The sequence below is a fragment of the Arthrobacter sp. 05T442 genome (assembly GCF_056395945.1).
The window spans coordinates 1-85,554 of the sequence record NZ_JBFTKM010000016.1 but is presented as its reverse complement, the minus strand read 5'-3'; the positions used below and the strand labels follow the sequence as shown (position 1 = coordinate 85,554).

The 85,554-nt window shown below is 67.3% G+C and carries 85 protein-coding genes, 3 pseudogenes and 1 riboswitch; of the genes and pseudogenes, 33 read left to right on the top strand and 55 right to left on the bottom strand.

The annotated features are described in order from the left end of the window. The 5 genes and pseudogenes from AC1DES_RS14990 to hisS form a co-directional block, all read right to left on the bottom strand. A pseudogene (locus AC1DES_RS14990) lies at positions 1-616 on the bottom strand (HNH endonuclease signature motif containing protein); the annotation flags it as partial. Between the two features lie 270 nt (positions 617-886). Then, the gene (locus tag AC1DES_RS14985) at positions 887-1,705 is read right to left on the bottom strand and encodes a GNAT family N-acetyltransferase (protein WP_476896500.1); all 819 of its coding nucleotides are present in this window, start codon (positions 1,703-1,705) and stop codon (positions 887-889) included. A 93-nt stretch (positions 1,706-1,798) separates the two neighbouring features. Next, complete coding sequence (gene aspS / locus AC1DES_RS14980) at positions 1,799-3,583, bottom strand: aspartate--tRNA ligase (protein WP_476896499.1); 1,785 nt, start codon at positions 3,581-3,583, stop codon at positions 1,799-1,801. Between the two features lie 149 nt (positions 3,584-3,732). Continuing rightward, positions 3,733-4,563, bottom strand: coding sequence for a sulfurtransferase (locus tag AC1DES_RS14975; protein ID WP_476896498.1), 831 nt, complete (start codon positions 4,561-4,563; stop codon positions 3,733-3,735). 164 nt (positions 4,564-4,727) lie between these two features. Continuing rightward, complete coding sequence (hisS, locus tag AC1DES_RS14970) at positions 4,728-6,071, bottom strand: histidine--tRNA ligase (RefSeq protein ID WP_476896497.1); 1,344 nt, start codon at positions 6,069-6,071, stop codon at positions 4,728-4,730. A gap of 258 nt (positions 6,072-6,329) precedes the next feature. Here hisS and AC1DES_RS14965 point away from each other — a divergent pair, with 258 nt between their 5' ends. The 3 genes from AC1DES_RS14965 to AC1DES_RS14955 all read left to right on the top strand — a co-directional run bounded on the left by AC1DES_RS14965 (position 6,330) and on the right by AC1DES_RS14955 (position 9,633). Next, a complete protein-coding gene (locus tag AC1DES_RS14965) occupies positions 6,330-7,136 on the top strand; it encodes a peptidylprolyl isomerase (protein ID WP_476896496.1) in 807 nt (268 codons plus the stop codon). 61 nt (positions 7,137-7,197) lie between these two features. Continuing rightward, complete coding sequence (locus AC1DES_RS14960) at positions 7,198-8,805, top strand: DUF349 domain-containing protein (RefSeq protein ID WP_476896495.1); 1,608 nt, start codon at positions 7,198-7,200, stop codon at positions 8,803-8,805. A 150-nt stretch (positions 8,806-8,955) separates the two neighbouring features. Continuing rightward, positions 8,956-9,633, top strand: coding sequence for a hypothetical protein (locus tag AC1DES_RS14955; RefSeq protein WP_476896494.1), 678 nt, complete (start codon positions 8,956-8,958; stop codon positions 9,631-9,633). On the opposite strand, the gene AC1DES_RS14950 is transcribed toward AC1DES_RS14955, so the two are convergent. The 9 genes from AC1DES_RS14950 to pdxT form a co-directional block, all read right to left on the bottom strand. Next, on the bottom strand, positions 9,630-11,951 hold the full coding sequence (locus AC1DES_RS14950) for a RelA/SpoT family protein (protein WP_476896493.1): 2,322 nt from the start codon (positions 11,949-11,951) through the stop codon (positions 9,630-9,632). The genes AC1DES_RS14955 and AC1DES_RS14950 overlap by 4 nt on opposite strands. A gap of 203 nt (positions 11,952-12,154) precedes the next feature. Further along, positions 12,155-13,174 carry a protein translocase subunit SecF gene (secF, locus tag AC1DES_RS14945; RefSeq protein WP_476896492.1) on the bottom strand — a complete coding sequence of 340 codons (1,020 nt, stop codon included), beginning with the start codon at positions 13,172-13,174 and terminating at the stop codon, positions 12,155-12,157. Continuing rightward, on the bottom strand, positions 13,175-14,950 hold the full coding sequence (secD, locus tag AC1DES_RS14940; RefSeq protein ID WP_476896491.1) for a protein translocase subunit SecD: 1,776 nt from the start codon (positions 14,948-14,950) through the stop codon (positions 13,175-13,177). It abuts the gene before it with no gap. Positions 14,951-15,056: 106 nt separating this feature from the next. Next, positions 15,057-15,449, bottom strand: a complete 393-nt coding sequence (gene yajC, locus AC1DES_RS14935; RefSeq protein ID WP_476896490.1) for a preprotein translocase subunit YajC — start codon at positions 15,447-15,449, stop codon at positions 15,057-15,059. 212 nt (positions 15,450-15,661) lie between these two features. After that, a complete protein-coding gene (gene ruvB, locus AC1DES_RS14930) occupies positions 15,662-16,762 on the bottom strand; it encodes a Holliday junction branch migration DNA helicase RuvB (RefSeq protein ID WP_476896489.1) in 1,101 nt (366 codons plus the stop codon). Then, positions 16,755-17,399, bottom strand: a complete 645-nt coding sequence (gene ruvA, locus AC1DES_RS14925; protein WP_476896488.1) for a Holliday junction branch migration protein RuvA — start codon at positions 17,397-17,399, stop codon at positions 16,755-16,757. The genes ruvB and ruvA overlap by 8 nt, the downstream gene beginning before the upstream one ends. A gap of 92 nt (positions 17,400-17,491) precedes the next feature. Beyond that, on the bottom strand, positions 17,492-18,070 hold the full coding sequence (gene ruvC / locus AC1DES_RS14920) for a crossover junction endodeoxyribonuclease RuvC (protein WP_476896487.1): 579 nt from the start codon (positions 18,068-18,070) through the stop codon (positions 17,492-17,494). A gap of 48 nt (positions 18,071-18,118) precedes the next feature. Next, positions 18,119-18,874: a YebC/PmpR family DNA-binding transcriptional regulator gene (locus AC1DES_RS14915; RefSeq protein WP_476896486.1), complete on the bottom strand. Its 756-nt coding sequence runs from the start codon at positions 18,872-18,874 to the stop codon at positions 18,119-18,121. A 3-nt stretch (positions 18,875-18,877) separates the two neighbouring features. Next, positions 18,878-19,594, bottom strand: coding sequence for a pyridoxal 5'-phosphate synthase glutaminase subunit PdxT (pdxT, locus tag AC1DES_RS14910; RefSeq protein WP_476896485.1), 717 nt, complete (start codon positions 19,592-19,594; stop codon positions 18,878-18,880). Between the two features lie 91 nt (positions 19,595-19,685). Here pdxT and AC1DES_RS14905 point away from each other — a divergent pair, with 91 nt between their 5' ends. Together AC1DES_RS14905 and AC1DES_RS14900 are read left to right on the top strand one after the other, a co-directional pair. Continuing rightward, positions 19,686-20,990, top strand: a complete 1,305-nt coding sequence (locus AC1DES_RS14905) for a MurT ligase domain-containing protein (RefSeq protein ID WP_476896484.1) — start codon at positions 19,686-19,688, stop codon at positions 20,988-20,990. Further along, positions 20,987-21,784 (top strand): type 1 glutamine amidotransferase, encoded by a 798-nt coding sequence (locus AC1DES_RS14900; RefSeq protein WP_476896483.1) that lies wholly within the window; start codon positions 20,987-20,989, stop codon positions 21,782-21,784. Before AC1DES_RS14905 ends, AC1DES_RS14900 begins: the two co-directional genes overlap by 4 nt. A gap of 67 nt (positions 21,785-21,851) precedes the next feature. On the opposite strand, the gene AC1DES_RS14895 is transcribed toward AC1DES_RS14900, so the two are convergent. Continuing rightward, on the bottom strand, positions 21,852-22,724 hold the full coding sequence (locus AC1DES_RS14895; protein WP_476896482.1) for a hypothetical protein: 873 nt from the start codon (positions 22,722-22,724) through the stop codon (positions 21,852-21,854). Between the two features lie 73 nt (positions 22,725-22,797). Between AC1DES_RS14895 and AC1DES_RS14890 the strand changes: the two genes are divergently transcribed. Continuing rightward, complete coding sequence (locus AC1DES_RS14890) at positions 22,798-23,268, top strand: GNAT family N-acetyltransferase (protein ID WP_476896481.1); 471 nt, start codon at positions 22,798-22,800, stop codon at positions 23,266-23,268. A gap of 83 nt (positions 23,269-23,351) precedes the next feature. Here the strand turns inward: AC1DES_RS14890 and AC1DES_RS14885 are convergent, their stop codons facing one another. The 5 genes from AC1DES_RS14885 to AC1DES_RS14865 form a co-directional block, all read right to left on the bottom strand. Beyond that, positions 23,352-23,690, bottom strand: coding sequence for a YnfA family protein (locus tag AC1DES_RS14885; protein WP_476896480.1), 339 nt, complete (start codon positions 23,688-23,690; stop codon positions 23,352-23,354). Between the two features lie 138 nt (positions 23,691-23,828). Next, entirely contained in the window at positions 23,829-25,031 is a 1,203-nt protein-coding gene (locus AC1DES_RS14880) for a cation diffusion facilitator family transporter (protein ID WP_476896479.1), read from the bottom strand. Further along, the gene (locus AC1DES_RS14875) at positions 25,028-25,393 is read right to left on the bottom strand and encodes an ArsR/SmtB family transcription factor (protein ID WP_476896478.1); all 366 of its coding nucleotides are present in this window, start codon (positions 25,391-25,393) and stop codon (positions 25,028-25,030) included. Before AC1DES_RS14875 ends, AC1DES_RS14880 begins: the two co-directional genes overlap by 4 nt. Before the next feature lie 46 nt (positions 25,394-25,439). After that, complete coding sequence (locus AC1DES_RS14870) at positions 25,440-26,279, bottom strand: alpha/beta fold hydrolase (RefSeq protein ID WP_476896477.1); 840 nt, start codon at positions 26,277-26,279, stop codon at positions 25,440-25,442. Continuing rightward, on the bottom strand, positions 26,276-27,604 hold the full coding sequence (locus tag AC1DES_RS14865; protein ID WP_476896476.1) for a CapA family protein: 1,329 nt from the start codon (positions 27,602-27,604) through the stop codon (positions 26,276-26,278). Before AC1DES_RS14865 ends, AC1DES_RS14870 begins: the two co-directional genes overlap by 4 nt. 82 nt (positions 27,605-27,686) lie before the next feature. Here AC1DES_RS14865 and AC1DES_RS14860 point away from each other — a divergent pair, with 82 nt between their 5' ends. Next, entirely contained in the window at positions 27,687-29,699 is a 2,013-nt protein-coding gene (locus tag AC1DES_RS14860) for a M3 family metallopeptidase (protein ID WP_476896475.1), read from the top strand. A gap of 140 nt (positions 29,700-29,839) precedes the next feature. Here AC1DES_RS14860 and pdxS read toward each other — a convergent pair whose 3' ends face one another. The 6 genes from pdxS to AC1DES_RS14830 all read right to left on the bottom strand — a co-directional run bounded on the left by pdxS (position 29,840) and on the right by AC1DES_RS14830 (position 38,292). Next, positions 29,840-30,766, bottom strand: coding sequence for a pyridoxal 5'-phosphate synthase lyase subunit PdxS (pdxS, locus tag AC1DES_RS14855; RefSeq protein WP_476896474.1), 927 nt, complete (start codon positions 30,764-30,766; stop codon positions 29,840-29,842). A 217-nt stretch (positions 30,767-30,983) separates the two neighbouring features. Continuing rightward, a complete protein-coding gene (pgsA, locus tag AC1DES_RS14850; RefSeq protein ID WP_476896473.1) occupies positions 30,984-31,622 on the bottom strand; it encodes a phosphatidylinositol phosphate synthase in 639 nt (212 codons plus the stop codon). After that, positions 31,612-32,262 carry an HIT family protein gene (locus AC1DES_RS14845; protein WP_476896472.1) on the bottom strand — a complete coding sequence of 217 codons (651 nt, stop codon included), beginning with the start codon at positions 32,260-32,262 and terminating at the stop codon, positions 31,612-31,614. The genes pgsA and AC1DES_RS14845 overlap by 11 nt, the downstream gene beginning before the upstream one ends. Before the next feature lie 20 nt (positions 32,263-32,282). Beyond that, positions 32,283-34,289 carry a threonine--tRNA ligase gene (gene thrS / locus AC1DES_RS14840; protein ID WP_476896471.1) on the bottom strand — a complete coding sequence of 669 codons (2,007 nt, stop codon included), beginning with the start codon at positions 34,287-34,289 and terminating at the stop codon, positions 32,283-32,285. A gap of 173 nt (positions 34,290-34,462) precedes the next feature. Further along, entirely contained in the window at positions 34,463-37,963 is a 3,501-nt protein-coding gene (locus AC1DES_RS14835) for a DNA polymerase III subunit alpha (protein ID WP_476896470.1), read from the bottom strand. Further along, positions 37,960-38,292, bottom strand: coding sequence for a DUF6504 family protein (locus AC1DES_RS14830; protein WP_476896469.1), 333 nt, complete (start codon positions 38,290-38,292; stop codon positions 37,960-37,962). The genes AC1DES_RS14835 and AC1DES_RS14830 overlap by 4 nt, the downstream gene beginning before the upstream one ends. Before the next feature lie 143 nt (positions 38,293-38,435). On the opposite strand from AC1DES_RS14830, the gene AC1DES_RS14825 reads away from it, so the two are divergent. After that, positions 38,436-38,822 carry a hypothetical protein gene (locus tag AC1DES_RS14825; protein WP_476896468.1) on the top strand — a complete coding sequence of 129 codons (387 nt, stop codon included), beginning with the start codon at positions 38,436-38,438 and terminating at the stop codon, positions 38,820-38,822. Positions 38,823-38,840: 18 nt separating this feature from the next. On the opposite strand, the gene AC1DES_RS14820 is transcribed toward AC1DES_RS14825, so the two are convergent. Next, the gene (locus AC1DES_RS14820; RefSeq protein ID WP_476896503.1) at positions 38,841-39,167 is read right to left on the bottom strand and encodes a chorismate mutase; all 327 of its coding nucleotides are present in this window, start codon (positions 39,165-39,167) and stop codon (positions 38,841-38,843) included. 14 nt (positions 39,168-39,181) lie between these two features. On the opposite strand from AC1DES_RS14820, the gene AC1DES_RS14815 reads away from it, so the two are divergent. Next, entirely contained in the window at positions 39,182-39,604 is a 423-nt protein-coding gene (locus tag AC1DES_RS14815) for a VOC family protein (protein ID WP_476896467.1), read from the top strand. Between the two features lie 37 nt (positions 39,605-39,641). Here AC1DES_RS14815 and AC1DES_RS14810 read toward each other — a convergent pair whose 3' ends face one another. Then, positions 39,642-40,388, bottom strand: a complete 747-nt coding sequence (locus tag AC1DES_RS14810; RefSeq protein WP_476896466.1) for an SOS response-associated peptidase — start codon at positions 40,386-40,388, stop codon at positions 39,642-39,644. A gap of 205 nt (positions 40,389-40,593) precedes the next feature. Between AC1DES_RS14810 and AC1DES_RS14805 the strand changes: the two genes are divergently transcribed. From AC1DES_RS14805 to AC1DES_RS14795, 3 genes are all read left to right on the top strand, one after another. Then, positions 40,594-40,851 carry a mycoredoxin gene (locus AC1DES_RS14805; protein WP_011692168.1) on the top strand — a complete coding sequence of 86 codons (258 nt, stop codon included), beginning with the start codon at positions 40,594-40,596 and terminating at the stop codon, positions 40,849-40,851. A gap of 104 nt (positions 40,852-40,955) precedes the next feature. Continuing rightward, complete coding sequence (locus AC1DES_RS14800) at positions 40,956-42,041, top strand: S-(hydroxymethyl)mycothiol dehydrogenase (protein WP_476896465.1); 1,086 nt, start codon at positions 40,956-40,958, stop codon at positions 42,039-42,041. Then, a complete protein-coding gene (locus AC1DES_RS14795) occupies positions 42,038-42,685 on the top strand; it encodes an MBL fold metallo-hydrolase (RefSeq protein WP_476896464.1) in 648 nt (215 codons plus the stop codon). The genes AC1DES_RS14800 and AC1DES_RS14795 overlap by 4 nt, the downstream gene beginning before the upstream one ends. Positions 42,686-42,754: 69 nt before the next feature. Here AC1DES_RS14795 and AC1DES_RS14790 read toward each other — a convergent pair whose 3' ends face one another. Continuing rightward, positions 42,755-43,525, bottom strand: coding sequence for a lipoate--protein ligase family protein (locus AC1DES_RS14790; RefSeq protein ID WP_476896463.1), 771 nt, complete (start codon positions 43,523-43,525; stop codon positions 42,755-42,757). Between AC1DES_RS14790 and AC1DES_RS14785 the strand changes: the two genes are divergently transcribed. Then, positions 43,518-43,901 carry a DUF2177 family protein gene (locus AC1DES_RS14785; protein ID WP_476896462.1) on the top strand — a complete coding sequence of 128 codons (384 nt, stop codon included), beginning with the start codon at positions 43,518-43,520 and terminating at the stop codon, positions 43,899-43,901. The two genes, AC1DES_RS14790 and AC1DES_RS14785, sit on opposite strands and share 8 nt — an antisense overlap. Positions 43,902-43,949: 48 nt before the next feature. Here the strand turns inward: AC1DES_RS14785 and AC1DES_RS14780 are convergent, their stop codons facing one another. The 4 genes from AC1DES_RS14780 to AC1DES_RS14765 all read right to left on the bottom strand — a co-directional run bounded on the left by AC1DES_RS14780 (position 43,950) and on the right by AC1DES_RS14765 (position 46,887). Then, the gene (locus tag AC1DES_RS14780; protein ID WP_476896461.1) at positions 43,950-44,753 is read right to left on the bottom strand and encodes a thioesterase family protein; all 804 of its coding nucleotides are present in this window, start codon (positions 44,751-44,753) and stop codon (positions 43,950-43,952) included. Positions 44,754-44,804: 51 nt separating this feature from the next. After that, positions 44,805-45,539 (bottom strand): CPBP family intramembrane glutamic endopeptidase, encoded by a 735-nt coding sequence (locus tag AC1DES_RS14775; protein WP_476896460.1) that lies wholly within the window; start codon positions 45,537-45,539, stop codon positions 44,805-44,807. 24 nt (positions 45,540-45,563) lie between these two features. Next, positions 45,564-46,106 (bottom strand): CcdC protein domain-containing protein, encoded by a 543-nt coding sequence (locus tag AC1DES_RS14770; protein WP_476896459.1) that lies wholly within the window; start codon positions 46,104-46,106, stop codon positions 45,564-45,566. Positions 46,107-46,209: 103 nt separating this feature from the next. Further along, positions 46,210-46,887, bottom strand: coding sequence for a response regulator (locus AC1DES_RS14765; protein WP_476896458.1), 678 nt, complete (start codon positions 46,885-46,887; stop codon positions 46,210-46,212). Positions 46,888-46,953: 66 nt separating this feature from the next. Between AC1DES_RS14765 and AC1DES_RS14760 the strand changes: the two genes are divergently transcribed. The 4 genes and pseudogenes from AC1DES_RS14760 (at position 46,954) to AC1DES_RS14745 (ending at position 49,542) form a co-directional block, all read left to right on the top strand. After that, positions 46,954-48,129: a sensor histidine kinase gene (locus AC1DES_RS14760; RefSeq protein ID WP_476896457.1), complete on the top strand. Its 1,176-nt coding sequence runs from the start codon at positions 46,954-46,956 to the stop codon at positions 48,127-48,129. 47 nt (positions 48,130-48,176) lie between these two features. Next, positions 48,177-48,869 (top strand): endonuclease/exonuclease/phosphatase family protein, encoded by a 693-nt coding sequence (locus AC1DES_RS14755; protein ID WP_476896502.1) that lies wholly within the window; start codon positions 48,177-48,179, stop codon positions 48,867-48,869. Between the two features lie 89 nt (positions 48,870-48,958). Continuing rightward, positions 48,959-49,207, top strand: a pseudogene (locus AC1DES_RS14750) (helix-turn-helix domain-containing protein); the annotation flags it as partial. Positions 49,208-49,323: 116 nt separating this feature from the next. Then, positions 49,324-49,542: a hypothetical protein gene (locus AC1DES_RS14745; RefSeq protein ID WP_476896456.1), complete on the top strand. Its 219-nt coding sequence runs from the start codon at positions 49,324-49,326 to the stop codon at positions 49,540-49,542. A 46-nt stretch (positions 49,543-49,588) separates the two neighbouring features. On the opposite strand, the gene AC1DES_RS14740 is transcribed toward AC1DES_RS14745, so the two are convergent. After that, positions 49,589-50,125, bottom strand: coding sequence for a hemerythrin domain-containing protein (locus AC1DES_RS14740; RefSeq protein WP_476896455.1), 537 nt, complete (start codon positions 50,123-50,125; stop codon positions 49,589-49,591). Between the two features lie 195 nt (positions 50,126-50,320). On the opposite strand from AC1DES_RS14740, the gene AC1DES_RS14735 reads away from it, so the two are divergent. The 3 genes from AC1DES_RS14735 (at position 50,321) to AC1DES_RS14725 (ending at position 53,494) form a co-directional block, all read left to right on the top strand. After that, positions 50,321-50,491 carry a CsbD family protein gene (locus AC1DES_RS14735; RefSeq protein WP_476896454.1) on the top strand — a complete coding sequence of 57 codons (171 nt, stop codon included), beginning with the start codon at positions 50,321-50,323 and terminating at the stop codon, positions 50,489-50,491. Between the two features lie 550 nt (positions 50,492-51,041). Further along, complete coding sequence (locus AC1DES_RS14730; protein ID WP_476896453.1) at positions 51,042-52,307, top strand: alkaline phosphatase family protein; 1,266 nt, start codon at positions 51,042-51,044, stop codon at positions 52,305-52,307. Next, positions 52,304-53,494: an alkaline phosphatase family protein gene (locus tag AC1DES_RS14725; RefSeq protein ID WP_476896452.1), complete on the top strand. Its 1,191-nt coding sequence runs from the start codon at positions 52,304-52,306 to the stop codon at positions 53,492-53,494. The genes AC1DES_RS14730 and AC1DES_RS14725 overlap by 4 nt, the downstream gene beginning before the upstream one ends. Positions 53,495-53,668: 174 nt before the next feature. Here AC1DES_RS14725 and AC1DES_RS14720 read toward each other — a convergent pair whose 3' ends face one another. Further along, complete coding sequence (locus AC1DES_RS14720; protein WP_476896451.1) at positions 53,669-56,185, bottom strand: bifunctional lysylphosphatidylglycerol flippase/synthetase MprF; 2,517 nt, start codon at positions 56,183-56,185, stop codon at positions 53,669-53,671. Between the two features lie 376 nt (positions 56,186-56,561). Between AC1DES_RS14720 and AC1DES_RS14715 the strand changes: the two genes are divergently transcribed. Then, entirely contained in the window at positions 56,562-57,995 is a 1,434-nt protein-coding gene (locus AC1DES_RS14715; protein ID WP_476896450.1) for an alpha/beta hydrolase, read from the top strand. A 36-nt stretch (positions 57,996-58,031) separates the two neighbouring features. On the opposite strand, the gene AC1DES_RS14710 is transcribed toward AC1DES_RS14715, so the two are convergent. The 6 genes from AC1DES_RS14710 to AC1DES_RS14685 form a co-directional block, all read right to left on the bottom strand. Continuing rightward, complete coding sequence (locus AC1DES_RS14710) at positions 58,032-58,970, bottom strand: alkaline phosphatase family protein (protein ID WP_476896449.1); 939 nt, start codon at positions 58,968-58,970, stop codon at positions 58,032-58,034. A gap of 423 nt (positions 58,971-59,393) precedes the next feature. Continuing rightward, complete coding sequence (locus AC1DES_RS14705; protein ID WP_476896448.1) at positions 59,394-59,861, bottom strand: SRPBCC family protein; 468 nt, start codon at positions 59,859-59,861, stop codon at positions 59,394-59,396. Between the two features lie 89 nt (positions 59,862-59,950). Continuing rightward, on the bottom strand, positions 59,951-60,277 hold the full coding sequence (locus AC1DES_RS14700) for a YciI family protein (RefSeq protein ID WP_476896447.1): 327 nt from the start codon (positions 60,275-60,277) through the stop codon (positions 59,951-59,953). A 116-nt stretch (positions 60,278-60,393) separates the two neighbouring features. Next, a complete protein-coding gene (locus tag AC1DES_RS14695; protein WP_476896446.1) occupies positions 60,394-60,831 on the bottom strand; it encodes an SRPBCC family protein in 438 nt (145 codons plus the stop codon). A 33-nt stretch (positions 60,832-60,864) separates the two neighbouring features. Further along, complete coding sequence (locus AC1DES_RS14690) at positions 60,865-61,842, bottom strand: TIGR03086 family metal-binding protein (protein WP_476896445.1); 978 nt, start codon at positions 61,840-61,842, stop codon at positions 60,865-60,867. Next, entirely contained in the window at positions 61,842-62,162 is a 321-nt protein-coding gene (locus tag AC1DES_RS14685) for an ArsR/SmtB family transcription factor (protein ID WP_476896444.1), read from the bottom strand. The genes AC1DES_RS14690 and AC1DES_RS14685 overlap by 1 nt, the downstream gene beginning before the upstream one ends. Before the next feature lie 70 nt (positions 62,163-62,232). Here AC1DES_RS14685 and AC1DES_RS14680 point away from each other — a divergent pair, with 70 nt between their 5' ends. Next, complete coding sequence (locus tag AC1DES_RS14680) at positions 62,233-63,927, top strand: SulP family inorganic anion transporter (RefSeq protein WP_476896443.1); 1,695 nt, start codon at positions 62,233-62,235, stop codon at positions 63,925-63,927. Positions 63,928-63,948: 21 nt separating this feature from the next. On the opposite strand, the gene AC1DES_RS14675 is transcribed toward AC1DES_RS14680, so the two are convergent. Beyond that, complete coding sequence (locus AC1DES_RS14675; RefSeq protein ID WP_476896442.1) at positions 63,949-65,580, bottom strand: DUF5671 domain-containing protein; 1,632 nt, start codon at positions 65,578-65,580, stop codon at positions 63,949-63,951. Further along, positions 65,577-66,065, bottom strand: coding sequence for an LpqB family beta-propeller domain-containing protein (locus AC1DES_RS14670; protein ID WP_476896441.1), 489 nt, complete (start codon positions 66,063-66,065; stop codon positions 65,577-65,579). The genes AC1DES_RS14675 and AC1DES_RS14670 overlap by 4 nt, the downstream gene beginning before the upstream one ends. 107 nt (positions 66,066-66,172) lie before the next feature. Here AC1DES_RS14670 and AC1DES_RS14665 point away from each other — a divergent pair, with 107 nt between their 5' ends. Continuing rightward, the gene (locus tag AC1DES_RS14665; RefSeq protein ID WP_476896501.1) at positions 66,173-67,621 is read left to right on the top strand and encodes a DUF5129 domain-containing protein; all 1,449 of its coding nucleotides are present in this window, start codon (positions 66,173-66,175) and stop codon (positions 67,619-67,621) included. Between the two features lie 2 nt (positions 67,622-67,623). On the opposite strand, the gene AC1DES_RS14660 is transcribed toward AC1DES_RS14665, so the two are convergent. The 4 genes from AC1DES_RS14660 to AC1DES_RS14645 form a co-directional block, all read right to left on the bottom strand. Beyond that, a complete protein-coding gene (locus tag AC1DES_RS14660; protein ID WP_476896440.1) occupies positions 67,624-67,815 on the bottom strand; it encodes a DUF1918 domain-containing protein in 192 nt (63 codons plus the stop codon). Between the two features lie 91 nt (positions 67,816-67,906). Then, positions 67,907-69,118: a serine hydrolase gene (locus tag AC1DES_RS14655; RefSeq protein ID WP_476896439.1), complete on the bottom strand. Its 1,212-nt coding sequence runs from the start codon at positions 69,116-69,118 to the stop codon at positions 67,907-67,909. 147 nt (positions 69,119-69,265) lie between these two features. Then, positions 69,266-70,459, bottom strand: a complete 1,194-nt coding sequence (locus AC1DES_RS14650; RefSeq protein WP_476896438.1) for a type II toxin-antitoxin system HipA family toxin — start codon at positions 70,457-70,459, stop codon at positions 69,266-69,268. Next, positions 70,459-70,758, bottom strand: a complete 300-nt coding sequence (locus tag AC1DES_RS14645) for a helix-turn-helix transcriptional regulator (RefSeq protein WP_476896437.1) — start codon at positions 70,756-70,758, stop codon at positions 70,459-70,461. Before AC1DES_RS14645 ends, AC1DES_RS14650 begins: the two co-directional genes overlap by 1 nt. A 271-nt stretch (positions 70,759-71,029) precedes the next feature. Here AC1DES_RS14645 and AC1DES_RS14640 point away from each other — a divergent pair, with 271 nt between their 5' ends. From AC1DES_RS14640 to AC1DES_RS14625, 4 genes are read left to right on the top strand one after another with little or no spacing between them, the layout of a single operon-like run. Beyond that, positions 71,030-71,791, top strand: a complete 762-nt coding sequence (locus tag AC1DES_RS14640; protein ID WP_476896436.1) for a phosphatase PAP2 family protein — start codon at positions 71,030-71,032, stop codon at positions 71,789-71,791. A gap of 10 nt (positions 71,792-71,801) precedes the next feature. Next, positions 71,802-72,551: a VTT domain-containing protein gene (locus AC1DES_RS14635; protein WP_476896435.1), complete on the top strand. Its 750-nt coding sequence runs from the start codon at positions 71,802-71,804 to the stop codon at positions 72,549-72,551. A gap of 4 nt (positions 72,552-72,555) precedes the next feature. Next, positions 72,556-73,230, top strand: a complete 675-nt coding sequence (locus tag AC1DES_RS14630; protein ID WP_476896434.1) for a response regulator transcription factor — start codon at positions 72,556-72,558, stop codon at positions 73,228-73,230. A gap of 14 nt (positions 73,231-73,244) precedes the next feature. Continuing rightward, complete coding sequence (locus AC1DES_RS14625; protein ID WP_476896433.1) at positions 73,245-74,243, top strand: sensor histidine kinase; 999 nt, start codon at positions 73,245-73,247, stop codon at positions 74,241-74,243. A gap of 13 nt (positions 74,244-74,256) precedes the next feature. Here the strand turns inward: AC1DES_RS14625 and AC1DES_RS14620 are convergent, their stop codons facing one another. Together AC1DES_RS14620 and AC1DES_RS14615 are read right to left on the bottom strand one after the other, a co-directional pair. After that, the gene (locus AC1DES_RS14620; protein WP_476896432.1) at positions 74,257-74,586 is read right to left on the bottom strand and encodes a hypothetical protein; all 330 of its coding nucleotides are present in this window, start codon (positions 74,584-74,586) and stop codon (positions 74,257-74,259) included. 187 nt (positions 74,587-74,773) lie between these two features. Further along, the gene (locus AC1DES_RS14615; protein ID WP_476896431.1) at positions 74,774-75,460 is read right to left on the bottom strand and encodes an NlpC/P60 family protein; all 687 of its coding nucleotides are present in this window, start codon (positions 75,458-75,460) and stop codon (positions 74,774-74,776) included. Between the two features lie 5 nt (positions 75,461-75,465). Beyond that, a riboswitch (cyclic di-AMP (ydaO/yuaA leader) is annotated at positions 75,466-75,659 on the bottom strand. A gap of 189 nt (positions 75,660-75,848) precedes the next feature. On the opposite strand from AC1DES_RS14615, the gene AC1DES_RS14610 reads away from it, so the two are divergent. Together AC1DES_RS14610 and AC1DES_RS14605 are read left to right on the top strand one after the other, a co-directional pair. Beyond that, positions 75,849-76,115 (top strand): hypothetical protein, encoded by a 267-nt coding sequence (locus AC1DES_RS14610; RefSeq protein ID WP_476896430.1) that lies wholly within the window; start codon positions 75,849-75,851, stop codon positions 76,113-76,115. Between the two features lie 11 nt (positions 76,116-76,126). After that, positions 76,127-77,269 (top strand): cation:proton antiporter, encoded by a 1,143-nt coding sequence (locus AC1DES_RS14605; RefSeq protein WP_476896429.1) that lies wholly within the window; start codon positions 76,127-76,129, stop codon positions 77,267-77,269. Here the strand turns inward: AC1DES_RS14605 and AC1DES_RS14600 are convergent. From AC1DES_RS14600 to AC1DES_RS14585, 4 genes are all read right to left on the bottom strand, one after another. Then, complete coding sequence (locus tag AC1DES_RS14600) at positions 77,236-77,874, bottom strand: DNA alkylation repair protein (RefSeq protein WP_476896428.1); 639 nt, start codon at positions 77,872-77,874, stop codon at positions 77,236-77,238. The two genes, AC1DES_RS14605 and AC1DES_RS14600, sit on opposite strands and share 34 nt — an antisense overlap. 50 nt (positions 77,875-77,924) lie before the next feature. Beyond that, positions 77,925-78,788: an anti-sigma factor gene (locus tag AC1DES_RS14595; RefSeq protein ID WP_476896427.1), complete on the bottom strand. Its 864-nt coding sequence runs from the start codon at positions 78,786-78,788 to the stop codon at positions 77,925-77,927. Further along, entirely contained in the window at positions 78,775-79,344 is a 570-nt protein-coding gene (locus tag AC1DES_RS14590; protein WP_476896426.1) for an RNA polymerase sigma factor, read from the bottom strand. Before AC1DES_RS14590 ends, AC1DES_RS14595 begins: the two co-directional genes overlap by 14 nt. 164 nt (positions 79,345-79,508) lie before the next feature. After that, positions 79,509-80,222 (bottom strand): DUF4397 domain-containing protein, encoded by a 714-nt coding sequence (locus tag AC1DES_RS14585; RefSeq protein ID WP_476896425.1) that lies wholly within the window; start codon positions 80,220-80,222, stop codon positions 79,509-79,511. Between the two features lie 155 nt (positions 80,223-80,377). Here AC1DES_RS14585 and AC1DES_RS14580 point away from each other — a divergent pair, with 155 nt between their 5' ends. The 3 genes from AC1DES_RS14580 (at position 80,378) to AC1DES_RS14570 (ending at position 83,673) form a co-directional block, all read left to right on the top strand. Then, positions 80,378-81,004 carry a hypothetical protein gene (locus AC1DES_RS14580; RefSeq protein ID WP_476896424.1) on the top strand — a complete coding sequence of 209 codons (627 nt, stop codon included), beginning with the start codon at positions 80,378-80,380 and terminating at the stop codon, positions 81,002-81,004. Between the two features lie 251 nt (positions 81,005-81,255). Further along, on the top strand, positions 81,256-82,143 hold the full coding sequence (locus tag AC1DES_RS14575) for an esterase/lipase family protein (protein WP_476896423.1): 888 nt from the start codon (positions 81,256-81,258) through the stop codon (positions 82,141-82,143). A gap of 510 nt (positions 82,144-82,653) precedes the next feature. After that, positions 82,654-83,673 (top strand): glycoside hydrolase family 16 protein, encoded by a 1,020-nt coding sequence (locus AC1DES_RS14570; protein WP_476896422.1) that lies wholly within the window; start codon positions 82,654-82,656, stop codon positions 83,671-83,673. Between the two features lie 277 nt (positions 83,674-83,950). Here the strand turns inward: AC1DES_RS14570 and AC1DES_RS14565 are convergent, their stop codons facing one another. Next, positions 83,951-84,340, bottom strand: a complete 390-nt coding sequence (locus tag AC1DES_RS14565; protein ID WP_476896421.1) for a VOC family protein — start codon at positions 84,338-84,340, stop codon at positions 83,951-83,953. Between the two features lie 236 nt (positions 84,341-84,576). Next, positions 84,577-84,804: pseudogene (locus tag AC1DES_RS14560) on the bottom strand (hypothetical protein); the annotation flags it as partial. 376 nt (positions 84,805-85,180) lie between these two features. Between AC1DES_RS14560 and AC1DES_RS14555 the strand changes: the two are divergent. Next, positions 85,181-85,438, top strand: coding sequence for a hypothetical protein (locus AC1DES_RS14555; protein WP_476896420.1), 258 nt, complete (start codon positions 85,181-85,183; stop codon positions 85,436-85,438). Positions 85,439-85,554: the final 116 nt, after the last annotated feature.

Genomic DNA, 85,554 nt, shown 5'->3' with positions numbered 1-85,554 from the left:
GGGCCGCGTCCGCTGCGTCCGGGTCCAGGAAATGCCCCTCCAGCGCCGCCGCCCCGGCGCGGTCCAGGCCGCCGGTTTCGTCGACGATGATCCTAGCGTGCTGCCAGGAAATCGTCCCCGCCTCAAGCGCGGCCAGGGTCAGCGGCAGCACCGCCGTCAACGCCCCGGACTCGGACAGGAACGCCCCGGCGGTCCGTTCGCTGACGGTCAGGACACAAGCGACCTCGGCCACCACCGCCATCTCCGACGCGGCGCGGTCCTGCGGGGACACCCCCGGAGCCGCCAGCAACCTGGCCGCCTGCACATACTCCGCGGCCAGCCGCACCTTCAACGCCGCAGTCCGGGCCTCCAGCCGGGCCACCTCGGCCAGCCCGTCCAGGCAATCATCCGCCAGATCCCGCAACGGATCCGCGTCCCCCAGCCCGTCCGCGTCCCGTACCGGATCCGCGTCCCGCAGCGCGTCCGCGCCGGCCTGACCAGAGCGGTCCATGTCCGCGCCGGACGGCTCAGCGCCGTCCCCGCCCACGCCCGTGAACGCGGCCATCGCAGCAGCGGACGCGGCCACAGCCGCCACCGCCTCCCTGCTCCCCGCACTCAAAGCCGCTCCGCTCTTCACACTCACAGCCTATGACCGGCCACCGACAATTTGGGGACATTGGCCGTCCTCGACGGCGCGGGCAATACCCCGCCGTGGGAGCAACCTGGCCTTGCTCGTTTTTGATTGCTTTTGCGGTGACTGCGCGTCTGCTCCGGTACATCGCAGACCGTGTTGGAGCGGAAATGCAGGGTCAGACTCTTCAGCACTCTTCAACCACCAGGCGCAGCTGCCGTCGTGGACTGCCCTCCGTCAGGAGCGCCGGCGTCGACCACAATCCTCAGCAGCCGCTCAGGTGCCGCCTCGGCCGTTCCTGCCGGTAGATGTACCGGCAGGATTCACGGAATCCGGCTTGTGTGTACAGATCACGGGCTCGGCGTTGGAGGCCGTCACCAGAAGCCAGTAGCCACCCACACCGCGGGCGTCGCCCTCGCGGAGGAGCGCCCGGACAATCCGGCCACCGTAGCCGCGCCGGCGCGCATCCGGGCGCGTCGCCACGCAGTACAGGCCACCCCAGCGGGGCCCGGCGGGCCCGGTGTCGGGCAGGGCGAGGCGTGCGACGGCGGCGGGCACGCCGTCGTCGTCCCGGACCAGCCCGTACAGGGCCGGGCACCCGTCGAGGATGCCGCGGGCGACGGCGAGCCCGGCCACTCCCCCATGCCCGTCGACGCTCCACCACAGGTCCAGCCACTCCGCCGACGGCTCGGCGGACATCTCCACGGCCGTGCCCGGGCCGCCGGAGTCGGCGGCGGCCACCGGCCCGGATCGACGGACAAGGACCAGGGTTTCCGATTGCCGGGTGAAGCCTTCATCGTCGAGCACCGTGTTCAGGGCAGCCGAGCGTGGCCCGTCAAAGACTTGGAAGATCAGCGGAAGGCGGCGGATCCGGTACCAAAGCCGGGCCGCCCGGACTGCGGCGAGCAGCTGGTGAGGGTCCTCGCCGGGCTCCCGCGCCCAGACCGAGTTCGCCCGTTGTGTCACGCCGGAGGCCGCCCGCAGCACCCACCCGCCGGACTCCTGCCGCCCGGCGGCGGGCCACGCTGAATCCATGAGCGCCTCCAGCCCGGGAACCGCCAGGGCAGTCAGTGCGGGGCTCGGGTTAGGGTCCATCGAGATTCTCCGTCCGGTACGGCCGCGGGCAACAGGGAAGACAGCAGGGGCTCCCCGGTTTCCCGGGAAGCCCCTGCTGCCAACGCGTCCAGATTACTTCTTGTCGTCGTCGGCCTTCTTGGCTTCAGGCTTGAAGTCCACGCCGGCTTCCTTGCGCTGCTGGGCCGTGATCGGGGCGGGCGCCTGCGTCAGCGGGTCATAGCCGCCGCCGGACTTCGGGAAGGCGATGACGTCGCGGATGGACTCAACGCCTGCCAGCAGGGCGACAACACGGTCCCATCCGAAGGCGATTCCGCCGTGGGGAGGGGCGCCGAACTTGAAGCCTTCCAGGAGGAAACCGAACTTTGTCTGCGCGTCTTCCTTGTCCAGGCCCATGAGCTCGAAGACGCGCTCCTGGACTTCGCGCTCGTGGATACGGATGGAGCCGCCACCGATTTCGTTGCCGTTGCAGACGATGTCGTAGGCGTAGGACAGGGCCGACTCGGGATCCTGGTCAAAGCTGTCCATGAACTCGGGTTTGGGCGAGGTGAATGCGTGGTGCACGGCAGTCCACTTGCCGGTACCGACGGCGACGTCACCGGAAGCGACGGCAGCGGCAGCTGGTTCGAACATGGGGGCGTCAACCACCCAGCAGAAGGCCCAGTCGGACGGGTTGATGAGGCCGGTGCGGTGCCCGATCTCAACCCGGGCCGCGCCCAGGAGGGCGCGCGAGGGCGTCTTCTCGCCCGCGGCGAAGAAGATGCAGTCGCCGGGCTTGGCACCCACAGCGCCGGCGAGGCCGGCCCGCTCGGTGTCGGTGAGGTTTTTGGCCACGGGGCCGGCGAGTTCGCCGTCTTCCTTGTACAGGACATAGGCAAGGCCCTTGGCGCCGCGCTGCTTCGCCCATTCCTGCCAGGCATCAAGCGCACGGCGGGCCTGTGAGGCTCCGCCCGGCATGACGACGGCGCCGACGTAAGGCGCCTTGAAGACGCCGAAGTTGGTGTCCTTGAAGAATTCCGTGAGCTCGGTGAGCTCCAGGCCGAACCGCAGGTCCGGCTTGTCCGAGCCGTACCGCGCCATGGCGTCGTGGTATGTGATCCGCTGGATCGGCGTCGGGATCTCGACGTCGATCAGCTTCCAGAGCGCCTTGACGATGTCCTCGCCGAGACGGATGATGTCGTCCTGCTCCACGAAGCTGGCTTCGATATCGAGCTGGGTGAATTCAGGCTGGCGGTCCGCGCGGAAGTCCTCATCGCGGTAGCAGCGGGCGATCTGGTAGTACTTCTCGAAGCCACCGACCTGCAGGAGCTGCTTGAACAGCTGCGGGGACTGCGGCAGCGCGTACCAGGAACCCGGCGCGAGGCGCGCGGGGACCACGAAGTCGCGGGCGCCTTCGGGCGTCGAGCGCGTGAGCGTGGGCGTTTCGATCTCCACGTAGCCGTCCCGGTGGAGCAGCTCGCGGGCCACGCGGTTGGCCTCGGAGCGCAGGCGCATGTTGCGGGCGGGACCCGGGCGGCGCAGGTCAAGGTACCGGTGCTTGAGGCGGGCTTCCTCACCGACCTCGACGTGCTCATCGATCTGGAACGGCAGCGGGTCCGAGGTGTTGAGGATGGTCACCTTCTCGGCCATGACCTCGATCTCGCCGGTGGGCAGGGCCGGGTTCTCGTTGCCCTCGGGGCGCTTGGAGACGGTGCCGACAATCTGCAGCACGTACTCGTTGCGCAGGCCGTGGAAGACTTCCTCTTCACGGACGACCACCTGGGCGACGCCCGAAGCGTCGCGCAGGTCAACGAATGCGACACCACCGTGATCACGACGCCGGCCGACCCAGCCGGCCAGGGTTACGGTTTGTCCAATGTGCTCGGAGCGGAGTGATCCGAGGTCATGTGTGCGCAGCACAGCATTCCTTTCAGGTGGCGTTCAAGAGGATCGCTACGGGAACGATCCCGTTCGAGTTTACCCGGTGGAAAGGAACGTCCTGCCATGGCGGCCCGGCGTTCGGCCAACCGCCGCGGTCCCCGCCGGCCCGCAGCGGTTGGCCCGGCAGATCAGCCGACTTCCACGGATGTTGCGGGCATCCGTCCCCACTCAGCCCAGGAGCCGTCGTAGACCCGGACGTGTTCGCGCCCGGCCAGGTAGGTCAGCGCGAACCATGCCGTGCACGCGCGGGCACCGACCGTGCAGTAAGTGATGACCTCCCCGCCTGAGTCCGCCACCGGGGCCAGGAGCCGCCGCACGTCCTCGGCGCTCCGGAACGCCCCGTCTGGCGTGCGCAATCCGTCGATCGCCAGGTGCACGGCTGAGGGGATGCGTCCGGCGCGCCCCCCGGGCTCGGGCACTCCGGACGGCCAGAACCGCTCGCCCCGGAATTCAGCTCCGGTGCGGACGTCCAGGAGGGTCACCTCCGGGCGCCCGATCGCGCCTTCCACCGCTTGTTGCTCGGCGCGGACACGCCGGTCAGGGTCAGGCAGCGGGTAGTTGGTCGCGGCTGGCACGGGCGTCTCCGCGGTCCAGGGCCGGCCGCCCTGCTCCCAGGTAGATCTCGACGTGTCAAGGATGCAGGCCTTGGTATGGCCGTAGAGCTTCATCAGCCAGAAGCCCATTGCCGGTGCGTAGCCGTAGAAGACCACGGTCGAGTCCGGGGTAATTCCGGACTTCCCCACCAGTTCTTCAAAGGCTGCCTTGCCCACGAGCCTGTAGTCGGCGTCCTTGAGGTCCCGGTAGATGTTCCACAGGGTGGCGCCCTGAATATGCCCCTCGTTGTAGGCCGCGCTGCTCACGTCAACTTCGACAACCCGAAGCAACGGATCGCGAAGGTGCTCCTCCAGCCATTGCGGGCCAACGAGAACTTCATCGCTGGCGTAGTGTCCGTCCTGCACTGCGGAACCTCCTCCTGGAAGATCCATCCCCGCAGGGGTCCCGGGGCGGAGCCTGGAAGCCGACAGAATGTGAGAAATTTCAAGCCCGATCAAGGCAAACTTTACGCCGCCGCCAAGAGGATTGACACAGGATCGCGCGGGAAAGCGGCGGCGCGGGGCGGCGGCTAGCCCTTAAGGACCCGCACGTGCAGGTCTTCCTCAGCCGGGGTCCAGCTGGCGGGATCGGCGTCGTACTGTTCACCCGTGCGGATGTCCTTGACCTGGTGCTTGCCGTCGTCGTCCGTGAACCAGACGAAGGGAATGCCGCGCCGGTCCGCGAACCTGATCTGCTTGCCGAACTTTTCCGCCTTGGCTGCGACCTCGGTGGCGATACCGCGGCTCCGCAGCTGCGCGGCGATGTCCTGGGCTGCACCCCAGCTGTCGTCGTTGTTGAGCGCCACCAGCACCGCGGTGGGGACGGACCGCGAGGCCCTGGCGAGGTCCTGGCTGAGAATCCGCGAGACCAGGCGCGTCACGCCGATCGAGAGTCCGACGCCGGGGAACTTGCGGTTGCCCTTGCTGGCCAGGGCGTCGTAGCGTCCGCCGGAGCAGATCGAGCCGAGCTGCTCGTGTCCCACCAGCACCGTCTCCACGACGGTGCCGGTGTAGTAGTCCAGTCCGCGGGCGATGCTGAGGTCAGCAACCACCCGTCCGGGCGCGCGCTGCACGGCGGCCGCAATGACCTGCTCCAGCTCGTTCAGGCCTTCCTCAAGCAGCTCATTCGTGACGCCCAGCGCCCGGACCCGCTCCACGAAGGACGTGTCGCCCGTGCGGATCCCGGCAAGCTTCAACGCTGCCTGCGCCTGGTCATCGGTGGCGCCGAGTTCCGACTTGAGGAGGTCCGCCACCTTGGCCGGCCCTATCTTCTCGAGCTTGTCGATGCTCCGGAGCACTCCGGCTGTGTCGGTGAGCCCAATGCCGTTGTAGAACCCCTCGGCGAGCTTGCGGTTGTTGATCCGGAGCAGGAAGTCGGGGATCGGCAAGGCGTTCAGGGCCTCGGCGATCACGAGGGCAATCTCGACGTCGTAGCGGAACGGCAGTTCGCCGTCGCCGACGACGTCGATGTCCGCCTGGGTGAACTCGCGGGCACGACCTTCCTGGGGACGCTCGCCGCGCCAGACCTTCTGGATCTGGTAGCGGCGGAACGGAAAGGCGAGATAGCCGGCGTTTTCCACGACGTAGCGGGCGAACGGCACGGTGAGATCGAAATGCAGTGCCAGGGCGTGCGGGTCGCCTTTGCCCTTGGCCTCTTCACCCTCGTCGTCCTGGAGGCGGCTCAGGCCGTAGACCTCCTTGTCGATTTCGCCCTTGCGCAGCAGCTGCCCGACCGTTTCCACGGCGCGGGTCTCGATCGACGAGAAGCCGTGGAGTTCAAAGGTCCGCCGCAGCGTATCCAGCACATGCAGCTCCACCAGCCGCTCCTCGGGAAGCCACTCGGGGAATCCGGACAGGGAGGCTGTGCGTGCCATGGTGGATTTTTCTCCTCTGGTTACAACGGTGGTGACAACGGCCAGGGCGTCTTGCGCCGCATTCTCCGCCGAAACGTACGGAAGATGGGCGGCAGACCGGCCAGTCGTGCATAAACTGTGTGCGGCAGTCAGTTTATGCTTCCGGCGCTTGCAACTTCTAATACGGCCGGGGGCGCACAGCTGCCGGCAGCGTGACAGCTGAACCCGCGACGGCGCCGACGGCCCGTTCCGGTGTCAGCCCTACAACCAGGAGGACTTTTGGCGGCCAGTTCACGGAGCGCCCGCGATGCCAAGCGGCGCGTCCAGCAGATGGAGGCAAAGCGCGAACTGCGCCGGGAGCAGGACAAGCGCCGCAAACGCGACAACGCCCTGGCGATAGGTGCGGGCACGGCCGCCGTCGTCGTCGCCCTGGTCCTCCAATTAACTGTCTTCTCCTCCAATCCGAGCGAGCAGGAGTACGCGGCCGCGCAGGCAGGACTCACGAGTCCGTCCGCCTCCGCCACGCCGTCGGCCTCCCCCACGAACGCAGACAACATCCCGAAGCCGGAAACGGCCGCAGGCAAGACCTTCACCGGCGAGCTGAAGCTCAACACCGGGACCCTGGGCGTGGAGCTGGACGGCACCAAGGCGCCTCAGGCGGCAGCCGTATTCAAGTCCCTCGCTGACCAGAGCTTCTACAACGGCCTCAGCTGCCACCGCCTGACCACGGGCGATACTTTCGGTGTCCTGCAGTGCGGCTCCAAAGCCGGTGACGGCAGCAGCGATCCGTCGTACACGTGGGGCCCGCTGGAGAACACCCCGCCGGACAACAAATACCCGGCCGGAACTATCGCCGTCGCCCGGACCGGCGGAAACGCCAACGGCAACGGAACGCAGTTCTTCATCGTGTACAAAGAGACTGTCATCCCTGCCGACGCTGCCGGGGGCTACACAGTGGTGGGCAAGGTGACCTCCGGGCTGGACGTGGTGACGGCTATTGCTGCTGCCGGCCTTAAACCCGGTGATAACCCTACCGACGGCGCTCCGGCGGAACCAGTCACGATAGACTCGTTCTCACTGAAGTAACCAGCCAAGGCCCTGGCGGCCACGGTCCCGGTATTTCCCTCCAAGCGAAAGACTTCTAGCGGTGACAGACAGTCAGAAATCCGACGAAACATTGGCAGCAGCAGCTGGCAACGAAACCGAAGCCGAGGCATCCCCTGCCGCAGGCACGAACCCGGGCACCAGCCAGATCGAAGCCGTAGCGGCGCCGACGGCCGTCGAGGCTGCGGCCGCTGAGGCCGAGCCCGCCGAGGCTGAGGCTGGGCCCGCCGAGGCTGAAACCGAACCGGCTGCCCCGGCCCCTTCCCCCGTGCCGGCCCCGGGAGCCGCTCCGGCGCATCGTCCCGCGCCGTCCCCCGCTGCATTCGCGGCCCGGCCCAAGGCCAAGCCGTCTGCGGCCGCACCGGCGCCCGCGCCGGTGGCCGTGTCCTCCGCCGCCTCGCTCGCCGAAGCCGCCCGCTGGGGCCGGGTCGAGGGTGACGGCCACGTGTTCCTGACCCTCGACGGCGAGGAACACCCCGTCGGCCAGTACCCCGGCGTCAGCGCGGACGAGGCCCTGGGGTACTTTGCCCGGAAGTACGACGACGTCGTCGCGCAGATCGTCCTGCTCGAACAGCGTGTCAGCTCCAAGGCCCCGACCACCGACATGCAAAAGACCGTCACGCATCTGCGCGAGCAGCTGGCCGAGCGCAACATGGTGGGCGACCTCCGCTCCGCCGAGAACCGCCTGGACGCCCTCGTCGCGCAGATCGGCGAACTCGAGAAGGTCGAGAAGGCCGAACACGACGCCGTCCGTGCCGCCGAGCTCGCGGCCCGCGAGGCCATCGTCGCCGAAGCCGAGGACATCGCAGGCCACGACCCGGCCCAGATCCAGTGGAAGACCTCCAGCGCGCGGATGAACGAACTGTTCGAGAGCTGGAAAACGGCCCAGAAGAGCGGCGTCCGGCTCGGCCGCAGCAACGAAGACGCCCTGTGGAAGCGGTTCCGCGCTGCCCGCACAGTCTTCGACCGCCACCGCCGGGCATACTTCTCCCAGCTGGACAGCAACAACTCGGCGGCCAAGGCAGCCAAGGAGAAGCTGATCACCGAGGCCGAAGCGTTGTCCTCCTCGACCGACTGGGGATTCGCGGCCGGCGAGTACCGCCGCCTGATGGACGAGTGGAAGTCCTCCCCCCGCGCCAGTCGCAAGGACGACGACGCGCTGTGGGCACGCTTCCGCGCCGCCCAGGACGTCTTCTTCACCAACCGGCAGGCCGCCAACGACGAGATCGACCAGGAGTACGGCGCGAACCTGGTGGTCAAGGAAGCACTGCTGGTGGAAGCCAACGAACTTCTGCCCATCAAGGACCTCGCCGCCGCGAAGAAGGCCCTGCAATCCATCCGTGACCGGTGGGAAGAGGCCGGCAAGGTTCCGCGGGCCGAGATGGGACGTGTCGAGGCCGGCCTTCGGAAGGTCGAAGACGCCGTCCGTCACGCCGAAGACGAGAACTGGAAGCGTTCGAACCCGGAAACGAAGGCGCGCACCAACAGCGCCTTGTCGCAACTGGAATCCGCCATTGCCGGCCTCAAGGATGACTTGGCCAGGGCCGAGAAAGCCGGGGACCAGCGCAAGATCAAGGCAGCCCAGGAGGCCCTCGAGGCACGCCAGGCATGGTTGGAGCAACTGGAGCGCTCAGCGAGCGAACTCTCCTAGCAGAACCGCCGCTACAGGCCCCGTTCCGGTTATCCACATGGCCGGGTCGGGGCCTGTTCCGTCTCCCGGGTAAGGCGCCACGATGGCTGAATGGTACCCCTGCCCCGCAGTCCTGCTGTAATCCCTGTAACGCCGCAGCGTGGAGTGCCAATGCCTGGATCCCCGCAGCCGGGTGCCGCCCCTTCCGGCCACGCTCAATCCGGCCCGGCGGTCCCCGCTCCGGCGCTCCCCGGTCCGGCCCCGGGCGAGCTCTACTCTCCCGGGGCGCTGTTCACGTGGCCGGAGCTGCAGTCCATGGCGTCCGACGGCGTGCTGACGCAGCTGTTCCAGTCGGGATACCTTCCGCCGGGTACGCGGTCCACCCCTCAGCTGCGGGCCCGTGCGGCCGCCCTCAGCATTCCGCCCCTCATTCGCCAGCGGGTGGTGGCCGGGCGGATGACGGCGGCCTGGATCTACGGTTGCGCCCGTCCCCCGGACCGCCTGGCACTCCTGGTGGACGCGAACCGAAGAATTTCCAGCCTCAGGCCCACGCGCGGCTGCACGTTCCACGAAGTGCGGCTGGGACCATTCGACGCCGTGAGCCTCGGGGGTCTGATGGTGGCCAGCCCGCTGCGCACGGCGGTGGACATTGCCCTGCATGTGGAGGCCGAACGTGCAGTGCCGGCACTCGCCGCACTCCTTGCCCGTCCCGAGCTGGAGGTCAAACTGCGCCTGCTCAGGCTCGCGGTCGAAGCCAGCCCGCGCGTGCCGCACAAGAAGGCGGCGTTGGAGAAGCTCGCAGCCCTGGTACCCGCGCGCCCGAGCGGGCCGGCAAATGCGCCCGGCTAACTCCGGCGCCTGTTTCCGGTGGTGCGGTACACGTCAAAGACGCCGTCAATGCGGCGGACCGCGCTGAGCACGTGGCTGAGGTACTTGGGGTCGCCCATCTCGAAGGCAAACTTGGAGATCGCCACCCGGTCAGTGGAGGTGTGCACGCTGGCCGCCAGGATATTGACGTGGTTTTCCGAGAGAATCCTGGTCACATCCGAGAGCAACGACTTCCGGTCCAGCGCCTCGACCTGGATTTCCACCAGGAACACGCTGGACTGCGTCGGGGCCCACTCCACGTCAACGATCCGGTCAGGCTGGTCCATGAGGCCGGTTACGTTGGTGCAGTCGGTCCGGTGCACGGACACTCCCGAGCCACGGGTGACGAAGCCAAGGATCGGATCGGGCGGCACCGGGGTGCAACAGCGGGCGAGCTTCACCCAGACGTCGTCGACACCGCGGACCACGACGCCGGAATCGGAGTAGCGGACCTTGCTGACCTGGGTGGGAATGGAGACCTCGGACAGGTCCTCGTCGGGGGTTTCGTGGCCGCCGAGGCTTTCGACGAGGCGCTCCATGACCGACTGCGCCGAGGTGTGCCCGTCGCCCACCCCCGCATAGAGTCCGGAGATGTCCACGTACTTGAAGTCCTCGGCGATCGCGGCCAGCGCGTCATGTGTCATGAGCCGCTGGAGGGGAAGGTTTTGCTTGCGCATCGCCTTGGTCAGGAGTTCCTTGCCGCGGTCAATCGCTTCTTCGCGCCGCTCCTTGCTGAACCACTGCCTGATTTTATTGCGGGCGCGGGCGCTCTTGACGAAGTGCTGCCAGTCCTGGCTGGGACCCGCGCCCTCGGCCTTGGAGGTGAAGATCTCCACCCAGTCGCCGTGGTTCAGTTCGCTGTTGAGGGGCACCAGCTTGCCGTTGACCCGCGCGCCGATGGTCCGGTGGCCCACCTCGGTGTGGACCGCGTAGGCGAAGTCGACCGGGGTGGAGCCGGCCGGCAGTGCCATGACCTCGCCCTTGGGGGTGAAGACGAACACTTCCCGGGCGTTGATTTCAAACCGCAGGGAGTCGAGGAACTCGCCCGGATCGGAAGTCTCCTGCTGCCAGTCGACGAGCGAGCGCAACCAGCCCATGTCGCCGTCGCGCGGGCTGCCGGGGCCGGCGGCCGTGCGGTTCGGCTGGTCCTTGTACTTCCAGTGGGCAGCGACGCCGTATTCGGCGCGCCGGTGCATTTCATGGGTGCGGATCTGGATCTCGACGGGCTTCCCGCCCGGCCCGATCACCGTGGTGTGCAGCGACTGGTACATGTTGAACTTGGGCATCGCGATGTAGTCCTTGAAACGCCCGGGGAGGGGGTTCCAGCGCGAGTGCATGGCGCCGAGGGCCGCGTAACAGTCGCGGACGGAATCGACCAGGACCCGCACGCCCATGAGGTCGTTGATGTCGTCGAAGTCTTTGTCCCGCACGATCATCTTCTGGTAGATCGAGTAGTAGTGCTTGGGACGGCCGGAAATCGTGGCCTTGATCTTGGCCGCGCGCAGGTCTTCGGCGATCTGGTTGCGGATGACGCTCAGGTTCTTTTCACGTTCCGGTGTCCGGTCCCCCACCATGCGGACGATTTCCTCGTAGACCTTCGGGTAAAGGGCCGCGAAGGAGAGGTCGTCCAGTTCCCACTTGATGGTGTTCATGCCGAGCCGGTGGGCCAGCGGCGCGAAGATTTCAAGGGTTTCCCGGGCCTTGCGTGCCGAGGATTCCGCGGAGACGAAGCGCCATGTGCGGGCGTTGTGCAGCCGGTCCGCGAGCTTGATCATGAGCACCCGGATGTCCTTGGCCATGGCCACGACCATCTTGCGGACGGTTTCGGACTGCGCAGCCTCACCGAAGCTGACCTTGTCCAGCTTGGTCACGCCGTCCACGAGCATCGCAACTTCCGGGCCGAACTCGGCCTTGAGGTCGGCAAGGGTGTAGGCGGTGTCCTCGACCGTGTCGTGGAGAAGGGCAGCAGCGAGCGTCGTGCCGCTCAGCCCGAGTTCGGCGAGGATGGTGGCGACGGCTACGGGATGGGTGATGTAGGGGTCCCCGCTTTTGCGCTTTTGGCCGCGGTGGCAGCGCTCGGCCACGACGAAGGCCCGCTGGATGAGGTCGAAGTCCTCTTTGGGGTTGTTGGCCCGCACGGTCCGCAGCAAGGGCTCGAGGATCGGCGAGTAGGCGGGCGCTCCCCGCCCCGTCAGGCGGGCCAGGCGGGACCGGGTACGTTCGCGGCGGCCGGGGAACGTGGGGCGGGCTCCTGAATTGTCGACAGGCACGGGAACATCGGGGCGTCCGGGAGCCGCCACGCCAGTCTGTAGACCTTGGCCTGGGCCCTTATCCGCCGGTGCCGCCGGCACCGGCGTCGAACGTTCTTCCAATGGAGCACCTCTCACAACCGGTTAATTATTCAAGTGTATTCCCGCGGCAGGATACTTCGATAACCCGCCGGGATACGGCCACGGGCCGGAGATCGTCACGGATGACGATCTCCGGCCCGTGGCCCGTGCGGCTAGGCCGTGGCGGGCACTGCCGGCACGGCTGCCTTGCTGGCCGCATCCGCGCGTCGCTGTTCCACACGCTTGGCCTGCTTGACGAGGTCCGGCTCGCCCTGGCGCAACCAGGCATAGAGCGGGGCAGCAACAAAGATCGTGGCGGCCGTTCCGATCAGGATGCCCACGAACAGGGCCAGGGACAGGTCCCGCAGCGTGCCCGCGCCCAAGAGGCCCGCCCCGATGAAGAGGATGGCCCCAACCGGCAGGATGGCCACCATCATGGTGTTGATGGAGCGGACCAGGGTCTGGTTGACGGCCAGGTTGACCTCTTCGGCGAAGGTCCGCCGGGTGGAGGCCTGCAGGTCCGCGGTGTTTTCCCGGATCTTGTCGAAGACCACCACCGTGTCATACAGCGAATAGCTGAGGACCGTCAGGAACCCGATGATCGCCGACGGCGTCACCTCGAAGTCACTGAGCGAGTACACACCGGCGGTGATCAGCATGGTCACGATCATGCCCGCGAGGGCGGACAGCGACATCTTCCATGTCCGGAAGTACAGCGCCATCAGCACGGCGGCAAGACCCACGAAGATCGCCAGGCCCAGGAGGGCCTGCTTCGTGACGTCGGCGCCCCACGTGGGGCCGACGAAGGTGGATGTCACTTCGTTGTCCGTCACGCCATAGGCACTGGTGAGGCCCGCCTTGATGCGGAGCGTCTCATCATCCGTGAGCTTGTCCGTCTGGATGCGCATCGTGTTGCCGGCCACGTTTGCAACGCGCGGCACGCTGCCGGCGACGACATCCTTGACCGCCTTCTCCCCGAGGGCAGAGTCTGTCGTCTTCACGTTGGAGACCGTGAACTCGGATCCGCCGCGGAACTCGATTCCGAGGTTGAAGCCGCCCTTGGCTACGGGAAGGAGGATCGAGAGCGCGACGGCGACTGCCGCGACCAGGAACCAGATCTTTTTGGACTTGACGAAGTCGTACGAGCGCTTGCCCGTGTAGAGCTCGTTTCCGAATGTGGCGAAGCTGGCCATTTACTTGCCCTCCTTGGCTGCGCTCTTGGCGGAACCGGCGAGTTGTTCTTGTTTGCCCTGTTCCTGCTTTTCCGCGAGGCGGCGTTCTGCAATGGTCATCCTGCGCTCGGCTTCGGCCACGGCACCGGTGTTCTTGGCGCGGACCGCGACGGCGGGCCTGTCCTCCGGCGTGCGGATCCGGCCCGCCCCCCGGTACAGGGGCACGGCACCGAGGCGCTTGGGATCAAGTCCGGAGAACCGGTGTCCTTCGCCGAAGAACTTCGTCCGGGACAGCACCTGCAGGGTCGGGTGGGTGAACATGAACACGACGATGAGGTCGGCGATCGCAGTCAGGCCGAGGGTGAACGCGAAGCCGCGGACGTTGCCCACGGCGACGAAGTACAACACCAGCGCGGCGAGGAGGTTCACAGCCTTGGACGCGAGGACGGTGCGCTTCGCGCGCTTCCAGCCGTTCTGTACGGCCGAGACCAGTCCCTTGCCTTCGCGGAGCTCATCGCGGATACGTTCGAAGTAGACGATGAACGAGTCCGCTGTCTGGCCGATGGCCACGATGAGGCCCGCGACGCCGGCGAGGGAGAGACGGTAGTTCTCCGTCCAGCCGAGGATCGCAATGGCAAGGTAGGTCAGCGCACCGGCCACCACAAGGGAGGCAATGGTGACGAAGCCCAGCGCCCGGTACTGGAAGAGCGAATAGACGACCACGAGGAGCAGGCCAATAACGCCGGCCAGCAGGCCCATCCGGAGCTGCTCACCGCCGAGGGTCGCAGAAATCTGCTGCTCACTTTGGATCTCGAAACTGATCGGAAGGGCACCGAACCGCAGCTGGTCCGAGAGGGCCTTTGCCGACTGCTCGGTGAAGCCGCCGGTGATCTGCGGGCGGCCGTCCGTGATGACGGCAAGGGAGCGCGGGGCCGAGATGACCTGGTCATCGAGGACAATGGCGAACTGCGCCTTGGGGTCCGAGCCGCCCTGGGCCTGGGACGCCGAGTAGAACTGGTACAGGCGCTCGGTGACGTCCTTGAACTTGGACGTTCCCTGGTCGTCGAACTGGATGTTCACTGCCCACTCGTTGGTCACGGCACCCTGGGCGCCGCGCTGCAGCTGGAAGGAAGAGGACTTGATGCTCGAACCCTTCACCTCGACCGGGCCAAGGATGTACTTGACGGCGGGAGACTTGTCGGAGGCCGGCTCGCAGGTGACCAGCGGTTTGGCCGGGTCGGAGCGTTCCTGCTTGTCCTGGGAGGGATGGTCGCAATCGAGCGTCTCGAACTTCTTTTGGACGTCCGCGGTGATCCAGTTCGTGTCGCTGCTGTTGGCGGGGGCCGCCGTCGGATGGGGCAGTTTGTCATCCGGGGTCAAAGACGCCGCCGGGACCGGTGCGCCTGCCCCGGCCTGGAGGACCGGCCGGAAGTTCATGTCCGCTGATGCCTGGATCAGGGCCCGGGTCTCCTTGGACGGGGTGCCGGGCAGGCTTACGACCACGTTGCGGCCGGACTGCGTGCTGATTTCAGCCTCCGCGACGCCGGAGCCGTCGACGCGCTGGCGGATGATCGACACGGCCTGGTTGAGCTGGTCTTCGGTGATGTTCGAACCGCCCTCAACCTTGGGCGCGAGGATCATCTGCGTGCCGCCTTCAAGGTCCAGGGCGAGCTTGGGGGCCCAGCTCGCATGTCCGGCCATGGTGCCGGCCGCCAGGACGGTTGTCATGACGGCCAGAATAACGCCAAGCCAGACCAGCACCCTGCGGGCTGTGTTTTTGGGGCCAGTTCGTGCCATTGTCGATCTTTCTATTAATTGCGGAGGAGCCGCCGGTGCCGGCCGTAGGACCTAACACCGGCGGATGCCGCGGCAGTTGCTTCGCGGCACAGCTCAAAGAGGCAGACTAGCTGTCTTTCTTGCCTTCGTCGTTGAGGCGCCGCAGGGTTTCGTCAGGCGTTTCAGCGGCGGGGGCATTGAGCTCCGCCTTATCGATCGTCAGCGATGAGGCGTCGTCGGGAACAACCGCGGCGTCCTCGGCGGCGGCAACCGGCTCGACAATCTTGGTGACGGCCTGCCGGTGCACGGTGGCCAGGTTTCCCGGGGAGAGTTCCAGCAGGACCTTGTTTTCTGCCTCGTCGATTTCCACGATGCGGCCGAACAGGCCGAAACTCGTCATGACCTCGACGCCGGGGCCGAATTTCGACTGGAGCTCAGTCTGCTGCTTCTGCGTCTTCTTGTTGCGGCGGAACATCATGAAGACGAAGACGCCGAGCATGACGAACAGGAGAATTGTCATTGGATCCAAAGGGAATTTCCATTCTTTACTTGCCTAGCTGATTTACCAGCAACGTCCGCTTTGCCCCCGGCCGCCTGGGCAAGGATGCCGGGCAACAGACCAGGCAGGAGAGACTGCCAGGCCACCGGCGGCCTCGTGCTTGCCGCCGCAGAAACAAAGACCCGAACGTGCCGAGCGTCATACCAGTCTAAAGGGAAAAACGCTAGGCAGTGCTATTGACTGTTACGGATCCACTCGGGATCGGCTTCTTCGCCGAGCCCGCCGCCCGGTTCAGCGGCCGTGAAAAGCTCCAACGGGTCCTGGGCGAAGACGCCCGCGGGGACCGCGAACCCGAGGTGGGTCCAGGCCGGTGCAAGGGCAATCCTGCCCCGCGGCGTCCGTCCCAGCAGGCCCTCGCGGACCAGGTACGGTTCGGCGACGGTTTCAACGGTTTCCGTTTCCTCGCCGACGGCGATGGCCAGCGTGGACAGGCCCACCGGTCCCCCGCCGAACTTGGTGATGAGCGCTTCCAGGACGGCCCGGTCCAGCCGGTCGAGGCCGCGTTTGTCCACCTCATACATGTCCAGGGCGGCCGAGGCCGCGCGTGCATCAATCTGCTCGATGCCATGTACCAGCGCCCAGTCCCGTACGCGCCGGAGCAGCCGGTTGGCGATGCGCGGGGTACCCCGGGACCGTCCGGCGATCTCGCTGAACCCGGCTGAGTTGACCTTGAGGTCCAGCAGCCCCGCTGAGCGGCGGAGGACCAGTTCCAGTTCCTCCACCGAGTAGAACTCCAGGTGGCCGGTGAAGCCGAAGCGGTCACGCAGCGGGCCCGGCAGGAGACCGGCACGGGTGGTGGCACCGACAAGGGTGAAAGGCGGCAATTCAAGCGGAATGGCTGTGGCGCCCGCGCCCTTGCCCACCACGATGTCGACGCGGAAGTCCTCCATGGCCATGTACAGCATTTCCTCGGCCGGCCGGGACATGCGGTGGATCTCGTCGAGGAACAGGACCTCCCCCTCGGAGAGCGAGGACAGGATGGCGGCCAGGTCCCCGGCGTGCTGGATGGCCGGGCCGCTGCTGATCCGCAAGGGCGCGTTCATTTCGGCGGCGATGATCATGGACAGCGTGGTCTTGCCCAGGCCCGGGGGCCCGGAGAGCAGGACGTGGTCGGCGCTGCGTCCGCGCATCCGGGAGGCTTCCAGCACGAGGGAAAGCTGCTTGCGGACCCGGTGCTGGCCCACGAAGTCGTGGAGGTTCTTGGGCCTGAGGGCGGCCTCGATAACCCGTTCCTCCGGCTCCTCTCCCCCGCCGACGAGCGACGGCTCAGCCACGGGCGCCTACCCGGTTCCCGGCGCGTGCGCCGTCCTGGCCCAGCCAGCGCAGCGTCGCCCGCAGGATCTCGGCCACATTGCCGTTCTCGGCCAGTTCGGGCGAATCGGCCAGGGACTTGTCGATGCTGGACGTGGCATCCTTTTCGGACCAGCCCAGGCTCGTCATGGCCGCGACCACTTGGGGCTTCCAGGTGGCTTCGGCCGACACTGCGGGCACGGTGCCGCCTGCGGTCCCGTGCGGCACGAGCTTCCCGGCGAGTTCCAGCACGATCCGCCCGGCGACCTTGGGCCCGATACCCGGGACCTTGGTGAACGCCTTGCCGTCGCCGGAGTGCGCCGCCACCCGGATAGCTTCGGGTTCATGGACGGCCAGCACGGCCAGCGCGAGCCGGGGTCCGACCCCGCTGACGCTGAGGAGGACGTCAAAGACCTCGCGTTCGTCGTCGCTCGTGAACCCGAACAGCGTCAGGGAGTCCTCCCGCACGATCAGGGAGGTGAAAAGCTTCCCCTCCTGCCCGACACGCAGGCTGCCGAGGGTCTGCGGCGTGGCGTTGACGCTCATGCCGGCGCCGTTGAGGTCGATCACGGCGGAGGACAGGCCAATGTGCGCTACGGTTCCGCGAAGAAAACTGATCAAAGCCGGGCTCCTGAAGTACCGCCGGAAAAACCCGGCCATCCGAACATATCTACGAATACCCTACCAAGTTCCGCGGGGGGACAGCCGGACATTCAGCGGGCACGGCGCGCTTTTGCCTCGGCCTCTGCCCAGGCGCGCTGAGCCGGCGTCAGCGACTGGCTGCCCGGGCCCGTCGTTGCGGCCGCGGCCCCGCTGCCGGCCCGCCAGGCGTGGGTGATAGCCAGTGCCAGGGCGTCCGCGGCGTCAGCCGGACGGGGCGGGGCGTCCAGCCGGAGGATCTTCGTCACGAGTTTGGTGACGGCTTCCTTGTTGGACGTGCCGCTGCCGGTGACGGCGGCCTTGACCTCCGACGGCGTGTGCAGCGCCACGGGGATGCCCCGGCGAGCGGCGGCCGCGATCACCACACCGGAGGCCTGCGCAACCCCCATCACGGTGCTGACGTTTAGTTGCGAGAAGACGCGTTCGACGGCGAGGACGTGCGGTTCGTAGCGGTCCAGCCAGTCGTCGATCGACGTGGCGATTACGAGCAGCCGCTGGTCCAGGCTCTCGTCAGGAGACGTACCAACGACGCCGAACGCCACCATGGTGGCACGGCGGTTCTTCTCGACGTCCACGACGCCGATTCCGCATCGGGTGAGTCCCGGGTCGACTCCCAGGACGCGCAGCGTCAAGGGTGGGCCGTCAAGACCGGGCCTCAAGGTCGCGGCACAGGTGCCGGGTCACTCGGCTTCCAGTGCGGCCTGCACTTCGTCGCTGAGGTCGGCGTTGCTGTAGACGTTCTGGACGTCGTCGAGCTCCTCGAGGGCGTCAACAAGCTTCATGAACTTCTTGGCGGCGTCCAGATCCAGCGGGACCTGCATCGATGGCACGAACTCCGCTTCGTCAGTGTCGTACTCCATGCCGGCTTCCTTGAGCGCGTCGCGGATGGCCTGGAGGTCGGTCGGCTCGGAGTGGATCTCGAAGCTGTCCCCGTTGTCCTTGACTTCCTCGGCGCCGGCGTCGAGGACGGCCATCAGGACGTCATCCTCGGTCAGGGCGTTCTTCGGCAGCGACACAACCCCCTTACGGGAGAAGAGGTAGCTGACAGAACCGGGATCGGCGATGGTGCCGCCGTTGCGGGAAATGGCGAGCCGGACCTCGGAGGCGGCGCGGTTCTTGTTGTCCGTGAGGCACTCGATCAGCAGGGCCGAGCCCTGGGGGCCACGGCACTCGTACATGATCTCGGTGTAGTCGACGACCTCGCCGGTGAGTCCGGCGCCGCGCTTGATGGCGCGGTCGATGTTGTCGGCGGGAACCGAGGTCTTCTTGGCCTTGGTGACGGCAAGTTCCAGGCCCGGGTTGCCGGCCAGGTCCGGGCCGCCCATGCGCGCGGCAACTTCGATGTTCTTGATCAGCTTGGCGAACGACTTGGCGCGGCGGCTGTCGAGGATGGCCTTCTTGTGCTTGGTCGTCGCCCATTTGGAGTGGCCTGACATGCTTTAAACTTCCCCTCTGATCATTCGAATAAAGAGTTCATGCACGCGCTTCTCCCCCGTCACTTCCGGGTGGAAGGAGGTGGCCAGCAGCTTGCCGGAACGCACTGCAACAATTCTAGCCGTCCCGTGCAGGGCCTCCGGATGGGACGTCCTGGACGGCTCCACCTTGGCCAGGACCTCCACGCCCGGCCCGACACGCTCCACCCAGGGCCCGCGGATGAACACCGCGTGCACGGGGGCCACGCCGGCGTCGGTGGCGCTGAACTCCAGGCCCTTGAAATCGAGATCCGTCTCGAAGGATTCGCGCTGCCGGCCGAACGCGTTGCGGCGCACCGTGATGTCGATGCCCCCGAAGGTCTGCTGCGGCTTTCCTGAAAGGTCCGTCGCAGGGTCCGCGATCTGATCCGCCAGCAGGATCATGCCGGCGCAGGAGCCGTAGAGGGGCAGGCCGCCCTGGATGCGTTCACGGAGGATATCCCTGAGCCCGAAGATTCCCGCCAGCTTGTCAATAGTGGTCGATTCACCGCCCGGGATGATGAGGCCGTCAAGGCCGTCGAGCTCGGACGGACGCCGGACTCCGATGCCGGTGGCGCCGGCGGACTCGACGGCGTGCAGGTGCTCGCGAAAGTCGCCTTGGAGCGCCAGGACGCCGATCCGCAGGCCTGAACCCGCGCGGGAAGAAAGCGCAGAAGTAGAAAGCGCTGAAGAGGGGGTGGTCATCCCATCAGCATAGTGCCGCAGTTCGCGAAGGGCGCGTGCGGCGGCGCCGTGCATCAGGCTTCCATGCCGCTGCTGGGATATATTACAGAGCATGCTCTACTTCAGCGTTCCGCTCGGCAAGCTAGTCCGCCGGGTCTCCCGGCTCAGGGGCGGAGGCTCTGCCCTTCCCGGTCTGGTCGTCGAGAAAATCGACCCCGGCTTCATGCGCAGGACGTTGTCCACGCTCCCCCTAGGGGTCGCCGTCGTCAGCGGCACGAACGGCAAGACCACTACCACGAAGATGGTCGTCGAGCTCCTCGAAAGCCAGGGCCTGAAGGTCTTCACCAACCGCACCGGCAGCAACTTCACCCGCGGCGTCGCCGCAGCCCTGCTGGGCGAGGTGGACTGGCGGGGGCGGCTCGACGCCGACGTCGCCGTGCTGGAACTGGATGAGGCGCACGCGGTGCACTTCGTCAACAAGGTTCCGCCGCGCTACAGCCTGCTGCTCAACGTCCTCCGCGACCAGCTGGACCGCTTCGGGGAGATCGACAAGACTTCCGAACTCCTGCAGTACGTTGCCTCCAAAACGACAGGTACGGTCGTACTCAACCGCGAGGACCCGCGCGTCGCCCGGATTGCCGGAACCCTGAACGGGCCCGAGGTGCTCTACTTCGGACTGGACGACTCCCTGCTCAGCACCTTCCCCAACGATGACGACATGCGCGCTGCCCCCGGCAGCCCCGTGCCGCCCGCCCCCGCCAAGCCCCACGCCGACGTCGTGCTGCGCCGCGTGGGCGTGGACGACGCGGACTTTGAGTACGACGGCGTCACTGCCACCACGGCCATGAAGCTCCGCGGCGTCTACAACATCTTCAATGCCGCCGCCGCGCTGACCCTGGCCCGCAGGATAGCGGGCCGGGACGCCGGCAGCGGAAGGACGGCGGTTGCGGACAACGCAAGCCTGTTGAAGGCACTCGCCAAAGTGGCGCCGGCGTTCGGCCGCGGCGAAAGCCTTGTCGTTGACGGCCTGCCGCTGGAACTGGTCCTGGTCAAGAACCCCAGCGGCTTCCGGCTGGGCCTGAAATCCTTCCCGGCAGCGGGCTACGCCACCATGATCGCCATCAATGACAACTACGCCGACGGCCGGGACATGTCCTGGCTGTGGGACGTCGAATTCGATACCCTCCGCGACAGCGGGGTGGACCAGCTGACCGGCTCCCGCGCCTACGACATGGCTCTGCGGCTGCAGTACGACGACGTCGCCATCGGTGCCGTCGATACCGAGATCGCACCGGCGCTTGCAGCGTTCATCGCCGGCGCCCAAGGCAAGCCCAAACGGGTCTTCTGCACTTACACCGCCATGCTGGCCATCCGACGCGAGCTGTCCAAAATCACCACAGTGGAGGTGGTCTCATGACCCCCCGTCCCGAAGAAAATGCGAACACGGCCTCCTACGGACACGAACTGCCGCCGGAGGATTCCCCCGCCCCTTCCAAGGGCACTATCCGGGTCCTGCAGCTGTACCCGCGTGACATGAACATCTACGGCGACTGGGGCAACGCCCTCGTCCTCGCCCAGCGCCTGCGCTGGCACGGCTACACTCCGGAACTGCTGGAGTACAACGTCGGCGACGAGTTCCCCGCGGATGTTGACCTGATTGTCGGCGGCGGCGGGCAGGACAGCGGCCAGCTCGTGATCCAGGACGATCTTCTCTCCCGCGAGTCCACGCTGAAGGCCATGGCCGCGGACGGCACGCCCATGCTCGTGATCTGCGGTCTGTACCAGCTCTTCGGGAAGTTCTTCAAGACCCGGCTCGGCTCGGTCATCCCCGGAATCGGCGTCCTCGACGTCGAGACGCACGGCACCGATGAGCGGCTGATCGGGAACGTCACAGTTGTTTCTCCCGAATTCGGCGACATCCTGGGCTACGAGAACCACAGCGGCCAGACGATCCTCGGGCCCGGCGTTGAGCCCCTTGGAACAACCCCCAAAGGCACCGGCAACAACAGCAGCGAGGGCCACGAGGGGGCGCGATACCGCAATATCGTGGCGAGCTACCTGCACGGATCACTGCTGCCCAAGAACCCGGCGCTGGCCGACTTCCTGATCCGGACCGCCGTCGAACGCAAGTACGGCACTTTCACGCCGGGCACCCCGGACGACTCCTATGCCGTCCTCGCCCGCGAACACGCCGCACGCCGGCCGCGCTGACCGGGCGTGGCTGCCGAAACATAATGTCTTCTGCTGGCATTCGACGCCGGGAGCCACCAGCGGTTGGCTACCTCCGGGCATCCCAAGCGAGGCTCGAGCCTTCGCTGATCCCGAGTGCCTCGACCCCCGGATCAGAGACGAGGTCGGCAACCAACGCGGAGCTGCCTGCCACAATGGTCGAATCGAAGTCGATCTCCGTAACCAGGACCCAGGCCCGATCGTCGGGCCAGAGCAGACTTGGTGATTGCGGCCACTGCGGATCACGGTGCCACGGCGCGTTGCCAATCCACGCGGGGTCTGTGAAGCCGGCCGGGGCAGCGGAAAAGAGGAAGTGATTCCGACCGGGGAGTTCGAGCTGCATATCGTTCACCACGCTGGCCGGCAAAACTCCTGAACCCGGCACGTCATCGACGGCAATCCTCGCGGACTCACGTCCGCCGGGGCTGTCCGTGCCGGAAGTCAGCTCGCCAGAGCCGGCAGAACTCGTGAGACCGCCCCATCCTTCCCAGATGGCGGCCACGCCCTCGCCCGGCGTCGAGCTGTGCCGGCACAGGACGGACGCGACCGCAGCAAGCTCTTTTGGCTCCAGGCTCCCCTGCCGCGGCTCGAAATAGCGCCAGCCTTCGGCGTCCAGGACCTCCCCGTACGGTCCCGCCGCCGGACCTAGCAAGCGCTGGTACTGCGCCAAGGCGTGCAGGGTCATGCCGAACGTCCCCGCCACAGCGGACCACGACACGGATTCGCTGTCGACGTCCAGCAGGGCAGTCCTGTCACGCCTGCGCCACGACCCGGTATCCGCCGGCCGATCCCGGATCCCCGGATGGAACACCCGGGCATAGGCGGGATATCCGTGCGGCACTACGCAATGCATGTCCGTGGCCCGGGAGTCGAGCAGAGGTCGAAGCCAGCCACCACGCTCAGCATCGTTGAGTGATTCCATGGCGTCAGCCTAATTAGCTGCACGCCGGTAGATTAGGTTGCCGGACACAGATTCGGCGGAGGAACTACTGAGCATGATCCAGATTGAACGCGACAGCCCTGCGCGCGGGGACGTCCAACAACTCCTGGGCGAGCATCTCGCAGACATGTTCGCCACGTCGCCCGCGGAAAGCGTGCACGCACTCGATGTGGCGGCACTTTCCGGGCCCGGCATCACGTTCTGGACCGCACGTGAGGACTCCGAGCTCCTCGGCTGCGCCGCACTGAAGGAACTCCTGCCCGGCCAGGGCGAGCTGAAATCGATGCGCACCGCGGCCCACGCGCGCGGACGCGGGATCGCCACGCTGCTGCTCACGCACATCCTGGCCGAGGCGCGGCGCAGCGGCTACGAGCGGCTGTATCTGGAGACCGGCACGCAGGAATTCTTCGCACCGGCGCGCCGGCTGTATCACCGGCACGGATTCACCGTCTGTCCGCCGTTCGCAGACTATGTGCTGGATCCGCACAGTGTCTTCATGACCCTCGAACTCGGTGCAGCCGCCTGAGTTCCGCCAGACTCTGCGGCCGCCCGCATCCGGACAGCCCGGGGAGGCCCTGGAACCGTCTTCCACCCCGCGGCCGGGAGCGGTCATCCGGCACCCCGGGGTGCGAACATGATGACAACCACACCGACCAGGCAGATCACCGATCCGATGATGTCCCAGCGGTCCGGGCGGAAGCCGTCAAAGGCCATGCCCCATGCAAGGGACCCCGCCACGAACACCCCGCCGTAGGCCGCCAGGATGCGGCCGAAGTGCGCGTCCGCCTGCAGGGTCGCGACGAAACCATAGATTCCCAGCGCGATGACCCCAACCCCTGCCCACCACCAGGCCCTGCCCTCCCGAACCGCCTGCCACACCAGCCAGGCACCGCCTATCTCGGCGGCCGCAGCAAGCACAAACAACACAACGGATCGGGCAATTGTCATGCCATCATCCTGTCACCGGGCGCCTCAGTCGACGACTGCGCGGCGGGAGGGGCGCATCTCCCCGACGGCGAGTACGGACTGTACCTTGACCGGATCTGTCTGGTTCTTCACCTGATCGTCCACGGGAGCGGCCCGGGGTTAGTCGTGCCCGTGCGCGGAAGATGCCCGGGCCAGATCCTGGCCGTCGTCTGCTGGCCCGGTCGTGGTCCGGATCGCGAAACCGTCCAGGTTCGGCAGGGCATGACTGAGCCGGTGCTCGGCGTCGCGGGCGATCTGTTCACCTTCCGAAACCGGCATGTCGAGGATTTGGATGCTGGCGTTGCCCTGGAGTCGGTGGCCGATCCAGCGCAGCTGCAGTGCCGGGACGGCGTCCACTCCGGGCGTGGAAGCCAGTGCCGACCGTGCCCTGTCAACGAGGTCGGGCTCGATGCCGTCCATCAGGCGCCGGCCTATGCTGCGGATCGTTCCCCACAAGAGGAGGATGATGGCGGCCGCGATCAGCAGTCCCACGACGGGGTCAGCCAAAGGGAACCCGGCCCACACCCCAATCACGCCCAGCACGACGGCCAGGGACGTGAACCCGTCCATCCGGGCGTGGACGCCGTCGGCCACCAATGCGGCGGAACCAATCTTCCGGCCAATGCGGATTCGGTAGACGGCCACTGCTTCGTTGCCGGCAAAGCCCACCAGGCCTGCTGCCGCAACCCACCACAGGTTGGTCAGCGGCTGTGGATGGAACAGCCGGTCAATCGACTGCCATCCGGCGACGACGGCGGAGAGCGCGACGACGGCGACGATGAAGAGCCCGGCCAGGTCTTCGGCGCGGCCGAAGCCATAGGTGTACCGGCGGGTTGCCGGCCGGCGGGCCAGGACGAACGCGATCCACAGCGGCACGGCCGTCAGGGCGTCGGAAAAATTGTGGATCGTGTCGGCCAGCAGTGCCACGGAGCCGCTGACCAGCACCACGGCGAACTGGAGGACGGTCGTGGCGAGGAGCATGAAGAGACTGATCTTGACCGCCCTGACGCCCTGCTCACTCGCCTCGAGGGCGTCGTCGACGGAGTCCGCGGCGTCGTGGGTATGCGGAACGAACAAGCCGTACAGGAAGCCCTTGATCCCCGTCGGATGCTCATGGGAATGCCCGTGCCCGTGCCCGTCGTCATGCCCGTGCCCGTCGTCATGCCCGCGGTCGTGGTCGTGCCCGTCGTCATGCCCGTGCCCGTGCCCGTCGTCATGCCCGTGGTCGTGCCCATGCCCGTGCCCGTGACCTTCGCTGCCCCCGGAGGGGGCGTGGACGGGCGCCGCCGGCCCGGAACGGTGGTGATCGTGGGGATCAGTCATGATAAGTCCGTGCTTTCGGGGTGGTGGTGGCGGGGAATTCCCCCGAGTGAGTGTTCGGCCTGGAAGATGGCATCCGTAACGAGCTGGCGGGCGTGCTCGTTCTCCAAGCGGTAGAACACACGCGTTCCGTCCTGCCTTGTAGTCACGAGGCGTGCGAGGCGCATCTTCGCCAGATGCTGGGAAACTGCCGCCGGAGACTTGTGGACCATCTCAGCCAGCCGGTTGACCGGCAGCTCACCTTCCCGCAGGGCAAGGATGATCCGGACACGCGTGGCGTCGGCGAGCATGGCGAACACCTCAACGGCCAGCTCAACGTACTGGCTGTCGGGTTCCCGTCCGCCTATCCTCTTATCTGCATCCATACGCAGATTGTTTCACACAAGCAGGCTCTGCCGCGACCGGGGCTGGTTATCGGAGCAATTCCGCGAACTCCCCGGGCCGGGTGGCCGGCCACCAGTGGCCGCTGTTTACCCGGATCACGGTCAGATCGTCCACCCAGGACTCCAGCCCCTTCACCAGGGCCGGCGACAGGAACGGGTCCTTGACCGGCACCACCACCTGCACCGGCATCGTCACCCTGGCGCCCGGCGGCCAGTTGCGCGAAGAGAAGAAATTCGCGCGGTACAGGGCCAGGCCCCGAAGCGGATCATTGCCGACGTCGCGTTTGGCAACCCGTTCGTAGCGCCGGGTCAGGAACAGCCGCCACGCAGCCTCCGGCAGCACGGGAACCAGGAAGGCACCGACATACCAGCTGCGCAGCAGTTGACCGGCCAGCTCCGGCCAGGACCGCGGGTTCCGGAGACGTCCGCGCATCCAGTGGGAGAAGTGCCGCAGGTCCGGACCCGAGATGCTCGTGTACCGGCCGATGGGTCCGGCAGCGCGGGTATCCTGCACTACGGCCCAGCACTGGATCGACCCCCAGTCGTGGCCCACCAGGTGCACGTCCGAGGCACCCACCGCAGCAAGGACCGCGAAGAGGTCATCCGCCAGGGTCTTCAGGGTGAAATCGCCGGGAGTGCCGGCGACGGCGGATGCGCCGGCGTTCCGCGTGTCGAATGCCACCACGTGGTGCGTAGCCGCGAGCTTCCGGATGGCCGGAAGGAAAACCCGGTGGTCATCGGGATAGCCGTGGACCAGCACCAACGTGGGTACATCAGGTCCCGGTTCCCGGCCGTACTCGAACACAGCCAGCTCGGCTCCGGATGCGGCGACGGTGCGCCGGCGTTCCGACAGCGCCTCAATCGTCATGGCTTCCCCGTGATCAGGAGCTCGTGTGCGCCGAGCGTCGCGGCCCCCATCGATTCCACCACGGTCTTGGTGCGCTGGCGTGTGGAGGCGTCGGCTGCGGCACCGGCGCAGGGGCCCTGCGGAGCGTCGGATGCAACTGAGCACCACCGGTAGGGTGCCCGCACCATGACCGACGGCGCCCACCCCAGATCGGACGCGGCCCAGTTGCCGGCCGCGTCCTGGCTGAACTGGGCGCGCACCAGCAGGCCTTCGTTGTTCACCACATACGTCGGCGAGAGTTCGGTGATGCCATTGCCCAGGCCATAGACGATCCACGTGCCCTTGTACTGCTCGATCGGCAGCACCGAGTGGGTGTGGTGGCCGTAGATCATGGTGAACTCTCCGCTGTCCACGAGCGCATGGGCAGCGTCGCGTTGCTGGGCGTTGGGCACACTGGAGTACTCATCGCCTGCGTGCATGACGCCCAGCACGATCTCGGCCCCGAGCGCCCGGGCCTTCTTCGCCTTGGCGATCATCGCGGATGGATCGAGCATGTCCACCTGCCAGGGCTGTTCCGGGACCTGGCCGTTCAGCCCGTAGGTTCCCTCGATGACGGCGATCTTCGCCGCCGCCGTCTGCAGGATCATGATCCCTTGCGAGTCAGCCTCGGACCGGTAGGTGCCGGTGTGCTGCAGGCCGGCGGCATCGAGGGCGTCCAGGGTCCGGGTCAGGCCCGCGGTGCCGCGGTCGATGCTGTGGTTGCTGGCGGTGGTGCACGCCTGGTAGCCGACCATTTGCGCCGCGGAAATGATCTGCGGCGGAACGTTAAAGGACGGGTAGGCGGAGAAAGGTCCCGTGGGCCCGGCCACCGGGGTTTCCTGGTGGCAGATCGCGAGGTCGCTCTGGGCAATGTAGCTCCGCTGGCCTTCCAGCATCGGACCGAAGTCAAGGCCCTTGGCACCGGCCGCCAGGGCATCCGCACGCGCCTGCTCCCAGAGCTGCGCGTGGACCAGCATGTCGCCCGTGACCACCACGGAGGTGCAGCGGACGGCGCGGCATGCGGGCCCCTTGCCGGGGGTCGGTGCCGCCGCTGGCGTCGGATCAGAGGCGCCCGACGGCGACTGTGGCGCCGCCGCCGTCGACCCACCGGCCGCCGCCGTGCCGGAAGCCCCTGCACCTGCACCCGGAGTCTCTGCGCTGGACGGTCCGCTGCCGGCGGCCGGGGCGTTCGTCGGGCTGTTGTCCTGCCGCGCGATGGCCCCGCACGATGCCAACGCAGCCGCAAGCGTTGCTGCCGCGGCGGCTGCGAACAGCCGGCCGGGCAGCGTTGATTTGGTGTTCCCCATGCCGCCAATCCTACGGTGGCCCGTGTCACAACACGCTTAGCATTCCGTTGAGAACTCGGGCCTCACATGAAAGAGTTATTTCATGACCAATCCCCTTCTGAGCCCCAGCACACTGCCCTACGGGCTGCCCCCGTTCGCGGACATCGAAGACGCGCACTACGCCGAAGCCGTAGAGGCCGGCCTGGCCGGTCATCTTGCGGAAATCCAGGCGATCGTGGACCACCCGGAGCCGGCTTCCTTCGAGAACACCGCCCTGGCCATGGAAAGGTCCGGCCAGCTGCTGCAGCGTGCGGCCGCGTCTCTCTTCACGCTGGTCTCGGCCGACGCCTCCGAAACTATCCGCAATCTGGAGACGCAACTCTCCCCGCTCCTCTCCGCGCACCAGGACGCGGTGTACCTCAACCGCGGGCTCTTCGCCCGCTTCGCGGCGCTGGACTCCCAGGTCCTCGACCCCGAAGCGGCCCGGCTCGTGGACGAGTACCTCAAGGAGTTCCGCCAGTCCGGCATCTCGTTGGACGCGGCCGGCCAGGACCGGCTCAAGGAAGTCAACGCGGAGCTTTCGCGGCTGGGCACTGAATTCGGCCAGCGCGTCAAGGAAGGGATGAAGTCCGCTTCCCTGCTGCTGGACGACGCCGCCGACCTCGCCGGACTGCCCGCAGACGACGTCGCCTCCGCCGCTGAAGCCGCGCGGACCGCCGGGCACGAGGGCAAGTTCCTGCTCACGCTGATCCAGCCGAGCAACCAGCCGGCCCTCGCCGCACTCGAGGACCGGGACGTCCGCCGTCGCCTGTTCGAGGCATCGATCGGCCGCGGAAGCGGCGGCGGCAGCCTCGACGTCCTCGACCTCGTCAAGGACATGGTCCGCCTGCGTGCGGAAAAAGCCGGCCTGCTCGGCTTCGCCAACTTCGCCGAACTCACCGTGGACCTGCAGACAGCCCCCGACTTCGCAGCGGTACAGACCATGATGAACCGCCTCGCCCCCGCCGCCGTCCGGAATGCGGACGCCGAGGCCGAGGCACTGGCGGACATCGCCGGACACCCCCTCGAAGCCTGGGACTGGGCCTACTACTCGGCGAAGGTCAAGCGCGAGCGGTACGCCGTGGACGAGCAGGCCCTGCGCCCCTACTTCGAGCTGGACACCGTCCTCAACGACGGCGTGTTCTTTGCCGCCAATGCCCTGTACGGCATCACCTTCCACGAACGCACCGACCTCGCCGGCTATCACCCCGACGTCCGCGTCTGGGAAGTGAAGAATTCGGACGGCACCGACCTCGGCCTTTTCCTCGGCGACTACTACACGCGCGAATCCAAGCGCGGCGGTGCCTGGATGAACTCACTGGTGGAGCAGTCAGGGCTGCTGAACACCCGGCCCGTAGTCATCAACAACCTCAACATCTCCAAGCCGCCGGCCGGCGAGCCCACGCTGTTGACCCTGGACGAGCTCCGCACCACGTTCCACGAGTTCGGCCACGCCCTGCACGGCCTCTTTTCCTCGGTAACGTACCCGCGGTTCTCCGGGACAAACGTGCCGCGGGACTTCGTGGAGTACCCCTCGCAGGTCAACGAGATGTGGATCATGTGGCCGGAGGTCCTGGCGAACTACGCACGGCACTATGCCACCGGCGAGGCCCTGCCGCAGGAAACCGTCGACAAGCTCAACGCCGCGCAGCTCTGGGGCGAAGGCTTCGGGACCACCGAGTACCTCGGCGCAGCCCTCCTGGATCTCGCCTGGCACGTCCTGGACGGCACCGGGATCCCGGAGGACGCGCTGGAGTTCGAGGCCAAAGCCCTGGCCGCCGCCGGCGTCGCGCACAGCCTGATACCGCCGCGCTACCGCACCGGCTACTTCCAGCACATCTTTGCCGGCGGCTGGTATGCCGCCGGGTACTACTCCTATATCTGGAGCGAGGTGCTGGACGCCGACACTGTGGAGTGGTTCAAGGAGCACGGCGGCCTCAGCCGCGCCAACGGTGACTTCTTCCGGGCCGAGCTGCTTTCACGCGGCAACAGCCGGGACCCGCTGGAGTCCTTCCGCGCCTTCCGAGGCCGCGACGCGGACCTGGAACCCCTCCTCAAGCGCCGCGGCCTGGACTAACCCCCGTCGATTGCTCCGTAGCCGCCCTTTAGGAGCCTCATAAGGGCCGTTGCGGAGCAATCGACGGGGGTTAACGCACGACGGCGGCGGGTCACGAGAAAACGTGACCCGCCGCCGTCGCCGTTAAAGCCCAGGTTGGGTTACCAGCCGCGCTCGGCCAGGCGGTGCGGCTGCGGGATCTCGTCGACATTGATGCCGACCATGGCTTCGCCGAGGCCGCGGGAGGCCTTGGCGATCTCCTCCGGGTCGTCGAAGAACGTGGTGGCCTTCACGACGGCGGCGGCGCGCTGGGCGGGGTTGCCGGACTTGAAGATGCCGGAGCCGACGAAGACACCGTCGGCGCCGAGCTGCATCATCATCGCGGCGTCCGCCGGGGTGGCGATGCCGCCGGCGGTGAACAGGACCACCGGGAGCTTTCCGGTGGCGGCTACTTCCTTGACCAGTTCGTACGGTGCCTGCAGTTCCTTGGCGGCGACGTAGAGCTCGTCCTCGGCCATGCCGGCGAGCCGCTTGATCTCCGCACGGATCTGGCGCATGTGGGTGGTGGCGTTGGAGACGTCGCCGGTGCCGGCCTCGCCCTTGGAGCGGATCATCGCCGCGCCCTCGTTGATGCGGCGCAGGGCCTCACCAAGGTTCGTGGCGCCGCAGACGAAGGGAATCGTGAAGTTCCACTTGTCGATGTGGTTGGCGTAGTCGGCCGGGGTCAGGACCTCGGACTCATCAATGTAGTCCACCCCGAGGGTCTGGATGACCTGGGCCTCGACGAAGTGGCCGATCCGGACCTTCGCCATGACCGGGATGGACACGGCCGCGATGATCGCCTCGATCATGTCCGGATCCGACATCCGGGACACGCCGCCCTGGGCGCGGATGTCGGCGGGAACGCGTTCCAGCGCCATGACTGCCACGGCACCGGCGTCCTCGGCAATGAGGGCCTGCTCGACGTTAACGACGTCCATGATGACGCCGCCCTTGAGCATCTCCGCCATGCCGCGCTTGACGCGGTTGCTGCCCGTAACGCTCTTCGCGGACGCGCCGGCTTCGCTGCTTACATCTGGTGTAGACACAAAAACCCCTATGGGTAGATAGATGACCTCGCCGGGGTGCGGGCGGCAGGTATATACCGCCATTGCACACACCGGATTACCGGATCCATTGGCCGGTAAAGCTAATACTAGTCCCACGCCGCGACGCCGCTGAATTCCGGTTACAGCAGCCGAAACCCCCTCGGGAGAGCGGATTCACCGCGGCCGGCCAGGCACGAGCCGGCACGAGCCGCCGCGCTCAGGCGGCCTGTTCGGACGCGGTGCCTTCTGGCTCCTCAAGCGACTGCCGGTGGACCGCCATGATCCGCTGCACCGCGGTCACAAGGCTGGCCGCCGCCAGCAGGCACAGCGTCACGAACAGCACGACGCTCGGCAGTCCCAGGCCGGTGAAGCCGGTGACCACCAGCACGGACACGAGCCGCTCGGCGCGCTCGGCGATGCCCACGTTGGCGTGGAAGCCCAGGGCCTCGGCCTTGGCCCGGGCGTAGGAGACCACCATGCCCAGCACGAGACAGACGATCGCGGCAATCGCGATCGGCGTGTCCGCGCCTCCCGTGAAGAACCAGACCGCGACACCGGCGAACAGCGCGCCGTCGGCCACCCGGTCAAGGGTGGAGTCCAGGAAGTTGCCCCAGCGGCCGCCACGCTGCTGCATGCGGGCCATGATGCCGTCGACGACGTCCGAGAAGATGAACGCCGTGATGAAGATGGTGCCCCACCAGAGCTGCCCGAGGGGGTAGAAGACGAGGGCGCCGACCACCACACCAAGCGTGCCCACCACCGTGACGGCGTCCGGGGAGACGCCGATCCTCAACAGCCAGCGGGCAAGGGGGGAGAACAGTGCGGTGAAAAAGCCCCGCGCGTGCCTATTCAGCATCCGCATCCCCGGGATGTGCGCCGGCAGGTTCGTCCTGCCCGGCGTTCCCCTGTGCCGTCGTTTCCTGGGGCCAGGCGTCGGACACCTGCTGGCGGACTTCACCCAGGGTCTGGGTGATCGCCTTGGTCTGGGCGATGATGGGGAAGAAATTCCCGTCCCCGCCCCAGCGCGGCACCACGTGCTGGTGCAGGTGGCCTGCAATCCCGGCCCCGCCGGTGACTCCCTGGTTCATGCCCAGGTTGAAGCCGGTGGGGTTGGCGACCTTGCGCAGCACCCGCATGGCCGTCTGGGTCAGCTCGGCGAACTCCGCCGTTTCCTCCGCCGTCAGGTCCGTGTAGTCCGGGACGTGCCGGTACGGGCAGACCAGCAGGTGGCCCGGGTTGTACGGGAACAGGTTCAGGACCACGTAACTGGTCCGCCCGCGGTAGACGATCAGCGAATCCTCGTCCTCGCGTTCGGGCGCGACACAGAAGGGGCAGTCGTCCGGGTTCTTGAACTGGTGCTGGCCGCCCTTGATGTACGCCATCCGGTGCGGGGTCCACAGCCGCTGGAAAGCGTCCGGGACCCCCGCCAGGCCGAAGTCGTCTGTCACGGCGCCGTCGCCCGGATAGTCCGGACCCGCTGCTGTACTCTCCTGCACGCCTTGCCCTTCCGTATCCGCTAGCTGGTCCGGTTGCGGACGGCCTCGACGATCCGCTGGACGGCCTCGGCCACGGGCACGCCGTTGTCCTGGCTGCCGTCGCGGAACCGGAAGGAGACCGCGCCGGCCTCGGCGTCGTCTCCCCCGGCGATCAGCACGAACGGGATCTTGTCCTTGCTGGCTGTGCGGATCTTCTTCGGGAAACGGTCCGAGGAAATATCGACTTCGGCACGGATGCCCGCGGCCTTGAGCTGGTCCGCGACGTCGAACATGTAGTCGTTGAACGTCTCGGCGACCGGGATGCCGACCACCTGGACGGGGGCCAGCCAGGCCGGGAAGGCACCGGCGTAGTGCTCGGTCAGGACGCCCATGAAGCGTTCGATCGAGCCGAAGAGGGCGCGGTGGATCATGACGGGCCGCTGGCGGGTGCCGTCGGCGGCCTGGTATTCAAGCTCGAAGCGCTCGGGCAGGTTGAAGTCCAGCTGGATGGTGGACATCTGCCAGGTCCGGCCGATCGCGTCGCGGGCCTGGACCGAGATTTTGGGTCCGTAGAACGCGGCGCCGCCCGGATCCGGGACCAGGTCCAGACCGGAGGCTTCGGCGACCTCGGCCAGGGTCTGGGTGGCTTCCTCCCAGACCTCGTCCGAGCCCACGGACTTCTCCGGGTCCTTGGTGGAGAGTTCCAGGTAGAAATCGTTGAGCCCGTAATCCTTGAGCAGTCCGAGCACGAAGTTGAGCGTCTTGGTGAGCTCGTCCTTCATCTGCTCGCGGGTGCAGTAGATGTGGGCGTCATCCTGGGTCATGCCACGGACCCGGGTGAGTCCGTGCACGACGCCGGACTTCTCGTAGCGGTAGACGGAACCGAACTCGAACAGCCGCAGGGGCAGCTCCCGGTAGGACCGGCCGCGGGCGCGGAAGATCAGGTTGTGCATCGGGCAGTTCATCGGCTTGAGGTAGTAGTCCTGGCCGGGCTTGCGGACCGTGCCGTCCTCGTTGAGTTCCGCGTCAATGTGCATCGGGGGGAACATGCCGTCCCGGTACCAGTCCAGGTGGCCGGAAACCTCGTAGAGGTGGCCCTTGGTGATGTGCGGGGTGTAGACGAACTCGTAACCGGCGTCGACGTGGCGCTGGCGGGAGTAGTCCTCCATGGCTTTGCGGATGATGCCGCCCTTGGGGTGGAACACCGGCAGGCCGGAGCCCAGCTCATCCGGGAAGGAGAAAAGATCCAGTTCGGCGCCGAGCTTGCGGTGGTCGCGGCGCTCGGCCTCGGCGATCCGCTCCTGGTAGGCCTTGAGGGCCTCCTTGGTGGGCCACGCGGTCCCGTAGATGCGCTGGAGCTGCTTGTTCTTTTCGCTGCCCCGCCAATAGGCCGCCGAGGACCGGGTCAGGGCGAAGGCGTTGGAGATCAGCTTGGTGTTGGGCAGGTGCGGCCCGCGGCAGAGATCGCACCAGAGAACGGTGCCGTCCTTGCGCTCGACGTTGTCGTAAATGCTGAGCTCGCCGCCGCCCACTTCGACGGATGAGCCGTCGGCGTCGGAGCCGGCACCCTTGAGGCCGATCAGCTCAAGCTTGTAGGGCTCGTCCTTCATCGCCTCGCGGGCCTCGTCCTCGGAGACGACGCGGCGGACGAACTTCTGGTTCTGGTTGATGATCTTTTGCATCATCTTTTCGAGCTGGCGCAGGTCTTCCGGAGTGAACGGCTCCTCGACGTCGAAGTCGAAGTAGAAGCCGTCGGTGATGTACGGGCCGATGCCGAGCTTGGCATCGGGCCGCAGCTGCTGCACGGCCTGGGCCATGACATGGGCCGTGGAGTGGCGCAGGACGTCCAGGCCGTCCGGGGAGCCGATGGTGACGGCCTCCACCGTGGCGTCTTCGGGCAGCGGCTGGTCAAGGTCCTTCAACTCGCCGTTGACGCGGGCCACAACGACGTCGCGGCGCTCAAAGAAGAGTTCCGCGCCGGTGGTCCCGGTAGTCACCTTGGTCTCTTCGCCATCGACGAGAAGGGTGATCTGCTGGGCATCTGACACGGGTGTCTCCTATTCAATGTTTAGGCTTCGTAGCTTGTGGCGTACGGGGACCACAGCCAGCCTCGTCCATGCTATCGGTTTCTTCGGGGCCGCCCAACGCACGACGGCGGCGCGGCGCCGCCGTGCGTTGGGCGGCCCCGGCGGGCCCCCGCGGTACCGCGCGGTACCGCGGTTCAGCCGCCCAGCCCGGTGATGGCCAGATTCCGGCTGATCCCGTCCAGCGGGCCCGCCGGCTCCGCCTCCCGGCTCGCAGACGCACCGGCCGCCGGTTCCGGGAACGGCAGGGTCCCGGTGCGGCTGAGGTCCCAGGCCATGCTGGCACTGATGCTGATCCCCCGGGGTCCGGTCCGGCGGGTGGTGCCGCGGATCAGCAGCAGCCGGGTGCCGAACAGCAGGGGCCCGGCCAGCTCCTGGGCCTCGTGGAAGAAGACAGAGTCCACGCAGCCCGTGCCGTCGTCGACACTGATGAACACCACCCGGCGCCCTCCCCGCATGGGCGGCGTCTGGGTGGCAACCCGGACCCCGGCCACCAGCACCTCGGTGCCGTTGCGCAGCCCCAGCAGCTTGTCCGCGGTGGTCACGCCAAGCCGGTCCAGCAGGGGGCGGTGGCTGGTCATCAGGTGTTCGCTGACGTCCACCGCCATCAGGTCCAGTTCCGCCCGGACGTTGTCCACCATGCTGGGCGCGGGCAGCACCGCCTTCAGGTTCTTCAGCTCGAGGTCCCCCAGCGGCAGGGCCAGCTGGCCGTCAATGATCTCCATGCCCTTCCGCTGCGGGCGGTGCTGCAGGTCCTGCAGGTGCTGGACCAGGTCCGCACGGTTGGCCGTTCCGCCGGCGGCCCGGTGCAGGGAGTCGAAGGCGCCCAGCTGGGCCAGCCGTTTGATGCTCGGCTTGCTGAGCCGGGACCGTGCGCGCAGGTCCGCCAGCGAGTCATAGGGCTGGCCCGCCACAATCCTCTTCAGCTCGGCGCCGGAGAGCCCGTAGATGCCGTTGAGGCTCAGCCGGATGCCCAGTTTGCCCCGGTCCGGGCCGGCGGGGACCCGCTCCACCCGGTACTCCGCCTGGCTCCGGTTGATGTCCAGGGGAAGGATGGGGATCCCCAGCCGCCGCGCCTCGGCCACCAGCAGGCGTTTGGGGTACATGCCGGGATCGTGTTCCCACAGCCCGGCCAGGAACGCCTCCGGGTGGTGGGTCTTCAGCCACGCCGACTGGTACGTAGGCACGGCAAAGGCGGCCCCGTGGGCCTTGCAGAACCCGAAGCTGCCGAAGGCCTTCAGGGTGCCCCAGACTTTGTCCACCACCTCCGGGGTGTAGTTCCTGGCCCGGGCCTCCTTCCGGAAGAACTCCTCCACCCTTCCTTCCAGCACCTCGTTGCCCAGCGCACGGCGGAACTCATCGGCCCTCGCCAGCCCGCACCCGGTCATGACATCGAAGGTCTTCAGGATCTGCTCGTGGAAAACCGTCACGCCGTGGGTCTCCTCGAGCACCGGTTTGAGGTCCGGGTGCGGGTAGACCTCGGGGGCGAAACCGTGCCGGTGTTCCAGGAAGGGCCGGACCATGTCCGATTTCATCGGCCCCGGCCGGAACAGCGAGATGTCGATGATGAGGTCGTTGAACTCCCGCGGCGCCAGCTTGCCGATCAGTTCGCGCTGGCCCGGGGATTCGATCTGGAAACAGCCCAGGGTGTGCGTGCTCCGGATGAGCTCGTACGTGGGTTCGTCGTCGAGCGGGACGGCGTTGAGATCAATGTGTCCGTCCTCTGAAATGTAGTCCGGTCCGGTGCCCTCCGGTCCGGCCGGATGCGCGCCGGCTGCGACCACTTCGGCCTTGGAGGGGTGGAGCCGGATGACCTCCCGGACGGCGAAGGCCATGGCGCTCTGCATCCGGACCCCCAGCACATCGAGTTTGAGCATCCCCATGGGGTCCATGTCGTGCTTGTCGAACTGGCTCATGGGCAGGCCCAGGCCGCTGGGCTGGACGGGGGTGCGGTCCAGCAGGGTGGCATCGCCCAGGATGACGCCGCACGGGTGCATGGAGATGTGCCGGGGCAGCCGGTCCAGCCGTTCCGTGAGGTCCACCAGCAGATCCAGCTGCTGGTTCCCGGTGAAGTCGCGCTGCTCCACCCGTCCCGCGAATTCCCGCAGCTCCGGCTTCTCCACCAGGGCCTCACGGAAATTCCGGGCCGAGAACCGCCACAGCTGCTTGGCGATCTCGCCGATCTCCCCGTCGTCCATGCCCAGCGCCAGGCCGGCGTCGCGCACGGCACCGCGAGCGCGGTAGCCGTTCTGCATGCTCATGAGCGTGACGCGTTCGGCCCCGAAGCGCTCAAAGATCTTCCGGTAGACGTTGTGCCGTTCGGCGCTTTCGACGTCGATGTCGATATCCGGCAACGTGGCACGGTCGCGGGAGAGGAAGCGTTCGAAGATGAGGTCGTGCTGGAGCGGGTTCACCTGGCTGACGTCGATCAGATAGTTGACCAGGCTGGAGGCGCCGGAGCCGCGGGCGGCTGCCCGGACACCCATGTCCAGGATCATCCGCGAGACCTCGGCGACAGTCAGGAAATAGGCGGCGAAGCCCAGGCTGTCGATGATCCGCAGTTCGTGCCCCAGCCGGGCACGCAGCTGTTCTTCCGGCTTTCCGGCGATGCCCGGGAACCGCCGGCCGATTCCGGCCTCACAGCGCAGGGTCAGCTCCACGAGGGGATCCCCGGCGATGCCGATCACGGAGGTTTCCGGGACCACGGGCTGCTTCCACCCCATGTCCGTGACCGGGTCAATCCGGCAGCGGTCCGCGAGCGCCTCGGTCTGGGCCATTAGCCGTTTGAGGTCAGCGGTGCCGTATCCGGCGGCATGCATGATTTCCTTGCCCAGCTGCAGCATCTGTACCGACGATTTGAGCCAGCCCTGCCCGTTGGGCTGCAGCAGCGGGGCGGCGGAGAGCTCGGGGAGCGATTTCAGGGTCCGGGCGGAGTCCAGCACGTCCGCCGTTGCCGCGCCGTCCTCGGCGACATACCGCACGGCGTTGCTCAGTACGGCGGGCACTGCGTGTTCCGCGGCGAGTTTGAGCATGCGCACGGCATGGGCCGTGCTGAGCGGTTCCCCCGGCGGGCTGAGCTGGGAGACGACCTCCGCCGCCACGGTGCCCGGCGGCATGGCGTCGAGCCAGCGTTTGAACAGGGTGCGGGGCCGCAGGTACCGCCGCCCGCCCATGGCACGTCCGACGTCGGAGTCCGGCCCGATCAGTACGGTCAGCACCGGCTTCAGCGTCTCCGGGTGCAGCGTGCGGGAGGCCAGTTCCGCCCGGGTCACGGCAACCGGCACCGCTCCCTGCGCCTTACCCGTGGTGCGGGCATGGGCGTCGGAGATCAGCCTGCACAGCGCGCGGTAGCCGGCGCCGCCGGTGTGCCCGTGCGCCAGGACGACGACGCGTCCGCCCACCTGGGTGCGGAGGTCGCCGTCGTCGTCAAAGACCGCAAGGTCGACCCCGACAATCGGATCCAGCCCGGCCGCCATGCAGGCCTTCAGGTGCTTGACCGTCCCGTAGAGCCCGTCACGGTCCGTGCAGGCGAGCGCGGTGGCGCCGTCGGCCGCGGCGGCGCTGGCCAGTTCATCCGGCCAGGAGACCCCGTAGTGGGCGCTGAAGGCGGTGGCAACGTGGAGATGGGTGAAACTCATGCTGTCTTGGGCTTCCGGAGGGGCTGCAGGGCGTCGTGGATCCTCAGCAACCGCCAGCGGCCGCTGCCGAGATGCCGGGTCAGGTCAAGGGTGAGCATGTCCTCCGGGGATGCATCAGCCAGGCGGACCTGGACCCGCCAGATCTCGTGGTCGACCAGCCCCGGACCGCTCCCCAGGGGAGCCCGGCTTTCCTCCGCCCACCACTGGCGGCGCTCGTACCAGCGGACCGGGTCCGCGCACACGGTGTAGTGGCGGCCTGCCCAGTCAAGCTTCACAGGCATGCCGGAGGGCGTGCAGACGACGTCGACCGACTCGCTGAACATGCCCATAGTGCCTCCCGGACCACCGCGCAAACAATCCGCGCAAAATCACTATTCGAACATATCTTCGAACAAGTCCAGTCTACGACGGGGCCGGGGCAAAACCTAGGTCAGGGGTGGACGGACGGGAGCGCAGAGAGCAGGATTGAGCCATGAGTTCCCATAACGCACTCCTCAAGCACGTCAGCATCGCCGCCAAGGACATCGCCCTGGTGGCGAAGTTCGATATAGACGGAAATATTCCGGGCCAGGGCGCCTACGTAGTGGGCCTCGTGGCGGCAACGCCGGACCATTCCCACCAGCGCAGGATGGGGATCGAATTCATGAACGGCGAGGCCGTGTCCTTCTACTGCTTCAGCCATGACGGCACGGAGGAGAACTTTGACCTCAAGGGTGTGGAGCATTCGGGGAACACCATCACCGGCCACTTCCCCCTGAGCACGGTGATGGGACTGTCCAAGGGACACCTCATGACCGCTTTCAGCGACTGCGACGGCCGGGACTTCCAGGCGAATGTGCCGGTGGAGGAAGCCCTCTAAAGCCTAAAGCCGCGGGACCTAACTGCTGGCTTTGTACACTTCCAGTTCCAGCGTGGTGAAGGCATCCACCATGGCGCGGTAGGTCTTCTCGACGATGTCGGGATCGATGTCCTTTTTCTCCGCGGTCGCGCGGACATGCTCGATAACGCGCTCAACCCGCCCCGGCGCCCGCACCTGGGCGCTGTCCTCCTTGAGGGTCCCGGCGATCCGGATGAGGCGTTCACGGCGACCGATCAGCATGACAATCTGCTCATCCACCTCGTCAACGGCCACACGCACGGCGGCGAGCTGCTCCTTGTCGGCCTGGGCGTTCTTGTCGTCTCCGTGATTTGTGGACATGACCATGACAGTATCTAAAGATGCAGCCACGAGTCGACTTAATTTCACTGGGTGTCCGCAGTGTCGACGCCTCACGCAGCTTCTACGTTGACGGCCTCGGCTGGCGGGTCCACCGGGAAGTTCCGGGCCAGGTGCTCTTCCTCCAGGTCAATCACGGCCTGCTCCTCTCGCTCTGGGACGCCGGACAGATGCAGGCCGAGGCCGGGACCGGCAGCCCTGCCGGCATTCCGTGCATCACGCTGAGCCACAACCTGGCCAGCACGGCGGAAGTCGACTGGGTCATGGCCGAGGCCGAAGCGGCCGGCGCCACCATCGTCTCTGCCCCCAGGACCCAGCCCTGGGGCGGCTACACGGGGTATTTTGCCGATCCCGACGGCTTCCGCTGGGAAGTGGCCTTCAACCCCTCGTGGGCGGTCGACGACGGCGGTACAGTCACGCTCTGAACGGAGCCTCTGCTGAGCGGGCGGGGCAGCCGGAGCCCTAGAAGAGGCTCCCGACCGGCTGGATGAGTTCCGGGGAATCGTTCTTGACGTTCCCGACGGCGGTGCCGACGGCGTCAATCGTCCAGCCCTCCGCGACGTCGTGCGCGCCGGCGCGGACCAGGTCCACGAGAGCGGCAGCGTCATCGACGTGCGGGTCCAGCCAGGCCTGCATGGTCTCCCGGTCCATCGGCAGCGGCACCCGGTCGTGCAGGGCAGTCAGTTCCGCCAGCATGCCCCCGGCGTAGCCTTCCGGCGGCGAGTCCGTGGTCATGATCGACGTCGACAGCATCCACCGCTCCGGGTCGCCCTCGGCCTTGGCGGGATCCTTCCACCACTCGTACAGTCCGGCAAAGACCATGGGGTGCTCATCCTTGGGGTGCACGTAGTACGGCTGCTTGCCGCGGCCCTCGCCCTTCCACTCGTAGTAGCCGTCGGCCGGGACGGCACAGCGCCGGGCCCGCGCGGCCTTCCGGAACGCCGGCTTCTCCAGGACACTCTCGCTGCGGGCGTTGATCATCCTGGAACCGATACCCGGGTCCTTGGCCCAGGAGGGCACCAGCCCCCAGCGCGCAAGGTGCAGCTGCCGGACCGGGGATCCGTCCACCAGCCGTTCCAGCAGGATCGGCACATCCGCGGTCGGGGCCACATTCCACGACGGCGGAATCACGACCTCATCCTCCAGCCCAGCGTCGAACTCGGCCAGCAGGTCCCCGACGGCCCGCGCCATCACGTAGCGTCCACACATGCCCCCAGCATGCCACCGCGGGCAGAGTGTGTCATCAAGAACCGCCCCTGCGCCGCGTCCCTCCGATCCCCGGGCCGCCGTCGGCCCTGCGGGAATAGCGGTGCGCAGGTTACGGTTATTGAGAGTGACGTCTGGCTTTATGCCGGCCACTACAGTCGGCCCACACTGCCGACCAGCATTGTCAACCAGCTTTGAGGAGAACTTCGTGGACTTCACCCCCGAATCCGGAACCATCACCATGTTTTCGACCACTTGGTGCGGCTACTGCAACCGCCTGAAGAAGCAGCTGGACGCCCAGGGCATCGGGTACACCGAGATCAACATCGAAGAAGTTGAAGGCACCGCAGATCTCGTGGAGCAGCTCAACGGAGGCAACCGCACCGTCCCCACCGTGCTGTTCCCGGACGGCACCGCCGCCACCAACCCCTCGGCAGCAGAGGTCAAGAGCCGGCTCGCCGCCTGAGGCCCTTTGCTTTAGCCCGGTCAGGACAACCATCCACGACGGCGCGGCCTCCCCAGGGCCGCGCCGTACCGCGTTCCGCGAGACGTACAAAGGGAGCTACCTCCATGGTCCACAAAGTCAAAGGCGCAGTAGTCCGTTCCAAGAACGCCCCCGTCACCCTGGAGACGATCCTGGTGCCGGACCCGGGCCCCGGCGAAGCCCTGGTGGACATCCTCACCTGCGGTGTCTGCCACACCGACCTGCACTACAAGCAGGGCGCCATCAATGATGAGTTCCCGTTCCTGCTGGGGCACGAGGCCACCGGCGTCGTCAGCGCCGTGGGACCGGGCGTCACCGAGGTGGCTCCCGGCGACCGCGTCGTCCTGAACTGGCGCGCCGTCTGCGGCGAGTGCCGGGCCTGCCGCCGAGGCAAGCCGCAGTACTGCTTCAACACCCACAACGCCACGCAGAAAATGACCCTCGAGGACGGCACCGAACTGACAGCCGCCCTGGGCATCGGCGCGTTCGCCGAAAAGACGCTCGTCGCCGCCGGCCAGTGCACCAAGGTGGACCCCGACGCCGATCCCGCCGCGATCGGCCTGCTCGGCTGCGGCGTCATGGCCGGACTCGGCGCCGCCATCAACACCGGCAAGGTCACGCGCGGCGATTCCGTCGCCGTCATCGGCTGCGGCGGCGTGGGCACGGCTGCCGTCGCCGGCGCAGCGCTCGCCGGCGCCACCACCGTGATCGCGGTCGACATCGACGCAAAGAAGCTCGAACGCGCCAGGGAACTCGGCGCCACCCACACCGTGGATTCCTCCGCCGTCGATCCTGTCGAGGCAATCCGGGAACTCACCGGCGGCTTCGGCGCTGACGTCGTGATCGACGCCGTCGGACGCCCCGAGACTTACAAGCAGGCCTTCTACGCCCGCGACCTCGCCGGCACCGTGGTTCTGGTGGGCGTCCCCAGCCCTGAGATGACCCTGGAACTGCCGCTGCTGGACGTGTTCGGCCGCGGCGGCTCGCTGAAGTCCTCCTGGTACGGGGACTGCCTGCCCTCCCGCGATTTCCCGATGCTGATCGACCTCTACCGGCAGGGCAAGCTGGACCTCGACGCCTTCGTAACGGAACGCATCACCATCGACCGGATTGAGGAAGCCTTCGGGAAGATGCACGCCGGCTCGGTGCTGCGCTCGGTGGTCGAGCTGTGAGCGCCGGTTCCGGAAACGCCCTGCGGATCGACCAGCTGGTCACCTCCGGTGCCTTTTCGCTGGACGGCGGAACGTGGGACGTCGAGAACAACGTGTGGATCATCGGCAACGACGCGGAATGCGTCATCATCGACCCGGCGCACGACGCCGCAGCGGTTGCGGCCGCCGTCGCCGGCCGCAAGGTCACGGCGATCCTCCTGACGCACGGGCACGATGACCACATCGGCGCCGTCGGCGAGGTCCGCGCCCTCGTCAACGCCCCCGTGTACCTGAACCGGGACGACTGGATGCTGTGGGAACGGGTCTTCCCGGGTACCGAGCCGGACCATGCCATCGCGGACGGGGACACCTTCGACGTCGCGGGCGCCCGCATCGTGGCCCTGCACACGCCGGGGCACTCACCCGGGTCCGTGAGCTTCTCCCTGGACAGCGAGGGCACCGTCTTCACTGGCGACACCCTGTTCCAGGGCGGCCCGGGAGCGACCGGCCGGTCCTTCAGCGACTTCCCCACCATCGTCGCGTCCATCAAGGACCGGCTGCTCACGCTCCCCCCGGACACCGTGGTGCGCACCGGGCACGGGGACCCGACGACGGTCGGCGCCGAGGCGCCGCACCTTGCGGAATGGATCGCACGGGGGCACTAGGAACCAGCCGTCACAGGAGGAAGGCCGGGCACCACAGGTGTCCGGCCTTCCTCCTTCTCATTGCCCTTCTCAGCCGCGCAGGCTGCCGAAGTCGCCGTAGTCCAAGGTTGCGTAGCGGGCGTAGGTGCCGATCACGGCAGCCTCGATGGCATCCACGTCCAGGTGCGGGACGAGATCGTTGACCGCTCCCGCCGTCGCCGGATCCCACTCCAGGCCCAGGGCCGCGTAGCTGGCCTCCAGCACGGCTTTGATCGGCGCGGAGTTCTCCACCACGATCACGGAGCTGAACAGCCAGCCGCCGGAGACGACGCGCTGGGCGGTGCCGATCAGCTTGACCCGGCGCGCCGGCACGGCCGGGTCCGTGCCGTGGACGCTGAATTCGCCGGGGCAGTATTCCCCGGGAATTTCGCCCACGCCGGCGTCGACACCGGCGGTGCGCAGCGCCTGCGCCAGCAGCTCGCCGAAGAAGGAGAAACGTCCCTTGGCTCCGGCGATCGCGTCCGCGTCCGGTTCCACGTGATCGATGACGAGGGTTCCCTCGTGGTAGGCCGCGGCGCGGCCGCCAGCCTTGCGGACCAGCGGTTCAAATCCCAGTTCGCGGCAGGCCCGCGCCGCTGCGTCGAAGCCTGGCAGATGGGTGTCGCGCTGGCCGAAGGCCACGGTGGGAGCGGGACGGTAGAGCCGCAGGGCCGGTCCCACCCCGCCGGTCTTCACCCGCTGGAGCAGTTCCAGGGCGAAGTCCAGGTCTGCGGACGCGCCGAGCGATTTCTCCTGCCGGACAACCGTCAGTGTCCGGGGTCCGGCCGCCTGCTGCATGTTGTTATGCTCCCTTATGGTCATCTTGCAGTTCCTGGTCGTCGCCGCCGCGTTCGCCATCATCGATTCCGTCTGGCTCAAGACGATGAGCAAGTTCTATCGGAGCCACTTGGGTCACCTCATGGCGGACAAGCCCCATCTAGGCTACGCCGTCGTCTTCTACGTGCTGTACATCGCCGGGATCGTCTTCTTCGCCCTCCAGCCGGCGCTCGACGGCGGCAGCTGGCTCACCGCGCTCGGCTACGGCGCGGCACTGGGAACGTTCGCCTACGCCACGTATGACCTCACGAACGCCGCGACGCTGAAGAACTGGCCGCTCGCGATCGTGGTGGCGGACATCCTGTGGGGCGCGTTCCTGACCGGCCTGGCCACGGTGGCCGGCTGGCTCGTGTTCCACTAGCGCTGTCATGGCGCCCGCGCGGCTACCGCCGGCCGGGCCGGCTGAGTCCTAGGACTTCCGCAGCGTCAAAATCTGTTCGGCCCGCCCGAACGGCCCCTGCAGATCGTGCAGCACGGTGGAGGTCAGCCCGATCCCGTCAGTACCGAAAGACACCTCGTTGTCCAGCCCCAGCCACTCTCCTTCGGGCCGGCGGTACATGTGGATTTGAAGATCCAGGTTCGGGAACGCGTAGCTGCCCTTGCCCGGAGGAACGCGGGCTGCGATGCCGTTGGCGGTATCCACCAGGCCGACCAGCCGGGCGAGGTCGCCGCTGTCGTCCTTGTCAGTCAGCGGGTGGTCCGTGTGCAGCCAGACCGTGCCGGAGCCGGCACGGTGGCCTTCCGCGATCCGCATCTGCAGCGAAGCGATGTAGCCGCCCGGCCACACACTCGCGGCATCGTACGGTTCGCACTTCTCCGGCACCGGAATCCCGGGGTCCTCGAAGGCGGCGATGGCGGAGGTGTCGGCGGTAATCATGCGCCAGGCTGTGGCGCGGATGGCGACGCGGCCGCCTGCCACGAGCTCGGCCTGCAACAGCTCGATGGTCCGGCCGGGGCGCAGCGTCGTGGTGGTGACTTCAAACTCGCCGCCGGGGATGAGGCCGAGGATCTCATAGCTGAGGCGCGCCATGCGCATGTCCTCGCGGGGTTCGTGCCGGGCCAGGCGGTCGGCCATGATGCCCGACGCGGGGGCCATGTGCTGCTCGTGCTCGTTCCAGGCGCCCTGGGCGTGGATGGTGGAGCGGAACCGCCCCGCCCCCAGCACCTCGTAGTAAAAATCGCCCTCGGCCAGAACAGGTAGTTCAGCAGTCAACGTCGACCCTTTCGCAGCTTCCATCAGTGAATCCCCGACCACCCTATCGCTTCAGGCGGCCACCGCCCGGCGGGCCGGGGCCGCCGCCCGGGCGGCCGTCCGGTGCCGCAGGATGACGAGGCCGAAAACCAGCAGCACGATGTCCCCGCCGATCATGATGCCCCAGCGCCAGGCGCTGTTCACGTCGCCGAGCTGCAGGCCGATGTCCGAGACCGCGTGGAGGATGACGAGCGGCCACATTGGAGTCCCCCGGAGCCGCAGGGCCGCGAGTCCGACGCCGAAACACGCGGCTCCCGCCACCTGGGCGGCGGTGACGGCCGGGTTGGCCCCGAAGGCGATGTTGCTCAGGTGCACCAGGCCGAAGAGCGCGGAAGACAGCAGGGCGGCGCGGACCGGCCTCCATGAGGCGACGGCGTTCAGGACCAGCCCGCGGAACCACAACTCCTCGTAGATGCCGGTGGCGAGATAGCCCACGATGATGACGGAGGTGGCGTCAACGCCGGGGTCCTTGGTGCCGCCAAGGAACGGGGCCAGGACGACGGCGGCAGGGACCGCGAGGAGCCGCCAGCGGACGTGCCCGGAGCTGAAGATGGTCCGGTTCGTTGCCGCGACCACGCCGGTTGCCGCGGCGGCCAGTGCCAGCACGGCGATGAACCGCTGCTGCAGGGGCTCCAGGCCAGGCGCCAGCCAGCCCAGGAGCACCGCGGCGAGGAGGGTGGCTGCAGCGGTGGCGGCCGTGAGGAGGGCGGCGGCGGTGAATGGCCGGCGGGCGGGGGCAGGGTTCATGACAGATCCTTTCGGGTGCGGGTATCAGGCGGGGCCGACGGGCAGGTGCGCGGTTCCGGGGGCAGGGGCCGCCGTGGCCGGAAGCGCCCGGCAGCGCAGGGCGGTGGTGGCGACACGCGCGGCCACCATCGCCAGCGCCATGATGATGAAGGCCGCGGTCCACGCCGCGCTGCCGGAAATGTGGTTGCTGATGGAGAAGTCCCGGACGGTGGCCGAAGCCCACCCGGTGGCGGATTCGGCGAAGGCGATCCTTCCGCCGATGACGAGGATCCACAGCGCGGCGTAGGAGGTGCCAGCCCGGCTGGCGACGGACCCGTCGGTGCGCCGCTGCACGCGCATGAAGGTCCCGGCGAGGATGCCGAGGCCGGTTCCGGCACCGGCCCCGATCACCGCGAGCGCTGTGTCATTTCCGCGGGCCGGGGCGTCGGTGAGCAGCAGGATGCCGGCGAGCGCCGCTAGCGCCAGCGGAAGCACCAGCCGTCGGCGTGTGACGGCGCGCGTTCCCAGGTTGGTGCCCAGGATGAAGATGAGGAGTCCGAGGTTCAAAAGCCATTGTGCGGTTGTCATGCTTCCACGCTACGGAGCCCGCCTTCCGGGCGATTCGGCCCTCCGGTGGATTCTGGCCGGGCCTGTCTCCACCCGTGGGTGGAGAAGCCTTCGGCGGTGCGGATCAGCCGGTGGTGAGCCCGTTCCGGAAGGCGTAGGCGACGAGCTGGGCCCGGTCCCGCAGCGACGTCTTGGCCAGCAGATGGTTGATGTGGGTCTTGACCGTGGAGTCCGAGACGAAAAGCCGCCCGGCGATCTCCGTGTTGGACAGTCCCTCCGCGACCAGTGCCAGCACGTCCAGCTCCCGGGGGGTCAGCCCGCCGGCAGCCGCCGGCCGCTGTGCCTCCGGCGCCACGAGCCCCGAATGGTCTCCCCGCGTCAGCGCCTCCAGCAGGCGCCGCTGCACGGTGGGGTCGAGCTGGGCGTCCCCGCCGGCAACCGTCAGCAGCGCCTGGCGGATCTCGTCCGCGTCGGCGTCCTTGGTCAGGAAGCCCTTGGCGCCGGCACGGAGCGCCGAGAACACCCACTCGTCATCCGCGTAGGTGGTCAGGACCACTACGCGGCTCTCCGGCGCCCGACGGGCCAGGATGGTCGTTGCCTCGACGCCGTCCAGGACGGGCATGTGGAGGTCCATCAGGACGACGTCGGGACGCAGCGCCTCCGTCTGCCGTACGGCGTCGGCACCGTCCACGACGGTCCCGACGACGGCGATTCCGTCGAGGAACCCCAGAATCATGGCCAGCCCGTCACGGACAACCTTCTGGTCGTCAACGATCAGCACCCGCACTTGCGCCTCACCCACCGGCCGCGTCCCTTCATCAATTTTTGATCCCAAGCCTCTCACGGCTGGTGTGCAATGATTCCTGCCATGACGACGTCCCGGCAATGGCTGATCCCCCTGGGCCTGGCCATGGTGGCCCTGGTGAGCCTTGGCGCCGCCCTCGGCCGGGTGGGGTTCGCCCCGGCCGGGCCCGGGCTCCTGAATGCGGCCGCGGCCGTTGCCTTTGCGGGGTCGGCCGTACCCTACCTGCTGGGGCACCGCCTGCCCGAGCCGGCCTACGTGTGCCTGATGGTGCTGATGGCCGCCGCGGTGGTGGCCATGCGCGCAGCCAATCCGGCCGCCGACGTGACCGCCTTGTTCGTCGTGGCGGCGTTCGCACCGCTGCGTCCGCCCCGGGCTGTCCTGCCGGCCGTGGCCCTGCTGGCCGCCTGCGCCCTCAACGTGCTGCAGCTCGGCTCGGGCCAGACGGCTGTCTCATTGATTCTTGCCACCGATGCCGGAGCCGGGTTCTTTTTCCTGGTCGGCGTGCTGCTCCGGCGGGAGAAGGAGCAGCGCGAACGCATCACAAAGCTGCTGCGGCAGGTGGAGGCCGGGCGGGCCGCCGAAACGGCCGCAGCCGCAACCGCCGAGCGCGCCAGGCTGGCCCGGGAGATGCACGATGTCCTTGCGCACACCCTCTCCGGGCTGTCCCTGCACCTGGAGGGCGCCCGGCTCCTGGCCCGCAGCACCGGCGCGGACGGCCGGCTCAGCGAGTCCATGGACCAGGCCAGTGCGCTGGCCCGGTCAGGGCTCGCGGAAGCCCGGCGGGCGGTGCGGGCCCTGCGCGAGGACGAGCTGCCAGGTCCCGAGCTGATTGACTCCCTGGTCGAACAGCATCGCCTGGCTTCAGCCGGACCGCTGGCGTTCCGGACCCGCGGCGAGGCGACCGCACTCCCACCGGACGCCGCGCTCGCCCTCTACCGCACCGCCCAGGAAGCACTGTCCAACGTGCGCAAACACGCCCCGGGCGCCGCCGTCGACGTTGACCTCCGCTGGGGGCCCTCGGACGTCCGGCTGACAGTTACCGACACCGGAGGCGTCAATGGTGCCGGCGGCACCGGGGCGCCGGCCGCCGACCACGTCGCCGGGTTCGGCCTCGCCGGGATGGCGGAACGGGCCAAGCTGGCCGGCGGGGAGCTCGAGGCGGTTCCGGAGGGGGCCGGATTCCGCGTCCGCCTCGTGATCCCCCTGACGGCTTTACCGACGACCGGCCGGACTGGGTAGACTCAGAGACAGGTTCCGCCACTATCCTCCGAAGAGGTGCTCTCCTGATCCGAGTCATTAGCTACAACCTCCGCAAACACAAGGCCAGTGGTGAGCTGGTCGATTTGGCCCGCGACTTCGAGGTTGATGCTTTGTGCCTCCAGGAATGCGACACCGAGGATCTGCCGGCGACCATCGGCGATCTGCATCTGGCTGACGCCACGCGGGGGAACCGGCTCGGCCTGGCGATTTATTACCGCAAGGACCGCTTCACCGCCTACGACACGAAAACGTTTGCTTTGAAGAAGTCCCTCCACGACCGGGTGCTGGCCCCGGCACACGAGCGGCTCATCGGCACCCGCGTGATCGACAACGAAACGGACCACGGCCTCGTGATCGCGTCTTTCCACGCGGCACCGCTGACCGCGTCGAACTCGTTGCGGCGCAACCAGATCCATGCCGCGCACGCCGAGCTCCTCAGCATGGGCGGCGGACTGATGACGCTCATGGTGGGCGACTTCAATTACCCGTTCTTCACCAAGTACCTCACAGAACAGATGAAGGATGCAGGCTACGAGCTCTCGCTCAGCGACCGGCGCACCTACACGCGCTACAAGGTCTTCAAGGGCCACTTTGACTTCGCCACGTCCCTGGGCCTCGAGATCGAGAGCGTCGAGACGCTCCCGCGTGGCGCGTCAGATCACCTTCCCATCCTGATCTCGGCGGAATACGGCCAGGACCCGGGAACCGCCGAGGGCTAGAGAGCCGGGCTTCCGCCCGCCGCGCGGGCTCACGATCACCGGCAGGCCGCCGCTGTGCTGGCGCCGGGTGTTCGCGCTTTCGGCGGTAGCTGGCTCCGGCGACTCCAGTCGAACATCTGCACCTAACCCCGGACTCGGGGCACCGACGGTATTGGGAAGAGGATGTCCGCCGCCTCTACCGGATCAGGGCCCTGCGGTCGCTGGGCCTGTCTCTGGAGCAGGTCCGCGAGGTCCTGGCGGCGTCGCCGGACGACGCCGGAGCCGTGCGGCGGCTGCTCACCGGCCAGTTGTCGGCACTGCATGACCAGGCGGAGCAGGCGCTGCGCCTCCAGCGGCAGATCCAGGCTCTGCTCGACAACATGGGCGGTGCAATGCCGGGCCGAGCTCGGCCCGGCCGCCGTCGACGATGCCCGGACCACGCCTGCCGGTCTTGTCGAAGAAGGCCTGGGCCCACATGTCGGCACATACGCCGGTGGATGACCCCGCGGTCCCGGACTTTGCGAGGCGGTGGGACGGGCTCGGTTCCCGGTTCCACAGCAGCGACGCGACCAAGGCTGCGGCGCGGAGCATGTGGCAGGAAAACAGCCCGGAGCTGAGCGCCAGGCTGCCATGGCCCGCGGACCGGCTCCAGGAACTGGTCACGTACCTCCAGCGGGTCCGGGACGCCGGCTAGTTCCTGGGGCGACAGTCGGTAATGCTTGAAAGGTGTCCCGTACTTCCTAGGCGCGGGGGTGGGCTGCCGAATCCTCGTGTTGCTTCACATACCGGTTCGGATCAATGTCCTGGCCATCGATGCCACCGGCATGCGCGGCCTCGAAGGCGCAGAACGCAAGCGCCAGGGTATGCCGGAGTTCCAAGCTTGCGTGGCGGCGAAAATCGGTCAGGCCTTCGCGCTCTTCCTCCCCCATGTGGTCACCGTTGACTTCATTGACCTTGGCCACCGCGCTCCACCACCCAGGCGATCCGGTTTCCTGGTGGCTGACTTCGGCGATGGCGTCACGGATTTCGTTGTGATCATGGATCGCGTCGGTGGTCTCATCCTCCGGGGAGTCCTTACCTCCGGCCCCCGTGCCGAGTGCAAGAAGCTCCGGATAGAAGAGCACTTCTTCGGCCTTGGCATGGACCTCCAGCAGGATACGCAGCCGCTCCCACACCGCGGCAAGGTCCGCGGCGGAAGCATCATTCATCTGCTCGAGTAGTGCAAACATGCGGCGCTGGTCGTGGTGGTCATTGAGGATGACTTCGGTGATGTCCATGGTTGTCCCTTCGGCGGGTTCGGGTATGTGGTTCCGGCGTTCCTCCCGGAGCGCCGCTGGAGCCGCGCGGTGGGCCGCAGTATTTCCGATGCTAGTGCACGCTGCCTTCCGCTTGCGCGATACTTGGTCAGTGTGCTTAGTATTGATGATCCTGCCGGGGCCCCTCGGCGGGGAAGGCTTATCCAGGAGGACCACATGGGTTTGGGCGACAAGATCCAGAACACCGGCGACAAGCTGACAGGTAAAGCCAAAGAAGGCGCCGGCGAAGCAACCGACGACCAGAGCCTCAAAGCAGAGGGCAAAGGCGACCAAAGCAAGGCCGACCTCAAGCAGGCAGGCGAGCACGTCAAGGATGCCTTCAAGTAACAGCTGAAGGTACCCTGGTCCTTTGAACGGCGCACCGGAAACGGTGCGCCGTTCCTTTTTGGGTGGCTGCCACCTCGTGGCGGCGGGCTGGGTCGCTGATACGTGGCCACGACAGGCGGCCCGGCCGGTGCCTCCAGCGCATGCCCGGGGTCTGTGGAAAACGACCTCCGGCTCCCCTTGGAAGCTGACAGCGCCACAGCCGACAGTTTGCCGTCGGATGAATCCGCCGGCTTTCCCGGAAACGTGCAGTGAACACTGTGTGAACGGACCCCTATATGGGCCTGGACCGTCACCGTTCCGTGATCTACTTTTGGGCGTGAACTAAACCCATCAGTAACTTCCTGTCCTTCGCCCCGCCGGCCCTCCGGGACACGCACCGCCGTCCTCTGCGCTTGCGTGGACTCAGGCAGTGCCCGGACACTGGGCGCCGCCTACGAGACCGGTCACGCGTAACTTTTCCCGCCCTGCGAACGATTACCCACGTGGCTGGCGGGTCAAGTCACCCCTGTTGGCACTGGAAGCCGGACCCGACGATGAAGGAATCCACGACGTGAACGTTTCGAGACGTAGTTTCTTGGGTGCGGCAGGTACGGCTGCCGCCACCGCCTTAGCCACCGGCAGCACGCTGCAGGCGGCGGCCGCCACCCCGGCACTCCCGGTCGCGGGTGCTTCCGGGATCGACCACATCATCGTCGTGATGATGGAGAACCGGTCCTTTGACCACTTCGTCGGCTGGATGCCCGGCGCCGACGGCCAGCAGGCCGGCCTGGGCTTCACGGACCGCTACGGAATTCCGCACACCACCCACCACTTGGCGGACTTCCAGGGCTGCGGCCACCCGGACCCCGACCACTCCTACGAGGGCGGCCGGATCCAGTACAACAACGGCAAGAACAACGGCTGGCTCCGGGCCGGCGAGAATGACGAGTTCGCCGTCGGTTACTACGACGCCGCCGACCTCGATTTCTGGCGCCAGGCCGGCCCGGACTGGACGGTCTGCGACCGGTACTTCGCCGCCACGATGGCCGAAACCTACCCGAACAGGTTTTACCAGCACGCGGCCGCCACCGACCGGCTGCACAACTCCACGGCGACGTCCACGCTCCCGACCATCTGGGACCGGCTGGCCGCCGCAGGGGTGTCCGGAAAGTACTACTACGGCGACATCCCTTTCACCGCGCTCTGGGGCACGAAGTACCAGGGCATCTCGCACCACTACTCCGAGTTCCTCTCCGACTGCAGCGCAGGCAGCCTGCCGGCGGTGTCCTTCGTGGATCCGCGCTTCACGGACGAGGGCTCGGGAACCTCCGGTGATGACCACCCGCACGCGGACATCCGCTCCGGCGAGACTTTCCTCGCTGAGGTCTCCAACGCCGTGACTACCGGCCGGAACTGGGCCAACACGATGCTGGTCATCAACTACGACGAGTGGGGCGGGTTCTACGACCACGTCGCCCCGGGAACAGCCCCGGACACGAGCGCTGCGACGGCCCTGCGCGGCTTCCGCGTGCCGTCCGTGGTCATCTCACCGCGCTCCCGACGCCGGTACGTCGCCCACGACGTCTATGACCACACCTCCGTGCTCAAGGCCATCGAATGGCGGTGGAACCTGCCGGCGCTGACACCCCGGGATAGCGCCGCCCGAAACATCGCCGAAGTCCTGGACTTCGGCACACCGGCAAACCTGACCGCTCCCACGTACCTGGTTCCGCCGTTCGTCGCCGGACCGGCCTGCACCCCTGCGGGACCGCCCCCGGAAGAGGAATGGTCCGGACTGAAACAGAAAGCACTCGCCGACGGATGGAAACTCCCGTGAACCCCAACACCACAACGGCCCCCGCGCCGCCGCAGCACCGCGCAGGGCGCCGCACATTGAGACGGCTGGCCTCCGCCGCGCTGGTCGTGCTCGCAGCCGCGGCGCTCAGCTACGGCCCCGAAGCCGCCACGGCCGGCACACCCGCCGCCGCTGCCCCGGCCGCCACCACAGCGGGCCAGGGCTACCTGCCCGGTGCGAAGCATGTCTTCGTCATCAACCTGGAAAACAAGGGCTACGACGAGACGTGGGGTCCGGCGTCGGCCGCCCCGTACCTGTCCCAGACGCTCAGGGGCCAGGGGGTGCTGCTGAACCAGTACTTCGGCACGGCCCACAACTCCCAGCCGAACTACGTAGCCCAGATCTCCGGCCAGGGGCCCAACCCCCAGATGCAGGCCGACTGCCAGAACTACTCACCGTTCGTCGGAAGCGGCACGGCCAGTCCCGGCCAGGCCGTCGGCGACGGCTGCGTCTTCCCCGCCGCTGTCCCCACGGTCGCCGGCCAGCTGACCGGAGCCGGCAGGACGTGGAAGGGCTACATGGAAGACATGGGAACCCCCTGCCGGCATCCCGCCCCCGGCGCGGTGGATGACACGCAGAAAGCAAAGGCCGGCGACCAGTACGCGGCCCGCCACAACCCCTTTGTCTACTTCGCCGGGATCACTGGCTCACCGGACTGCGCCCAGTACGACGTCGACCTCAGCGCCCTGAAAACGGACCTCGCGTCGACCGCCACGACCCCCAATCTTTCCATGATCACGCCCAACCTCTGCCACGACGGCCACGACTCTCCGTGCGTGGACGGGCAGCCGGGCGGCCTCAAAAGCGCCGACGAGTGGCTCAAGCAGTGGGTGCCGGCCATCACCTCGTCCCCGGCGTTCAAACAGGACGGCGTCCTGGTGATCACGTTCGACGAATCGGATGGACCCCAGTCTGATGCGACCGCCTGCTGCGGCGAAGGGCCCGGACCCAACTCGCCGCAGCCCGGCATCACCGGTCCCGGCGGGGGCCGGGTCGGAGCCCTCGTCCTTTCCCCCTTCACCAAGGGCGGCACCTGGTCCACCACCCCGTACAACCACTACAGCCTGCTGGCCAGTATCGAGGACACCTTCGGGCTGCCTTACCTGGGCTACGCCGGGACGCCCGGACTGAACCGGTTCGGACTCGACGTCTACAACGCCGGAGTCTAGGAAGAGTCGCTGACCACGCTTCCCGGCGGCACGGCGATGATGGCGGCTTTCGCGGCGCCAGGTTCCGGTCGGACCGCCAGAAAAAAGCACCTGTCTGGACGGGCCGGAGGCACTCTTCCCGTTGAAGGGGCACACGCCTGCGTTCCACCGCTGACCAGGTCACGAGCCACGTGTTCACTGCTGTTTTTGCGCGCCGGATCGGGCAAGGGCTTTGGTCTCGCGCCTGAGGACCTTGCGGACCAGGTGGAGCCGTTCTCCCAGGGAGAGGTCAGGCAGGTAGGCCCGGGTGAGCGCATTCGCAATGCCGGGAAGGGCCGCCGAATCCGGATACGCCATATACAGCGGGGCGTACTGGGGGCGGAACTTCCCTTTGAATGCCAGAAGCGAGCGGAACCCATAGACGGGCTCCAAGGCGGATCCGAGCCGGTCAAGCAGGCGTTCAAGAAGGCCTACCTCTTCCGGGCCGGCATCAACTAGCTGGAGTTGGCTGGCCCCCGGGGCGTGGGCCAGGGGTGCGCCGGAGAGGCTGATGAAATCGAACCCCTCGTCTTTGAGGCTGATTGCCGCTGAAGCTATGAGGAACTCGATCCCGGCGCGGAATCCCGAGCTCCGGCTGCGCATGAAGTCCAGGGTCCAGCCCATGATGCGTCCGTCGCGATAGACCGGTAGCCATGACGTGACGGCGTGGACGTGGTGCTGGACGTCGACGGCGAGCAGGCAGCGGACTTCAGGGTCGTTGAGCTCTTCGAGTCCTCCAAGGGTGAAACCCATCTCGGGCATCTTCCTGTCGGACACCCATTCCTCGGAGATGGCCTGGACTTGCGCCTGGACGGCGAGCGTGGCCGTGGGGTACCGGACCCATTCTGCGGTGATACCGGCCCTCGCGGCATTATTCATGGCGGTACGGATGTCCTGGAATTGTTTGCCCCTGAACGATAGGGATTCCAAAGGCAGAATGGTCTCCTGGGCGACCTGCACGGAGTCCCAGCCGAGGGCGGCTGCCGCTTCCCGGACATCAGCGGGCACGGAGTACAAGCACGGAGTCCATCCATTGGACCTGCAGTACCGCGCGAATTCCTCCACCGTTTCTCGCGTCCCGGTCGTTCGCCCGACCGGCGCGCCGAGAGTCAGGGCGATTCCGGCGATGACGCGGTAGGCGACAAAGCTGTCACCGGTGCTGGAAAACCAGTACACGTTTCCGGGCCACGTCGTCATCCACGAGATGGAACTGCCCTCCCCTGCGGTGAGGATCTCCCAGGCCCTGTCTTTGTCTGCGCCGTGCCGCGGGTGGGCCGGACGCAGGAACGTCTTGAGGCCCAACACGCCGGTAACGGCCCAGAAGACGATCCCAACGCCTTCGTAGAGCAGAACCGTCGGTGTTGTCTCGGGAAAAAACGCGGGCGGCATGTCAACTGTGAACCCCAGGGGGAGGAGCCTGTCCGGAACGTCTGCCACGAGGTCTGCGAGTGTCGGGTCGGGACTGAACCCTGGAGCCAAGGCCAAGCCGCCCACCACATAGACCAGGCCGAGGCCGCCTGCCAGGCCCAGGACGCGGGTCGCAAGCCGTCTGTACGTCCCTCGGGGTGCAGCCACCGGGAACATCGTCTGGCACGCCAGCAGTACCACGAAAAGCACCACCGGCAGGAGAAGCGGGACCACCAGTGTCAGCGGATGGGTCCGGCCGCCGACCTGGCTCGCGTCGACCAACTCCCCCGCGACCGTGTTGGGGCCGGCCGCCTGCAGGACCCCCACCATCGTCACGAGCGCCAGCACCGACAAGCCTGCCTGGAGGACCATCGCACCCAGCCAGGCTGCCCGCCGCCCGCGGCGCAGGCCCTCAGCCAACAGCAACAGAAGAAACGACGGCACAATCGCCATGAAGATGGCACCGGCCCCGGCCCTCAGCTGCAGGTGCATGGCCTCGCACTCCCGGTGCTGGGCCGGGATTGCACATGCGCTCTGCAGGGTCTGCGGATCGACGGGCTGGATATCGGTGAAAAGCAAACGCAGGACAGAGAGGGGACCTACAGCGTGCTGGGTCAGGCCCGCAACCACCGGTCCAACGGCGGATACGGCCACCAGCAGGGCTATCAGCACACGCCCTTCGTGCCTGGAGCTGACCGGTCGCAGGAGCCGGGGCGCCCGGCCAAGGAGTACGGGGCCCAGAAGGGCTCCGGCGCTGCCGGCCCCGAGACGGACAAGGTCCGTGAAGCCTCCGCTGTAAAGTGCCAACAGGATGAGCAACCCGAAAATGCCGAGACGGATGCGGCGCCGCCAGAGGGGTCCCATGGAAGCCGTGGCAGCCATGACCGCTCCGTAGACCAGGGCGCTCGGTCCAAGGAAGTAGGTTCCGTTCATTTCCAGCGCCCAGGTCCCCATCAGGCCCCGGGTTGCCTCCAAAAACCCGGTGGCGGCCAGGACGCCAACGATCTGCGCCGTCACCGCCGAGGCCGCCAGTTTCAGGCTTCCGATCTGCCGTTCCAGGGGGATGCCGGCCAGCAGCACGAGACCCGTTCCCAGGACGTAGCCGGCCAGGTCCCGGGACCAGAGAGCGGATGCGAGCACCGTCCACCAGTGGGCCGGCAACGAGTGGGCCGTCGCTGCGACATCCTCCCGCCACCCCGGTCCGGGACCCGAGACGATGCTGGACGACGCGATGCCCACGCCCCAGACGACAGCGACATACCCCAAGGTGACGGGAGCGCCCCGGAGGGCCGACAGAAACCCCCGCGGCGACCCGCGGTGTTGCGTCGGCTGGGCCCCTTGGACGGGTGTCGACACTGGCGCGGGCACTGGCACTCCTTTCAGGGTGTCGGGACACTCGAGCCTGCCCCGTCCTGTAAATACCATTTGACCACCTCGGTCAGCGCGGCAACAGGGCCCGCCGGACAGACGCTCACGGATACCGCGGCCACGCCCGTAACAGTGACTGTCACCCATCAAACTCCCAGCGTTTCCCAGTGGACGAGGTGCTATAACAGCCTGAGACGCGCTCCCCAACCGACGCCGGCCAGATAGCGCCCGAGCGCGCTGGCAGGTACGAGCACGCGCTTGATGGACGGGACCTATGGAGCAGCTTCTCAGCCTCAACGTCATGGACAATCCGCTGCTTTACGCCTTCTACAGTCTTTCGGCGCTCGCTGGCATCTATCTGCTGGTCCGGTCCGTGTTCGTCCCCCGCTGGATGCTCCGCTCGATGCCCGGCCACAGGCCGGCCGCCGCTGCGGGCCGCGGGCCAAGCCACCGCGTGGCCGGGAAACAGCTGGGGCGCCGCGGGCCAAGCCACCGGGTGGCCAGGAAACAACTGGGGCGCCGGGGGTGGCTGCTCGTGGCGTCTGCGGGGCTCGCCGGCGGGACCGCGGCAGGAGCCGTCACGCTCTTTGTCTGCGAAGTCGTACTGAACGTCTTTGGCATACCCCTGGACCCGGACACCCGTGCCTGGGTCATCTTCGCCTTCGCCGGGATCGGGCTTGCGGCCGTGAACTTGTGGCGCTCCCGCTGGTGGCGGAAAGCGGCCGCCGTCGTCGCCGTCGTGATTTTCGTTTCGACGGCGGCCCTGGGCATCAACGCCGGGTACGGGCTGAACCCGACGCTCGGTGCCATGCTGGGCTTGAACCAGACCCAGCACCTGGCCCTCCCCCGGCTCAATCCGAAAGCCCCGCAAAACAGTGCTCTTCCGTTGTGGCGGAGCTGGAAAGCCCCGGCGGGTATGCCGGCCACGGGTGTCAGCGGTGCCGTTTCGATTCCGGCCTCCGTCTCAGGCTTCCACGCCCGGGACGCCTACCTTTACCTGCCACCTGCCGCCTTGGTGGCGGATCCGCCACCGCTGCCGATTGTCATTATGATGATGGGCCAGCCGGGTGGTCCCGAACAGAACAAATCCGCCGTCCAGGAGCTTAACGCCCTCGCCCAGCGCAATCACGGACTGGCTCCGCTCTTCCTCACGATCGACCAGCTGGGCAATCCCTACCAGAATCCGGTCTGCGTGGATTCCGCGAAAGGCAAGGTGTACACCTACGCCACCACCGACGTCGTCAATTTCATTCGCAAGAACCTCAACGTGGCAGCGGACCGTGTCCAATGGGCGGTGGCGGGCTATTCCAACGGCGGAGAATGCGCGCTCTCGTTCGGGGCCAAGCGGCCGGAGCTCTTCGGCTCACTGCTGGACATCTCCGGCGAGCTCGAACCCATCGACGGCTCCCCGGAGAACACCGTAAAGACCATATTCGGCGGCAGCCAGGCCGCGTTTACTGCAGAGAAACCGGCCACCATCCTCAAAGCCCGCACGTACACCGACTCACTCGCCATCTTCACCAGCGGCGCCCTTGACCCGACCTACGGGCCGCAAGCCGCCGCGGCCGAGGCGGCTGCGAAGGCAGCCGGCATGACGACCCGCCGGTTCGTCGGGGAAGGAATCGGCCACCGCGGGGACTCTGTCGACTACGGCCTCAAGGAGGGGCTGCCGCTGCTCTACCAGAGGTTCGGGCTGGCCCCGCCCTGACGGCGGAAGTCTGGGGCGGGATGCTGACGCGGGGGATCAGGACCTGGCGTTGAAGACGTCCGACCCGAAACTCTTCAGGCCCGGCGCCCCGGCGTATCCGAGGCGGGGCAGGGAGAAGATGTCCTCGATGCTGGCGAGCAGGCTGAAGTGGTTATAGGGCTTGTCCGACATCGAGCCGCCCTTGGTGAAGGGCGAGAGCACCAAGGCCCCGATCTTTCCCCCTGCCGTGCCTCCGGGTATCCCCGACGGGCCCACGGTCTTTCCCTCCGATTCGTCGAACGTGATGACGAGCATGCCGTCTTGTCTGTACGCCGGGGAGTCCAGGATGGCGGGGACCTGCTGGCTGAGCCAACTGTCGGAGGCGGCCAGTCCGCCCTGGCTGCCGTCCACGCACGGGCTGTCGTGCCCGTCATTGCACAAATTGGGGCTGATGTAGGAGAAGTTGGGCGTCGTGTCGATGGACTTCAGGTCGCTGGCCAGGTTCCCGAAGTCGACAACGTTGCTCTGGCAGTCCGGGGACGAGGTGATGGACTCAAAATAGACGAACGGGTTGTGGCGGGTGGCGTACTGATCGCCCACATTGGCGCCCTGATGGTCGTCCTTGGCGCCAAGTTCGGGATGCTGGCAGGGAGTCTGCATGTCCTCCATGTAGCCCTTCCAGGTCTTCCCGGCCGCGCTGAGCTGGCCTGCAAGGGTGGGGACCGAGGCCGGATACACGCAGCCGGTCCCCTGCACCTGGCCGAGCGAGGCAGTCCCGGTCTGCTTGAACGGCGCATACGTCGGGCAGTCGTTCCGCGTCATCTCGTTCGATGCCTGGCCGGAAATCTGGGCCAGGTAATTCGGGTTCGAATTGTGGGCAATGCCGTAGTACTCGGACAGCAGGACCCCTTGACCGCGCAGGGTCTTGGACAGGTACTGCGCTTCCGAGCCCGCACCCCAGACCTTGTCGTAGCCCTTGTTCTCGAGGTTGATCACGAAAACATGGCCCGGTTTCCCTGCCGCCTGGCCCGTTCCCGGGGGCTGGGTCCCGCCGGAGGCGCCCGCACTCGACGACGGCCCGCCGGAGGCGCCCGCACTCGACGACGGTCCGCCATTCGGCGGAGCAGGTGTGCAGGCCGCAGCCGATATTGAGAGTGCCGCGGCAAAAATCAGCCACGTGGCCCGCCGCGTGGCATTGCGTCCACGAGTTTTCGCGACATTCCGGCTCATCGATTCCGGCTTTCTCTTTGACCGAACGAATGGACTCTGCGGCCCCAGTAGCAGAAGCCTTTCACAAACGGATCAAGGAAGACCCCGAAGTCCCTGCGTAATCCCTGTGAAGCGGCCGTCGCACCACAATCCTCACAGTCACCTCAGGAACGACGGGTGCCCCTCAGGGCCGACGCGTCGGCCGTCCGCTCAGGCCTTGCGTTGGGCGACGGCCCCGGCGAGCGACGCCAGGCCCTTCTCGAAGTCCGCGCCGACCATCTTGTCCATGTTCATGAACAGGGCGAAGACCTTGCCGATGCCCTTGTTCTCGCCGGTCATGGTCCAGGTCACCTGTGTTCCGCTGCCGGAAGGCGCAAACGTGAAGAAGGTGGGATTGACCGTCTTGAAGGGCTTCGTGAATTCCAGGCGGATCCTGACGGTGCTCGGCTCAGTGGATTCGACGATCTCCATGGTGCCGGAGCCAGCTTTGCGGTTGCCGCTCCAGGCGTACTTGGCGCCGATCCCGGTGTCACTGCCGGAGTAGCTGCGGTCCATCGTGGGGTCCACAGACTCCCACGGGGACCACTTGGTCCACTCGTGGAAGTTGTTGACCAGTGGGAAGATGTCTTTGGCCGGGGCCGGGATGACTGCGGTGCGGGTGACTTCGTAAGTAGACATGGGGCAATCCTAGGGTGTGGCCGGTCCGGCTGAATACGGGACCGGCCACAGCAGCACCTCCAGCCTCCTCCCTCACATCGGTGGCGAGATTACATCTCGCCGAGCTCGAAGATCTCCAGGGTGAATTTTCCGTTGCCGTCGGACAGGAACGGGTGGCCATCGGTCAGGGCTATAGCCGCAGGGAGATTTTCGGCTTCCACGATGGAGTAGCCGTTCAGGTCCGAGGCTTCGGTTGCCGCTCCGTCGTCCACCACCGCGGTGCGGGACGGTGCGAACGGTGCACCGACGTCGAGCAGGGCAGTGCCGATTTTCTCCATCCAGGCGCCCCATGCGGCCATCTGCGCCGCCGATTGCTCCTCGGTGAACTGGTCCATCGGAGTGGCCGGACCTTTGTAGAGATACATGAACTTGCTCATGGCATGTCCTTTCATCAGGGTGTTCGCTGTTCGTACGGCCGTGAGTGGATGCCACGGCCGCCCCTGCCTGCGCGAATCACACCGGGCAGGGATTCCTTTCGGCGGGCCGCCGGCGTTCAGTCCGCCTCGAGTATCTGTTTCAGCTTCGCGAGGTCTTTCCGCATGGCGCGTTTCATCATCGGGGCCATCAGCAGGCCGACGACGACGGAGAATCCCGCCGGTTTGCCGGTGTTGCGCAGAGCCATGCGGGTTGACGAGCCGTCCGTGTCAGCCCATGTGTACGTGGTCTGCATCGGGAAAGGGCCCTGCGCTGTCCGCATCACCAGCTTCGCGCCCGGATCCAGCTCGGTGAACTCGTAGACGTAGTCCAGGTCACGGCCCAGGAAGTGCGCACGGAAAGCCAGCCGGGAGCCGACAGCCAGGGGTGGCGTCGATTCCCAGCGGACCGCCCTGATGTTGGTGTACCACTTGGGGGCGTTGTCCGGGTTCGCGGCATAGCCCGCTACGACCCCGCGCGGCCGGCCAATGACAATCTCGGTCGTTACGTCAACCATCCCGGTTTCCTTCCTGCCGCGATCCCGTCGGCATCAGATGCCGGCGACCTCGCGGCCGGTGAACGCGATGAGCCGCTCCATGCTGGCCGCCGACTCATCAACAAGGGTCTCGTCGGCGAAGCTGGTGCCGCGCATCTGCGGGCTGATGGTGTTCCGGGCAAGGCCCAGCACGTAGTCGGAGAGCACGGCCGAGACCGTAAGTTCCTGGCCCGTGGCTTTCGCGAAGTCCCACGCATGGACCAGCAGTTCCAAGTTCAGAATGTTCGCGACCAAAGTGGCCGGAAGTTCGGCGAAACCCATGTCGAGGCTTCCTGCCAGGCCGCGGGCACGGAATGCTTCCAGCGTGACCTGGGAGGCGTCGGCAATCCGGACCTCCGGCGACACCGTCGGCTGGTCACGGACCACGACGCCGAGCGCCTTGCCGATCGAAGCAATTGATCCAAAGAGATGATCCAGAAGACCGGCAACCGTGAAGTCCTCGCAGGGAGTGCCGGCGTTCAGGTCCCTTTCCTGCAGTCCCCGCAGAACCCGCTGCGCCACGGCGAGGGCCGCTTCAGCGCTGGCGAGCTCGTCGATGGGGTCCGGGGCAGCCGACCACTCGTCGGGTCCGGCGTCGCCGCTCGCGGCCAGCAGGACGAGCCGTTCCAGGAAGTGGTTCCATCCCTCGGCATGGCTGGCTTCCTGTTCCGCGGTCAGCCCTTCGTGGATCAGCTGGACCGTCGTCCCGCCATCGACCGCTTCCAGCTGCACCGTCACGGTGGACGCCCCCGGAGGCAGTTCGCCGTCACCTTCCCAGCCCCACGTGTAGACAACGCGTTTTCCGGGCTCGATTTCCGTAAAGGTGCCCATGGCCACGTGGCCGGGGGTGATGGTCCACCGGTAGTCCCCACCCACGCGCAGGTCCACCCTCGCAGCGACCGTCTTCCATCGGCGGAGCCTCTCCGGCTCAGTGATGAGCGCGAACGCGGCATCTGGATCAACCGGCAGGAAGACAGTTTTGTTGAATGACATCAGATTTTCCCTTGCGATGTTTGTAGGCGGTGCCGGCCGGCGTCGGCCACCAGCTGGTCCAGTTCGTTTGTCCAGAAAGAGTCAAATTGTTCGCGCAGCCGGCGCATCCCGGCAGCGTCCAGACGGTAATACCTGTTTCTGCCGTCCTTCCTCGCTGAAACGAGGCCGACGTCGGATAGCAGCAGCAGATGCTGCGAGATGGCCGAGCGGCTGACCGGAAAATGCTCCGACAACTCGGTCACGGTCTTCTCCCCCGCGGCCAGGAGGCGAAGCAGTGCACGCCTGTTTGGCTCCGTGGCAACTTCCAGAAGATCGGGCACAGTCAATACGTTAGTCGCCACTAACGCATCTCGCAAGATGCCGGCGCTGCATTCGGTCTACGCTGGCACCGTGCGAGGGAAGTGGATCCGGGAAGCGTCACCGGGCATCCGGATGGTCTTGGACTATCAGCGCCCGTGGCTGAAGTCTGATCTGGCAGCCGGTGCGGCCCTCAGTGCCGCCCTCATTCCGGCCGGCATGGCCTACGCGGAAGCTGCGGGCCTGCCCGCCGTCACGGGACTGTATGCCTCGGTCGTTCCCCTTCTCGCCTACGCCGTCTTCGGGCCGTCCCGCGTCCTGGTCGTGGGACCGGACTCGACCCTGGCGCCCATGATTGCTGCCTCCGTGCTGCCCCTGGCGGGGAAGGACAGCGGACATGCCGTGGCACTTGCCGGCGCCTTGTCCTTGCTGATCGGGGTCATTCTGCTGGCCGGCCGGGTTTTCCGGCTGGGGTTTGTGACCGGCCTGCTGTCCAAACCCATCCGCGTCGGCTACCTCAACGGCATCGCCCTGGCGGTCATCCTCAGCCAGATACCCAAATTCCTTGGAGTCCCTTCCCGCGGGGGTTCACTGGTCGACAACGCCGCCGGCACGGTCCGCGCCCTGCTGCAGGGCACCGTCAATCCGCTGGCGTTGTTGTTCGGGGCCGGGACGGCGGCCATCATCGTTGCCGTCCGTTTCCTGCCGGGGAAGCTGCCGGGCGTGCTGATCGCAGTGGTGGCCTCTGCAGTGCTTGCCGCGGCACTGGGCCTGGAGACGGCGCTTCCCACCGTGGGCGCCCTCCCGCGCGGACTGCCTGGTCCGGCGCTCGCCGGAGTCACCGTTGATGAGGTCTTCGCACTCCTCGGCCCGGCGGCCGGCATCGCGTTGATTGCCTTCGCCGACACGTCGGTGCTGTCCAGGAGCCTCGCCGCCCGGCACGGCACCCGGGCGGACGGAAACCAGGAAATGGGGGCCCTCGGAGTGGCCAATGCCGCCTGCGGACTGTTCGGCGGGTTTCCTGTCTCGGGCAGCACCTCCCGTACCCCGATCGCGCTCGCGGCCGGCGCGCGCAGCCCCCTCAGCGGCGTGGTTGCAGCCGCCCTCGTCGTACTCTTCATGCTCGCCGCCCCCGGCGTGACGTCGTATCTGCCCTCCAGCACCCTGGCCGCCGTCGTCATCGTTGCGGCGGCCTCGATCGTGGATGTGCAGACGCTGCGGCGGCTGCTCAGGATGAGCCGGACGGAGGCGGCACTGCTGGTTGCCACGTTTCTCGGCGTCGCATTCGTCGGCGTCCTCGAAGGCATCGTGGTGGCGATCGGCCTGTCCCTGATCGCCTTTGTCCGGCGGGCCTGGGATCCGTACCGCACCGAACTCGCCAGCGTCGGGGACGTGCCCGGCTACCACGATCTGAACAGGCACCCCGAAGGCCAGCGCATTCCCGGCCTGGTGATCGCGCGCTTCGATGCCCCGCTCTTTTTTGCGAACGGAGCCGTTTTTGCCGAGCACATCAGGACCCTCGTGGCGAACGCCCCCGGACCGGTCCGGTGGGTGATCGTTGCCTCCGAGGCCATCACTGACCTCGATACCTCCGCGTTGGATGACCTTGTGGAGCTCGACGACGAACTCGCCAGGCTGGGCATCAGCCTTGTCTTCGCCGAGATGAAGGGCCCCATCAAGGACCGCCTGCTCCGCTTCGGCGTCAGCGGCAGGTTCGGGCCCGATCATTTCTTCCCCACGGTTACCAACGCGGTCCGGAGCTACAAGAAGGAATTCGGGCTCCCGTAGCCCGCTTGGTTGGGGTGTCCGTCAGCCCAGCAGCGGGATGACCTCAGCCCGGCCGTCCCGGCCGACGACGACCAGCACGCGTTCGCCGGTCACACCCTCCAAGGCCGCAGCCAATGTCCCGTCGCCGGCCGAAGCCCCGGCGCCGTCGTCGGAGCGCCGCCAGACCGTGACGCCGGCCCCGGTGGCGTCGCCGATCTCCCTGACCATGTTCGCGGGATCCGAACCCGTGACGAGAACGACATGCCCGACCGTCCGACGCCGGGCCGGGGCGGCCGCCGCCAGGTCCGCCCGGTCCCGCCGCCACACCGCAAAGTGGTACCCGGAGACCAGCCCCGTGGCCACGAGCAACCCCAGCGGTGCGCGGACCCTGTCCACGAGGCTTCCGCCGGTCACATCGCCCAGGGAGAATTCGAACACCCGGTACCCGATGACCAGCAGTGCGATCACCGCGACCACGGCGCTCAGTCCGAACACCACAATCAGGTAAACTCGCCGGGCGTTCAGCCCGGGCCCGGACACCCGGGGTCGCTCCCCCGGCTTCCACGCGAACCACCAGACAGGGCCGCCGGCCACGAGCGAACTGATTCCGCCCAGCAGCAACGTGCGCGTCCCGGAGCCGGCGAGGGGTGCCGCGGCCAGGGCAAGGGCGGCGTTCACGATCACGCCGATCCCCGAGCCGGCTGCGGCGAGGGCGACGCCGGAGGTCACCAGCTTGCCGCCCTGACGGGTGGAGTCGGAGCGCCCGCGTGCCATGGTGCGGTGGTAGACCCAGACGAGGGTGCCGACGGCGGCTGCGGCCAGGGCCGGCCCCAGGGGTTCCAGCAGGACGTCGATCGCGTCTGTGCGGTCGAACGAGAGCCGCAGCACAACGAATAGCGCCACCCCGGCGCCCCCGAGGGTCAGGGCGCCCGCGCCCAGCACTCCGACGGTGATGAGCGTGACATCGGCGAACCCGCCACGCAGCCGCTGGCCGCTGTCGTGCCTCCAGTGCCACCACCACAGCAGGGCGCCGCCGGCGGCCCAGACGAGGGACTGCAACGCGGACACCCACCATGGCTTGCCCACCGACGCGGCCGCCGTGGCTCCGCGCAGGGCCGCGTCAAGGAGCGTCGACAGGGCCGACACGGCGCCGCCGGTGCCGATCACCAGCCCCAGTGCGGAGCCGAGCACGGTTGGGACGTCGGCCAGGTCCGTCGGACTCTTCCGTGCGTGCCGCCACATCCACCGGTGCCAGAACCACACAGCAGCCCACACCACCCCGGTGGCAAGGGACAACCGCCATTGCAGCCGCTGCCCGCCGACCACGGAGGACAGTGTGTCCAGCAGGTTGCTGGCGGCGATGATCAGGGAGAGCACATAGGCGCCGGCCAAGTACAGGCCCCAGCCCACTGAGGACCGCTCCGCCTCCTCACCGAGCCGCCGCCACACCACCCACCACAGAATGGCGGCGAGGGGGCCGCCGATCAAGGCAAACGCCAGGGAGCGCGCCAGTCCGGCGACATCGTCCGAGGCCAGCGCGGTGCCGGCGGTCAGCAGGCGTCCCAGCAACCCGCCGAGGCCGACTGCGGCGACTAAGACCAGCGCGAACAGCAGCACGTACATGATCAGGCGGCGCACCGTGCGCTGCGCCGCCCCGACCGCCGGCGCGCTCACTGCTTGACCCCCGGATTCGAACAGACGGTGAGCTGCCACGGCGCGTTGTCGATCAGCCACGTCTCCCCCGTCCGGACGAGGTCGAAGACATCCTCGACCTGGTACTCGGCGCTCCCGAACGGTCCGCCGCCCTCGGAGACGGTAATGAGCACCCTCACGTCCACCGAATCCGTCCGCTCCGTGGTCGAAACCAGGGTGACGCGGAGGTTCTCGGCAAAGGGCCGCTGCCCGCTGGTGCACTTGGTCCGCGCGGCGTCGCTGAGGAAGGTGGCCGCGGTTCCCTCGTCACCGTCGATGACGGCGGCGGAGTAACGCTGCACGACGCCGGCGGGAGTGGCCGCGTCAATCGGCGCCGGTCCGCCCCGGGTGAACACGACAGCCAGGGCGACAATCACCAGTACTGCGATCGCGGCCAGGATGGCCAGAAGCGTCCGGTCCGGCCTGGCCGGACGGCGCGACGCGGTCAACTCCGGCTCCGGGCTCATGCCGCCAGTATGGGCGGGGAGCCGGCACGCCGTCACGGTCTTTCGGCCCCTTTCAAGGTTCCGTCGACGCAACCCCGTGCAGCCACTACGCTCAGCAAATGGGAATCATGCGGAAAGTCCTCGCCACCGTCATGCTGCTGGCGATGGGCCTGCTCTGCGGAGCCCAGGCCGCGCTCGCGGTCACGCCGGTCGACGTCGTGGTGAAGGACACGGCGGGGGTGCTGGACCTGAACAAGCTCCGGCCGGCGGTGCAGTCCATCGACTTCTACCAACCCACCAAGGTCGCCGTCTACACGTACAACGGCACGGCGGCGGACAACCTGAACGAGGAGGTCCTCCGCTTCGCCCGCGCAGAGCACCCCGAGTGGATCAGCGCTGACGGACAGAAGTGGGCGGACGGACTCTTCATCTTCGCCCTGGATCCGGTGGGCCGGCATGTCGGGACGTATATGGGTGAGGACCGGAAAGTCTCCCTGGAGCAGCGTGACGACATCCAGAACGCCGCCAAGGACCTCCTGCGCGACGCCCAGTGGACGGATGGGACCATTGCCGGAATCCGCCGCGGCGCCGAACTAATCAACCAGCCGTGGTACCGGTCCACGGCCTTCCTTGTCACGGCCTGGACCACAGTGTCAGCGGCCGTCGCCGCCGCCGCCGCCTGGCTGATCGTCCGCTGGCGGACCAGGGTGTCCAGCCGCCGGGAACTGGCCCGCGGCGACGCCAGCTACGCGAGCGTCGGAATGGACCTGGAGGTCACCGAGCTCAACGCCAACACCATCCCCGAGTCCTCGCGCTACGGCAGCACGGTCCTGGAGAAGCACCGCACCTTCCTGTCCCGGTACAACACCGCCACCGGGCTCTCCAACCAGGTGCACGCCCTGACGAGCAGGGACCTGAGCCGGCGGCCGAACCTGAAACTGGTCCGGACATACGCCGACGCAGCTGCGGAGCTGGACGCGCTGGATGACGTCATTTCGGACACGAACGCACTACTCAGCCGGGGGTCGGCATGGGCTGCCGCGTGGGATCGCCAGCTGGCTCCCTTCCGCGCCGATCTGGCCGCACTGGAGCAGATGCTCACCAAACGCCACGGTGAGGGTGATTCAGCGACTGCTGCGGCGCTCCGGTCCTTCCGCGAGCAAAGCCAGCGCGAGATGGAACGGTGGACAGCGGAGCTCGCAGACGGGACGATCAGCCCTGAGACGGCGCTGGACAGGCTGCGGGATGCCCGCACGCACCTCTCAGAGCTGCTGAAGAACCACGCCGATACGGTGATTGCTGCCTTCGCCCGGACCGAGAAGGAAGCGGAGCTCATGCGCAAGGACATGGAGAGCGCGCAGGCGGGCACGAAGGCCAAATACGGCCGCACCTACGAGCCCAGCATCCTCGGCACCGTCTACCCGTCCTACTATTTCTTCTCCGTCCCTACCTTCAACTCCGGCTTCAACACAGGCGTCAGCAGCGTCAGCAGCGCCCGCGGCGGAAGCGGCGGCACAACGGGCTACGGCTCCACCGGCGGAAGCTTCTCCGGGTCAGGGAGTTCGTCGAGCTTCTAGTGTCAGCTCGTCCCGCTCCGTTCGACAACGAAGTCCCCGCCGGGAAACAGGATGGTCTCGTGGCCGTCGTCGAACCGGACATGGTACGGCGGCGCGCCGTCCTCACCTTTGACTTCCAGGATCTGGCCGTGCCTGTCGGCGGACTCCACCGTGTGGCCACGGATGATGATGCGGTCCCCTGGGGCTGCTTTCATGGCATTCACCTCCTTTCTACAGCGTACGATTGTCCGCCCTTTGGGGGAACGGCCCGAGCTGCCGGCCGAACGGCCGGACTGCCGGCGGCGGTCAGAACAGGGCGGCCGTCACTGTCCGGGTCAGCTGCTGGATGATGCGGGAACGGGCGTTCATGTCGGTCAGGTTCGCACCCCGGGTGTAGACCACAAAGACGTAGGCCCGGCCGTCCCGGACGAGGATGCTCGCGTCGTGCAGGTAGCCGTCGAGGAGGCCGTACTTATGGAAGACGTCGACGCCGGGGGGCACTCCTGCCGGAATCAGCAGTTCGTAGTTGGTGTCCTGCATGTAGGAAAGCAGTTCGGCGGTGTGCTCGGCGCTGAGGAGCTGGCCCGTATACAGGAGGGACAGTGTCCGCGCCATTTCCGCGGGGGTCAGGAGGTTCACCGTGCGGTCGTAGTCGATCCCGATCGAGGCCGCATAGTCGCTTATTTGTTCCTGGCCCACGGCGTCGAGGATCAGCGACCAGGAATCGTTGTTGCTTTGCTGGACCATTTCCCTGATCTGCTCGCCGGCGGTCGAGACGCCCAGCGGCTCAGCCAAGGAGGCCACGCCCCTTTCCGTAAGGTTGTAATAGGCCGCCGCCGCAAGGATCTTGGCCGTGCTCGCGGCCACAAACTTGTCCTTCACGCCGTATTCATGGACCGAGCCGTCGGAAACGTCGATCAGGGCCACTCCCAGCGCGTACGCCCTGTTGGCCTGGATGATGGCATCGATCTGCTGGTCCAGTCCGGGGCCGATGGACGCAGCCCCGGCGGCCGGCGCAGCGTCCCGGGCCGCGGCGGGCACTGCGGTAACGGGCTCGGCAGAGGGGGCCGCTCCCACGGGGGCCGGCGCGGCGGGGGCGCCGGGGGGATCGGCGGGGTGAGCCGCCGGCGCAGCGATGAGGGCGGCATCGTGCGGCGCTGCGCCCGCTGACGCTTGTGCGGCTCCCGGGCTGAGGGCCGGCGGCAGGGACTGCTGTCCTGCGGCGGACCCGCCAGCCGGCCGGGGTGCCGCCAGGGGCGCCGCGCCGGTTGGGCCGGAGGAGGCGGGGCCGGTTGGGCGGGCGGAGGCCGGGCCGGCCAGCGAATGCGCCGGCACGTCCGCGTGGACAGTCGCGTAGGCGTTGCCGGCCGAGGCCAGGGCGAGGGCGACCGCGGCCGCGGTCAGGAAACGTGGGCTGACATTGCGAAGACGCCATGCACGAGGCCATGGCCAGGATATGCCATCGGTGACCCGCCTGTGCCGGCCCGTTCCGGAGCGGCGGGCCGGGGGCTCATTCATCCGGGCCTCCCGCCGGGTTTCGTACAGCATTTTTCGCCGGCATGCTCGTCCTCCGAAGGCGACTGACCGCGGTGGGCATCAAAAGTTCCTGCAGTTTGCATCCCGGAGGAACACCGCGCAAGCCTTGGAGCTTGGGAAAACCTGTGGTCAGTCGGCGAGTTCCCGGCGTCGGAAGCCCAGCTCCCGCTGTGCACCGCGCAGTGGCGACCCGCTGAAGGGCAGATCCTCCAGCCGGATGGCGCCTGCCGCGGCAAGGGCGGTCTTGTTGGCCGACACGGCGGCCCGCTGCGGCAGGCCAAGGGCATCGGCAAACGCAGCCCAGTGCCTGGCCCTGAGGTTCCGGGTCTTGCCGGAGAGGGGCAGCGCCAGGGTCTCGTCGCCGTAAAGGAGCGTGCATGGAACGTCGAAGACAGGGGCTACGACGAATCCGCGCCTGCTGCCGAGAACCGCGACATTTTTGGCGTGCAGGTCCCCGTTCCCGGTCAGCCAGGCAAAGACGAACTGGAGGTAGAGGTTGCGGCTGGCAACGACCGGCGCCGTGCATATCCGTGCCAGCGCTGTGGCCACGTCCTCGGAGGCGACGCCGTACTTTGAGGCCGGCGGCAGGCCCAGGACCTGGGTTCCGTCTTCCAGGGGAAGCCGGATCCACTGGCCGGCCGGATCTTTGACGCGGTCGAACCGCTCCACGAGAAGCCCCGGCAGTCCGTTCCTGTCGGCGATGACCGAACTCCTGGCGACAGGGATCTTGAGGGCCTTCGCCGCACGAAGGTGGGCGGCTTCGTTTTCCACCAGGTGGGGATGCTCCGGCGGGTCGAGCTTCAGCAGGTAGCGGTGGCCCCGCAGGGCCAGCGGCGTCGTCAGCATGGAGGCACTTGTCTTGCGCTGGACCCCCGGCAGCCCGTGGAGGTCAACAGCGTTGGCCAGGAGGGAGAAGTCGAGGTCCTCGGGACGTGACGCGTCGGCCAGGCTGGGCGGTTCCACTGGGGACTCCCCGGCCGGAACCACCTGCACGTCCCCGGGCACGTCAGCGCCCACGGCCAGGAGGAGCGTCAGTTCGTCGTCAAAACTGGTTTTGGTCGCGTTCTTCAGGACCGTGAGCCGGTGCCCTTCAGGCAAAAGCCCCGCGAAGAACGCCGGCAGGGCCCCGGCGGGGGTCTCCACCGCCCCCTCGGACAATGGCAGAGAGACCGCCACCGCCGGGTGGCCGGCCGCGAGGTACGCAGGCAGATAGGAGTACCGCACTCCCCCGTATTCCGTCCGGTTAAGGTGCCCGGCAAGGGTGCCGTTTTTGTAGACGTCCGCGGCCCTGACGAACTTCAGATCCTGCAGCTCCGCCAGCATCAGCGCACCACGAGTCGCAGGCCAAGGACATTAGCGACGGCCGCGACGGCCCGCAGCGAAGGATTCCCCGTCCCGGTCTCTATCGCCCGGACGGTCCGGACGGACGTCCCGGCCAGATGCGCCAGGTCATCCTGCGTGAGCCCGGCGTCCCTGCGGGCGCTGCGGATGCCTGCTGCAATGGTCATCTCGTTCTGCAATGAATCCCCCGTCGTCGTGATGTGCCGCTTGTTATCGGCGCACAGTGCCTCCCGGAGCCTGCTCCTGTTATCCGGCAGGATGCTGCCGGTCCAGCCACTCACGTCCACCCATCGTGCCGCACAGACGCCAATTCGGCAAGATACTGCCGAAACCGGGGCCTGAGGACGGCGATCTCCCCCGTGACGCATCAACCGGCAGCATTTTGCCGGGGCGTACGCTGGCGACGTCAGCCCGGAACGGCGCCGTCCCGCTACGCAACGCAGGAGCCGGGCGAAGGAGCTCCCGGCACTTCTTAAGCGTTTCTTAAGGGGCCCAAGGCAGAGTTGTACAGGACGCGTGACCGCGCGCCGCTGCCCCGAGCCGGAGGATTCCATGACTGGACCCGCCCCTGTAGACCGCATTGCACCTCACCACGTTGACGACGAACGCCCCGCTGCCGGACTGCGGTTTTGGGCCCTGCCCCAAGCCCGGCACTGGCTGCTGTTGGGCGCCCTGCTGTGCGCGGCAGTGATCGCCCTGGGCCTGGCGGTGCAGCTGGTGCCCGGCGATGCCACGGCCGAGCTGGGCGTGGACCAGGACCTCAGTAAGCACCACGCCGCCGCGCTGACCGCCGTCGCGATGGCAATTAATCTCGTGTTTGGCCCGGTGGCCGGTGTCATGCTGATCGGCGTCGCCGCCCTCTACATCTGGCTGGTCCGCCGTGACCTGGTCAAGGCCGTAGCCTTCGGACTCGTGGCATGCTCCGGCTGGGTGGCCAGCGAAGTCTTCAAGCTCATCATCGCCCGACAACGGCCCAACCCGGCGCTGCTCTTCGACCCGCTCTCGCCCGAGACGGGGTCCAACAGCTTCCCCAGCGGCCACGTCTCCTTCGCCGTCGCACTGGCTTTCGCCCTCTATTTCCTGGCCCGCGGAACCCGCTGGTCCAAGGTCATCGCCGTCGCGGGTGCCGCCATGGCGGTCATCGTGGCCTGGTCACGGCTGTATGTCGGGGTCCACTACCCCACCGACGTGGCGGCCTCATTCCTTGCCGCGAGCGGAGCGGTGGTACTGCTCGCCGGGCTGTGGAACCGCTTCGCTCCCCGGATCGCGGACCGTCTGCCGGCCGCCGCATTCCTCCGATCAAGCCGGCGCTAGGGAAGTGGCCATGCACAGCATCTATGCTTCGGGACTGGTTCCGGCCCTGACGGCCGCAGCCGGATCCCCCTCGCTGCTTGACCCGGCCAGCCTGCTCGCGGGGCTCGGGCCCGCAGCGCTCGGCGTCATCGCCGCGATGGTGTTCATCGAATCCGGGGTGCTGTTCCCGTTCCTGCCCGGCGACTCCTTGCTTTTCACGGCGGGCCTCCTGCATCAGCAGCTGCAATTGACGCTGCCCGTCCTGATCGGCGTCGTCACCGCAGCGGCCGTGGCCGGCGACCAGGTCGGCTACTGGCTGGGGCGCACCTTTGGCCGGCGATGGTTCAAAGATGATGCCAAGGTCCTGAAGACCGCCCACTTGACCACAACGGAGGAATTCTTCCGCCGCCACGGCGGCGCCGCCGTCGTCCTGGCCCGTTTCGTGCCCATGGTCCGGACGTTTGCGCCCCTGACCGCCGGCATCGGCCGCTACGGGTACAAAGCTTTCACACTCTGGAATATTGTCGGCGCCCTGGCGTGGGCCGTGTCCGTGATCCTGCTGGGCACCTGGCTGGGACACTACGAGATCATCGCCAAAAACATTGACGTCATCGCCGTGGCCATGGTCCTTGTCTCTGTCCTGCCCTGGGCCATCCAGCTCCTCAGGCGCCGCCGCAGCAACCGCCGCGCCACCGCTGGAACCACTCCGGATAGTGCCGATGGAACCGCGCACGACACGGCCGAAGGCGTGCGGGCCGGGGAAATGGCCACGGAAGAATAGGCGCATGACAATCGCCGGCCTGCCGTCCCTGCTCCTCGTCGAGGACGACGCCGTCCTGGGCCCGCTCATCGCCGAGCTGCTGGAGACTGACTACCGGATCCGGCTGGTCGCCAACGGCCGGGACGGCCTGCATCTGGCGCTGACGGAGCCGTGGGACGTGATGGTGATCGACCGCGGACTGCCCGGGATGGATGGAATCAGCCTGATCGCGGCCCTAAGGTCCAAGGGCATCGCCACGCCGGTCCTGATTCTGACGGCGCTGGGCGATCCCGACGAGAAGGTCCGGGGCCTGGATGCGGGCGCCAATGACTACGTGACCAAACCGTTCGACGCCGGTGAACTGGCTGCACGCCTTCGCGCACTGACGCGCACCTACAGCCCGTCCGTCGGGCCCGTGAGCATCGGCGACTGGGAGCTCGATCCGGCATCCCGCTCGGTCCGGTCCGTTTACGGAAGCCTGGTCTCCCTCACGGCGAAGGAGGCCGAAGTGCTCGCGGCACTCGCCGCGGAACCGGGCCGGGTCTTCACCCGGGACGAGCTGCTCGCCGGCTTCTTCCACCCCACGGACCAGCCCGGCGTGATCGACACCTACGTCCACCACCTCCGCCGGAAAATCTCCAGGACCGTTATCCGCACTGTCCATGGCGTTGGCTACCAGATTGGCGACGCCCATGAGTAAGGGAAGCGAAGCGAATGACTAAGGAAGCACTGCCGGGCGGCGCCCCGGACCAGTCCACCTTGCGCAAGGCCTCGCTCAAGGTGGCGTTGCGCATCAGCGCCGCCTGCGCGGTGATGGTGCTCTGCCTCCTCGCCGTCACCGCCCTCTATCTGATGAACCAGCTGGCCCACCCCGAATTGCCGCACTCCGGGGCTGCCGGGGCAACCTACACCTACCTTGATTCCAAGGATCTGCTCGAGGCGATGATCATTGCCGGGGTGGCAGGCATCGCATTGGCCGGCCTTGTGGGCTGGCTCAGTGCCCGCAGCGCCATCCGCCCGCTGGGAGAGGCACTGGCCCTGCAGCGCCGGTTCGTCCAGGATGCCAGCCATGAACTGCGCACGCCGCTGGCCATCCTGGACACCCGGATCCAGCTTGCGCAGCGCGATGCGGCACCGGACTCAAAACCAGGCCGGGCCCTGGTTAGGATTCGCGAGGATGCCGCAACGCTGACAGGAATCGTCAACGAACTGTTGCTGGCCGCAACCGCGGTTGCCCCGGATCCCCAGGCTGAACCGATCGATCTGGCCTGCGTCGCCGCTTCTGTCGCGGAGAGCCTCCAGCAACTGGCAGCCGAAAGGGACGTCCGATTGGACTTCTCCGCCGGCGGCCGGCCGCAAGCCAGGATCGAACAAAATGCCCTGCGGCGCGCGGTGCTCGCGCTGGCGGACAACGCCCTGGCCCATACCCCGCCCGGCGGGTGCGTCACGATTGGCGCCGGTGCGGAGCGGAACCACGCGGTCATCACCGTGGCGGATACGGGCGCCGGGATTACCGGCGTCGACCAGGACCGGATCTTCGACAGATTTGTCAGGGCGCCCAGCCCCGATGGAGCGCGGGGACAGCGGAGCTTCGGCATCGGCCTGGCGCTGGTCCGCGAGATTGCCATGGCCGCCGGCGGGACGGTGGAGGTGGCCCGGACGGGCGCCGAAGGGACCGTCATGAAGATCGTCCTTCCCGCAGCCCGGCTCTGAGCGGCGGCCGCACTCAGTTCGCCGGCGCGGCCCGGGATCCCGCCAGGTCCCCGGCCGGTGCGTCTGCCGGCTCCACGTTTGTCCTGGCGAGGAGAGCCGCAACAACCTCGGCCACCAGGTCTTCTTTCTCGCGCTTCTTTGCGTCCTCCATCTGGGCGACTTCGACGCGGGCGGCCTGCCAGGCCGACCAGTGGCCGGAGACGAGGGCCCAGAGCGACAGCGCCGAGACGTAGACGACGGAATCCAGCCAGCCCATCATCAGCGAGACCGGAATCATGAGGATCCACAGGATTGCCAGCCACCCGTTCACCCGCCGCATGAAGACGGGGTCCCCCTGGACCATCGCCCAAAGACTTTTTACCGGGCCCAAACGTCCTCCTCATATCCGTGGCGGGACAGTCCTGCCGTCGGGACTTTATCCGCCGATTCTGTGAGAAAGCTGAACGCCAAAAGACCGGCGATCCACTGCCCCGGGGCAGTGGATCGCCGGTCTTTCGGACACGCATCCGGGGCCCGTTGGGCCGCAGCGCCTAGGCGCGGACGAAGGTCACGGGGCCGGTGGCGGTCAGCCAGGACAGCGGGTGGACGATCGTGGAGTTGACGCCGTTCATGCCGCCGCTGATGACCTGGCCATTGCCGGCGAAGATGCCCACGTGGCCTGACTGCACCACCATGTCACCGGGCTGGGGCGTGCCCACAACGGTGCCCTGGCTGAGGAACTGCGTGGGTCCGAGGTCGCCGACCGGCTTGCCCGCGGCTCCCAGGGCCTTCTCCACCATGGCCGTGCAGTCCTGCGTGAGGCCCAACTGGGCGTAGGCAGCGGAGAGCATGGCGGCGTTGCGGCCCCCTGCCGCCGGATCTGCCGCCGGAGCCGCGGCAGGGGCTGGTGCAGGTGCTGCCTGGACCTGGACGGATGCCCTGGGGGCGGCCGGCGCCTGCACTGGTGCTGCCGCCGGGGCTGCGGCAGCAGGCTTGGGCTGAACGACGACCGGAGCGGCAGTGGACGCCACGGAAGGACGATCGAAGCTGATTTTGACGGTGGAATCCGCGCTGACCGGCGTGCCGACCTGGCCCTTGACGTCAACGGACGACGCCGGCGCTGAGTCGCGCTGCACCGGGGCACCGGCGGCATTAGCCGCCATCCCGCTGGCAAGGACAAGGCCGGATGCGGCGGTGAGGACGGCGGCTTGGCGCGCGAAAGTATTGATTGAAGACATGAATTTTAGCCTCTCCCAATGCCTGCGAGGTGAGCTGTCGGATTCGGATGGGAGGCACCCGGCCGCACTCTGGGCCCGCGTTCCGGGCACTGTGCGGCTTCACCCCAAGACCTGCGAACCAGTAGGTCGAAAGTGGTTTCCCCGTCTCTGCCGGACGTTGATGCGAGTTGTCCCGCGGCCGCGGCAGAGTTAGGCAATCGGCTGTGGGAGCGCCCGTATCGGAGATAACGGGCACTTGTCCACGGTACGGGGATGACCGCCGAAAGTCACATTCAGGTAACGGCCGCCCCCTTGCCGCGGGAATTACCCGCGGGAATTGCCCATAGGGAGAGCGGCGCATAGGCACATAGGATGATGCCACCAGCTCATCCCGAAGTGGAGGCCCGAAATGAACAGCCACTGTGTCGCCATCTGCCAGCTGAGCAATCAGCCCCAGGAAGATTTTGATGTCAACACGGAGCTGCTGGTCCTGGAAGGGAAAGAAGTCCATGTGTCGACCTGGGATGCGGAACCCCGGGACGGCGGTTTCGACGTCCACGTCCTCAACGACCGCGTCGACGCACTCGGGTTCATGGTTGTCACCGATTGGGAGTTCCTGGACGGGAAGGCCTACGCGGTGGTGGAACGGAGGCCGGCCGGGTCCGGCGCAAGGTGACATTCCTGTCAATGGCGCTGATCGCCGTCGTCGCCCTGGCAGGGCCCCTATTGGCGTTACCGGCCCGCTGGCGGCTGCCGGTGGTTCTTGGCGAATTGCTGGCAGGCATCGTGATCGGTCGGACCGGGTTCGCGCTGATCGACTCGAACGACCCCACGTTCAGCCTGCTGGCGAACATCGGCTTCGCGCTGATGATGTTCGTGGCCGGAACTCACGTGCCGGTGAGGGACCCCCACATCCGCTCGGCCCTCGGAAAGGGCTCGCGCCGGGCCGCGGTGGCGGCGGTCGCGGCTGTGGTCATCGGAACCGGCACGGGACTGGCTTTCGGCACCGGGCATGCTCCGCTCTACGTGGTGCTGCTCGCCTCCTCATCCGCCGCACTGGTCCTCCCGATTGTCGATTCCCTGCACCTCGGCGGCCCGCACGTGGTGGCTTTGACAGCGCAAGTGGCCATTGCTGACATCGCCTGCATTGTCGCCTTGCCGTTGGCCGTGGATCCGCCGAACGCCGGCCGCGCCGCCCTGGGGGCGCTCGCGGTGGGAGTGTGTGCCATTGCGCTGTTCTTTGCCCTGCGTTCCCTCGAGCGAAGCGGCACGCGCCAGCGTATGCATCGGCTCTCGGAGAACCGCAAGTTTGCCTTGGAGCTGCGGATTCAGCTGGCGCTCCTCTTCACGCTCGCCGGAGTGGCCAACTTCGGCCACGTGTCGGTGATGCTGGCCGGCTTCTCCTTCGGGCTCGTGGTGGCCGCCGTCGGCGAGCCGCGGCGGTTGGCACGCCAGCTCTTCGCAGTCAGCGACGGCTTCCTGGGCCCGATCTTTTTTGTGTGGCTGGGGTCTTCCCTGAACCTCCGCGAGCTCGCTGGCCACCCCGACATGATCGTCCTGGGCCTGGCCCTGGGGATCGGGACGGTGTTGCTCCACTCCGGTTTGCGCGCGTTTGGGCTCCCCCTGCCACTGGGCGTACTCTCGGCGGCCCAGTTGGGCGTTCCCGTGGCAGCAGCGAGCATCGGCACGCAGCTCCACGTGCTGCTGCCCGGGGAGGATGCCGCCTTGCTCCTGGGCGCGCTGGTCACCATAGCCGCGAGCGCCGTTGCCGGATCGCGGGCCGCCAAGTCCTTCGTTCAACCGTTGGACGCCGGAGACGCGACCCGCTGAGCCTGCACCAGGGTGACGGCCTCCCGGACCACGTCCTCCTCGTCGGCCGTCGCCGGCGGCCCGGCCAGGACCCGGCTGGCACGCCGGACAAACCTGTCCCAGTCCCCCGTACCGGCACGGAACGCCCGCAGCGGCGACAGCAGGGCGGCACGACGGAGCCACATGTCCGGCTCAAGAATCCACCGGTCCAGCACGGCGTCAGCGCGCACCCTGCCGACCACGTCCAGGCCTTCCAGCATGGGTCCGATCACATCGATTGCGAGCGGATCAACGAGGTCCCGCAGCCGTGCCTGGCGGACGAAGCCCTCTATCCGCGTCAGGTCCGCGTTGGTCAGCAGCCGCACGTTGGACTGCAGCAGGACCACCGCGGCGAGGCGCCGCTCAAAGACCGGCACCGCCCACAGTTCCGAGCCCAGCGCGGTGATGTCATCGTGCGACAGCCCCGGATGGCGGCGGCCGGCATCGCGGACCGTCCCGCGGACGGCCCCTACTGAGGCGCCGTAGAACCGAAGGGCGCTTCCCAGCCGGGCTTGCGCCGCCTCGGCCCGGCTCCACGAGCCTTCCCGCTGCAGGGCGGCATCGATGAATTCCGCGGCGTCACTCACACGCCCATTCTTCCGCCTTGACGGCCCGAACACGAACCGGCGGCTGCAGCTCAACCGGTCACTGTCAGCCGGCCCCGGGCGATGCTTTCCGGCGAGTGTGCCGGATCCCCGTCATATGGCTCGTTCGAAATGTCCACCACGGGGTACTGGGCCAAATCCAGTCCGCTCGGGATGACAAAAATGCCGGGGTCATTGCCCAGGACTCCGAGGCTGACCATCTTGGACAGGTCGGCGGAGCCCACCCAGACCTCGCGGAAACCCGAAACCTTCTCTTCGGCCAGACGGATGACGAGCTGGCGGGTGCCGTTCGGGAGCCGCTGGACCACTGCGTTCCCGCTTGCGGCGTGGGCCGCCAGGGGTTGCAGCGATGTCTGGGCCAGGACCACGGCCGGCGGCGTGGGCGCCGCGGCCGGCGGTTCAGTGCGGCCGAGGATGCCCGCCGCAGTCCACGCGCCCGCTGCGCCGAGCACTACTCCCGCAGCAACCGCCGTGATCCACAGGCCGCGGCGCGTTCCGGGAGTCCTCCGGCCGGGCCGCAGGGGAACCGGCGGCGCAGACGACGAAAGGGGCGGCGACGTCGGCTCTTCCGCCGGGCGCACCGCTTGCGCATCGGTGCCGCGCCCGGCCCGGGCACCTTGCGCGTCCCGGACAGGTGCCGCGGAGCGGCTCAAGGGATCCGCTGCCAGGGATGGTGACAGCCCGAGTGCCTGATGGATGGCGTCCCAATTGTGGCTTCCGGGTTCCGTAAGTTCCACGGCGGCGGGGTCGGCTGTGGCAACCAGGACCGTGCGCCGCAGCGCCGCGAGGGTTTCGCTGCATTCCCGGCAGCCCGCCAGGTGGACGGCATCGGATTCGTTCCCGAGCGGCTCACCCAGGGCAAGGAGGCTGAGAAACTCGGGGTCAAGGTGTTCCACGTTCCACCTCCAGACGGGCCCGCAACCGGGTGAGACTGCGCCTGATGTGGCTCTTGACGGTGCCGAGCGGAAGGTTCAGGCGCGAGGAAATCTGGTCATGGGTCAAGTCCTCATAGAACGCCAGCCGCATGATTGCCGTCTGGGGATCCCCGAGTCGCTCCAACTCCTCTTCCAAGGTGATCCGGTCCGCCACGGCCTCCACGTCTTTGGCACCCGGATTGGCGGTCGGGTCGCGGACAAGGTGCACGGCTGCCTGTTCGAGATCGCGCTGGCGGGAACGGGATGACATTGCGTCGTAAATGGCGTTCCGCGTGATCCCGATCAGCCAGGCCGGCAGGCGAGCGGCCTCCGGCCGATAGCTCGCCCGCGATTTCCAAGCCCGAATGAAGACCTCCTGCGTAACGTCGTCTGCGGCCGCCTGCTCGCCCAGGGACCTTAACGCCAGAGTGTAGACGAGGGGGCTCATCTTCCGGTACGCCTCAGCCAGGGCCTGTTCCTCTCCGCTGGCGAACGCATGATCGAGACCTACGTCCCAACCCTGCGCGGCTGCCTCCATAGGATGCTCCTTAGAGCGGCATCGACCCCTGTGGGACCACATTATTCCGCGCCCAGCGGTGTGGGGCAACGGTGGTTCGACGGCGGAGACGGCCGGTGGGGCCGCGCGGAACGCGACCCCACCGGTTGACGAAGACAGCATGTCACTCCTGAGGCGGACGGACGTTAGCCGTTGTGTCCCCTCTGTCCGCCGGATTTGGAGTCCACCACCTGTACAGCGACGCCCAGGTTGTTATCGGCAAGGCTGCCCCAGGCGTAGACGATCGTGTTCTTGCCTTCGGCGATGTTGACGTCGGCCGGGCCGATCAGTGGGGCGGTGGTTCCCGCGGCAGCGACCGACGCGGACACAGTCCCGGCCTTGAGGGTAAGCGTCTTTTGGTGGGGACTGGTCAGGCCCTTGATAACCGCGGTTCCGCCGGCCAGGACATCGACGGCCGGTGCGGCGGCCACGTGACGGACCGTCAGCTTGCCCTTCCCGTCGGGGCTGGCGGAGGTGTTATTCGTGAAGAGGGTGGCAGTGGGGGTTCCGTCAGCGGCCAGGTGTGCCACTGCCGTGTAATTCCGCCCTGCCTCCAGGTCGACTGTCACGGGACCGATCACCGGGTTGTCCGCGCTCGTGGCGTCGGCCCCGGTGATCGCGATCTTGTGGTCACCGTCGGGGACGGTCAACGGCCCTGCCAGCGTTCCCGGCGTGAAGTTGTCCAAGGTCAATTTGCCGTCTACCCAGACATCTACGGTGAGGCCCGGTACGCCATGAAGAACGGACAGCTGGGCCGTCTCCTTGCCGTGGTGTCCGTCGCCGGCCTGGGCGGGGCCGGCGACTGCGAGTCCGGCCAGAAGCGTCATTGCTCCGGCGACGGCAGAGATTGTTTTGCGCATTTCAAACTCCTCGTGGAGGCCCGGCTTGCGGGCGGTGCTTTGCTTACACCCTTAACTACCGGCCGGAGGCCCTGCGCGGATGCAGTCCGCTCGAACTTTCCCTCTGCATAGACTGGAAGCATCCTGTCCCCGGAACGAAAGCGGTCTCCGCAACCATGCACCCCAAGCTGGCACTCGCCGTCGCCCTTTCCACCCTGACGCTGGGGGTGGCGTCGTGTTCGGCACCGGCGCCGGCACCGACTGCCACCACCTCTTCCCCGGCAGCCTCTTCCTCCCCGCCCGCAGCAGCCGCGCCCGCCCCTGCCGGCTTTGCCCTGGACACTGCGGGTATGCGTGAGCGCATCACCAAGGCGGGCCTGGCCGTCCTGACGGCGGAGGGAAACGTGGACCACTACCACGCGCACCTGGACGTGCTCAAGGACGGCAACCCCGTACCCGTGCCCGCCAACATCGGTATCACGATCAGCGCGGCAAACAGGCCCGACGGCATCTCAGCCCTGCACACGCACGACACCACCGGCGTCGTCCACATCGAATCGCCCACGGCGGGGCAGGTCTTCACGCTTGGGCAGCTTCTCACGGAATGGGGCGTCCTCTCCGGCAGCGGAACCCCCGGGACAGCGAACGGGCCGGTGGACGGCTGGACCGCTTACGTCAACGGAAAGAAGTACGACGCCGGCATCCGTGGCCTCCCGCTGAAAGCACACGACGAAGTGGTGTTGTCCTACGGGGCGCCGCCTGCCACGATCCCGGCCACGTACGAGTTCCCGCCGGGCGAGTGACGCCGTCGCCGGGCCGCCGTCCGCGGGCGCGGAAAAAGCGAATACGTGCAGCCCTGGGGCCTGGTTACCCGAAAGTAGGCTCAGATGGGAAGGAACCACTGCACAAACGTGCAGATGTGGTCACTGGTTGGGAAATGTTTCCTAGCCTGAAGTGATGAACGTGAGCCGGATCACATTGGGGACGGATCCCTAACCCACGTTCACCCACGCCGACTCCTCGCTGATGAGGGGCCCGACCGAAGAGGTATTCCGTGTCCCATCCGAGCAAATCCACCCGAGCCAACCGCACCATTGCCAAGTCCGCCGCTCTTGGGGCAGCGGCTCTTCTGTGCGGGTCCATTTTGGCCTCGCCCGCCGCTAACGCCGCCACCGTGGACGTCTCCCCTCCCGGTGCAAACGATTGGTCGTGCAAGCCCTCGGCGGCGCACCCGTACCCGGTTATTCTCGTGCCGGGAACGTTTGAGAACATGGCAAAGAACTGGGCGAGCATGTCGCCCTCGCTCAAGAGTGAGGGCTACTGCGTGTACGCCCTGAACTACGGGTCAACGAACGGCGTCGACGCCTCTGGACCCGTGGCCGACTCCGCCGGGCAACTCGCCCCCTTTGTCGACGCCGTGCTGGCCTCGACAGGGGCGAAAAAAGTCGATCTGGTGGGACACAGCCAAGGCGGCATGATGCCGCGTTATTACATGGGCTTCCTGAACGGCGCAAAAAATGTCAACCAGCTGGTCGGCATCGCACCGTCCAACCACGGCACCCGGGGTCTGATCGCTCCAACTCCTGGCTCCGTGCCGCCGGCGACATCCGCGGGCGGTTCCAACTGTCAGGCCTGCGCAGACCAGCAGGCCGGATCGCCCTTCCTGACCAAGCTGAACTCCATCGGAGATACCGTCCCCGGTCCGGCATACACGGTCATCTCAACGACGCACGACGAGGTGGTGACGCCGTATCAAAGCCAGTTCCTGGCAGGGCCGCTGCAGAAAGTCACCAACATCACCGTCCAGGACAAATGCCCTGCCGATGTCATTGAGCACGACCAGACGCCCAACGACCCCGTCGTTCAGCGCCTCGTCTCCAACGCGCTGGGGCGTCCTGCCGGCCAGCCGGCAGACCCGTCATTCCAGCCCAGTTGCCTCTAGGCAGAATAAATGTGTCAATGGAGCCGGTTGCCCCCTTTCGGGGGTCCGGCTCCATCTATTTGTAAAGAACTTTTAGTGCCGCCGTGCAACACCCCGACGTCCGCGCATCGATGCACCGGCGGGTTCCTGATGCGTGGTCAAAACGCAACCGTAACGGCTGGTCAGACGGTCATTGCCGCAAATAGCGCTGCTCCGTCATCCCTGCACCAGTGGCCCGGGAGCGCCGACGGCGTGCCATCGAAGCGGCGCGGAAACCTGCCGTTTTTGCGCGCCGTCGGTTTGCGGGCAAAGGTAACGGTCCGGTAACGTGAGCGGCTGGCCGTGAAGGCCTGGCCCTAATGCAGGGCCCCGGACGCCCGACCGCTGGGCCCGGATGCGCCGAACCGGCGCCTGCTCGCTCCAGCCCTTGTGGCGGGGCCGGATCAAGCTTCCCGCAGTCGTTCCCATGGTGCTCGCTCGCGTTGCCCGTGGGGATTGATCGCGCCAGTTTCTAAACCCGGAGGGGTTCTTTTGTACAAGAAAATAGCCATCGCATTGACCATGGGTGCACTGTCCCTGACCGGGTGCAGTGTTGCTCCCACGACGCAGGGTGCGGATGCCCCGTCGCCGACCGGTCCGGCATCACGCCCGGCCGCCGCGGCCGCCGCTTCAGCCAAGGCAACCACAGCCACACCGGCCCCCAGCAGCGCATCGCCCGCCGCGCCGGCACCTGACGCAGCGCAGAGCGCCGCGGCCGCTCCTGCGCCCGCCACGCAGCCGGGCGCCGTCGTCCCCGCCTCAACAGGCACCCCCAAGACCGCCACTGCCGCGGGCACGACGCCGGTCGCCCCGGCAGCTGCCCCAGCCGTGGCACCCGCCGCCGCGGCCGCCACGGCTGGCGATGGCACGCAGGCCGCCACCACCCTTGGCTGGGGCCCGGTCGTTGCAGGTGATGAGTTCTCCAACACCGGCGCTCCCGACTCCACGAAGTGGAGCGTCTATAACGGCGCAGGCCACTCCGGCAAGGGCGTCCGCAGCCCCAGCGCCTGGACCGTCGCCAACGGCATGGCAACGGTCAGCGGCGACGCGGCCGGCACAACCGGCGGCATGTCGGCCAAGTTCGCCCAGCAGAAGTACGGCCGTTGGGAATCGCGCATGAAGACGAGCGCTCGTGACCCGAAGTACCACCCGGTCATGATTCTCTGGCCCAACAACAACGCCTCCACCAACTGCGCTGAGGTCGACTACGCCGAGGGCGGCGCCGACACCACCACGATGAAGTTCTTCCTCCACTACGCCTGCAACGGATCAAGCTTCCAGACGACTGCTGCCAAGCCGATTGACAGCACGCAGTGGCACAACTATGCGGTGGAGTGGACCCCGGCAGGTATCACCGGGTACATCGACGGCGTGAAGACCTTCACCGACACGAACCCGGCGCACCTCCCCACCGTCGGTATGCACCAGACCCTGCAGCTTGACTGGTTCCCGGACGGCTCTGCAACCAAGCCCTCGCAGATGCAGGTCGACTGGGTCCGCGTCTACAAGTAACAGCAGCTTTTCGCAAGATCAGCTTTGCCTCGGACGATTTCCGGCTGTCCACGGCGTGGGTCCAACTCACGCTGTGGGCAGCCGTTCCCGTCGCCAGGATTTCTGGATTACGGGCCTGAAAGACGACGGCGGCACGGTGGCCGGGAGCAGCAGGGCACCTCTGGGAGGACAGCCGGTTTCTCACCACGTCGCAACACCCGACTGAAAAGGGTGATGTTTATGGGACGTTCAGCGCGTCGTTTGCGGAAAACGGGGCCGCCTGGCTCGAAATTCCCCTTCACGCACCCTGGTGGTCTGTGGGTGGGTGTTCGGCCACGCAGAAGAGGTTCCCCTCCCCATCAGCCAGGGTGGTCCACTGCACGTGTGGGAATTCGTCCAGGACGTCCCACTGATACGTGGCACCGAGGCTGAGGAGGCGTTCGACCTCAGCCTGCCGCGACCCCCAGGGGACAGTCAGGTCCAGGTGGAACGTTTGGTGCTCGGGCCGGGGCCCGGTCATGGGTTGGAAGAACATTGCGAACCCCCCGGGGCCGGCAGGTGGCAGGTAGACGCTGTCACCCCCGGGTGAGGGCAAGGCCCCTGTCACGGATGCCCAAAATTCGGCAAGCGTGGCCGGATTCTGGGCCTCGAGGTTGATCGCACCAAGGGTGATCTGATGAGTCGTCATGGGTGCAACGCTAGCAAGACCCCCAGACAGCCGACCGTTTGTGCACGCCGGCGCGGGAACACTTAGCGTCGTCCCAGGCTTGTCCAGATACATGACGCCCTCGATGGGGGCATCGAAGCCAGTGCCAAGCTTGGGGGTGACCACAATGAACTTCAGCGGTCACCGAGTGTCACCCCGGCCCGAACAGGCACCTCGCTCGCCGGGGCCTTACCCGCACGAGTCGATTTGGCGATTGGTCAGGTCGCGCGTGTACCGGTGTTGCTTCCCGACGCCAGAAGGCGTCCATCAACCGACCCGAGCAGTTCCTGCTCGGACGACGACGAGAACGGGTCGAGCCACGTAGCCACCGCGTAGAGGTGGAACCGGTACCCGTGGGGGCCGCGTCCCGGAAGCGGTCGTGGGCCGACGTACCTGGCGCGCCCACGGTGGTCGCGGAAGAAGCGGATCTTGGGGTTGTCCGGAGTAAGCGCACCTTCCTCGAGCCCTGCAGAGCCCCGTCGTGAAGGCTCGGCGAGGTGAGCACGATGCGGTTCTCGGTAGCGAGTTCGGGGGCGTTGGCGATGCTCGCCGTCTCGGCGGGGAACCGGACGGCGAGGTTGTCACTTCACTCCCCGTCGTCTTGACCCCTCGTCATTTCATTCGTTCTAAGGTCACACCCACGGGAAGAATGTGGTTGTGGACGGAATTCAGCGGCAGGTAGTGGCTCCGGCAGCACGCGGCGGTGCTGAACGCGGGGTTAGACGCGGCCCCGGCCACCGAGGTCGAGGGGGCACTGAGGTCTCTCTGTCAGTCCGCACGGGCTCTCCATTAACTGTCAGACCCTACGGGGAGACTGGATTCATGGACGGCAAGCAGGGGCCCGAGGCGGCTTCATCAGTAGGAGGGCGGGGTGACTTCGAACTCCAGGACCTGCTCGCGGTTCGCGCCCGCACGCTCCGGGACCTGCGTCAGGCCGGGGACCTTGCCGGGATCAGCAAACAGTACCGGCGGCTTGACGGGTTGAGGCGTACGCCCGGACCCGGCGGCTCCCCGATGGTCTCCGAAGCGGTGGAGCGGCTGCGGAGGGCCATAAATGTCATAGCCGGCTGGGAGACTTGATTCATGGACGCCAATGTGGGGCCCGAGGTGGTTCCGGCAGATGCGGCACCGGCACTTGCTGTCACGGTCGCGGACCTGGCCGCGCTCCTGGCCGGCCTTCCGGCCCCTGAGGGCGC

Excerpts from the sequence above, each read along its gene's own strand:
- AC1DES_RS14635 (WP_476896435.1), top strand. The coding sequence starts at position 71,802 with ATGCACAGCATCTATGCTTCGGGACTGGTTCCGGCCCTGACGGCCGCA.
- AC1DES_RS14650 (WP_476896438.1), bottom strand. The coding sequence starts at position 70,459 with ATGCTGGCGGAGCTGCAGGATCTGAAGTTCGTCAGGGCCGCGGACGTC.
- AC1DES_RS14815 (WP_476896467.1), top strand. The coding sequence starts at position 39,182 with ATGCAGCCACGAGTCGACTTAATTTCACTGGGTGTCCGCAGTGTCGAC.
- AC1DES_RS14875 (WP_476896478.1), bottom strand. The coding sequence starts at position 25,393 with ATGGATGCAGATAAGAGGATAGGCGGACGGGAACCCGACAGCCAGTAC.
- AC1DES_RS14610 (WP_476896430.1), top strand. The coding sequence starts at position 75,849 with ATGAACAGCCACTGTGTCGCCATCTGCCAGCTGAGCAATCAGCCCCAG.
- AC1DES_RS14800 (WP_476896465.1), top strand. The coding sequence starts at position 40,956 with ATGGTCCACAAAGTCAAAGGCGCAGTAGTCCGTTCCAAGAACGCCCCC.
- AC1DES_RS14900 (WP_476896483.1), top strand. The coding sequence starts at position 20,987 with ATGACCCCCCGTCCCGAAGAAAATGCGAACACGGCCTCCTACGGACAC.
- AC1DES_RS14640 (WP_476896436.1), top strand. The coding sequence starts at position 71,030 with ATGACTGGACCCGCCCCTGTAGACCGCATTGCACCTCACCACGTTGAC.
- AC1DES_RS14865 (WP_476896476.1), bottom strand. The coding sequence starts at position 27,604 with ATGGGGAACACCAAATCAACGCTGCCCGGCCGGCTGTTCGCAGCCGCC.
- AC1DES_RS14630 (WP_476896434.1), top strand. The coding sequence starts at position 72,556 with ATGACAATCGCCGGCCTGCCGTCCCTGCTCCTCGTCGAGGACGACGCC.
- AC1DES_RS14735 (WP_476896454.1), top strand. The coding sequence starts at position 50,321 with ATGGGTTTGGGCGACAAGATCCAGAACACCGGCGACAAGCTGACAGGT.
- AC1DES_RS14565 (WP_476896421.1), bottom strand. The coding sequence starts at position 84,340 with ATGACGACTCATCAGATCACCCTTGGTGCGATCAACCTCGAGGCCCAG.
- secD (WP_476896491.1), bottom strand. The coding sequence starts at position 14,950 with ATGGCACGAACTGGCCCCAAAAACACAGCCCGCAGGGTGCTGGTCTGG.
- yajC (WP_476896490.1), bottom strand. The coding sequence starts at position 15,449 with ATGACAATTCTCCTGTTCGTCATGCTCGGCGTCTTCGTCTTCATGATG.
- AC1DES_RS14770 (WP_476896459.1), bottom strand. The coding sequence starts at position 46,106 with ATGACAACCGCACAATGGCTTTTGAACCTCGGACTCCTCATCTTCATC.
- AC1DES_RS14585 (WP_476896425.1), bottom strand. The coding sequence starts at position 80,222 with ATGCGCAAAACAATCTCTGCCGTCGCCGGAGCAATGACGCTTCTGGCC.
- AC1DES_RS14890 (WP_476896481.1), top strand. The coding sequence starts at position 22,798 with ATGATCCAGATTGAACGCGACAGCCCTGCGCGCGGGGACGTCCAACAA.
- AC1DES_RS14915 (WP_476896486.1), bottom strand. The coding sequence starts at position 18,874 with ATGTCAGGCCACTCCAAATGGGCGACGACCAAGCACAAGAAGGCCATC.
- AC1DES_RS14885 (WP_476896480.1), bottom strand. The coding sequence starts at position 23,690 with ATGACAATTGCCCGATCCGTTGTGTTGTTTGTGCTTGCTGCGGCCGCC.
- AC1DES_RS14620 (WP_476896432.1), bottom strand. The coding sequence starts at position 74,586 with ATGGTCCAGGGGGACCCCGTCTTCATGCGGCGGGTGAACGGGTGGCTG.
- AC1DES_RS14905 (WP_476896484.1), top strand. The coding sequence starts at position 19,686 with ATGCTCTACTTCAGCGTTCCGCTCGGCAAGCTAGTCCGCCGGGTCTCC.
- AC1DES_RS14785 (WP_476896462.1), top strand. The coding sequence starts at position 43,518 with ATGGTCATCTTGCAGTTCCTGGTCGTCGCCGCCGCGTTCGCCATCATC.
- AC1DES_RS14700 (WP_476896447.1), bottom strand. The coding sequence starts at position 60,277 with ATGAGCAAGTTCATGTATCTCTACAAAGGTCCGGCCACTCCGATGGAC.
- AC1DES_RS14810 (WP_476896466.1), bottom strand. The coding sequence starts at position 40,388 with ATGTGTGGACGCTACGTGATGGCGCGGGCCGTCGGGGACCTGCTGGCC.
- AC1DES_RS14895 (WP_476896482.1), bottom strand. The coding sequence starts at position 22,724 with ATGGAATCACTCAACGATGCTGAGCGTGGTGGCTGGCTTCGACCTCTG.
- AC1DES_RS14745 (WP_476896456.1), top strand. The coding sequence starts at position 49,324 with ATGTCGGCACATACGCCGGTGGATGACCCCGCGGTCCCGGACTTTGCG.
- AC1DES_RS14715 (WP_476896450.1), top strand. The coding sequence starts at position 56,562 with ATGGAGCAGCTTCTCAGCCTCAACGTCATGGACAATCCGCTGCTTTAC.
- AC1DES_RS14830 (WP_476896469.1), bottom strand. The coding sequence starts at position 38,292 with ATGGGCATGTTCAGCGAGTCGGTCGACGTCGTCTGCACGCCCTCCGGC.
- AC1DES_RS14660 (WP_476896440.1), bottom strand. The coding sequence starts at position 67,815 with ATGAAAGCAGCCCCAGGGGACCGCATCATCATCCGTGGCCACACGGTG.
- AC1DES_RS14775 (WP_476896460.1), bottom strand. The coding sequence starts at position 45,539 with ATGAACCCTGCCCCCGCCCGCCGGCCATTCACCGCCGCCGCCCTCCTC.
- AC1DES_RS14625 (WP_476896433.1), top strand. The coding sequence starts at position 73,245 with ATGACTAAGGAAGCACTGCCGGGCGGCGCCCCGGACCAGTCCACCTTG.
- AC1DES_RS14605 (WP_476896429.1), top strand. The coding sequence starts at position 76,127 with ATGGCGCTGATCGCCGTCGTCGCCCTGGCAGGGCCCCTATTGGCGTTA.
- AC1DES_RS14590 (WP_476896426.1), bottom strand. The coding sequence starts at position 79,344 with ATGGAGGCAGCCGCGCAGGGTTGGGACGTAGGTCTCGATCATGCGTTC.
- AC1DES_RS14670 (WP_476896441.1), bottom strand. The coding sequence starts at position 66,065 with ATGAGCCCGGAGCCGGAGTTGACCGCGTCGCGCCGTCCGGCCAGGCCG.
- AC1DES_RS14705 (WP_476896448.1), bottom strand. The coding sequence starts at position 59,861 with ATGTCTACTTACGAAGTCACCCGCACCGCAGTCATCCCGGCCCCGGCC.
- AC1DES_RS14825 (WP_476896468.1), top strand. The coding sequence starts at position 38,436 with ATGAGTTCCCATAACGCACTCCTCAAGCACGTCAGCATCGCCGCCAAG.
- AC1DES_RS14760 (WP_476896457.1), top strand. The coding sequence starts at position 46,954 with ATGACGACGTCCCGGCAATGGCTGATCCCCCTGGGCCTGGCCATGGTG.
- AC1DES_RS14790 (WP_476896463.1), bottom strand. The coding sequence starts at position 43,525 with ATGACCATAAGGGAGCATAACAACATGCAGCAGGCGGCCGGACCCCGG.
- AC1DES_RS14860 (WP_476896475.1), top strand. The coding sequence starts at position 27,687 with ATGACCAATCCCCTTCTGAGCCCCAGCACACTGCCCTACGGGCTGCCC.
- AC1DES_RS14880 (WP_476896479.1), bottom strand. The coding sequence starts at position 25,031 with ATGACTGATCCCCACGATCACCACCGTTCCGGGCCGGCGGCGCCCGTC.
- AC1DES_RS14835 (WP_476896470.1), bottom strand. The coding sequence starts at position 37,963 with ATGAGTTTCACCCATCTCCACGTTGCCACCGCCTTCAGCGCCCACTAC.
- pdxT (WP_476896485.1), bottom strand. The coding sequence starts at position 19,594 with ATGACCACCCCCTCTTCAGCGCTTTCTACTTCTGCGCTTTCTTCCCGC.
- pgsA (WP_476896473.1), bottom strand. The coding sequence starts at position 31,622 with ATGCTGAATAGGCACGCGCGGGGCTTTTTCACCGCACTGTTCTCCCCC.
- AC1DES_RS14870 (WP_476896477.1), bottom strand. The coding sequence starts at position 26,279 with ATGACGATTGAGGCGCTGTCGGAACGCCGGCGCACCGTCGCCGCATCC.
- AC1DES_RS14555 (WP_476896420.1), top strand. The coding sequence starts at position 85,181 with ATGGACGGCAAGCAGGGGCCCGAGGCGGCTTCATCAGTAGGAGGGCGG.
- hisS (WP_476896497.1), bottom strand. The coding sequence starts at position 6,071 with ATGGCACGCACAGCCTCCCTGTCCGGATTCCCCGAGTGGCTTCCCGAG.
- AC1DES_RS14695 (WP_476896446.1), bottom strand. The coding sequence starts at position 60,831 with ATGGTTGACGTAACGACCGAGATTGTCATTGGCCGGCCGCGCGGGGTC.
- AC1DES_RS14955 (WP_476896494.1), top strand. The coding sequence starts at position 8,956 with ATGCCTGGATCCCCGCAGCCGGGTGCCGCCCCTTCCGGCCACGCTCAA.
- AC1DES_RS14820 (WP_476896503.1), bottom strand. The coding sequence starts at position 39,167 with ATGGTCATGTCCACAAATCACGGAGACGACAAGAACGCCCAGGCCGAC.
- secF (WP_476896492.1), bottom strand. The coding sequence starts at position 13,174 with ATGGCCAGCTTCGCCACATTCGGAAACGAGCTCTACACGGGCAAGCGC.
- AC1DES_RS14690 (WP_476896445.1), bottom strand. The coding sequence starts at position 61,842 with ATGTCATTCAACAAAACTGTCTTCCTGCCGGTTGATCCAGATGCCGCG.
- AC1DES_RS14665 (WP_476896501.1), top strand. The coding sequence starts at position 66,173 with ATGCGGAAAGTCCTCGCCACCGTCATGCTGCTGGCGATGGGCCTGCTC.
- AC1DES_RS14655 (WP_476896439.1), bottom strand. The coding sequence starts at position 69,118 with ATGAATGAGCCCCCGGCCCGCCGCTCCGGAACGGGCCGGCACAGGCGG.
- AC1DES_RS14740 (WP_476896455.1), bottom strand. The coding sequence starts at position 50,125 with ATGGACATCACCGAAGTCATCCTCAATGACCACCACGACCAGCGCCGC.
- AC1DES_RS14985 (WP_476896500.1), bottom strand. The coding sequence starts at position 1,705 with ATGGACCCTAACCCGAGCCCCGCACTGACTGCCCTGGCGGTTCCCGGG.
- AC1DES_RS14615 (WP_476896431.1), bottom strand. The coding sequence starts at position 75,460 with ATGTCTTCAATCAATACTTTCGCGCGCCAAGCCGCCGTCCTCACCGCC.
- AC1DES_RS14580 (WP_476896424.1), top strand. The coding sequence starts at position 80,378 with ATGCACCCCAAGCTGGCACTCGCCGTCGCCCTTTCCACCCTGACGCTG.